The organism is Enterobacter cloacae complex sp. 277I4 (assembly GCF_050031465.1).
Lineage (GTDB): Bacteria > Pseudomonadota > Gammaproteobacteria > Enterobacterales > Enterobacteriaceae > Enterobacter > Enterobacter cloacae.
Genome location: NZ_JBLGWC010000001.1, coordinates 1,150,322 through 1,260,322, shown reverse-complemented (window position 1 = coordinate 1,260,322; position 110,001 = coordinate 1,150,322). Strand labels below are relative to the sequence as shown.

The window sequence follows — 110,001 nt, the reverse complement described above, 5'->3', positions numbered from 1 at the left end:
CATGCCTGGTATCGTGTCCGGGGCGAAGCGAATTCCGTAGCTGGTAAGGCTGTAAAGGCGCTGGCCGTATTTTCCTTCGCAGCTGATCAGCCCATCGGCCAACAGCGTGCTAATCGTCCCGGATATCTTTTTGGTGTCCATGCCGATAAGCTCGGCCAGCTTGACGCTGTTCAGGCCTGGGTTATTGCGCAGGGCGGCCAGCACCTGCTCACGGATTGTTATGGTCATTGCCTACCCTCCGGATCCCATATTCACGAACGATTGCGAGCGAGATTACGGCTATTTCCCAACTCGATTTGTAAAGTGCTTTTCGCTTTTCATCGGTATCAACGCGCTCTATCCAGGCTGCATCGCCTTTCGAATATTCGTTGATAACGACATAGTCATCGCTGCATGCTTTCACGCTGCCCCCTTGGAACGGTAAGAATCCCAGGTGAATGACAGCGTGCACCCGCCGCCATCGCTCATGCGGTCAATAACGCGCTCACTTACGAATGCTGCCAGTTCTTCTTTGGTCTGGTTGCTGATCAGGATGGTCGGCTTCATCCGCTCATATCGGGTGTTGATGATTTCGAACATGATCAACTTCTCGGCGTCGCTTCCGAACTGCACGCCGACCTCGTCGATAATCAGCAGATCAGGTTTCGTGAAGTAACGGATCACCTCATCCTCAGTGCGGCTTGAACCTTTCGACCAGGTTGACTTGTACTCACGGGCAATTTTCAGCGCCGTGGTAAACACTGCAGAACTCTGGTGTTCTGTGATCGCATGCCGTGCGATAGCCAGTGCCAGGTGATTCTTTCCGGTACCTGGTTTGCCGCACATCACAAGACCGCCACCCTTCTGCAAACGCTCTGGCCAACGGCTTGCATATGCCTGGCACACCTTAAGTGCGCGTTTTGCGTCGTCGTTCACTGGCTCATAGTTCTGCAGCGTGCAGTTTTCGAAGCGCGCCGGGATGTTCAGTCCGTCCAGCAGGCGCTCGATGTTTCTTTTGCGGGCTGCTTCGTTGATGCTAATTCTTTCCGCCTGCAAGCGGCCTAACTCCTCTTTGAGGCATTCAGGGCAGCAGCTTGGGCGCGGGGGAATTTTCACGACAGAGTTTAAGAAATGCCTGGTCCTGCATTCAAAGGGGCCATGCGTTTCGCAGTTCTCGGTGCTGATAGTTAGCTCGATATCTTCATGCTGAACTGGCGGCTGGCTCAGCTCAGCAATGCGTTTCTCAAGTTGATTGATTTTTTCATCCAGCGTCATGATTAGTCCCTCGCCCATGCAGGAATTTCAGTCTGGCCATAGTCCTTGCCAGCGAAGTTCTCAGATACGCGTGACGGAGTACGGGAAGGCTGCTTGGCTCCCTTAGGCTCAAACAATCCCTGCCAGCCGTTCGCAATGCTCTGGTTGATGATTTCTTCAGGCTGATATCCGCTGCACTTGCAACGCTCGAGCAGGTTGATGGCCTGGGTAACCGTCTGCTGAGACTTGATCGGTTTCTTCAGGTCGCGACGATAATCGACCCATGACTTCCAGACTGAAACTGACAGCCATTCAGGAAGCTCAACGCCAGCCGGATCGAACGAAGCCGGCTTGGGGGATTTAGGGGGTTTATTAATATTGTCTTTATTGTCTTTTGTATGTTTGTCTTTTGTGTTTACCTGATTTGGGTAAGTGTCGTTACCTGATTCGGGTAAACATTTATTACCTGATTCGGGTAAATTTACCTCTTTCAGGTAAACTTTATTTTCGTTACCTGATTTGGGTAATTTCACCCATTCGCTGACCGCTTTGTTAATCCCCACAGTTCGCCCGATTTGGGTAAATACCCCACGCTTAACTAACGCACTTTTAGCCGCAGAGCATTTGTGTGGGAGGATGCCGGTCAGGGCAGATAACTGATCATTGCTTACCCAGTCCGCCTTTTTGTTGAAACCGTATGTTTTGCGCATTACTGCCATGAAGACCAGCAGCTGATGCTGAGACAATCCAGCCAGCATGACAGCCTCCAGAAGTTCATTGGCGATGCGCGTATAGCCATCATCAAGATCTGCCACGCGCGGCTCCTTAGGTGCCACGTCAGGCACAGGGAAATTGATTACTTCGGCAGTGTTTGCCATAATTGCTCCTGTGAATTGATCCAGTTAATTCCACCTGAAAGCCGTTGGTGTTACAGCACCTCGGCTTTCGCCCTTTCTGCGTTCATGCTTCAAAATCTCCCTTCACTCCATCCCGGTTAGAAATCAGGATGGCCAGCAGCAGCGACATGTTCGGTACCAGGTTCTCCCGCCACCGGCTGACTGTGGATTTGTTGATGCCAGCTACTTCGGCTATCCGGGCGGTACCCAGATCTGCGATTTGACGCTGCACCCAACTCTCAATTCGTCGTGCCTCCGCTTTGTTGCGTGTCGTTAAGGTTTCCATTTGCGATACTTCCTCTGAATTAATTGGTTATTGCCGCCGGTCAGGCGGCATGGTTCTCTGGGTGTGGAAACAGGTCGGGAAGATCAGGTCGAATTTCGTGTGCCTTAATCTCGCCACCAGTAGCGTTTACGATGGCTGTTACTTTTTCCGGAGATACGGAACCACCTTTAAGCCACTTGTGAACCGCTGGCTGGCTAACGCCGCAAATATCTGCGAGTCGCTTCTGGCTGCCAACGATTTCTAAAGCTCGTTGAATAACTTTGTTCATGGATTTTACCTATCCGATTACTGGATTAATGAAAAGATAACCCAAGTTATGGGTATTGTCCATAACCTTTGTTATTTTACTCTACATAACCTCGGTTATATATTGATAAGATGAAAACATTTGCAGAACGACTGAACGCGGCTATGTCGGCCGCTGACATATCTCAAGGACAGTTGGCTGATAAAGTCGGTATATCCCAGCCTGCAATTCAAAAGATGACGTCAGGTAAAACGAGCGGCAGCCGTAAGATGGTCGAGCTAGCTCATGCTCTGGGTGTAAGGCCGGAATGGCTTAGTTCTGGAGTGGGGGAAATGCGGATTGATGGTAATGTGCCATCGGCGGCCCAACCTGTCTCGGAAACAATTGATATCTTTCGGGTTGATGTTTTAGACCTGAAAGTAAGCGCTGGTCCGGGGTCTTTTATGATTTCTGAATTTGTTGAGGTCCTGCATGCTATTGAGTTCACAACTGAGCATGCCAGATCTCTTTTCGGGAACCGCACTCAAAATGATGTGAAGGTGATGACCGTAGACGGTGACAGCATGTGCCCAACGATTCAGTCGGGAGATCGCCTGTTCTTTGACGTTTCGGTGAGGAACTTCAAGGTTGACGGAGTATACGCATTTGTCTTCGGGCAGCACTTCCATGTCAAGCGCCTGCAGATGCAGGGCCTGCAGTTAGCCGTGCTTTCAGATAATCCGGCTTACAAAGATTGGTATGTGACAGAAGAAAATCAGGACCAGCTATACATCATGGGTAAAGCGCTTATTCACGAATCGATAGCTTACAACAAACTGTAGCAGTGGCCGGAAGAGACTTTTGGTTAGAGACGAAGCTGCGGCTGGTGTGATAGCCGTCATCATTCAATATGATTGATGAAAATCATCATAAAGTTTGTGTTCTTTTAGTCGATTTTAAGTGTATATATATCATGTGCGCGCGATATAGAGATGTTTCCTTTCAAAGTCAATTATTTCATTGCTAAATCGTGCTTATTGAGCGGAAATCGTCCAATTCGCATTGAAAAACGGTTGGAGAGATCCTATATAAGGAGTATAGTTAGTGACCCAAAACGTACTGCCAATCAATCAGCGCCTCCACGATCAGGCTGTTGATGAGTTCAATCGCCTGCATGGAACAATGATTGGCGAAATTAGCGCAATGTTGAAAACCGCTAAAGTGGCACCTCTGGTAGACCTTCGCAAGAAGGATCCAACGTTTTCAAATGTTGTCGCAGAATTGAGAATGTTCCGAGATGTGTGTTGTGCCCTTGCGCCGCACTTTCTCGTGGACAAAACTGGCGAAATCGCTGACATCGACAAGTTACTAACACTGGCTAATGACCTGGCTCAAGCCATCGACGCTGATGACCCTGACGCACTATGCGCAGCTATAGCAGCCCTTGATGTAGAGCCTTATATTTAATGAGGGGATCAAAATGACTAAAGAGTTTGACTATGCTACCGTAAGTAAGCTTTTGGCTGAAATGCGCGGATGTGTAGAGCGCGTTCAAAATCTACGCCGCGACTTTGAAGCTCGAATCAGTCATTCACAAAAAGCTGCCTGATTTTTAAATCAGATTTGTAAAGACCCGGCCACCGAGCCGGGTTTTTTATTGCCCACCCATAAAGCTATCCGCCATTCTGCCGATAACTATCCAGCCTGAAGCTGATAACAATAACTATCGCAACACTACCTGCCCGCCCGTGCGGGCTTTTTTATTGCCCTTTCCGCACTATCTCAGCTGCATCCCTGTTCACACCCTTCCCTGTCACGTTTCCTGTTTCCTTCCGGTACTGCTCCAGCTTGTCGATGATGTTTTGCTGGGTCATAGGTAAATCTGCCAGTGACAACTCCATGACCGCCCGCCCCATCGCCTGAATTTTCATGCTTATACGCTCTTCATCCAGAACCATGCACATCCCTCCTGCTGTTTTTTTAAGCATAGCACTCATGATTTACAAAAATAAATTCATTTAGTTATCATTAATTTATAACTTATGTGATTAATATTATAAATTAGGTTATTGCCATCACTCATAACTAAGGTTATCTTTAATCCATCGAAACGAAACATCGACAGCTGAGCGAAGTTAGCCAGCGGCGAAGTGGAGATTCGGTCAGTCGAACGGCGCGACAGTAAACCATGCGTCGGACCATAGGCGGGCTCAGGAAGAGCGGCAATTATGGCAAAGCGAAAAATGATTTATTCCAGTCCATTCGAAGCTGAGTGGGCTGTGCTGAATCACAGAATCTTTCACGCCCGACTGGGCATCACGTTTAAATGGCTAGCCGCTGCCACCCTTTTCGACGCGGCGCACCGTATCGGAGGAGTTATGTAACAGGTAACAGTGACGACTGAAAACCAACATTCAGCCCCGGATTATGCCGGGGCACACCGTGGAATGTTTTGGGCTGGCAGACGGTTATCAGCTAGTTGGTGAGGTAATGGCTCACCAAGGCGACGACGACCTTCCCTGCTTCATTGTTGGGAGCCAGCGCCAAAGCATTTCTCCCGCATCAGCGGGTAACGACAGAGGGTAAGGCAATGAAAACAAGTAGCGGACAAGAGATTTTAAAGGGATTCAATGTTCGTGATATCTCTGCTGATTATGACGAGCCAAGGTTTGATGTTTTGTTTGTCCACGATGATGGCAAATGCCGGTATTCAAACTATGTTTTTGGTTCTGAGCAAGAAGCCATCAGTTACGCAGAAACATGTAACGCCAGCACAGCAGACGATGAATGCTGGGACTACTACCAGCACTCTTCAACCAGCGCCGACTGGAAGCTGATTCATCACATTGAAGCTAAAGCCGCCTAACCAGCGGCTTTTTTATCGGCCATACATAGGCAGATTTTCGAGTCTGCCCATTTATGACAACCGGCGGCCATCCACCGCCCATTAGCGCAGAAGTCTTGTATTAACGTTCAGCAGCCCAGCTTACGGGCGGAGTGATTATGCAAAAATTTATCGTTATCCAGCAGCACGCATGGTCAAACGACCACGGTTACGGCATTGGTTATTCCTCAGATTTGGAAATATTTGATAAGCGGGAAGTGGCAATTTCTCACGGATTTGAAGTAGCAGGTTGTGATGATTTCAATATCGGTGTTATCGACGACGGCCGACTAGTGTCGCTCGACTGGATGGAAAAGCCAGTTGGTAACGGGAAAGGTGTTTCAGTTGAGAAACTCCAGATTATCTCTGATGCCATTGGCTTGGAGGCATCATGACAGTCACCCACAACGGCAAGCAGTATACCGCCAAAAAGCTCAACGATAACGAGTGGCAGCTGACGTCTGTAGCAAACCCGCGGGAAAAACTGGTGCTGAACCGCTGGCAGATGCATATCGCTGGCCTCCTGGAACAGGTTGAGGTGAAGGTATGATCAATCACTACGGCACCACCCCGCTCATTCGCCAGTGCGTCACGCCCGGCATGATGGCATTGCATGAAGGCCGCACCTATCGCGTCTCAGCAGTCATTCAGGAGCGCAAATGGGTGTACCTGCACACCGATGCAGAAATCATCCGCCTCAGTGACTGCGTGATTGACGTCCTTCTGGACGGTCACGGAAACCCTATCCAGCACTAACCCCCTATTCAACCGATCGTCCTGGCTCAATGCGGGCGGGATCTGCACATCCAAATTTCAGGAGTTCAGCCATGAACGCATACCTCACTTACGACCGCATCGAAGATCGGCGCTGGGTTGAGCAGCAACTCACCGACGAGAAAGAGAAGTGGATCGACGACAGAGCGAAAGAACTGATCGCCATGTTCCCGAAAGACCCACTTTCAATGCGCTCCCTCTTCCTTCCAGCGGCAGCCACCCTGGCGCTAACCGGTGATAAAGCACTTGAGCATTACAACGACTATATCACTCGCCTTTGCTACGACCGCGCAGAAGAAGAGTGGGATCGCCTTCATCCAACCTGCCCGTTTTAAGGAGTGATTATGAGCTTCGATCTGATTCAGTTCGTTAAGGAGCAGGAACCGCTATTTGTCGGCGCCCTTACCGACCAGTCTCTGACATGGGCAAAGGAATGCCAGTTCGCTATCCAGTTATTCCAGCGCAATCAAAAGTTGGCAGAAACGGCGATTGCCAACCCCACCAGCGCCCAGAACGCGATTATCAACGTTGCAGCTGTCGGCATTAGCCTGAACCCTGCAAGCAAACTGGCTTATCTGGTTCCGCGCGACGGTATGGTCTGCCTTGATATCAGCTATATGGGCCTTCTGCACATCGCCCAGTCGGCTGGCGTCATCAAGTGGGGCCAGTGCAAGCTCGTTCATGCTGGCGACGACTACGAGACGCTGGGTCTCGATAAGGCGCCAGCTCACAAATACAACCCATTTGCTACACCTGACGATCGCGGCGCCGTTATCGGTGGCTACTGCACTGTTAAAACCGCTGATGGCGACTATCTCACTGAAGAGATGAGTCTCGCTGAGATAGAAGAAATCAGGAAAGTGAGCAAAGCGGGAACATCACCAAAAGGCCCATGGGTCAACTTCTGGTCTGAGATGGCCAGGAAGACGATCGTTAAGAGAGCCTATAAATACTGGCCGCGTGCTGACCGTCTGGATAATGCCGTCGATGTGCTCAACGAGAGCGAAGGCATATACACGGAGCCAGTTATGCCCTACACCCCTGAAAGCGAAATCATCCAGTCGGAAGAAAACGCAAAACAGGAACTTATCAACACCATCCATTCACTATGTGAGGACATGAAGCAGGCGAAAAATTTGCATGCTCTCAAAACTCACTTCCAGGCAGCTTACAAAATGACGGTCGGAATGCAGCTTCAACAAGGGGTTCAGGCCGTCTATGCCAAGTGCAAAGCAAAATTCGAAGAGGTTACGCAATGACAGCTCTTTACCAGATCGCCAATGATTTCGCAAAGCTGACTGATTCAGGCATGGAGCCTGAAATGATAGCCGACACCCTTGATGGCATTGAGTGGGAGCTGGAAGCAAAGGTCGAGCAGATCCTTGCTGTCTGCAAAAACGAATCTGCTTATGCCGAGGCGCTGAAAGAAGAAAGCAAGCGTCTTGCAGAGCGCGCAAAAGCCGCAGAAAACCGTGTGTCGAGCATGAAAGATTATGTGGCCACCTCCCTCGAAACAGCAGGAAAGAAATCACTGAAGGCAGGCATTCATCAGGTAACGGTTCGCGCGCCTTCCAAGTCAGTAGAGATTACAGATGCCAGCGCACTTCCTCCTGAATTCGTCGAATACGAGACGAGCATCAAGCCAGACAAATTGGCTATCAAACACCAAATCGAAGCTGGCGTGGATGTACCTGGCGCGCAAATAAAACTCGGCAAACCTTCACTCATCATCAAGTAGGTGGAGCCATGAAACGCACACCCTTCTACCGCAGACCCGGGCGAACCGGGCAATTCTCAGGCCTCCGGGAGCGCGTTATCTGGATGATTCAGACGCGCGGCCGCCCGGTATCCGGCAGCGAAATCGCCGAGAAGTTTGGCGTAACGCTGATTGAGTTTAACCGGGTCGCCAACGGCATCACCCGCGGCTCCGGACAGATAGCTCAGATCGTTGAGTCGGAAAAATGGATCAACGATGACGGCATCTGCGACCGGACATTCGACCTGGTAACGAAACCAAAGGTCGTAACTCCGCAGGGTAAATCGCGGCTGTTCACCCGGCGCGCCATAGAGCAGTCGCAGGAAGGCAGGCGGCAGGAGTGCATTGAACGTGCAGCACGCCGTCGCCGCCTGATTGCTCAGGGCCTCTATATCGACGAAATGGAGTCCATCCTATGACTCACGCTCACGACGACATAAGGGTTGGCACACTGTGCCTTCCCTTCATTGGTAACGGCTGGCTAATGCCATGGGGTGAAGTTGTCTGTAATCCATTAAAGGCGCAGCGCCTCGCTGAGGAATATCGGGAAAGGCAGGTGGCGGCATGACAGCGAAATACTCACTTCTGTATGCCGATCCACCCTGGTCTTACGGCAACACCATCAGCAACGGCGCCGCCGCCGGCCACTACTCCACCATGAAGCTCATCGACATCAAGCGCCTGCCAGTGTGGGAACTTGCCGACGAAAACTCGGTGCTGGCGATGTGGTACACCGGCACGCATAACCAGGAGGCTATCGAACTGGCCGAGGCCTGGGGCTTCACCGTTCGCACGATGAAGGGCTTTACCTGGGTGAAGCTGAATCAGAACGCGGAACTGCGCATCAACAAGGCGCTGGCCGAGGGTGAAGTCACCGACTTTTACGACTTCCTCGATCTGCTTAACGCCGAGACGCGCATGAACGGCGGAAACCACACCCGGGCCAACACCGAAGACCTGTTGATTGCCACCCGCGGCGCCGGGCTGGAGCGAAAGCATGCCGGGATTAAGCAGGTGGTCTACAGCCCGCTCGGCGCGCACAGCGAAAAACCGTGGGAAGTTCGGCACCGGCTTGAGCTGCTTTACGGCGATGTGCCGCGCATTGAGCTGTTTAGCCGCAGCGCGGCACCGGGCTGGGATCACTGGGGAAATCAGTGCGCCACCGCCGCGGTAGAACTGCTGCCCGGCTGCGCCATCCAAGTCGTGAAAATGGAGGCCGCATGACACCAGCAAATGAAAACGCCATCCGAGCAGCCTGCCGCCGCTGCACCGAGGAAATCCAGCAGGCCATGCGCAAGAAGCCAAAGCCTAACTGGAACGAAACGGTGCCTCCCATCATCAACAAGCATCACAAGAAAATTGAAGCTCTGGGAGTTAGCCTCCTGGAGTTCGTCGTATACACAGGTCGGCTTAATCGCCGCTTCGGAGTGGAATCGTGAGTTATTCAACAGTTATAAAAGTTTGGCCTGGCGAGAAGTCTGAAGAAGATGAAGAGCTCCGCAATGGCTGGGGAAGTGGCCCTGTCATTTGGAACGACATGGCAATGAAATATCTTGGTCTACAGGCCCATCAGTACATGATGAAAATAGATAGCCTTTGGCCCTTGGCTAACCGCCTTGATATTCCATATCACCATCGCGCTGTCCTCGCTATGACATACGACCGCATGTATGTGAAGCAGGAACATTACGCGTTGGCAGCAGATTGCATCCGAAAATACCTAACTGACTTCCCGGCTGATGATAAGTATGTAAACCACTGGCCCCGCATTGCTGAAATTTTTGAAAGCTCACCTGAGTGCCCAGCTATTGGTTTATGGCTCACCTCGGTATGTGAAAACCCATTCCTTGGCGAGTGGGATGAAGACACCGAAGATTACAAACAGCCTGATTGGTCTCGTTACTGGAGCCTTTTTGATGATCTTGACGCAAGCGAAAGTGGTGCCGCATGAAGGCGCAAATCGCCAGGTCGCTATCGCGGCCTTTTTTATTGCTGGCATTCACCTTCAACCGAATTAACCGACAGTTCCGGGAGCATTGACCATGGCCGATATCATAGATACCGCAGCAGAGATTGAAGAGCTTCAGCGTAACGCTGCCCTTTCCGCTCACCGCATCGACCGCAACGCCGTATCAGCTGAGCGTTGTGAAGAATGCGAAGAACCAATTCCTGAGCCGCGGCGCGCTGCTGTTCCCGGCTGCCAGACGTGCGCGGAGTGCCAGGGTGTTATCGAGTTAAGGAATAAGCAGAGGGGGATCCAGTGAAAGAGCGCGGAATGATTTTCAACGGCGAGATGGTGCGCGCCATCCTCGACGGCCGGAAGACGCAGACGCGCAGGATCATGAAGGTGCAGCCTGTCCTCAATTGTAGTTTTTATGAGGTATACGGTGCTGGATGGGTCCGGAGCATGAAATCTGTTCCTGCAATTCCAGGACACAGCCTTGCCAGTAATTGTCCATTCGGTCTGGTTGGCGATCACATCTGGGTACGGGAAACGTGGGGCGTAGTGAGTCATGAACTGGATGAGGACGGTCGCATTCAGCCATGGAACCCTGACCGTCCTGCCACAGCCATTCACGAAATGCCGTTTGGTAATGGTTACTACTCTGGTCACGCTATTTACGCAGCAGATGGAGAGTTTACTTGGGGTGATGACGATGGATATGAAGATGGCTGTTCGTGCTGGAAGCCATCTATCCACATGCCTCGCGCAGCCTGTCGTCTCATGCTGGAGATCACCGGCGTCCGAGTGGAAAGGTTGAATAGCATTAGCCAGGAAGATGCGCAGGCGGAAGGAATGGAGATTACCGGATGGCGACCAACATACTCTGACCCGGATAGCGGCGGTGAAGTCTGGACTCCATATGACAACTTTGCTCAGCTGTGGGAATCAATCTACGGCGAGGAGAGTTGGAAGGCCAACCCATGGGTCTGGGTAATCGAATTTAAGGTGGTGCCCAATGTTCAGGATACTCCAGCCTAATACCTGGTACGCCGATCCCCACGGCGCGCCCTGCAAAATCCTCCGCGCTACCCACGAAGTCATCCACTACATCCGCAACGGTCGCACCTGCATCGCCAGCATGGGCCGATTTAACCAGGATTTCGAGCCGCTGACCAAAGCACAGGCCGAGCGGATCGCCGAAGAAATCGAAACAGCAGAACACCTGAAGAAGCTGCGCGCCCAGCGGGCGGCATAAGGAGGAATTATGCGCATTGAAGAGTTACCGAAGCTACCGAAGCTGTTCCGTGTTATCGAGGTTGATCTGGATGTGCTACGCAATGGCATTGGTTCAGGTTGGGGAGTGATTTTCGACCAGGACGCCATCGTTAAGAGAAAGGTCCGCCGAGTGAAGCATGACGGCGGCTGGAAGTGGCAACTGGTTCGGGAATGGCACGATCAGGAGTTGTGGGATTACTGCTTCGAGCAAGACAGGGAATGCTTGGAGCACCTCAACTATGACCTTGGCCTTATGCATTGACGCAACTGATAGCCAGTTATGAGCTGGCTATTGGGTGCGAAAGCACTGCCACGTCATCCCTTTTGCCCTGCCCCGCGCCGGGGTTCTTTTTGGGAGTTCACCATGCAAATAACTCTTCCGAAGTGGATTGGCTTTCTAATTATGCTGACTCTCCGCCCTGGCATTACTGCATCCTGCGCTGCATATCTGATGCTATATGCAGATGGCAGTTGGTATCACTTCCTATCTGGCGCACTGGCCTTCAAATCCTGCATCGAAACTCACGACATTTACAAAGAGGTCAGAGATGCAAGGTAATCCCGTTATCTGGCTCATAGCCTCACTTATGGCGCTGGGCGCTCTCATCTCATTTCTTCACGAACCGGAAGGTGTGCAATGGCTGCTTTTAATGTGGGCGCATTAGTCCAGAAGAGGACCGGCGGTATACATGGCGTGGTGGATAGCCAACTGGAGCCGGAAGGCGCTCATCCGAAAGCCTGGGTGCGTTGGGATGACGGGAATTATTCAGTGCATCCGGAAAAAGAATTACGCGCGGCCACGCCAGACGGCCCGCAGTTTTATAAAACGATGTCATAGGAGGGGAGATGGTTACAGCAGAGCCACTCACTGCGCAAAAGGCAGCGAAACTCCTGAAAGTCTCACCGAGAACTGTCTACCGTCTTATCGACTCGGGGCAGCTGGCCGGGAAGAAGATCGGGAACAAATACCGAACGACCGACGTCGCCTGTATTGCGTATTTACATGACCCGCGCGATCCTGTTCCTGCGAGCGCGGGTGAACATAAAGGAGAAATTTTATGTCAATCACCCTCAGAGGCGGCGTCTGGCACTGTCATTTCGTTACGCCGTCAGGGAAAAGAATTAGACGATCTCTTGGTACGGGGGACAAGAAACAAGCGCAGGAGCTGCACGACAAGCTGAAGGCTGAAGCGTGGCGGGTAGATAAAATTGGGGAGCTTCCGACGAGGACATTCGAGGAATGTTGCATCAGGTGGATCCGCGAGAAGGAGCATAAGCGGTCACTTGATGACGACAAGACCAAAATAGAATACTTCCTGCGGCATTTCTCCGGGCGGGATATTTCGACCATCACAGCCGAGCAGGTTAACGAGGCTGTTTCTAAGATGGTCAACCGTAAGCATATTCAGATCTGGGAGTCACGCAGGGACGCGGCAATCCGGCGGGGAAAGGAGCCGCCTCCGTATGTTGAGAAACCGGTAAGCCAGGCCACAAAGAGTCAGCACCTTTCTTTCATGCGATCTCTGTTCAAGGCTGCGGCTAATGACTGGGGTTGGATTAAAACGGCCCCGGTTATAAAAACCAAAAAGCCGATCAGCAAACGCATCCGCTGGCTGACCAGGGAAGAGGCAGAACGGCTTATCGCCTGCATGCCGGAGTCGATAAAGCCGGTGGTGATATTTGCGCTGGCAACCGGCCTGCGCCGCTCCAACATCATTGATCTGGAGTGGCAGCAGGTCGATATGCAGAGAAAGGTTGCATGGGTAAATCCGGAGAACGCGAAGGCGGGCAAGGCTATCGGCGTGGCTCTGAATGATACCGCATGCAGGGTGTTAAGGGATCAGATCGGGAAAAGTTCCAGGTGGGTATTCGTTCACACGAAACCATCGACGCGCCCGGATAAAACCGTCACTCCAGCGGTCCGGAAAATGCGCGTGGATGATAACAGCGCCTGGCGCATTGGCCTGGCAAAAGCGGGTATAGAGGACTTCCGTTTTCACGACCTCCGACATACCTGGGCGAGTTGGCTAATTCAGTCAGGTGTGCCGCTTTCCGTGTTGCAGGAAATGGGAGGCTGGGAGTCGATAGAAATGGTCCGTCGTTATGCTCACCTGGCACCGAACCATTTAAGCGAACACGCACGGAAAATAGATGCCATTTTTGGCAACCATGACACAAATACGACACAAGGAGAAAATCAGGCTGGTTTGAAACTGGCGTAAGTGCCTGTTTCTAAATGGCACGCCCTGTAGGATTCGAACCTACGACCTACGGCTTAGAAGGCCGTTGCTCTATCCAACTGAGCTAAGGGCGCACTGAGAAGAGTGAACTTCGCGGTGGTGAAACGCGAAGAATTATACGGTCAATGGCAGGTGAGTCAATGCCTTTTCCGTTTTCACCTCCGATTAGGGCTAGCTGATTGTAAATATGGCTGTTTTTTCAACATTCCCGGCCTTTCTTTCGTAGAATTTAGCGCTGCGAAAAGGCTTAGCTGCATTTAAGTAACGCCTGCTGTTTTCCTGAGCGTCAGCCCGTCACACTAGTGTGAGGTATCCCGGCCGCCTGGAGGCTGACAGACAACAGGACAATGGAGTGACAGCGCAAAACCTGATCGATACGTCCCCCAGCTTACAGCACCTCTCTCACGGTATCGCGGGCATCAAACTTGAGCCTATCATCGCCCTCTCCTCGCAGCGCCAGGTTGGGGTGGAAGTGCTGAGCGTTCTGTCAGCAAGAGAGCAAAGCGAAGCATTTTTCAACGATCGGTCTGCGGAGTGGTCACTTACGCTGCTTGAAGCGCAACTTGTCGCGCTAAAAAATACCCCGCACTGTCATAATCTTTACGTCAATCTGCCGATAACCGTATTAACGCAGCCGGACACCTTTCTGCGGCTTCTCCGGCTGCCTGCCGCACCGCTGAATATAGAAATTGTCGACCCGGCACGCTTTCTGGCGCTGTCTGACACAAAACGGCAGGACGTTCACCAGCGCCTGCTGCAGCTCAGAAGACAAGGCCACGGTATCTGGCTGGATGATATTGATGAAGCGATCGTCCAACCGTTTTTGTCCTGCCGGCTGCCGTTAACCGGCATAAAAATCGACAAGGAAGCATTCTGGCGTTTACGCGCCACCCCTGCGCTCGGGCAACTGGTGACACGTTGCTTTCAGCTTGCCGACAACGTGCTTATTGAAGGTATTGAGACTGAAAAGGATCATAGCCGGGCACGACAGGCAGGAGCAGGACTCGGCCAGGGGTACTACTGGCCGTCCTGGACATGGCCGGAGGAATAAAAAGCCATTTCCAGGAGGGAAGCCATGCGAATGACAGTGCGCCGTTACCGGCGGCGGCGTACAGGAAGTGATGCACTGGGATTTACGCACTCGCCTTTTGCTCCCCCCTTTTTCGACCGGCTCGAATTTTTGAGCCAGTCCATCCACCAACATCGCAAAACAGACGCGCCCTTTATTATTCTGGTTACGGAAGATCATTTCCTGCGCACCGGTTTTCTGAACGGCCAGTTTCCCCTGAGCAGCTGTAGCGACTACCCGACGCTGGACGAAGCTTTTCAGGCGCTGAATCAGTGGCCTGCAGCCCGTCTGGTGGTAGATATTGAAAGCCGTACCACGGCGCTTATGGAAAAGCTGGATCAGCTGAGAAGACACAGCCTGTATCCGCCCTTTCTCACGCCGTATCTGTTGGTCAGGGCGGATAATTACGACACCCGTCTGTTCTGTAAAGCGGCGGGGCCGTTTCATGTCCTTGAACGCCAGTCAACGGCGGCGGCACTCCAGCACAGCCTGATGGACATTAGCCCTCCACAGGGCTCCAGTAAAGAGTGGTTCTCTCGCGGCGAGTGGCCCATTTTACAGGAGCTGTCGCGGGGGAAGTCACTACGTCAGATCGCCCTGCTGCAGAATCGCCCCTACAGTCGCATTATCTATCGCCTGAGCTGCATTCTGGTGAAGCTCGGGCTTAGCCATCGCCAGGAACTGCTGCATCTTCTCAATAATCTCTCCGACTGCCCGTTTTACTCTTAACCTAACCCCTTATTTCCTAAAGATCTTTAGGAAGTTACTTACTGAAAATGTTAATTTTATGTTAACTGTTAACATAAATCTCGAAATTACAACTATTCCTAATTTCTGACTCTGAACCACGTGAAATATTAAAGAATAAGTAAAGCGCAGCACTTTCATCCATGCGTTAAGGGATTGATGGTTCCGTTAACAGGATGATAATGATGTAAAAACAAGCAATTTGGTTGTACGCCCCTGGCGCTTAAAGCGAAGGCCGCAGAAGATTTTGCTCTTCCGGCATAGTATTTTTCTGATATCGGGGAGAGGTATCGGGATGAGGATGAGACGCGCTATCTGTGCAAATTCACGCCACTTCAGCAGCAGGTGAGACGTTTTACTGCCCCGCCATTTCATTAACAACTTTGCAACATATAGTGGTATCTGTTATTTTTTGTTATTACATAAAGATGAAAAGATGCGGTAAATGGAATAACAGGACATTTCCGCTAAATTTAAAAAAATAGCCATTCAGATCCAGAAGATAATACAAATCAATAATCATGAATTAATCTGCAGGCTTTTCGGAGAAAACTTACACGGTATAATAAGACGCGTACCAATTATGAATAAGAAAAACCTTTTTGCCGCCACCAGCCAAATGAGATGACCGCGCTGAGGCAATGACATTACCACTACGTTAACAAGGATGCTTTCGCTCTTTCCAGGGAAATACCACCCTATAAGGATCTGCAAATTTATCCTTCCGGCATTTCGAGAGTTTGAACCAAACTCAGCATAACGCTTTTAACAATCTGAGGCATAAAAAATGAAACCGGCATCCGTTATCATTATGGACGAACATCCTATCGTCAGAATGTCGATAGAAGTCCTGCTACAGAAAAATAAAAATATCACAGTCAAACTGAAGTCTGGCGACAGCCATGAAGTTCTCGACTGTATCCGCAATCACGCCATCGATCTGGTGATCCTGGACATTGAACTTACGGGCACCGATGGCTTCGCTTTATTGAAAAGAATCAGAAACTTAAACAAAGACATAAAGGTCCTGTTCCTCTCTTCCAAATCGGAGTCCTTTTACGCAGGCCGTGCCATCCGCGCCGGGGCAAATGGGTTTGTCAGTAAACGAAAAGATTTAGGTGAGATCTACAACGCCGTGGAAATGATTCTGATGGGCTATTCTTTTTTCCCGTCGGAAACGTTGAACTTTATTAATCACCTGGGCTCAGGGAAAGGGATGGCATCCGATATGCCATTATCGAACCGTGAGGTCACCGTACTGCGGTATCTGGCGAATGGCTTATCGAATAAGGAAATTGCCGAACAGCTGCTATTAAGCAACAAAACCATTAGCGCGCACAAATCCAATATTTATTCCAAGCTCGGTGTGCAAAGCATTGTGGAATTAATTGATTACGCCAAGGCACACGAGCTGCTATAACCTGAATTCACTCCCTGCAGTTTATCTGAGTTGCAGGGAGTGCGGTCAGCGCTAATTATAATTAATCATAAATGTGGCATCCGCATCGGCGCGTCCGGGTCGGGGGTTATCCGCTGTGGCAATATAATTAGCATAAAATGACAACACGGCATTACCCTGCGCATCTACCGCTACCGGCTGGCTGGCCTGCTGTAACGCAAGACGTGTTTTATCCGCATCCCTGATCTCCACCGCGACGTTATTCGCCGTACTGGCGTCATTCAACGCCAGCAATCCGCTGTCACTCCCGTCAGTTTTCCCGGAAAACGTAATTGATGCCGAGCCTGGCGGACAGCCTGTCAGCTTCAGCGTGAAGGGCATGGGCTGCGTGCGGCTCCCCGTGGTGCTGAGCTGCTTCGTCGGCCAGGTGCCCAGCGTGACGGTCTTGTCGCTGTCGCTGCCCTCTGCCACGCAGGTAAAATCAACGATATTGCCGTACATCTGAATATTGATCTCGCCCAGCGCTGTGGCTGACCACGCGTTTGCCTGACACATCGTCAGGGCCAGCGCAGCGAAAGGCCATTTCCAGTTCCCCATCTCTTCCCCTTAATCGTAATCCACGCGCAGATAGCCGCGAGAGGTGAACCGGCCTTCTGCTGGCTTATTCCCCGTAATGCTCACCGGCCAGACCCGGATCCCCACCTGCGCCTGCGCGCTGTCATCCAGACGGAACGGAATTTTACTGTTCAGGTTGTTAGGCGTCAGAGGCGTACCGCTATCGTTCGCCACGACAAACCCTAAATCCGGGTTATCGGAAACCAGCGCATTGCCCGAGATTTTTTCCGCCTCGATGCGCATCGTCAGATACGCATTGGCCTCCACATTGGTGCACTTAATGGCAATGGTTTTGCTTTGTGGTGAGACGTTCTGAGGACGATTGCCGGCCCCCGCCTGGCTGAACAACGACGCGCCAATATCACCAAAATCAAACTCCACCACCTGCCCGGCGTTAATCGCACAGCTTTGTGGTACCTGAATGGTGCCGCTGTAGCTGATGGTATAGACCGGCGTATTCAGCGGATCGGATGACGTGGTGGTGACATAGACGGTGAACATGGTCTGCTGGGGGATCACCACCATGTTGATAAACCGCCGTGTGACCCGCAGACGAAAGACCAGCTTCGAATCGGTGACAGGAAACGCTTTGTTGTTCGGAACGTTAGGGTGCTGCCCCATCTGAATGTAGTCTGACGGTGGATAGAAGGTGCCCGCGTAATCATCGTGGATCTGCATTGCGCCATCAAGGTAGTCATTCAGCTTCACATACTTATAGCCATCAATCACCGTCGTTATCGGCAGGCTGGTGACATAACTACGCATCGTGGACTTTCCGGTTGTTCCTTTAGGGCAAATGGCGTTCACGCCCACCAGCCCGGATTTTTGCGCAAGGGTCACAATCTGCCCCGGTTTGTTATTGGAGCTGTTAAAGACGTTTGAAAGATCGTATGAGATATCCTTCGGCACACCCGTGGCGTTCTGGCAAACCGTCGCCCACGCGGGCATCGTGCTGCAGAGCAGCGCTAAGCTAAACACATTGCGTAAACTGCGCATCTTTGGGTTCCTGTTAACGGTCACAGCTTGCCCCCGCCATGGTAATGGCCTGGTTTTGGCTTTCAGGCGATAAACGATAGTGCGCACGACACTGGGACTGCATCCCATTGCCCCACTGAATAAGCAACTCCCCTTCCAGCGGCAGCCCGCTCAGGTAAATCTGCCCGTCATCGCCCACCATACTGGTGACCCCGCTCTGGGTTTCACGGACCACGGCACCAAACGGCACAGGCTGGTTGCCGCGGGTCACGGTCAGCAGGGCACGTACGCCGATACGGGTATCGAAGCTGGCGCGCACCAGCGCACCTTTGGTCGGTACTACGCTGCTGACGTTATTTTCGATGTCGGTGTTGTTACTCATGGAGTTGGTATCCAGCGCCACGCGGTTATAGCGGTAGACGGTGGCATACGGCATGACCGCGTAGCCTCGCCAGTCGGTTTTCACCCCGGTCTGGTTTTCCACGCTGACGCCCGAGGCTCCCGGCGCTTTGATCAGGACGTTAGTGTCGCCCAGCGGCTGGCTGAAGGTGACGCCGTCGGCATGGCCCACCACCCCACCGGAGAGCTGCCAGTTGAGATCATGCTGATCGCGCGCGTAGTTGTAGCCCACCCCCAGCGTGCCGTAGGTCGCCTGCCAGTTTGCGCTGGCGCTACCGCTTGAGCCGTTGGTGCTGGTGTGCCCCTGCGTAACGCTGTAGTTCAGGTTGCGATCTTCCAGCAGGGTGCCGCTGACCCCGGTTTGCCAGCTGGTATCACCGTCGCTGTTGCGGCTGGCTGAGGCCGTGGCGTAAGCGCGATCGATGGCGCTGTCCCGGCGATACCCCTGACGGGTAAAGAGGCTGAACGGCACCGAGACGTTAAAGGACGCGATCCGGTCCGTGCCCTCTATCCCGACGGACTTGTTCCACGACCATGACAGGGAGTAGTTGATCCCTTTTACACCTCCGGCATAGCCGAGCTGATACCAGAGGTTCGACTGGCTGGTGCCCCAGTAGGTCTGCTCGCTGCCGGAGACATAGACTGAGCCGTAATCACCCAGCGACTGAGAGATGTTGAGCTGGAAGCGCCCTTTTTTGTTCCACGTCAGGTTGTGATAGCTCTGCACGTCCGGCACGCCGTCATCATCCTTGCTGTCGGCATATTGATAGCCTTCCATCGAACGCCAGGCCACATCATCCAGGGTGTAAAACCCTTTCGTGGAGTAGCGATAGCCCAGCAGCTGGAAGTTAGTGCCGAATCCGTTGAGTGATTTTGCATACAGGAAACGCAGGGACTGGCCCTCATGGCGGCTGTCGTCCGCCAGCTGGCTGCGGGCATGGGTGATATCGACCGACACAGCCCCCCAGTCACCGAGGTTTTTCCCGGCGCCAATGGCCACCGCGGTATAGCGCGACGCCAGCTGCGTACCGCCGTAGAGCGTGTAACCATTGGCCAGACCGGTAATCAGCGTGCCCTGGGTGAAGAACGGCGTGTCCTGATCGCTGTTACCGCTGCGGTAATCCCCGGCCACGAGGTCATACTTCCAGCGACCTTCACGCTGCAACAGCGGCACGGTGGAGTACGGCACGGTATAGCGTTGCTGACTGCCGTCCTTCTCTTCTACGGTCACTTCCAGATCGCCGCTTGAAGAGGTAGGGTTCAGATCGGTAATGGCAAACGCGCCAGGCTGGACATAGCTCTGGTAGATAACATAGCCGTTCTGGCGAACAACCACTTTGGCCGGGGTACGGGCGATACCGCGCACGGTTGGCGCATAGCCCTGCAGGCTGTCCGGGTACATGCTGTCGGACGAGAAAAGCCGCCCCCCGCGGAAACCGACGCTGTCAAAGACATCATTGCCGGTATTGCTGTCGCCCAGCACCAGTTCGCTTTTGAGCGGAATGACGGTGCGCTGCGCCCAGGTGCCAATGTTCTGCCAGTTACTGTGCCGCTGGCCGTTGTTTTGCGTATAACGCCAGGCGCCGTTATTGCGTAAACGCCAGGCGCCATAGTTCAGCCCGCTCTGCAGGTTCAGATAGTAGCTGTCATCCTCGCTTCCCCGGTTGCCGGTAAAGCTGTAGTTCAACAGCGCGGCGGGGATCCCTTCATCCCACTGTTCAGGCGGGATATAGCCACGGGCGCTGTTCTGCATCGCCACCTGCGGCAGGCTGATATTCAGACGCTGCGAGGCGAAGTTAAATGCGACCAGACTGCCGGGGATCGCTGTCGCCAGCGGGACACAGGTGTCGTCCTGCTCCTTTACCAGCTCGGGAAACGCGGCGAGGTTAACGCCAAACCGTTCCAGCATTTTACGTGTGATGCACGGCGCCAGTCCGCCCGCCACCGGTGGCGTATCGTCGGCCTGCTCAAAGCGCACGTCCTGGGTCGCGATAAACTCATCGTTACGCCAGATATCCACGCGATACACGCCGGGTGCCTGCTGGTGACCTTGTTCAAAACGCGATAAATCCGCCACGCTGGCGGTATCGTCGGACAAAAAGGCCGGGTTAAAGTAGCTTTCGCTCCAGCCCGACTGCGGCCAGAGCGTTGCCATCAGCGCCAGTGCAACCGGGCAGTAACGCCATTGATGATTATTCATCGCCCTGACTCTGCTCACAGGTTGACGCTACGCGCCGGAGTAATGGCACCGTAGTCATTGACGCTCTGCCAGGAGAGCGTACCGCCCGCACCAGCCGGCAGCGCCTGCTGTGCCGAATTTTTTGGCGCAATCATGATGTTATCCAGCGTCTGTCCGCCCAGCTTCAGATTGACCAGCGTGATGTAATACGGTGAGGCGTTGCTGATCTTCAGATGCGAGCCAACGCGCTCAAAGCGCAGCTGAGAGAGCGCCTCTTCCGGCTGCATTGCCAGGTTATTCGGGCGCACAAACAGCTTGATACGCGACAGGATGGCCAGTTGCAGCACGTTGTTATTTTCGGTTTTGGCTTTGTTCACTGACGGGATCGCTTTCACGTTCATGTAAAACAGCGATTCACGATCGGCAGGCAACGCAGGCCCGGCGTAAATAATGCGCAGCGTGTTTTCGCTGTCCGGCTCGCTGACAAACAGCGGTGGCGTGACGGCAAAGGTTTTTTCTTTTTGCCCGTTTGCGTTTTCGATCCACGCGTTAATTAAATAGCGTTCTTGCTTGTTACTGTTGGTGATCGCCAGTGAAGTTTGTTTAGCATCTGCCGGATAAATAACGCGCGTGGCTCCAAGTGCAATACCGCCGGACGCATTCGCGCTTGCAGAAACCATCATTAAAATAAACGATAAAATCAGTCCTGGTTTAATTAGGGTATTCATCAAAACCGTACCTTTAATAATGTGTTCGCAGGTGTTATGGATAAATCAACGTAAACCAGACATCCGACTGAATATTGCCTGGCACAAGGTGTTCGGAAATAGCCCGATATCGGGCGCTAAAATGAAACGCAAGCTCGCGGGTATCAATGGGCAGCCAGCTGACCGCCGTGGCGTTGGGGATTATCTGACGCTGCTGTTCGTCAAAGAGAGCCAGCCCCACCCCGCTGCTGATGGGTGTTTCACCAGGGCGCGATGTTGCCAGAAAAACCTGCGGGTCTTCCGCGGGCGTGATGCCCTGGAACTGGATCCCGACGGTGCGTGAGACATCCACGCTGCAATCCAGCAGCCGCACGGTAAAAGGCACATTTACGGTGGAAAAACTGCCCACCCCGGAAAACGAGTTGGTCCGGTATTGTCCCATATCGATGCGCATATTCTGGCTGTCTGGCGCCACGGCGCAGCCACCGTTCACCAGTTCACCCCGGAGGTGTACTTTGCCGCCGTCAATCACCACCGTATGGGCGAATGCCTGGGAAGCCATCGCAAGGGTTAACAGCAGTAGTGTTCCTGTCCTTGTCATCCTTCGTTCCTGGCCTGAGCGTATGACGGGCCTCATCCCTGAGGCCAAAACATCCCTGTACGGAGGAATTATTCGTATTTCATAACGAAAGTGGCGTCAGCATTTGCCTGGCCTGGTTCAGTGGTCGCAGCAGTGGCTTTATAACGCGCGCTGAAGTTCAGGGTGTTGGTGCCCTGGATCAGGTTCTGCGCAGCAGAGAAGGTGGCACCGTCTGGCGTCAGAACGCTGGATTTGCTGTCGAGGATCTCGATACCAACACCTTTCGCGGTGTTGTCGTTGCTACCGGAAGTCACTGCCAGCAGGGTTTTGTCAGTTGCGTCGATCTGACCGGTGAACGCCACAGCAGCCGTTTTCGCCACCAGCGGATCGCAATCGTTCAGTTCGATGGTGAATGGAATGTTGGTGGTGGTATCACCCACTTTGGTGAATTTCGCGGTACGGTACTGACCGAGATTAACGGTCTGCTCGGAAGAATCGGTATTTACTGAACATGCAGCATTAACCAGTTCACCTTTAAAATGCACGGTACCGCCATTTACGGAAACTGGCGTAACCGGATCGGCAGCGTGAGCGGCACCCGCGACCAGGGCCAGTGAAGCAATAACAGTAGAAGCAATGTTGCTGAGTTTCATGTCTATTCCTTTAAAATGTAAATAACCCTTCCCGCGAATTATCGGGAATAAGAAATACGTTCAATCGAAAAATTGAAAGCTTATTTCGGAGGAGACAAAGTAGCTCAGGAAACTATTTTTAAATATGTCAAAACGCTGCCATTTTACCAGGTCACATCCTAATCCCGCCTAAGAAATTGACCATCACCCGAGAAGGGTCTTTACGTCCGCCGGAGGAAAACTCGCAAAGGGTGACTGACAGCGGCGCTCGCTTCTGACAAAATACAGGCCATCCCCCCTTTCAAACGTTACAGACGGAATCTTCTCTCTGATGGCAGCAAAGATTATTGACGGTAAAACGATTGCGCAGCAGGTGCGCTCTGAGGTCGCGGAAAAAGTGAAGGCGCGTAAAGCGGCTGGTTTTCGCGCACCAGGGCTTGCCGTTGTGCTGGTTGGTAGCAACCCGGCATCGCAGATTTATGTCGGCAGCAAACGCAAAGCGTGTGAAGAGGTGGGGTTCGTCTCCCGCTCTTACGATTTGCCAGAAACCACCACCGAAGCAGAACTGCTGGAACTTATTGACACCCTGAATGCCGATAAAGAGATCGACGGTATTCTGGTCCAGCTGCCGCTGCCGGCAGGCATCGACAACGTGAAGGTACTGGAGCGTATCGCGCCGGATAAAGATGTGGACGGTTTCCACCCGTATAACGTTGGCCGTCTGTGCCAGCGCGCGCCTCGCCTGCGTCCCTGCACCCCGCGCGGCATCGTGACGCTGCTGGAGCGTTATAACATCGACACCTACGGTCTGAACGCCGTAGTGATTGGCGCCTCTAACATCGTGGGCCGTCCGATGAGCATGGAGCTGCTGCTGGCCGGTTGCACCACCACCGTGACCCACCGCTTCACCAAAAACCTGCGTCATCACGTCGAGAATGCCGATCTGCTGATCGTCGCGGTCGGTAAGCCGGGCTTCATTCCCGGGGAATGGATTAAGGAAGGGGCGATTGTCGTGGACGTCGGGATTAACCGTCTGGAAAACGGCAAAGTGGTTGGCGACGTGGTTTATGAAGATGCCGCAGCGCGTGCCTCTTACATCACCCCGGTACCGGGCGGCGTAGGCCCGATGACCGTAGCAACCCTGATTCAGAATACCTTGCAGGCATGCGAGGAGTATCACGACGTAGAGGACGCGTAACATGGCGACATTTTCATTAGGTAAACATCCACACGTTGAGCTGTGCGATCTGCTGAAGCTGGAAGGCTGGAGCGAGAGCGGTGCGCAGGCCAAGATTGCCATTGCCGACGGGCTGGTTTTCGTCGACGGCGTGGTAGAAACGCGTAAGCGCTGCAAGATTGTTGCCGGTCAGACCGTCAGCTTTGACGGCCAGAGCGTGACCGTTACGGCCTGAGCCGTCTGATGCCCTCACCCTACCCCTCTCCCGGCCGGGAGAGGGGATAACAATCCCCGCACACCTATCACGGTTAATTATCGATCAACTTCAAATAATCACTATTTCATCTGTTGAAAAGTGAAAATTGAGTTGCGCGTTTTTCACGCTTTGCCCACGATAAGTAGAACGTTCTACTAAAACGTTCTACTTACAATAACAGCGCCAAAAAAAGCGCTTCTCGGGGGAAATCAGCATGAGTCTGATATCAGGGTTTGTTAAATCGCTGTCTAAGTTATCGATGATTGGTCGCGCCTTAATGCTGCCAATTTCACTGCTTCCCGCTGCGGGCCTGCTGCTGGCCTTTGGCGATAAGTTTCACCTGCCGCTGATGATGAACGCGGGTGGGGTTATCTTTGATAACCTGCCCATGCTGTTTGCCATTGGCTCCGCCGTGGGTCTGGCATCGGAATCCGGCATTGCCGCACTGTCTGCCGCCGTCTCGGTGTTTGTTACCAATATCACCATCAGTACCGTGCTGAGCATTACGCCGGAAATGGCCTCTCAGGGCGGCAAATACGCTATGGTGGTCGGCATCCCGACGCTGCAGATGGGCGTCTTTGGCGGGCTTATCTGCGGTATTCTGGCGGCGTGGTGCTATAACCGTTTCCACACCATGCAGCTGCCGGAGTTCCTTGGCTTCTTCTCCGGCAAACGCTTTGTGGCGATTGCCACGGCGTTTCTCTCGTTCCTGCTCGGCCTGCTGCTGCCCTACGTCTGGCAACATATTCAGGCAGGCATCGACGCGCTCTCCGTGGTGGTGAACGGCGATAATCAGGCCGCCTCAACCTTTATCTTCGGTCTGGTCGAACGCGCCCTCATCCCGCTCGGTCTGCACCATATCTGGTATCCCTCTTTCTGGTATTCATTTGGTGATTACACCACTCAGGCGGGCCAGGTAATCCACGGCGACCAGACCATCTGGTTCAAGATGCTGGAAGAAGGGGTGAAATCCTTCAGCAGCGACACCTACCAGAACGCCGGTAAGTTCATGCAGGGTGAATTCCCGCTGATGCTGTTTGCCCTGCCTGCGGCGTGTCTGGCGATGTATCATGAAGCGCATACCAAAAATAAAAAAATCGCGGCCGGTATTCTGTTCTCTGCGGCACTCACCTGCTTCCTGACGGGGATCACCGAGCCGGTGGAGTTCACGTTCATCTTCGTCGCGCCGATCCTCTACGTCTTTAACGCCATTATGGCGGGCCTGGCGTACATGACCATGTATCTGCTGCACGCCCATATCGCCAAGTCGTTCTCGGCAGGCTTTATCGATTATCTGTCGTTCGGGATCCTGCCGTCATTCAACGGCTATCAGACCAACTTCCTCAATGCCATTATCATTGGTATTCCGATGGGCCTGATTTATTACTTCACCTTCCGTTTCGTGATCCGTCGCTTTGACGTGAAAACGCCGGGCCGTACCGAAGTGACCGCCAGCGCGGATGATAAATCCGATTCTGAACTCGCCACCGAAATCATTACCCTGCTGGGCGGTGCACACAACATCGACTCCGTTGGCTCCTGTATCACCCGTCTGCGCCTGGAAGTGGCAAAAAGTGATGCGGTGGATAAAGATGGCCTGAACGGACTCGGTGCACGCGGCGTGGTCTTCGTGGGTGATAACGGAATTCAGGTGATTTTCGGTGCCAGAGCACAGTTTATCGCCCAGACCATGTCCACCATGATTGGCAAATAATAAGATGCCGGAACGACACGTCTCCTGTAGGCTGAGAGACGTGTCGTATCTGGCTGATAATCGGTAAATTTCAGGGAGCGGTTTTGAAGAAAGTCAGCATCATTGATGTCGCAAAGCACGCGGGTGTGTCGGTCTCTACCGTATCGCTGGTGCTGCGCCAGAAAGGGAAAATCTCCGAAGCAACGATCGAGAAGGTCAATGCCGCCATCACGACGCTGGGCTATGTTCATAACGTTGCCGCTGCTAACCTTCGCGCCAACACCTCCAACCTGATCGGCCTGATCCTGCGTGATTTTAGCGACAGCTTTTCCATCAAAGTCATGGCGAGTATCGTCCAGGAGCTGGAGAAGCAGGGCTATATGGTTTTTCTCGGCCAGCCGCTGAACGATCGGGAGCATTTAGAGCGCACCCTGCTCTCCTTTAAGCAACAGGGCGTGGCGGGCGTGATCTATCTCGCGTCGGATACGCGCTCCTCAACCCTGCCGGAGCAGATCCGCCAGTGCCCGCTGCCGCTGGTGGTGGTCTCGCAGTCTCTGCTGGATGAAAAATGCAACCTGGTGATGCGCGATAACCGCCAGGCGGCAAACCTGGCCGCGCGCTATCTTATCGAGCGCGGGCACCGCAACATCGCCTACATTGGCGGACGCGAAGGCTGCCTTATTCGCGAGCAGCGCCTGCTCGGATTTCGCAGCGCAATGACCCAGAACGGGCTGGTGTGGCGCGATGAAAGCTCCCCGGCCTGCAGCGATGACACGCAAGCCGCCGCAATGGCGACCCGCCAGCTGCTTGAGAAAAACAACACCATCACCGCCCTGCTCTGTCATTCACCGGATGCGATGATCGGCTGCATTAGCGGCATTCATCAGGTGGGCCGCACCGTGGGAAAAGACGTGTTTCTGACGCAGCAGGTCGCGCTGGTGGGCTTTGAAGATATGCTGCACGTCAACCTGACCTCGCCGTCGTTTACCTATGTCTCCTCCGCCAGTGACGAGACAGGCCGCCAGGCGGCGGGTCTTATCATCCGTAAGCTGAAAGAGCCAGAGTTGCAGACGCAGCGCATTACCCTCTCCGGCCAGCTTATCGCGCGGGAATCGGCGTAAAAATCGGAATTTAGCACAGGTCAGTTCCAGCGAAATCGCTGCTATATTCCCATGATTTGTCATGGAAAATTACGATGCCTACCGTTATCACTCACGCTGCTGTTCCGCTTTGCCTGGGCTTAGGCCTGGGAACCCGGGTTATTCCTCCCCGCCTGCTTTTCGCCGGTGTCGTGCTCGCGATGCTGCCCGATGCCGACGTGCTGGCGTTTAAGTTCGGCGTTGCTTACGGCAATGTTTTCGGCCATCGCGGCTTTACCCATTCACTGCTGTTTGCCTTCGTGGTGCCGATACTCTGCGTACTGGTCGGGCGACGATGGTTCAGGGCAAGTTTGACGCGCTGCTGGCTGTTTTTAACCGTGTCGCTGCTGTCGCACAGCCTGCTGGATTCCGTCACCACCGGCGGCAAGGGCGTCGGCTGGCTGTGGCCGTGGTCAGATGAACGGTTCTTTGCGCCGTGGCAGGTGATTAAGGTCGCCCCGTTTGCCCTGTCGCGTTATACCACGCCGTACGGGCATCAGGTGATTATCTCTGAACTGCTGTGGGTGTGGGTGCCGGGAGTGGTGCTGATGGGGTTGTTGTGGTGGCGACGGAGGTAAAAAAGCCGGGTGACGGCTACGCCTTACCCGGCCTACGGTCGTGCTCTTGTAGGCCCGGTAAGCGAAGCGCCACCGGGCGTTGCGGACTTACTTACGGCGCCAGGTGGTCCCCTGTGGGCCATCTTCCAGGATGATCCCCATCTCGGTCAGGCGATTGCGCGCTGCATCCGCTGCCGCCCAGTCTTTCGCCTGACGGGCTTCCAGACGCGCGTTAATCAGCGCTTCAATCTCTGCCACTTCGCCGTCATCCGCCTGCGCACCGCTCTGCAGGAAAGCATCCGGCTCCTGCTCCAGCAGGCCAAGCACGGAAGAGAGTTTACGCAGGTGAGAAGCCAGCGCATTCGCCGCCGCCATATCTTCTGACTTCAGGCGGTTGACTTCACGCGCCATATCGAACAGCACCGAGTAGGCTTCCGGGGTGTTGAAATCATCGTTCATCACCTCAACAAAGCGGGCCTCAAACGCCTCGCCGCCCGCGGCCTCCACGGACTTGTCGGTACCGCGCAACGCGGTGTACAGACGCTCCAGCGCAGAGCGTGCCTGTTTCAGATTCTCTTCACTGTAGTTCAGCTGGCTGCGGTAGTGGCCTGACATCAGGAAGTAACGTACGGTTTCCGCATCGTAATACTTCAGGACGTCACGCACGGTGAAGAAGTTGCCCAGCGATTTAGACATCTTCTCGCGGTCAACCATCACCATCCCGGAGTGCATCCAGTAGTTCACATACTCGCCGCCGTGCGCACAGGTGGACTGCGCGATTTCGTTTTCGTGGTGCGGGAACATGAGGTCTGAACCGCCGCCGTGAATGTCAAAATGTTTGCCCAGCTGTTTGCAGTTCATCGCCGAGCACTCAATGTGCCAGCCCGGACGCCCTTCTCCCCATGGAGATGGCCAGCTTGGTTCGCCCTCTTTGGACATCTTCCACAGCACGAAGTCCATTGGGTTACGCTTCACGTCAACCACGTCAACGCGGGCGCCAGCCTGCAGTTGGTCAAGATCCTGACGGGAAAGCGAGCCGTAGGTAGGATCGGTTGGCACTGAGAACATCACGTCGCCATTGTCCGCAACGTACGCGTGGCCGCGTTCAATCAGCTTTTCCGTGATCTCGATAATTTCATGAATATGGTGGGTCGCACGCGGCTCGCTGTCCGGGCGCAAAATGTTTAACGCGTCAAAATCCTTGTGCATCTCAACGATCATACGATCCACCAGCGCGACAAAGCTTTCGCCATTTTCATTAGCGCGCTTGATGATTTTGTCGTCAATATCGGTGATGTTACGCACGTACTTCAGGTTATACCCGAGGAAACGCAGGTAACGCGACACAACATCGAATGCGACAAAGGTACGGCCATGGCCGATATGACAGAGATCGTAAACCGTAATACCACACACGTACATGCCGACTTCCCCGGCATGGATAGGTTTAAATTCCTCTTTCTGGCGCGTCATTGTATTAAAGATTTTTAACATCGAAGATTCCATGTAAACACGTGTGTGGACGAAAACCGGGTATTCTACCCGTAATTCAAACCCGAAGCAGCACACAATGCAAGGTGATCGCATCCTGTGGTTATGCTATAACAGGCCCCTATATCTGACCCGAACGCGGGTCGACGTACCACAATAACGGAACAGGATGCAAAAATGGTTACTTTCCACACTAATCATGGCGATATCGTAATCAAAACCTTTGATGACAAAGCGCCTGAAACAGTTAAAAACTTCCTGGACTACTGCCGCGAAGGTTTCTACAACAACACCATTTTCCACCGTGTGATCAACGGCTTTATGATCCAGGGCGGCGGTTTTGAACCGGGTATGAAGCAGAAAGAAACAAAAGAAGCGATCAAAAACGAAGCCAATAACGGCCTGAAAAACACCCGCGGCACGCTGGCGATGGCGCGTACTCAGGCACCTCACTCTGCCACCGCGCAGTTCTTCATCAACGTGGCTGACAACGACTTCCTGAACTTCTCCGGCGAAAGCCTGCAGGGTTGGGGCTACTGCGTATTCGCAGAAGTGGTTGAAGGCATGGACGTGGTCGACAAGATCAAAGCTGTTTCCACCGGCCGCAGCGGCATGCACCAGGACGTTCCAAAAGAAGACGTTGTGATTACCAGCGTGACCGTCAGCGAGTAATTCGTGGCGACACTCTTTATTGCAGATTTGCACCTGCAAACAGAAGAACCGGCGATCACCGCCGGTTTTCTGCGTTTTTTAGCGGGTGAAGCCAGACACGCCGACGCGCTTTACATCCTTGGCGACCTGTTTGAAGCCTGGATCGGCGACGACGACCCCAACCCGCTGCACCGTGAAATGGCTGCCGCCATTCACGCGCTGGTCACCTCCGGCGTTCCCTGCTACTTCATTCACGGCAACCGCGATTTTCTGGTCGGCCCTCGCTACGCCCGCGAAAGCGGCATGACGCTGCTGCCAGAAGAACAGGTGCTTGACCTCTATGGTCGAAAAGTCCTGATCATGCACGGTGACACGCTCTGTACGGACGATACCGGCTATCAGGCGTTTCGCGCGAAGGTCCACACCCCGTGGATCCAAAAGGTGTTCCTTGCCCTGCCGCTGTTTATCCGGAACCGTATCGCCGCCAGAATGCGCGCGGGCAGTAAAGCCGCCAACAGCAGCAAGTCGATGACCATCATGGACGTCAACCCGCAGGCAGTGGTCAACATGATGGAGAAACACCACGTCCAGTGGTTGATCCACGGTCATACCCACCGTCCCGACGTGCATACGTTGGTCGCGAACGGCGAACCGGCTCACCGTGTGGTACTGGGCGCGTGGCACAGCGAAGGATCGATGGTGAAAGTCACGCCTGAAGGTGTGGAACTGATCGCTTTCCCGTTTTAATTTCTCCCGCAAAAATCATTCTATTTTTTTGAACGATATCGGCAAATTGTTTCGATTTTAATCAGCCCGTGGTCGGCCTATCATTTATCACATCAGGGCAACACGCCCTATCCCAAACAAAACACTTAAGGATTACGACCATGAAATCTATCAAAACTTTCGTTGCAGTTGCCGCTCTGTCTCTGATCTCTTTCGGTTCTTTCGCACAAAGCGTTAGCGCGACAGCCTCAACTCTGGATCGTGCAGAAGCGAAAATTGCCGCTCAGGCTGCTGAACAGGGCGCGTCTTACAAAATCACCAGCGCACAGTTCAATAACCGCGTGCACATGACTGCAGAACTGACTAAATAAGATCGCCGTTTGCCGTGCCGCCAGTAGATCCGCGACAGCGACAAGACGATGAGGAAGGAAAGAGAATGAAAAAAATCAGCATCGTAAGTGCCCTGCTGCTGGCCGCTGGACTGTCCGCTGGCGCGATAGCAGCAGAGAATGGCTTCTGTGTACCGGAAGCCGGCTCGAATATCGACACCAGCATGGTGAATCATATTGATGTCAGCCACGCATTCGACAAAGAGAACCTGACCGCAGGGGATCTTCAGTAACCTCTCAAAACAGACCGCCTGAATGCGGTCTGTTTTGTTATTCCCTGTGCACCACAACGGCTCGGTTTTTAACCGCGCAACCGTTTTCCTTGCCCGTATTACATGCTATTCTCTGTGCCCTCGAAAGCAGTGTGTTTCGCACCACAGGAGTTTTAAGACGCATGTCTTCCCGCAATAATCCGGCGCGTGTCGCCATCGTGATGGGGTCCAAAAGCGACTGGGCTACCATGCAGTTCGCCGCCGAAATCTTTGAAATCCTGAATGTTCCACACCACGTTGAAGTGGTTTCCGCACACCGCACGCCGGATAAACTGTTCAGCTTTGCCGAAAGCGCGCAAGAGAACGGTTACGAGGTGATCATTGCTGGTGCGGGTGGCGCAGCACATCTGCCGGGCATGATTGCCGCCAAAACGCTGGTGCCGGTACTGGGTGTTCCGGTGCAGAGCGCTGCACTGAGCGGTGTCGACAGCCTTTACTCCATCGTGCAGATGCCGCGTGGTATTCCTGTGGGTACGCTGGCCATCGGCAAAGCGGGCGCGGCAAACGCGGCTCTGCTGGCGGCGCAGATCCTGGCGACGCACGATAAAGCCTTACATCAGCGTCTGGCGGACTGGCGTAAAGCCCAGACCGACGAAGTGCTGGACAACCCGGACCCGCGGGGTGCGGCATGAAGCAGGTTTGCGTCCTCGGTAACGGTCAGTTAGGCCGCATGCTGCGCCAGGCCGGTGAACCACTGGGTATTGCCGTCTGGCCGGTCGGTCTGGATGCCGAACCCGAAGCCGTGCCGTTCCACCAGAGCGTCATTACCGCTGAGATTGAACGCTGGCCGGAAACCGCGCTGACCCGTGAACTGGCGCGCCATAACGCTTTTGTGAACCGCGACGTGTTCCCAATCATTGCTGACCGTCTGACGCAAAAACAGCTGTTCGACAAGCTCGGACTGGCGACCGCGCCGTGGCAGTTGCTGTCTGATAAAAGCGAGTGGAACGATGTCTTCGCTATGCTGGGCGAACTGGCGATTGTAAAGCGTCGCGTCGGCGGTTATGACGGCCGCGGACAGTGGCGTTTGCGCGCGCACGAAACCGCCGAACTGCCGGAAGAGTGCTACGGAGAGTGCATCGTTGAGCAGGGCATCAACTTCAGCGGTGAAGTGTCGCTGGTTGGCGCTCGCGGCCACGACGGGCGTACCGTATTTTATCCTCTGACCCATAACCTGCATCAGGACGGGATCTTACGCACCAGCGTCGCCTTCCCGCAGGCCAATGCTGAACAGCAGGCCCAGGCGGAAGAGATGCTCTCGGCCATTATGCATGAACTGGGTTATGTGGGCGTGATGGCTATGGAGTGTTTTGTAACGCCGTCTGGTCTGCTGATCAACGAACTGGCACCGCGCGTTCACAACAGCGGTCACTGGACGCAAAACGGCGCATCAATCAGCCAGTTTGAGCTGCACCTGCGCGCCATTACTGACCTGCCGCTGCCGCAGCCGGTGGTTAACAGCCCTTCAGTGATGATCAACCTGATCGGTACCGATCTGAACTACGACTGGCTGAAGCTGCCGCTGGTGCACCTGCACTGGTACGACAAAGAGGTTCGTCCGGGGCGTAAAGTGGGTCACCTGAACCTGAACGACAGCGACGCAGGCCGCCTGAGCGCTACCCTGGAAGCGATGATCCCTCTCCTGCCGCCGGAATACGCAAGCGGGATTGTCTGGGCGCAATCAAAGCTCAAATAAGCGATAATTGCCGGGGAGTTGATCTTCCCCTTCCCCGGCCTCTCCTCACGCGCGTAAAATCCCCCTCCATTGCTGTTTTGATTTCTGGAAAAACCATGAACGATGGAACGGATTATCGCGCGATACTCGCGTCCGATACCCCTTTGATTGACGTTCGCGCGCCGATCGAATTTGCGCAGGGTGCGATGCCTGCGGCAATCAACCTGCCTTTGATGAACGACGACGAACGCGCCGCCGTGGGGACCTGCTACAAACGCCAGGGGCCCGACGCTGCGCTGGCGCTCGGCCATAGTCTGGTGAACGGCGACACGCGGGAGGCCCGGATCAACGCCTGGCGCGAAGCCTGTCTTGCCCGACCTGAGGGCTTTATCTGCTGTGCGCGCGGCGGACAGCGCTCGCATATCACGCAGGCCTGGCTGAAAGAGGCGGGCGTGGATTACCCGCTGATCCGCGGCGGCTATAAAGCCCTGCGTCAGACGGCGATTCAGGTCACTATTGAGCAGTCACAAAAACCGATGGTGCTTATCGGCGGCTGTACCGGAAACGGTAAAACGTTGCTGGTGAAGCAGCACGCGCAGGGGATCGATCTGGAAGGGCTGGCCCACCATCGCGGCTCATCGTTTGGCCGCACGCTTACACCACAGCTTTCCCAGGCAAGCTTTGAAAATCATCTGGCCGTCGAGCTGTTGAAAAAAGATGCTACACGTTGGGTGCTGGAGGATGAGGGCAGGATGATTGGCTCTAACCATCTGCCGGAATGCCTGCGCGACCGGATGGCCGAAGCCCCTATCGTGGTGGTAGAGGATCCGTTTGACATTCGTCTTGAGCGCCTGCGCGAAGAGTATTTCGACCATATGTGGGCCGATTTTTCTGCCGCCTACGGCGAAGAGGCGGGCTGGAAGGAGTATAGCGAGTATCTGCACCACGGTCTGTTCGCCATTCGCCGCCGTCTGGGGCTGCAGCGTTATGCGGAATTCACCGCGCTGTTAGATTCCGCACTGCTGGAACAACAACGCTCTGGCAGCACTGACGCACACTTTAGCTGGCTTGCGCCGCTGCTCAGAGATTATTACGACCCGATGTACGGTTATCAGCTGGAGAAGAAGGCAGAAAAGATTGTATATCGCGGGACGTATGGCGAGGTCGCTAACTGGCTTGATCGCTGAAAGAAAGCCGGGTGGCGAGGTAAAAGCAAAACGGCAACCTGGTTGCCGTTTTTAATGTTTGTACCCTCTCCCTGTGGGAGAGGGTCAGGGTGAGGGCATCAGACCGCACCCTGTGCTTCGACATTAGAAGTCGTAACGCAGACGCACCAGGTTCATATCGCCCAGGTTGTCGGTGCTGGAGGTGAACACGTGTTCGTAATCCACACGGAAACCGTAGTCCAGCTGGAAGCTGATACCCACACCGTTGTCGATGCGCTGGTAGTTACGGCCGTTCACGTACTCGATACGGTCACCCATGAAGTATGGCTGGATGGATTTAACCGCATACTGATTGATTGGGAATTTGTACCCTGCGAAGTATTCGATACCCCATGCGTCACCGGCAAAGTAGTCGTTAACAGACACTTTTTTGGTGGTCAGGAAGTTCTGGTACCAGCCGCCGCCAGCAGAGAAGGTCCAGTTATCCGGTGTCCAGCTGAGCGCGGTACCGAGGATGTTCTGGTCATAGGTTTTGCTGTCGCCGTTGTCCGGGTTACGCATATCCGCACGGGTGTAGTTCCATGCCGCGCCCCAGGTCAGATCGGTGGTCAGGTGGTAATCGATACCCAGGGAACCGCCGCCTTTACGCTTGTAGCGCAGACCGTTGCCCGGCAGGTATTCGCTGTCTTCAAACAGGTAAGAGGCGTAGATATCAGCATCGCCAACGGTTTTCTTATATTTCAGCATATTGCGTGAACGATAAGAGCCATCGTAGTCGCCGTTGATACCGTTACCTGGTGCCTGACCGATCATGTCGTAGTCCCAGATATCGGTTTTCACGCCCACCACATCATAGTACACGCTGTTCTGTTGACCGAAGGTCAGCGTACCCCAGGTGTCGCTCTTCAGACCGGTGTAGAGCATACGGCGCGTGGTGTCGTGGGCACCCTCGGCATAGTGATGATCCCAGTTGAACTGGGCAGGGATATTCACACCCAGTTCGTAGTAGCTGATCCAGCTGATGTCGTCGAACAGATAGTAATCTGCCGCAAAACGGAAACGGGTGCCGCCGTCGAAACCGTTACGTTTGTAGCTGTTTTTACCGTCGTCGCCCGTCATGTTCTGGAACTGAGGACGAATACTGCCGCCAACGGTAAAGTTCAGACGGCTCAGCGGGTTACCCGCCTGAGGATCTTGCTTAAGAACTGTGATTTCCGCCTGAGATGCGAAGGAGGTTAATGCCACTGCTGCGCCAATAGCTGTCGCCAGCGCGGTTGTTTTTATAGTCATTATTTTTCCTTAATAGACACGCTGCTAAATATTTAGCGTGTGAATATTAACTGGAAATAATCGGACTGTGTGGGCGGGTTTTTAATGTTTTGTGCTACTAAATGAGTGGGTATTATCGATTTGTGCTGTTAACGGGCTGCGCACCAGCATTTAAACCGGCACGCAACCATCACGTCTGTGAACTAACTGACAAACTGGCGGAACAGTGCCTTGCCTTTTAACAGCCGCGTTCCAAGCCAGCCGCCGCAAAGTGAAAGCAAAAGCGCACCGCACACCGGCAGCGTCAGCCACAGGCGCCAGTCTGGCTCCCACGGGAAGTCGAAGACTTTCGACTGCAGCACTGCCAGCGCCGCCTCTGCGCCAATGGCGGCCACCAGGCCTGCCACCAGCCCCAGCAGGGCGAACTCGCTCCACAGCGTAGCTCTCAGCAGACGCTTGCCGGCTCCCAGCGTACGGTAGACCACCAACTCCTGATGACGCTGACGCATGCCAACCTGCACCTGTGCCAGCAGCAACAGCACGCCGCAAATCGTCACCAGTACCACCATCACCTCCAGCGCGCGGCTGACCTGCTCCAGCACCTGACCGACCTGTTTCAGTATCGCGCCAATATCCAGCAGGCTGACCGTCGGGAATTCCCGGTTAAGCTGCGTCAACATGCCGTTGCCGTTTTCCCAGCGGAAGCTGGTGAGCCAGCTCTGCGGCTGTCCATCCAGTGCCCCGACAGGGAAGATAAAGAAGAAGTTTGGCCGCAGGCTTTCCCAGTCCACTTTGCGCAGGCTGGTCACTCTGGCGCTGAAATCCTGCGTGTCGCCGGTAAAGGTCACGCTATCTCCCAGCTTCACATTCAGACGCTTTGCCAGCCCCTCTTCCATCGACACTTCCCCGGTCTTTGGCGGCCAGCTTCCGGCGGTGATCGGGTTGTGATCCGGGCGCTTCTCCTGCCAGGTCAGGTTAAGCTCACGGTTGAGCGACTCATCTTTATTTCCCTCCGTCGACTGACCGTTAATCTGCGTCAGGCGCGCACGCACGATAGGATAGAACGACTCGGGAATAATGTGATGCTCAGACAGGAAACCCTTCAGTGGCGTCACCTGTTCTGGAGCAATATTGATCAGAAAATAGTTCGGGCTTTCCGGCGGAAGCTGCTGTTGCCAGCGATCCAGCAGATCGCCGCGCAGCACCAGCAAAAGCGCCAGCAGCATAAACGAGAGCGAAAACGCCGAAAGCTGGCTCAGCGTTGACCACGGCTGATGCAGCAGACGGTTCACCGCCAGCCGCACGGGAAGGGAGTTAATCGTCACCCTTTTCAGAACAGTGAGCAACATCCAGCCCAGCACGCCACACAGCAGCGCCAGAACCACCGCCCCAACCAACACGGCCCACAGCAGGGTACTCCCGCCCATCAGCCAGGCAAGGAGCCCGATCACCACGGCTATCATCACCGGCAGGTAGTATTTAAGCGGCCAGACGCTGGCCACCACATCGCGGCGCAGCACGCGCAGCGGCTGGGTGGCGAGCAGGAGCCGGTACGGGCGCAATCCCACCAGCAATGAAATCACGGTCATCGCGCCAATCGCCCACAGCCACGGCCAGAGGCTTGCTGGCGGCAGCGCGGCAGGCAGTACCGGTTTCAGGAGCATCATCAGCAGCTTTTCAAACAGCAGACCTGTCGCCCCACCGGTGACGGCCGACAGCGCCAGCACCATCAGCCACTGGCCGACAATCAGCCTCCGCAATTGCGCCCTGCCCGCGCCAAGAGTTTTAAGGATCGCCACCAGATCGTAACGGCTGCGGCAGTAGTGTCCCATCGCCACGGCAACCGCCGCGACGGCCAGCAGCAGGGTTAACAGTGCCGAGAGCAGCAGGAACTGCTGAGAGCGTTCAAGAGACTTGCCGAGCGCGCCCTCATCCTGCTCAAGCCCGTACCAGCGGTGCTCCGGTTTTAACTGCGGCAGAAGCCATTTTTCATACGCCTCCAGCTGCGCAGGCGTGCCGCCAAACTTATAGCGCCAGGTGACACGGCTCCCCGGCTGGACGGCGTTGGTTTTCGCCACGTCTGCGGTGTTCATCAGCAAGCGTGGGGCGAGCTGGAACGGGTTGAAGCCGGAATCGGGTTCCTGAACCACCTCCCCGGCAATGGTCAGCGTCGCGTCCCCCACGTCGATGCTGTCACCTGTTTTCAGGTTCAGCAGCGCCATCAGTCGCGGTGCCAGCAGCACCGTACCGGGTTTCGGCTTGACGCCTGGCGGGCTGGTCTGCAGTTCACCGTACATCGGGTAGATATCATCCACGGCTTTGACGCTGGCCAGCTGCGGCGTGTCACCGGCGAAGGTCATGGTCTGGAAGCTTATCTGCTCCCCGACCTTGAGCCCCCGCTTGCGCGCTTCGTCGATCCAGCCCGGCGGGACGGCGCGCGAGCTTTGCAGCGCCCTGTCGCCCGCCATAAATTCGCGGCTTTGCTGGCTAAGCCCTTTCTCCATGCGATCGCTGACGCTGCCCAGCGCCAGCACGCAGGCCACCGCCAGGCTTAACGCCAGCCAGACGATCAGCAGCGAAGGCGAGCGCCACTCGCGCCAGAACCAGCGGGCAATCATGCTTCCTCCTGCAATTCACCGTTGACCAGCCGCAGGCGGCGATCGCAGCGGGCGGCCAACTGCGGATCGTGCGTGACCAGAATCAGCGTGGTGCCATGTTCCCGGTTGAGCGAGAACAGCAGATCGGCAATCTTATCGCCGGTTTTACGGTCCAGGTTCCCGGTGGGTTCATCGGCAAACAGCACCTCCGGGCGACCATTAAATGCGCGGGCCAGCGCCACGCGCTGCTGCTCTCCACCGGAAAGCTGCGCCGGAAGATGGTCAAGGCGTTTCCCCAGCCCCAGCTGTTCCAGCAATGCCTTCGCATGATCGCGGCTTTCACGGCTGCTTTCTCCGCGCAGCAGCGCGGGCAATTCAACATTTTCCAGCGCGTTCAGGGTGGGGATCAGCATGAAGGACTGAAACACAAAGCCGATGTGACGGGCACGTAGCGCGGCACGCGCCTCTTCATCAAGCTGATGCAGCGGCTGTCCGACCAGGTTAACCTCGCCGCTGCTGCCGTCGTCCAGTCCGGCCAGAATAGCCAGCAGCGTGGACTTACCGGAACCGGATTCGCCAATCAGCGCAATGGTTTCGGCAGGTTTGACAACGAGTTCAACTCCGGTGAGGATGGAAAGCTCGTGTTCCCCCTGACCGACGGACTTCTTAAGACGATGAACTTCAACAATGTTTTCCGCTGGCATTTGCCCTTCCTGTTTTTGATTCTGATGACTTTCCGCGCGGCGGCAGCGGACACGTTACTGGTTCTCGGCGACAGCCTCAGCGCAGGCTATCGTATGGCGGCCAGTGCGGCCTGGCCGGCTCTGCTCAACGAAAAATGGCAGAGCAAAACGTCTGTTATCAACGCCAGCATCAGCGGTGATACCTCGCAACAGGGCTTGTCGCGCCTGCCGGCTTTGCTCAAACAGCATCAACCGCGATGGGTGCTGGTGGAGCTGGGCGGTAACGACGGATTGCGTGGCTTCCAGCCTCAGCAAACAGAACAAACCCTGCGCACCATCCTGAAGGACATTAAAGCGGCGAACGCCCAGCCACTGCTGATGCAAATTCGCCTGCCCGCCAACTACGGTCGTCGGTATAATGAAGCCTTTAGCGCGATCTACCCTAAGCTTGCCAACGAGTTTGATATTCCGCTGCTGCCGTTTTTCATGGAAGAGGTCTATCTCAAACCCAACTGGATGCAGGATGACGGGATCCACCCCAATCGCGATGCACAGCCGTTTATTGCCGACTGGATGGCAACGCGGCTGGCTCCTTTAGTTAACCATGACTCCTGATTAAGCGGAGATCCTGACAGGTAAAGTTATGCAAAAATCGGTCTTAATTACAGGATGTTCCAGCGGAATTGGTCTTGAAAGCGCGCTCGAATTAAAGCGTCAGGGATTTCAGGTGCTGGCGGCCTGCCGTAAACCTGACGATGTGGAACGCCTCAACGGGATGGGGTTCACCAGTGTGTTGCTGGATCTGGACTCACCGGACAGCGTTGAACGCGCCGCAGATGAGGTGATCGCCCTTACCGGCAACCGTCTGTACGGTCTGTTCAATAATGCCGGTTACGGTCTCTATGGCCCGCTGAATACGATCTCCCGCGAACAGCTTGAACAACAGTTTTCCAGCAACTTTTTCGGTGTGCATCAGCTCACCATGCGCCTGCTTCCGGCGATGCTGCCTCACGGTGAAGGGCGTATCGTGATGACCTCCTCGGTGATGGGGCTGATTTCTACCCCCGGCCGCGGCGCGTATGCCGCCAGCAAATATGCGCTGGAAGCATGGTCGGACGCCCTGCGCATGGAGTTGCGTCATAGCGGGATTAAGGTGAGCCTGATTGAACCCGGCCCCATCCGCACCCGTTTTACGGATAACGTCAACCAGACGCAGGCGGACAAACCGGTCGAAAACCCCGGCATCGCCGCACGTTTTACCCTTGGGCCGGAAGCGGTTGTTGCGAAAGTGCGCCATGCTTTTGAGAGCGATAACCCAAAAATGCGCTATCCGGTAACGCTGGTCACCCATGCCGTAGGCTGGTTAAAACGTCTGCTGCCGGGCCGGATGATGGACAAAATTTTACACGGTTGAGTTGAAGCGACGACGCTCACCCCCATGTAAATAACAAACCGATAAAAGAGAATGCCGCATGTCCGTACAGAATATCGTCAATATTACTGAAGCAAACCTGCAACAGGTCCTCGAACAGTCGATGGTTAAACCGGTACTGTTCTACTTCTGGTCTGAACGCAGCCAACACTGTCTGCAGCTGACGCCGGTCCTCGAAAGCCTTGCCGCGCAATACAATGGCCAGTTTATTCTCGCCAAACTGGACTGTGATGCAGAACCCATGGTGGCCTCACAGTTTGGCCTGCGCGCCATCCCCACGGTCTATCTTTTCCAGAATGGACAGCCTGTTGATGGCTTCCAGGGACCGCAGCCTGAAGAGGCGATCCGCGCCCTGCTGGATAAAGTGCTGCCGCGTGAGGAGGAGCTAAAAGCGCAGGAAGCCATGGCGCTGATGCAGGAAGGTAAATACGACGAAGCCCTGCCGCTGTTGAAAGACGCCTGGCAGCTCTCTAAGCAGAACAGCCAGATTGGCCTGCTGCTGGCTGAAACGCAGATTGCCCTGCACCGCTCAGAAGATGCTGAAGCCGTGCTAAAAACGATCCCGTTGCAGGATCAGGACACCCGCTATCAGGGCCTGGTGGCGCAAATTGATCTGCTGAAACAGGCGGCGGATACCCCGGAAATCCAGCAACTCCAGCAGCAGGTTGCCGATAACCCGGCCGACGCAGCGCTGGCAAGCCAGCTGGCACTCCAGCTGCATCAGGTGGGTCGAAATGAAGAGGCCCTGGAACTGCTGTTCAGCCACCTGCAAAACGATCTGGCTGCCGCAGACGGTCAGGCGCGGAAAATGTTCCAGGAGATCCTGGCCGCGCTGGGTACCGGCGATGCGCTGGCCTCGAAGTACCGTCGTCAGCTGTACGCGCTGCTCTACTAAAAAAAATGCCCGGTGGCGCTCACGCTTACCGGGCCTACACAAACAGGCTTAATCCGCTTTTTTTAGCTGTGTGACCACCAGCTGGTGGCGCGCGTTGTAGAACTTCCTATACGTCAGATAACAGGCAATGATGGTCGACAGGCTCGCCGTGGAGAGCAGCATAAAGGTCACCATGATCTGATATTTGATCGCTTTCACCGGATCAATGCCAGCGAAGATCAGCCCTGACATCATCCCCGGCAGACTCACCAGCCCGACCGTTTTCGCCGAATCCACCGTGGGGATCAGCGACGCGCGGATACTCTCACGAATCAGCCGCGCCGACGCCACTTTTGGCGTGGCCCCCAGGCTTAACTTCTCCTGCAGCTTCTGTTGCTCACTGCTGAAGCGCTGGCCAAGGTTGTTGTAGCACAGCCCTACCGCCACCATGGCGTTCCCGGCGATCATCCCGGAGATGGGGATCACCTGCATCGGCGTAAACTCAATAGAGCCAGATAGCACCAGCACCGCCAGCGTCAGCGCGGTCCCGGTCGTAATGGCAATAAATGACGAGACAAACGCCTTATCGATATATTTGCTGCGCTTCTGCGCATTCCACGCTGCGTTGAAGCAGATAAACAGCACCATCAGCAGCGTCAGCACCGCGTGGTTGACGTTAAAGATGTACTTCAGCACATAGCCAACGATGATGAGCTGAATCACCGCGCGGCAGATGCTCCAGAGAATATCTTTCTCCAGCCCCAGCTTTTCCCGGTAGCTGACTAAAATCGCCACCAGTACCAGCACCATCGAAAACGCCAGCGATGCGTTGGTGATATTATGCTCACCCATGGTTTGCCTCCTGCCATTTTCCACCCTGCGGCTGCAGCGTGATGACATCATCCGCATGGGCAATTTCATTTGCGTCGTGCGTCACCCACAGCACGGCAATATTCTGTTCACTGGCGTAGCGATGGATGATGTCGTTCACGTTGCGCTTGTTGGCCTCATCCAGCGCGCTGGTGATCTCGTCCAGCAGCAGCACCTTCGGTAAAAACTGCAGGTTACGAATCAGCGAAACGCGCTGCTTTTCGCCCCCGGAGAGCTCATTAATGGATTTGGTCAATGTCTCCTGCGCCAGGCCAAAGCGGGCCAGGTCAGCGATAAATTTATTCGGCTCCGGCGTTTGCTGGCGAATCTGCCACGGGAAGATCAGGTTGTCATAGACCGTTTCGCCGAACAGTGAAGGGGTCTGTACACAATAAGAGACCTGCTGGCGATAGCGTTCCGGAGAGAGGGTCGCAATATCGTGGCCCTCAAACAGAACGGTTCCCTCCGTAGGACTTAGCAGTGAAGCCACAATTTTCAGCAACGTGCTTTTGCCGCAGCCTGACGGCCCGGTGATTAATTTAAACTCGCCCGGTGAAAGGCAAAATTCGACGTGCTGAAGGATCGTATTCCCCCCAACACGAAACCCGACATCCCTGAGATGTAATATGTTTTTTTGATCGTTCATTCCGCTTCCGTTAACCGCTTCTGGTAAAAATCGTCTGTAGCATAATCCTTTGTCCATTCCCAGCCTATTTTCAGAGGCGAATTTCAGCCCGATAGCCGATATACTGATGAACAATAAACATGCATTTTTACTCATCAACAGCATGCAAAACAGGAGGTTTTTATGCTTATCGTTGTTCCTGTCCTAATATTCGTTGCGCTGGTTATTGTGGGCGCCGGGGTCAAAATTGTCCCGCAGGGATATCAGTGGACCGTTGAACGCTTCGGCCGCTACACCAATACACTCCAGCCAGGTTTGAGCCTGATTGTTCCCTTCATGGACAGAATTGGTCGCAAGATCAACATGATGGAACAAGTGTTGGATATCCCCTCGCAGGAAGTTATTTCGAAGGATAACGCCAACGTCACCATCGATGCCGTCTGTTTTATTCAGGTAATTGATGCGCCCAAAGCTGCCTATGAGGTGAGCAACCTGGAGCTGGCGATTGTTAATCTGACGATGACCAACATCCGTACGGTACTCGGCTCTATGGAGCTGGACGAAATGCTCTCTCAGCGTGACAGCATCAACACCCGTCTGCTGCACATTGTTGATGAAGCGACAAACCCGTGGGGCATTAAAGTCACCCGCATTGAAATCCGGGACGTTCGCCCGCCTGCGGAGCTTATCGCTTCGATGAACGCCCAGATGAAGGCAGAACGAACCAAGCGCGCCTATATTCTGGAAGCCGAAGGGGTGCGTCAGGCGGAGATCCTGAAAGCCGAAGGGGAAAAACAGTCGCAAATTCTGAAAGCGGAAGGGGATCGCCAGTCTGCCTTCTTGCAGGCAGAGGCGCGTGAACGTTCTGCCGAAGCGGAAGCCCGCGCAACCCAGATGGTATCCGAGGCCATTGCCGCCGGTGACATCCAGGCCGTGAACTACTTTGTCGCGCAAAAATATACCGATGCGCTGAAAGAGATCGGCTCGGCAAATAACAGCAAAGTGGTGATGATGCCGCTGGATGCCAGCAGTCTGATGGGCTCCATTGCCGGGATTGCTGAACTTATCAAAGACAGCGGAAACGAGCGCAAAAAATGATCGAGCTGATCGTCGCACATCCTCATGCTTTCTGGCTAAGTCTGGGTGGCTTACTGCTGGCCGCAGAGATGCTTGGTGGCAACGGTTATCTGCTCTGGAGCGGTGTGGCCGCGGTGATTACCGGGCTGCTGGTCTGGCTGCTCCCCCTGGACTGGGCGTGGCAGGGCGCGCTGTTTGCCGTGCTGACGCTGGTGGCCGCCTGGCTGTGGTGGCGCTGGCTGAACCGTCAGGTTAACGAGCAAAAACCGCTGGATACCCATCTCAATCAGCGTGGACAGCAGATCGTCGGCCAGCGCTTTACGCTTGAGACTGCTCTGGTGAACGGCCGCGGACATATGCGCGTGGGCGATAGCTCCTGGCCGGTGGTGGCCGACGATGACCTCAGCGCCGGGACGCGGGTTGAGGTCATCGCGGTGGAAGGGATTACGCTTCGGGTGAAAGCCTGCTAAGCCTGCGCCTTACGATGACAGCAGCCGGCAAGATTATCGATAATCGGGCAGTCGGCGCTGTCATCTCCCGGACAGGATTCCGCCAGCGCCAGCAGCTGCTTGCGCATCGCTTCCAGTTCCGTAATGTGCCGTTCAATCTCCGCCACTTTTTCCAGCGTCCTTTTTTTTACATCTGCGCTGTGGCGTTTTGGATCGTTGAACAGATTCACCAGCTCACCGCACTCTTCAAGGTTAAAACCCACCTGACGCGCCTGACGCAGTAAGGTCAGCTCGTCCAGATGCAGTTGCGTGTAGCTACGGTAGCCGTTTTCGCTGCGCAGCGGCGGCGTCACCAGCCCCTTCTCTTCATAAAAGCGGATTGCTTTGCTGGTCAATCCGGTTTTTTTCGCAACATCGCTGATATTCACATTTCCCCCTTGACCTTCCCCTTGATGGAAGGTTTAACCTTCATAACAGTTAGCGAAAAGCGTTACTCCGGTCAACAACTGACCAGTTCATTATACGGGAGTTTTGTTATGTCTCACACAATTGACCTGACACTGGACGGCCTCTCCTGCGGCCACTGTGTCAAACGCGTTAAAGAAAGTCTGGAACAGCGTCCTGATGTCGAAAGCGCTGACGTCACTATCGATCACGCCGCCGTCACCGGCAGCGCCAGTGCGCAAGCGCTGATTGATACCATCAAACAGGCAGGTTATGGGGCGGAGCTGAGCCACCCAAAGGCTAAACCGCTGGCAGAGTCATCATCCCCGTCGGAAGCACTGACAGCGGCCACTCCTGAGCTTCCGGCAGCTGATGATATCGATGACAGCCAACAGCTGCTGATCAACGGCATGAGCTGCGCCAGCTGCGTCTCCCGGGTGCAAAATGCCTTGCAGGCGGTACCCGGAGTCGCGCAGGCACGGGTCAATCTTGCGGAGCGTACTGCGCTGGTCATGGGCAGTGCCTCCGCCGCAGAATTAGTGCAGGCTGTTGAAAAAGCGGGCTATGGCGCAGAGGCCATCGAAGATGATGCCAAACGCCGCGAACGCCAGCAGGAAACGGCTATCGCCACCATGAAACGCTTCCGCTGGCAGGCCATTGTTGCGCTGCTGGTCGGGATCCCGGTGATGGTGTGGGGCATGATCGGTGACAACATGATGGTCACCGACGATAACCGCACGCTGTGGCTGGTCATTGGTATTATTACGCTTGGTGTAATGGTATTTGCAGGCGGACATTTCTACTCCAGCGCCTGGAAGAGCCTGAAAAACCGCACCGCAACCATGGATACGCTGGTGGCACTCGGCACGGGTGCGGCATGGCTCTACTCCATGAGCGTGAACGTCTGGCCACAGTGGTTCCCGATGGAAGCCCGCCATCTCTATTATGAAGCGAGCGCGATGATCATCGGCCTGATTAACCTGGGCCATATGCTGGAAGCCCGTGCCCGTCAGCGCTCCTCAAAGGCGCTGGAACGGCTGCTGGATTTAACCCCCCCGACCGCCCGCGTGGTCACTGACGACGGAGAAAAAAGCGTTCCGCTGGCCGAGGTTCAGCCCGGTATGACGCTGCGTCTGACCACCGGTGACCGTGTTCCCGTGGACGGAGACATCACGCAGGGTGAAGCCTGGTTTGACGAAGCGATGCTCACCGGGGAACCCGTTCCGCAGCAGAAATCACAGGGTGATGGCGTGCATGCCGGTACGGTGGTGCAGGACGGCAGCGTGCTGTTCACCGCCAGTGCGGTGGGAAGCCACACCACGCTGTCCCGTATTATCCGCATGGTGCGCCAGGCACAGAGCAGTAAGCCTGAAATAGGTCAGCTGGCCGATAAAATCTCCGCCATTTTTGTGCCGGTAGTAGTGGGCATCGCGCTGCTGAGCGCGGCTATCTGGTATTTCTTCGGCCCGGCGCCGCAAATTGTCTATACCCTGGTGATCGCCACCACGGTACTGATTATCGCCTGTCCTTGCGCGCTCGGCCTTGCGACGCCGATGTCGATTATCTCCGGCGTGGGCCGCGCCGCCGAGTTTGGCGTGCTGGTACGTGATGCAGATGCCCTGCAACGCGCCAGCACTCTCGACACGCTGGTCTTTGATAAAACCGGTACCCTGACCGAAGGTAAACCGCAGGTTGTATCCGTGCATACCTCAGGCTTCGCGGAGGCTGACGCGCTGCGTCTTGCCGCGGCCCTGGAACAAGGCTCCAGCCACCCGCTGGCGCGAGCCATCATTGAGAAAGCCGGTGAGGCCAGCCTGCCGCAGGTGAACAACTTCCGCACCCTGCGCGGATTAGGCGTCAGCGGTGAGGCCGAAGGACACACACTGCTGCTGGGTAACCAGGCCCTGATGAATGAAAACGGCATAGCGACTTCAACGCTGGAAAGTGAACTGAATGCCCAGGCATCACAGGGCGCAACCCCTGTCCTGCTTGCGGTGGACGGTCATATTGCGGCCCTGCTGGCCGTGCGCGATCCGTTACGTCAGGACAGTGTGGATGCCTTACAACGACTGCACCGCGCGGGCTACCGCCTGGTGATGTTAACCGGGGATAACCCAACCACGGCCAACGCCATCGCCAGAGAGGCGGGGATCGATGAAGTCATTGCCGGTGTCCTGCCGGACGGCAAAGCGGACGCCATTAAAACGCTGCAACAACAGGGGCGCCAGGTCGCGATGGTTGGCGACGGTATTAACGATGCGCCGGCGCTGGCACAGGCAGAGGTGGGGATTGCCATGGGAAGCGGGAGCGACGTTGCCATTGAGACGGCAGCCATCACACTGATGCGACACAGCCTGATGGGTGTTGCCGATGCGCTGGCGATTTCGAAAGCCACGTTGCGCAACATGAAGCAGAACCTGCTGGGTGCGTTTATCTATAACTCGCTCGGTATCCCGATTGCTGCCGGCATTCTGTGGCCCCTGACCGGTACGCTGCTTAACCCGGTGGTCGCAGGTGCAGCGATGGCGCTCTCCTCCATTACCGTGGTGAGCAACACCAACCGTCTGCTGCGCTTTAAACCGAAAGCGTAATACGTTGTAGGCCGGGGAAGCGCAGCGCCACCCGGCTTTTTTGCCTGATGGCGCTGCGCTTATCAGGCCTACGAAACGTGCCGACGTTCACCTGTTGCGCCGCCCTGCCCCACGCGTTAGCATGAACCTTTCCGTTTATGGAGCGCGTATGAGTCTGTTTCGCCGTATAAAAACATCGTTTCGCGCCCTCTTCCCCCGCCGTTATACCTGGCCCGGAATGGATATTTCGCTCCCCGGCGGTCAGCATCTGCACCTGGTGGGCAGCATACATATGGGCACGCAGGATATGTCCCCGCTGCCCTCTGGTCTGTTATCCCTCCTGAAGCAGGCCGATGCGCTGGTGGTTGAGGCGGATATTTCAGGCCACGAGTCTCCCTTTGCCGGGCTGGAGAGCGATTTGACCCTGGCCGACCGTCTGGACGAGGCTCAACTCGCCGAACTGACGCGCGTGGCGGATGAAACCGGCGTTTCGCTCTCGATGCTGGACACCCTGCCGCTCTGGCAGATTGCCATGATATTACAGGCGACGCAGGCGCAGCGTCTGGGTCTGCGCGGTGATTACGGTATTGATTACCAGCTGCTGAATGCGGCCCGGGCACACCGTCTGCCGATCATTGAGCTGGAAGGTACCGATAGCCAGATTGCCCTCCTTCGCCAGCTGCCTGATGACGGTCTCATTCTTCTTGATGATACGCTGACGCACTGGCATACCAACGCCCGTCTGCTGCAAACCATGATTGGCTGGTGGCTGGATGCCCCGCCTGCTGAGGGGAAATTAACGCTGCCGTCGACGTTCAGTGAATCGCTGTATGATGTGCTGATGAACGCACGCAATGCGGCATGGCGGCAGACGCTGCATGCGTTACCTGCCGGGCATTACGTGGTTGCGGTGGGGGCATTACATTTGTACGGAGAAGGAAACTTGCCGTCGCTGCTGAAATAAAAAAATGGCCAATATTTCTATTGGCCCGTCAAAGAGGAATTTCATCGTTTTTATTATGCCGAAGGAGACCTTCGGTTGAGCCGATTGTCGCTCAAAGTGACCATCACTGCCAATACTATTGCGCAAGATGGTGCTATTTTTTAGACAAACGTCAGGCGTATGCTGTCAGCATGAATTGTCTGTCGTAAGAAGGATAGCTATGACTCCCGCCGTTAAATTACTCGAAAAAAACAAAATTTCTTTCCGGATCCACACTTACGATCACGATCCGAACGAAACCAATTTTGGTGATGAAGTGGTGCGCAAACTGGGGCTGAACGCCGACCAGGTCTATAAAACGCTGCTGGTGGCCGTGAATGGCGATATGAAGCATCTCGCCGTCGCGGTCACGCCCGTGGCTGGTCAACTGGACCTGAAGAAAGTGGCCAAAGCGCTGGGAGCGAAAAAGGTAGATATGGCAGACCCAATGGTTGCGCAACGCACCACGGGTTATCTGGTGGGCGGGATCAGCCCGCTCGGGCAGAAAAAACGCCTGCCAACGCTGATTGACGCCCCTTCTCAGGAATTTGAAACCATCTATATTTCCGGCGGCAAGCGCGGGCTGGATATCGAACTGGCCGCAGGCGATCTGGCCAAAATGCTGGATGCGAAGTTTGCGGATATTGCGCGCAGGGATTAAAAGAAAAAGCCGGGTGGCGGCTGCGAGGTAAAAGCAAAACGGTAACAGACGTTACCGTTTTTTGTGTTCGCGCCCTCTCCCGGTGGGAGAGGGTTGGGGTGAGGGCATCAGGCCGCACAACGTTACTGCCAGCTCACCTCGCCTTTCGGCTCATACGCATTCACGTCGATCGGTGAATTCTGCTCGATAAACTGCTTCAGAACCTCGGCATCAATAAAGCCGGTATTCACATAGCCCGGTTTATTATCGATGTGCGGATAACCGTCGCCGCCGGTGGCGTTAAAGCTTAAGGTTGCCAGACGGTAGGTTTTCGCGGGATCAACCGGCTCACCCTTGATTTTGAGATCGTTGAGCTTGCCGTCTTTGGCCACAAAGCTGACGTTAGCGAACTGCGGATAGGCGCCGGAGTCCGGCTTCATCTGCGCCACGGCGGTAAGGTACTCAATCACCTCTTTCCCGCTCATATCGGCATAAACCACCACGTTGCCAAACGGCTGCACCTTCAGCACATCTTTATAGGTGATATTCCCGCCTTCGATGGAATCACGGATCCCGCCGCCGCTCATCACACCAAAATCAGCGCCGGTGCGCGCGATTTGTGCCGCCAGCACCAGGTGACCCATATTGGTCTGTACGAAACGGACTTTGCTGCGGTCCCCTTCCAGACGCCCGTTCAGCGTACCGATTTTCACGTCCAGCTGCGCTTTGCCTTTATTCTGGAACGGGGTTAACAGGGAGAGCATCTGTGGGTTCTCGGGGATTTCCGGGGTGTAGAGTACGCGCTCACTTTTCCCGTCCGGGTAGGTCACTTTTTTCTTCAGGTTGACCGGGATGAGCTGATAATGCACCAGTTTCATCTCGCCGTTACGGAACTCAAAGTCGGCACGGCCAACGTATTTACCCCACTCGTGCGCCTGCACAATCCAGATCCCGTTCTGACGGTCTGGTGCACACGGCGTGCCGGGAACATAATCCACCTGCTTTTTATTCTCCGAGGCCATGCACACCGGATCTTGTGAGTGACCACCCACAATCATTGCCAGCGAGCCCGCAGGGAGGCTGCGCGCCATTTCAACGTCGCCCGGTGCGTTAGAACCATGCTCGCCGTTGTCGTAATGTCCCATATGGGTGGTGGCGATGATCACGTCCGGTTTTTCGTTTTGCTGCAACTCCTGAATCACCAGCTTCGCTTCATCTGCCGGTTTACGGAATTCGATATCGGTAAAGAACTCCGGGTTGCCAATTTTTGCCGTATCGTCCGTGGTGAGGCCAATCACCGCGATTTTCAGATCCTGACGCTTAAACAGCGCCCACGGTTTAAACAGGCGTTCACCGGTACTTTTCTGATAGATATTGGCGGAGAGGAACGGAAATTTGGACCATTTTTCCTGCTGGCGCAGCACGCTCAGCGGGTTATCAAACTCATGGTTTCCGACGGCCATTGCATCGTAACCGATTAAATTCATGCCACGAAAATCAGGCTCAGCATCCTGTAAATCGGACTCCGGCACGCCGGTATTGATATCGCCCCCCGATAACAGCAGCACGCTGCCCCCTTCGGCGGCAACCTCTTTACGAATGCCATCCACCAGCGTTTTTTGCGCGGAGAGACCATATTCGCCATACTCGCTGCGCCAGAAATGGCCGTGGTGATCGTTGGTATGCAGGATCGTAATTTTATACGTTTTGTCTTTTTCATACGCCTGTGCGGGCAGGCTTGCCAGACCCCAGGCGGCGAGCAGCGCCAACGCGACGCCATGCTTCATTAACTTCATCTTCTCTCTCCCTGACCAATAGACAAACGCAAAAATTACAGTGAGTAACAAGAATAGACAAATAAGTTTTCATAATTGCGACTTTCTTCAAATGTCGCTGGCAGGTATGTTAGTTGGATAATAATTACCCCCTGCATTTTTCATCACTAACGACGTGGTATTTATGGCAATCAGTGAATCAACCCAGCCCGTTTCGGGCGCGCCGGCGTCGCCGCCACCCTCGCGCACCTCATTTAAAGTCTTAGGCGCTATTAGCCTCTCCCATCTGCTCAACGACATGATCCAGTCGCTGATCCTGGCGATTTACCCGCTGCTGCAATCCGAGTTTTCATTAACCTTCGTGCAGATCGGGATGATCACCCTGACCTTCCAGCTGGCCTCTTCGCTACTGCAACCTATCGTCGGTTACTGGACGGATAAATATCCGATGCCGTGGTCGCTGCCGATTGGCATGTGCTTCACCCTGAGCGGGCTGGTGCTGCTGGCTATGGCGGGCAGTTTTGAAGCGGTGCTGCTTGCCGCCGCGCTGGTGGGGACCGGCTCGTCGGTCTTCCATCCGGAGTCCTCCCGCGTGGCACGTATGGCCTCCGGCGGGCGCCACGGGCTGGCGCAATCACTCTTCCAGGTGGGCGGTAATTTTGGCAGTTCCCTCGGCCCGCTGCTGGCGGCAGTGATCATCGCCCCCTACGGCAAGGGTAACGTCGCCTGGTTTGTGCTGGCCGCCCTGCTGGCGATCGTTGTGCTCGCCCAGATCAGCCGCTGGTATGCCGCACAGCACCGTGTAAACAAAGGCAAACCAAAAGTGAAGGTTATCAATCCCCTTCCACGCAATAAGGTGATCCTGGCCGTCTCCGTGCTGCTGGTGCTGATTTTCTCGAAATATTTCTATATGGCGAGCATCAGCAGCTATTACACCTTTTACCTGATGCAAAAATTCGGATTATCGGTACAAAACGCGCAGTTCCATCTGTTTGCTTTCCTGTTTGCCGTCGCAGCAGGGACGGTGATTGGCGGGCCAGTCGGGGATAAAATTGGCCGTAAATATTTTATTTGGGGCTCTATCCTTGGCGTTGCTCCCTTTACCCTTATTTTGCCTTACGCCAGCCTTGAATGGACGGGCATTTTAACGGTGATTATTGGTTTTATTCTGGCCTCGGCGTTCTCGGCTATCCTGGTGTATGCGCAGGAGTTGTTACCGGGGCGTATTGGTATGGTTTCCGGGCTCTTCTTTGGTTTCGCCTTCGGCATGGGCGGCCTTGGTGCAGCCGTGTTAGGCATGGTTGCCGACCACACCAGTATCTTCCTGGTTTATAAAATCTGCGCTTTCCTGCCACTTCTGGGGATGTTGACCATATTCCTGCCTGATAATCGTCATAAAGCGTAATTTCATGGCTGCCAAAGTGTAACTTTGGCAGCCTGATGCCCTCATGGTATAAGGCTTTCCTGTTCATCCCTTCTCTGAATTTATCAAAACCTGTCTTTTCTGAGGCATGTTGCCGTTTTATTCAAACTTCAACAATTATTCATAAACACAAGGGTAAAAATTGTCATAAACTATTACTCGGTTTTTGGTTTTCACCAAAATGGAACACCCACAACGAAAGGAGACGGAATGCACCACGCCACACCGCTTATCACCACCATTGTTGGTGGACTTGTGCTCGCTTTTATTCTCGGCATGATTGCCAATAAACTGCGTATTTCCCCTCTTGTGGGCTATCTGTTAGCCGGGGTACTGGCGGGACCGTTTACGCCTGGCTTCGTTGCGGATACCAAACTGGCACCTGAACTGGCGGAACTGGGCGTGATTCTGCTGATGTTTGGCGTGGGGCTGCATTTTTCCCTGAAGGACCTGATGGCGGTAAAGTCTATCGCCATACCGGGAGCGATCGCCCAGATAGGGGTGGCGACGCTGTTGGGCATGGCGCTTTCGGCCGTACTGGGCTGGTCGTTAATGACCGGCATCGTATTTGGGCTATGTCTCTCAACCGCCAGTACCGTGGTGCTGCTGCGCGCGCTTGAAGAGAGGCAACTGATAGACAGCCAGCGCGGACAAATCGCAATCGGCTGGCTGATTGTTGAAGATCTGGTGATGGTGCTGACGCTGGTCCTGCTGCCTGCCGTCGCCGGAATGATGGAAAAAGACACCCTCGGCTTTGCCTCGCTGGCGCTGGATATGAGCATCACCATCGGAAAAGTGGTGGCGTTTATCGCCATCATGATGCTGGTAGGCCGCCGTCTGGTGCCGTGGATCATGTCGCGCAGCGCGGCCACCGGCTCGCGTGAACTGTTCACCCTTTCCGTCCTTGCGCTGGCGCTGGGGATTGCCTTTGGTGCGGTGGAGCTCTTTGACGTCTCCTTTGCCCTTGGCGCGTTCTTCGCCGGGATGGTGCTGAATGAATCCGAACTGAGCCACCGAGCGGCGCACGACACCCTCCCCCTGCGTGATGCCTTCGCGGTGCTGTTCTTTGTCTCCGTCGGGATGCTGTTTGATCCGATGATTCTGGTTCAGCAGCCGTTGGCCGTACTGGGGACGCTGGCGATTATCATCTTTGGTAAGTCGGTCGCCGCCTTTTTCCTGGTGCGAATGTTCGGCCACTCGCCGCGTACCGCTCTTACCATCGCCGCAAGCCTGGCACAGATTGGTGAGTTCGCCTTTATTCTGGCAGGTCTGGGGATGGCGCTGAACCTGCTGCCGCAGGCCGGGCAGAACCTGGTGCTGGCGGGAGCGATCCTCTCGATTATGCTGAACCCGGTGCTGTTCGCGCTGCTGGAAAAATATCTCGATAAAACAGAAACCCTTGAAGAGCAGACGCTCGAAGAGGCCATTGAAGAAGAGAAGCAGATCCCGGTGGATATTTGCAACCACGCCCTGCTGGTCGGCTTTGGCCGCGTGGGAAGCCTGCTCGGCGAGAAGCTGATGGCGCAGGGGATCCCGCTGGTGGTGATTGAAACCTCGCGCACCCGCGTCGATGAGCTGCGCGAGCGCGGTATTCGCGCAGTGCTGGGCAATGCGGCGAACGAAGAAATTATGAACCTGGCGCATCTGGACTGCGCCCGCTGGCTGCTGCTGACCATTCCAAACGGCTACGAAGCGGGTGAGATTGTGGCCACTGCACGTGAGAAATGCCCAACGATTGAGATCATTGCCCGCGCCCATTACGACGACGAGGTGGATTACATCACCGAACGGGGTGCGAATCAGGTGGTGATGGGTGAGCGCGAAATTGCGAATACGATGCTGGCGCTGCTGGCGAAGCCGCCGGTTGAAGAAGAGGTGACGGGCTAGCTTGTGCGGCCTGGTCCCCTCACCCTAACCCTCTCCCCATAGGGGAGAGGGAACTCAAACACCCTCGCCCCTGTGGGGAGAGGGCTGGGGTGAGGGGTTTTCTTTTACCTGTCCCAGTACGCCTCTTCGAGGCTGTCTTCCCTTTCCGGCAGGCCACGCGTTAAGCGCGGGGAGTGCTGGTTCAGCACCTGATAACTGACGCGGTTCGCGTATTTACATACCTGCGCCAGCGACGAATAGGTGAGCCAGCTGAACTTATGTTTGCTGGAATTCGGCACGTTGGTTTTGTGGTAGGCATTGGCGGTGATGTCATGCAGCAGCGCCGCCAGCGCACCGTCGCCCGCACCGTTGGTGTTCATGATCTTCTCCGGGCCGCCCATGTACGGGGCGATGTGCGAGTAGATCCGCAGCGGATTAACACAGTCTTTATAACGCATGCCACGGCTGAACTCATACTGGTTGAACTCGGCGATGGCGCCAGGCAGCAGCGGATGCTGGGTTTTGCGTTTGCTCTCTTCTTCCGTGAAGCCTGCCATATACAGCCCTACCGGTCCGGCGGTGCAGAGCACCAGGTCCACCCAGTCCAGCGCTTTATCGGAGGCCAGCAGCGGATCGCTCTCGCCGGTGAGAGCCTCAGCTTCTTCTTCGTTCATCGCCAGAATCGAGACATGCTCTTTCAGGAAGGCCTGCCACCACTCCGGGTTGTCGGCAATCACAAATTTTGTTCCCAGCGTCAGGACCACCGGCACATCGTACTTTTTAGCGTACTCAATCGCCTTCATGGTGGCTTCCGGCATCGGCTCGCCCGGCTTGCAGCGCACCAGGTAGGAGGTGAGCACCAGCGCCGACGCGCCCGCAATCACCTCTTCGGGAATACTCTCGGCACGTAGCTTGTTCATGTGGCCAGGGCTGATGGCAAAGGTACGCTCGCCGGATTCACCGATCAGCGTAAAGCAGCGGCCAATGGGGCCGTCGACACCCTGCAGATAGTTAAGATCGGTACGGCTGGAGGTATTGCACAGGTAACGGTAGGCGTAGCCACCAATTTCGATGTTGCTGCACATCACGCCGAGCAGCACTGAGCGGTCGTCTGCCAGAACGGAGTAGTTGTGCATGGTATTGCCGATAGTGCCACCGGCAAACTGATGGGTGATCAGGTTGTCACGCACCAGCTCCTGATAGAGCGCCTCAGCAACGTCGTCTTCGATTACCAGCGAGTGGCCGGCGCTCAGACCGTAACGGGCGACAAACGCATCATCCACTTTCGCTTCAATGTCCACCAGCGTCTGATCGATACCGACGACCCATGCCGCGCTGGTTTCATTTTCAGGCTGGATTTGCTGCAGGAGCGGATCGCGGGCATCAACAGGGAAGTAGTGTTTGGATTTGCGTTTACCGGGAAATTTCATGGTCTGAACTGTGCATAGAATATGGGCCGGGAATGGTAGCACAAACCCGGCCCTGAGTGCGATCAGCGGCTGTTGGTCACCAGCGAGACCATCATGTCGATATGTTCCGGAGCGTCGTTAAGTGCCGGAATGTACTCGTACTTCTCACCACCAGCCTCAAGGAAAAACTCCCGGTTTTGCACCGCGATCTCCTCCAGCGTTTCCAGGCAATCGGCCGAGAAGCCCGGGGACATTACCTGAATATGCTTCACGCCTTTCTCGCCGAGCATTTTGAGGGTTTCATCCGTATACGGTGTCAACCACGGCTCGCGACCAAAGCGCGACTGGAAAGTCATCATCACCTTCTCCGGCGGCAGGCCGAGCGCGGACACCAGCTCACGCGTGGTATCGCGACAGCGCTGCGGATAATCATCCCCTTCGTTAGCGAAACGCTGCGGAATGCCGTGATAGGACAACAGCAGCAGATCCGGCTCGCCGTGTTTTTCAAACGACGCGCGGGCACTGCTGGCAAGCGCTTTGATATAGAGTTCGTTATCGGCGTAGTCGCGTATAAAGGTCACGCCCGGAATGCGGCGGCGGGTCGCCAGAATGCGGGCCAGTTCGTCCCACACCGCAGCAACCGTCGAGCAGGAGTACTGCGGGTAGAGTGCCAGCACCACAATGTGCTCAACCCCCTGCGCGAGCAGCGCGTCGACCGCACTTTCCAGAGACGGTTTGCCATAGCTCATGCCGAGCGCGACAGGCATATCCGGCAGGCGGGCAGCCAGCGCTTTCTCCTGACGACGGCTGTAGACCATCAGCGGCGAGCCCTCTTCCATCCAGACAGACTGATAGAGTTTGGCGACGCGCGGTGAACGAATGGGCAGAATCACGCCACGCAGTAATGGCCACCACAGCAGTCTTGGGGTATCCACAACGCGCGTGTCGCTTAAAAATTGTCGCAGATAGCGTTTTACCGCTTCTGGCGTAGGTGCTTCTGGGGTGCCCAGATTGGCAAGCAGGATGCCGGTTTTCGCCTGACTCATTCACGCCTCTTAACCATTTGAATGGTTGTCAATTGTAGCGGAAATGCGTTTAAACGGAACCCATTGCTGTAATAGGTAAGATGAGAAATATTCTCACCCGGGGACCCGGGTGAGAGCAGTGCGATTAGCCGAGGATTTTTTCCAGCTCTGCACGAACGTCAGCCACGGCTTTGGTGCCGTCAACTTTCGCGTATTTGGTGTTACCCGCCTGCGCTTCTTTGGTGTAGTAGCCGATCAGCGGCGCAGTCATCTGATGGTATTCCACCAGGCGCTTACGCACGGTCTCTTCCTGATCGTCTTTACGGGTGGTCAGCTCTTCGCCGGTTACGTCGTCTTTACCTTCAACCTTAGGTGGGTTGAATTTAATGTGGTAAACGCGGCCAGAAGCAGCGTGCACACGGCGACCAACGATACGATCAACGATCAGCTCGTCTGGTACGTCGAACTCCAGCACGTAGTCTACGTTGATGCCCGCTTCTTTCATGGCGTCAGCCTGAGGAATGGTGCGTGGGAAGCCGTCCAGCAGGAAACCGTTACGGCAGTCTTCCTGAGCAATGCGCTCTTTGACCAGAGCGATAACCAGCTCGTCGGTCACCAGTTTGCCAGCGTCCATGATGTCTTTCGCTTGTTTACCCAGCTCAGAGCCAGATTTAACAGCAGCGCGCAGCATATCACCGGTGGAGATTTGCGGAATACCGTATTTCTCCATGATGAACTGAGCCTGAGTTCCTTTACCCGCGCCCGGAGCGCCAAGCAGAATAATACGCATTGCGAAAATCCCCTCAAAAGTCGATTCAATTTTTCAAAAGCGCTAAACAATACCACCAGAACGGATGCGGCTCAAGGAAGGCGGGAGGGCTGAAACGGTTAATGGGGGGAGATAATTTGGGGGAGTGCGGTCTGGTGCCCTCACCCCGGCCCTCTCCCACGGGGAGAGGGAGAAGACCAGGGGAGGCGTGGTCAATTACGCCAGCAGCAGCGCATTCACACGTTTAATGAAGAGGTTAGGATCTTCCAGCGTGCCGCGCTCGGCCAGCAGAGACTGATCCAGCAGCAGTTCAACCCACTCAGCGAAGCGGGTTTCGTCCTGGGTATCCGCCGCGCGTTTCACCAGCGGGTGATCCGGGTTCAGCTCGAAGATATATTTCACTTCTGGCATCGCCTGACCTGCCGCGGCGAACAGTTTCGCCATCTGGGTACCCATTTCGTCCGCATCGGTAGTCACAATCGCCGGCGTATCGGTCAGACGGTGGGTGAAGCGCACCTCTTTCACACGATCGCCCAGCAGGGTTTTCACGCGCTCGACGAACGGCTCCAGCGCCTTCTCGGCTTCTTTCGCGCTTTCATCCACTTCATCCGCCAGCTTGTCGATGGATTCATCGGCTTTGGCAACAGACTGGAATGGCTTACCGTCGAACTCGGTCAGGTAGTTCATCATCCACTCGTCGATGCGGTCAGAAAGCAGCAGCACTTCGATACCTTTCTTACGCAGCAGCTCCAGGTGTGGGCTGCTCTTCGCCGCGGCGTAGCTGTCGGCGGTGATGTAGTAGATCTTCTCCTGCCCTTCTTTCATGCGGGAAACGTACTCTTCCAGCGACACGGTCTGCGCGGAGGAGTCAGTGTGCGTAGAGGCAAAGCGCAGCAGTTTGGCGATCGCTTCTACGTTCGCGGTGTCTTCCGCCGGGCCTTCTTTCAGCACCAGGCCAAACTGCTTCCAGAAGGTCTGGTATTTTTCCGCGTCGTCTTTCGCCAGTTTTTCCAGCATCTGCAGCGTACGTTTGGTCAGCGCGTTACGCAGGTTGCGGGTCACGGTGCTGTCCTGCAGAATTTCACGGGAGACGTTCAGCGGCAGATCGTTGGAATCTATCAGGCCACGGACAAAGCGCAGGTAATTCGGCATGAACTGCTCGGCGTCGTCCATGATGAAGACACGCTGAACGTAAAGCTTCAGACCGTGCTTGTGATCGCGGTTCCACATATCCCACGGCGCCTGCGACGGGATATACAGCAGGCTGGTGTACTCCTGCTTACCTTCCACACGGTTATGGCTCCAGGTCAGCGGATCGGTAAAGTCGTGGGCGATGTGTTTGTAGAACTCGTTGTATTCGTCGTCCTTGATTTCAGCCTTATTGCGCGTCCACAGGGCCTGCGCCTTGTTGATTTTCTCCCATGAGACCACGGTTTCACCGTCTTTCTCTTCCTGTTTTTCAATCTCAACCGGCAGGGCAATGTGGTCGGAATATTTGCTGATGATGGAGCGCACGCGCCAGTCGTTCAGGAAATCGTCTTCGCCTTCACGCAGGTGCAGGGTGATTTCGGTGCCGCGATCCGCTTTGGTGATGTCATCAACGGTGTATTCACCTTCACCTTTGGATTCCCAGAACACGCCGTTTTCCGCGCTGTCGCCCGCCGCACGTGTACGCACGGTCACTTTGTCCGCCACGATAAACGCCGAATAGAAGCCCACACCGAACTGGCCGATCAGCTGGCTGTCTTTCGCCTGGTCAGAGCCCATTGATTCCAGGAACGCTTTGGTCCCGGATTTGGCGATAGTCCCGAGGTGGTCGATCACCTCGTCACGGTTCATGCCGATGCCGTTATCGGCGATGGTCAGGGTGCGGTTCTCTTTATTGAAAGAGACGCGCACGCGCAGCTCGCCGTCGCCTTCATACAGATCCGGGTTAGACAGCGCGCGGAAACGCAGCTTGTCCGCCGCATCGGAGGCGTTGGAAATCAGCTCACGCAGGAAGATTTCTTTGTTGGAATACAGGGAATGGATCATCAGGTGCAGAAGCTGTTTTACTTCTGACTGGAAACCACGGGTTTCTTGTCCTTTCATCTAAGTCGACCTCAACAATGCCATTTAATGGGGTTGTAAAACGTTGAGGGAGAGATGGGGATAAGCAGGGAAATTTTCAAGCGGAGGCTGCGAATGCCGCCTCCGTTTGGTCAGAAAATAATCTTGTGACGTCCGGCCAGAGAGTGCGACAGCGTGGTGCCGTCAACCATCTCCAGCTCGCCGCCAACCGGCACGCCGTGAGCGATACGGCTGGCGTCAACGCCGTACTGCGCGCACAGCTCGGCGATGTAGTTGGCTGTTGCCTCCCCTTCCACCGTGGGGTTGGTGGCGAGGATCACCTCTTTGATGGTCTCGGACTCCAGACGCTGTTCAAGGCGATCAAGACCGATATCATCCGGGCCAATACCGTCCAGCGGGGAGAGATGCCCCATCAGCACGAAATAGCGGCCAGAAAACTGCCCGGTTTGTTCGATGGCATAGATGTCCGCCGGACTCTCCACCACGCAAATCTGACCGTTCTCCTGACGACGCGGATTCGAGCAAATATTACAGACGTCCTGCTCGGTAAAAGTACGGCAATCCGCACAGTGACCAATTTCTGACATGGCGCGGGTCAGAGCCTGCGCCAGGCGCATCCCGCCGCTGCGGTCGCGCTGCAATAGCGTAAACGCCATACGCTGCGCCGACTTCGGGCCTACGCCCGGCAGGCAGCGCAACGCTTCCATTAACTGCGTGAGCAGCGGACTGGTTTGCATCAGAACGGCATCTTGAAGCCCGGCGGCAGTTGCATACCGCTGGATACAGAGGCCATTTTCTCTTTCTGGGTTTCGTCGATACGGCGAGCGGCATCGTTGAACGCGGCTGCAACCAGATCTTCCAGCATCTCTTTGTCGTCTTCGAGCAGGCTTGGATCGATTTCAACGCGGCGGCAGTTATGCGCACCGTTGATGGTCACCTTGACCAGACCGGCACCGGATTCACCCGTGACTTCCAGCTGAGCGATCTCTTCCTGCATCTTCTGCATTTTTTCCTGCATCTGCTGAGCCTGCTTCATCAGGCCACCCAGACCGCCTTTTCCACCAAACATAGGCTTCTCTCTCTTTCACGTTTAACGATGACAACCGTAAGTCAGACTCACGATCAAATGGGGCGAATACTCTCTTCATCCAGATCGGCGTCGAAGAACCGGCGCAGGGTCTGGATGTTGTTATCCGCTATAATCGACTCACGCGCCTGCGCGAGTTTCTCTTCATAAATGGCCTGGCGCCACTCCAGTGGCGTTCGCACCGCCGGATTATCATCTTCAATGATAGTCAATTCAACCGGTGCACCCTGCAATGTGGCCAGCGCCTCCGCCAGTGCTTTTTGTGCGCCGGGGGAGTTCAGGTGCCGTTGACCGGGACGCAGATGCAGACGCACCTGATTACCGTCCTGCTCTTTCCAGGCATTCAGCGCGACCTGCTCGACCAGCTTAGGCAGTTGCAGTTTACTGACCTCAGCGGCCCAGGCGTCACGCGCGATAGACTCTTCCGCGAGCTTCGCGGAAAGCTCCGGTGTTTTTTCATGCTCCAGCGCTTTCTTCAGCGCTTTTGGCGTGGCGACCTCTTTCTTCACCTCTTCGACGATGGTCGTCGACTTCCAGCGGTAAGCCTCTTCTTTCACCGGGGCTTTTTGCTCGAGCGCGGACGGTGCCGGGCGCGCCTGTACGCGCTCCGTTACCGAGGCCAGTCGTTCAAGCGCGGCGTTGTTAACCGGCCGCGCTCTTCCTGGCGCTGCCGGTTCACTCTTTTTTGGTTTGGTTGCTCCCTGCGCTCGCTGCAACTGGCTGCGGGCGGCGAGCACCGAACTGGTGGCATCCGACAGCGGTACATTTTGCGGCGGCGGCGCTGCCGGCTGTGCTGGCACCTGCTGCGGCGACATCACTGCCGTTGGAGCGGTCGGGGCGAATGACTGCCGGGGCACTTCAGGCTCTGGCAGCGGCATACGCGGGTGGAACGCCAGCGCACGCAGCAGCGTCATTTCAACGCCCATTCTAGGATCCGGCGCAAACGGCAGCTCTTTACGGCCAATCAGCAAGGTCTGGTAATAAATCTGTACGTCAGCAGGCGGCACGGTTCGCGCAAGTTCACGCATCCGCTGTTCAATGGCCGCCATATCCGCCCCCATTGCTGACGGAGAGAGCTGAAGCATCGCTACACGGTGCAGCAGGCTAAGCATCTCGACCAGTAGGGCTTCCCACTCGATGCCACGGGCTGCAGCGGCATTCACCAGCGACATGACGCGCTCACCGTTCGCGGCGATCGTGGCTTCAATCAGGGACAGCGCCTGGTCGTCGTCCAGCGTGCCGAGCATGGTGCTGACCGCATCGGTAGAAAGTTTACCGTCACCGCTGGCAATGGCTTGATCCGTCAGGCTGAGCGCATCGCGCAGGCTGCCGTCCGCTGCACGGGCCAGCAGTTGCAGGGCGCGCGGCTCGTGGACAATGTTCTCTTCGTCGAGAATGTGTTCCAGCTGAGTACGGATCTGTTCAACGTCCAGCGCCTTCAGATGGAACTGCAAACAGCGCGACAGAATCGTCACCGGCAGCTTTTGCGGATCGGTGGTCGCCAGCAGGAATTTCACATGCGCAGGCGGCTCTTCCAGCGTTTTCAGCAGGGCGTTGAAGCTGTGACGTGACAGCATGTGCACTTCATCGATCAGATAGACCTTGAAGCGGCCACGCGCCGGGGCGTACTGCACGTTATCCAGCAGGTCACGGGTATCTTCAACTTTGGTGCGCGAGGCGGCGTCGATCTCGATCAGATCGACAAAGCGCCCCTGTTCGATCTCACGGCAGTTGTCACACACGCCACATGGCGTGGCGGTGATCCCGGTTTCGCAGTTCAGACCTTTTGCCAGCAAACGGGCAATAGAGGTTTTACCGACGCCGCGGGTACCGGAGAAGAGATAGGCGTGATGGATACGACCTAGCGACAAGCCGTTCGCCAGGGCCGTCAGCACATGTTCCTGACCGACAACGTCGGCAAAGGTTTGTGGTCGCCATTTACGGGCTAACACCTGATAACTCATGGGCAGGCTCTGCAACGCTGGAAGGTGAATTAATGGAGGGGAATGCTATCACAACCTCACCCATTGAGCGAGGTTGTGAGAAACGGGATTAATGACCCGGGAAAGGCACCAGGCTGTAGCTGGTAATACCCTGTTTTTCCAGGCGCTGTTCGCCGCCCAGATCGAACAGATTGATGATGAAGGCCGCATCGGTCACTTCACCACCCAGGCGACGAATCAGCTTCACGGTCGCTTCGATAGTGCCACCGGTTGCCAGCAGATCGTCCACCACCAGCACTTTGTCGCCAGGCTTAATGGCATCGACGTGGATTTCCAGCTGATCGGTGCCGTATTCCAGCTCATAGCTCTCCGCGATGGTTTCACGCGGCAGTTTGCGCGGCTTACGCACTGGCACAAAACCTACGCCCATTGCCAGCGCCACCGGTGCGCCAAACAGGAAGCCACGGGCTTCGGTACCTACTACTTTGGTGATCCCGGCGTTTTTATAACGCTCTACCAGCAGTTCAATGCTGAGCGCGTACGCTTTCGGGTCTTCCAGCAAGCTGGTGACATCACGGAAAAGAATGCCAGGTTTTGGATAGTCCTGGATGCTTTTGATGCTGTTTTTCAGATATTCAAGCTGCTGTGCAGTTGCGGTCATCGGTTTGTGCCTAAATGAAACAGTGTTACTCACAGCGCGCAAAGAGGCGGTAAAGGTAACAATTGTTTAACCTTTAACCAGGCGCGCCTGTGCTCGAAAACGGTCGAATTTACTGGCTGCGCACAATAATTGCAACAGCCATTATAAGGCTTCAGTGCTTTTGTTGCTTTTCATCAACCACGGGGATCCGCCACATGAAGATAAGCAGGCAGGTCAGGATAACCAGCAGCAGGATCCGCACCCACATCATTTTCACCAGCCATAATGAAATGGCGAAGGTGATGAGGATGACTGCAATCGCACGCGGCTTTGCGCCAGGCGGCATGGCCCGGTGTTTCTGCCAGTGGCGCAGATAGCCGCCAAACCACGAGCGATACAGCAGCCAGTGATGAAAACGCGGGGATGAGCGGGCAAAACACCAGGCTGCCAGCAGAATAAACGGCGTCGTGGGCAAAAGTGGCAAAACCACGCCCAGGGTGCCTAACACTACCGCCAGCCAGCCAATGATGATTAAAATAGTACGCTGCATAATGCGAATCGTTATCAAACTGAACGGCTACTTTACCACTGGAGCGCGCCTTGAAAATAGCCCTGCTTTTAGAGACGCTGCAAAATCAGCTCGTTGCCCTGCGCACGCAGGCGTCACCGTTGATGCAGCATGCGACGCTCAAACCGCGCTTTGACCGGCAGTTATTTCATACGCGAAGTACGCTGATGAAAGACTATCTTGATGAGGCGCAGACCAACCTCGACGAACTGCGACAGGCCGTGAATGACGGTAAACATGAGCAGGTGGCCTGGCTTGCGGAGCATCTCACCAGTCAGATCACCGCCTTGCACCGGGAGATCGCAGCCTGGCCCCTGCGTACCTGGGATAGCGCGTCTCCCGGCCTCGGTAAATGGCAGCGAAAACGGCTGGAGCACCAGGAGTTTGAACGCCGTCTGTTTGAGATGAAGCGCGAGCGGGAAGCACGTCTGAACAACAGTGAAACGCTGGAAGAGCAGCAGTTATTGATGCGCGAAATCGACGCGCTGGATGGACGTCTTGTCCGTTGCCGTCATGCGCTGGATGAGATCGAACGCGTCATTGAACGCCTGACCCGTTAAAAGGAGCCACACATGTCGCTGGAAAATGCCCCCGATGAGGTCAAACTGGCCGTCGATTTGATTATGCTGCTGGAGAATCATGAGATCCCGGCTGAGACGGTGCTGAAGGCACTGGAGATTGTGCGGCGGGATTTTGAGGGAAAGGTGAAGGCCGGTTGCCCTCACCCTAACCCTCTTCCACAGGGAGAGAGAAAATAGTTCAGGCGGGAGTCGGATCGTCACCCTTAATCTCACGCTTCACTTCCGTATGCTCGTCACCTTTCTCGTTATGCAGGTGAACCTCAAGCTGGTTGAAAGCAATATTGATATTGTTTTCACGGCACAGACGGTCGATGGAGCGGTTCAGTTCATCCACGGTGTAGCTGCGATCGCGAAGCTCACGCACGTATAAACGCAGCTCGTGATCCAGCGTGCTCGCCCCGAAGGTGGTGAAAAAGACGTCTGGCGCCGGCTCGTGCATAACCTTTGGATGCTCTTTTGCGGCCTTCAGCAATACCTCTTTCACCTTATCCAGATCCGAACCGTAGGCTACGCCGAGGCGGATCACCACACGCGTCGTCGTATCAGAGAGCGACCAGTTGATCAAACGCTCGGTCACGAACGCTTTGTTCGGGATGATCACCTCTTTGCGATCGAAGTCGGTAATAGTGGTCGCACGAATGCGGATCTTGCTGACGGTACCGGAGAAGGTCCCGATGGTCACCGTATCGCCAATTCGCACCGGACGTTCGAACAGGATGATCAGGCCGGAAACGAAGTTACCGAAAATCTCCTGCAGGCCAAAACCGAGACCCACAGAGAGCGCTGCCGCCAGCCACTGCAGTTTGTCCCAAGACACGCCCAGCGAGCCGAAGACCGTCATCGCCCCGACAATAATAATGACGTAGTTGAGGATGGTGGTAATGGCATAGGACGCCCCCTGACGCAGGTTCAGGCGCGACAGCACCAGCACCTCCAGCAGACCCGGCAGGTTTCGAATCAGCGCCCAGGCCACCATCGACGACACCACCGCAAACAGCAGGCTGCCCATGGTGACGCTTTTCATCACCGCAGCGCCTGCTTCGGTCCCGCTGTACTGCCAGAGAGTGATACTGTCGAGATAGGCAAAGACGGTAATCAAATCAGACCAGATGGCCCAGAACATCACCGCGAACAGGGCGATCATCACCAGCATGGTGATACGCAGCGTCTGCTGGTTAATCTGCTCCAGCGCGATGGTCGGCTCTTCCTGCGGCTCCGCGCCTTCGGCGCCCTCTTTCACCTGATGCTGACGACGCGCAATGGCGCGGCGATAAGCGATACGGCGAGCCGCCACGCTCAGGCCGCGCAGCACGGTCTGGTAGAGCAGGTTCCAGACAATCACCAGATAGACGGTTTCTATCCAGCGGCCGGACAGGCGCAGCGTGGTGTAGAAGTAGCCCGTCGCCGTGAGCACCATCAGCGCCAGCGGAATGATTGCCAGCACCGTGACGGTGGCGAGGCGCAGGTTGTGGGACTCTTTATCACGCCAGCTATCGCGGCACATCGGCCACATCAGGATGGCAATCAACAGCAGGTTCAGCAGAATGACCAGCTGACCCAGAACGTCATCCATCAGATGCAGCGGAGAAAGCTCGGAAACCACCGACCAGAAGTGCAGCGGCAGGAGCGCCAGGCTGATGCGGACAATCTGACGACGCCAGTGGCTGGTCAGTTGCTGTGGCATATTGAAGTGACGCACCGCCACGCCGTCTTTTTCCAGCACCTTCCAGCACAGACCAAACACCAGCCAGAACAGGGCCAGCTTTTTACTGAAAGCCCACAGCAAATCGCTGACGTTGAGCTGCATGGTGAGCAGGATCAGGCCAACAGCAAGGATGATCAGGCACACCGGCAGCGCGCGAATGAGATCGATCAGAATCGCTTTTGGCGTATGCAGCTGGCTGTCATTTCGCAGTTGCCCCACTTCTGAGGCCAGCTTCGCCTGATAGTTCTTCAGCCATCCCAGACGCCAGCGGATCACGCCCGCAATCAGCAACAGCGGTAATCCCGCCAGGAAGGCAATCATCACCGCGGGCCAGGCTTTCTCCCAGTTCCCGGTGATTTTCATGCTTTTAATCTGCGTTTTCAGCGTTTCGGGGAAGGATTTAACCCAGTCCCAGTCCATCGGTTTGTTGCTGTTAACCCAGAAAATCTGCTGGGTTAAAATCTCCTGCAGACTTTTAGAAACGCTCACCAGCTGCTGCTGGTTGATCTGCAGGTTAATCGCCATCATCAGCTGGTTACCAAGCTGTTTATTGAGCTGGTCAAGCAGCTCGCGGCGCATATCCACCACCTGCAACAGCGCGTCGTGCACTTCCGGGTTCACTTCACTGGAGTGACCCTCTTCTATTTTGGCGACAAAGGTATCGCTCTGGAAAAGGGCATCGCGCTGCTGGTTGACGTCAAACTGTTCCAGACGTAAATCCGCAATGCGGTTGGTCATGTCCTCCAGCTCGTCGGCAGAGGGCAGCGTCTGTTGTTGCTGATAAAGAATGCGTGACAGCAGAAGGCTGCCTTTCAGCACCGCAATTTGCTCTTTGATGTTACGTTCCGCCTGGAGCGCGCGGTCCAGCCAGTTTTTAACTTTAATGTTCTGTTGAACCAGCGAGTTACCGTTTTCGGTCGCCTGAATCAGGCGCTCGCTCAGCTGATGGTTCGCATCGAGCTCCTGCTTCACCAGCGGATTGGCCTGGATGCGGGCGGTTTCGTCCGGCGATACCGCCTCCTGGGCGGTTTTTTCCGTCAGCGTCAGGCGCTTGCTGTTCACCGCCTCCTGCAACAGCTGAAGCTGGTGTTCCAGACGGTTAATGTTGGCGGTCACGTAATCACGCTGTTTTTGTAGCGTGTCCTGCAGCACCGTATTCCCTTCCAGGCTTTTACGCTGCTGTTCAATTTGCGCATTCAGTAACGACTGCTGAACCAGCAGCAGCGTTTGCTGCGTCGGGCGCAGCGTGCCTTCACCCACCGTGGTACCGTTCAGGCGGTTGCGGATTTGCTGCAGCTGCTGAGACGCGGCGTACATTGCGTTTTGTACGCGCTCGGGCTGAGTCTGCAAAGAGACAAGCTGACTGTTGTAGGTGGCGAGATCCGACTGTGCGGTTTGCAGGTCGTCGAGCAGTTGCGCGACGCGCGACTCCAGCTGACGCAGCGACAGCGTTGCCAGCGTTTTGCGCGTTTCGTCGTCGTTATCTACGTCGCTCAGGGCATTTAGCGAATCCGTTGCTTTACGCATGTTTTCAGGCGCCTGCGCCACCTTCTGACGAAGCTGGGTGGTTTCCGCTTTAACGCGATCGATTTTATCCAGTGATTCCAGCGTTTCCGTCAGATCCTGCTGAACGAGTTTGTCCTGAGGCGTGAGATCTTTTTGTTTATTCAGGGCGTCGAGCTGCGACTGAACATCAGCACGTGATGGAATGTCATTGCCGTTATCGGCGCGGGCCCAGGAAAGCGGTGCCGTTGCGAAGAAAAACAGCGTCGCGAAGAGTAGTGCAAGAACAGGATGTTGCGAGCGATTGGTGTGCAGCATAGTCGTGAGTGATGTCAGAAGATGACCGAAAATAGTCCGGCGTGCAGAATATCACGCTCGCCTGAAGCAGAATAGCGCGAACGTGAGCCTCTGAGATAAATCCTGGAAATGGCTCAGGCAGTGAGCGAAGGCGCGTCGCTGCGCAGCGTCGGGCAGAGTTGTAGCATTTCCAGTAAAATCGCCACGTAGCTGCGGGCTTCCGCTTTTAAGTCAAAGGATTGCGGGGCGAAAAGCCAGTTTTCCATCAGGCCCGAAATGTAGCTGCGCATCAGAATAGCCGCCCGGCGGGTCAGGAGATTGGCCGGTAGCAGTTTAGCCTGCATGCACTGGTTCAGGTTCTGTTCAATGCGGTCATAGCTTTCCAGGCTAAGGCTGCGTTGCGCCTGCTGCACGACAGCCATCTCTCCCACAAACTCACATTTATGGAAAATAATTTCCATCATTAACCGACGGCGCTCTTCAACTACCGTCGCTTCAAGGATATATACTAATATTTCTCTTAATACTGAGAGTGGATCGTCAGGGAATTTTGCCCGATACTCACTCTCGAGATCGCTAATGCTGGACTCTGAAAGCTCCCAGATTTCACTGAACAGATCTGACTTGTCTTTAAAATGCCAGTAAATCGCTCCCCGCGTAACGCCAGCGGCCTGAGCAATCTGTGCCAGCGAGGTTGACGAAACACCTTGTTGAGAAAATAAGCGGATTGCCACATCCAGAATGTGTTGTCGGGTTTCAAGCGCTTGTTGTTTGGTTTTTCGTGCCATAAGTGGGTGAATTTACAGGCGTCAGATTTACATACATTTGTGAATGTATGTACCATAGCATGACGATAATATAAACGCAGCAATGGGTTTTTGGACTCAGGACCATTGATCAATTTGAAATCGGACACTCGAGGTTTACATATGAACAAAAACAGAGGGTTAACGCCTCTGGCGGTCGTTCTGATGCTCTCAGGCAGCTTAGCGCTTACAGGATGTGACGACAAACAGGCTCAACAAGGAGCGCAGCAGATGCCAGAAGTTGGCGTTGTGACGCTCAAATCCGAACCTCTTCAGATCACCACCGAATTGCCTGGCCGCACAAGTGCTTATCGCATTGCAGAAGTTCGTCCTCAGGTGAGCGGCATTATCCTGAAACGTAACTTTACCGAAGGCGGCGATGTGCAAGCCGGTGAGTCTCTGTATCAGATTGATCCCGCAACGTATCAGGCGTCGTATGAAAGCGCGAAAGGCGACCTGGCGAAAGCGGAAGCGGCGGCCAAAATCTCTCAGCTGACGTTGAATCGTTACAAAAAACTGCTCGGTACGCAGTACATCAGCCAACAGGACTACGACACAGCCCTGGCGGATGCACAGCAGGCTAACGCGGCCGTTGTGGCAGCAAAAGCAGCTGTCGAAACCGCGCGCATCAACCTGGCCTATACCAAAGTGACCTCCCCTATCAGCGGTCGTATTGGTAAATCCTCCGTGACGGAAGGGGCACTGGTGCAAAACGGTCAGGCCACAGCGATGGCAACCGTGCAGCAGCTTGATCCGATCTACGTTGACGTGACGCAGTCCAGCAACGATTTCCTGCGACTGAAACAAGAGCTGGCAAACGGCACCCTGAAGCAGGAGAACGGTAAAGCCAAAGTGGAGCTGGTCACTAACGACGGCATCAAATATCCACAGGCGGGTACGCTGGAATTCTCTGATGTGACGGTCGACCAGACCACCGGTTCCATCACCTTACGTGCGATCTTCCCGAACCCTGACCACACCCTGTTGCCAGGTATGTTCGTTCGCGCACGTCTGGAAGAAGGCACTAACCCAACCGCACTTCTGGTTCCACAGCAGGGTGTGACCCGTACGCCACGCGGCGATGCGAGCGCACTGGTTGTTGGCGCTGGTGACAAAGTCGAAATGCGCAATATCACTGCTACGCAGGCGATTGGCGATAAATGGCTGGTGACGGACGGTCTGAAAGATGGCGATCGCGTGATTGTTACTGGTTTGCAAAAAGTTCGTCCTGGCGCGCAGGTTAAAGCACAGGAAGTGAAGTCTGACGATAAACAACAAGCTTCGGCCGCTGGCCAGTCAGAACAAACCAAGTCTTAACTTAAACAGGAGCCGTTAAGACATGCCTAATTTCTTTATCGATCGCCCCATATTCGCTTGGGTGATCGCCATTATTATCATGCTGGCCGGGGGACTTGCGATCCTGAAGCTGCCTGTTGCGCAATATCCGACCATTGCGCCACCGGCGGTGACGATCTCCGCAACCTACCCGGGGGCGGATGCGAAAACGGTGCAGGATACCGTTACGCAGGTTATCGAACAGAACATGAACGGTATCGATAACCTGATGTACATGTCCTCAAACAGTGACTCCACCGGTACGGTTCAGATCACCCTGACCTTCGAGTCTGGTACTGATGCTGACATCGCGCAGGTTCAGGTACAGAACAAACTGCAGCTGGCGATGCCGCTGCTGCCGCAGGAAGTACAACAGCAGGGTGTGAGCGTCGAGAAATCGTCCAGTAGCTTCCTGATGGTTGTTGGCGTTATCAACACCAACGGCACCATGACGCAGGAGGATATTTCCGACTACGTGGGCGCCAACATGAAGGACGCCATCAGCCGTACTTCAGGTGTGGGTGACGTTCAGCTGTTTGGCTCCCAGTACGCGATGCGTATCTGGATGGACCCGAACAAACTGAACAACTTCCAGCTGACGCCGGTTGACGTCATCAACGCCATTAAAGCACAGAACGCCCAGGTTGCAGCCGGTCAGTTAGGCGGTACGCCGCCGGTGAAAGGCCAGCAGCTTAACGCGTCCATCATCGCGCAAACCCGTCTGACCTCCGCCGATGAATTCAGCAAAATTCTGCTGAAAGTGAATCAGGACGGTTCGCAGGTTCGCCTGCGTGACGTGGCAAAAGTGGAGCTGGGTGGCGAAAACTACGACATCATTGCGAAGTTTAACGGCAAACCAGCTTCTGGTCTGGGTATCAAACTGGCGACCGGTGCTAACGCCCTGGACACCGCAACGGCTATCCGTGCAGAACTGAAGAAGATGGAACCGTTCTTCCCGTCAGGTCTGAAGATCGTTTATCCGTATGACACCACGCCGTTCGTTAAAATTTCGATTCACGAAGTGGTTAAAACCCTGGTAGAAGCGATCATCCTGGTCTTCCTGGTGATGTATCTGTTCCTGCAGAACTTCCGCGCGACGCTGATTCCAACCATCGCCGTACCGGTCGTCTTGCTCGGAACCTTCGCCATACTGGCAATATTTGGCTACTCGATAAACACCCTGACGATGTTCGGGATGGTGCTCGCCATCGGCTTGCTGGTGGATGACGCCATCGTGGTGGTAGAAAACGTCGAGCGCGTCATGGCGGAAGAAGGTCTGCCGCCGAAGGAAGCAACCCGTAAATCCATGGGCCAGATCCAGGGCGCGCTGGTCGGTATCGCGATGGTGCTGTCCGCCGTATTTATTCCGATGGCCTTCTTCGGGGGCTCTACCGGTGCGATTTACCGTCAGTTCTCCATCACCATCGTTTCTGCGATGGCGCTGTCGGTGCTGGTGGCGTTGATCCTGACGCCTGCGCTGTGTGCAACCATGCTGAAACCGATTCAGAAAGGCGGTCACGGCGAGCACAAAGGGTTCTTCGGCTGGTTTAACCGCATGTTTGATAAGAGCACGCACCACTATACCGACAGCGTGGGGAACATTCTGCGCAGCACCGGTCGTTATCTGCTGCTCTATATCATCATCGTGGTGGGCATGGCCTATCTGTTCGTTCGTCTGCCAAGCTCGTTCCTGCCAGATGAAGACCAGGGCGTATTCCTGACGATGGCGCAGCTTCCGGCGGGTGCATCGCAAGAACGTACCCAGAAAGTGCTGGATGAAGTGACGGATTACTACCTCACCAAAGAAAAAGCGAACGTTGAATCCGTGTTTGCGGTTAACGGCTTTGGCTTTGCGGGTCGTGGCCAGAACACCGGTATCGCCTTCGTTTCACTGAAAGACTGGTCTGAACGTCCGGGCGAAGAGAACAAGGTTGAGGCGATCACCGGCCGTGCAATGGGCACCTTCTCGCAGATTAAAGATGCGATGGTCTTCGCCTTTAACCTGCCAGCGATCGTTGAACTGGGTACGGCGACCGGTTTCGACTTCCAGCTGATTGACCAGGGCGGTCTGGGCCACGAGAAACTGACTCAGGCGCGTAACCAGCTGTTTGGCGAAGTGGCTAAACACCCTGATCTGCTGGTCGGCGTGCGTCCTAACGGCCTGGAAGATACGCCGCAGTACAAGATCGACATCGACCAGGAGAAAGCGCAGGCGCTGGGTGTATCCATCAGCGACATCAATACCACACTGGGCGCAGCCTGGGGCGGTAGCTACGTTAACGACTTCATCGACCGCGGTCGTGTGAAGAAAGTGTACGTGATGTCTGAAGCGCAATACCGTATGTTGCCGAACGATATCAACAACTGGTACGTTCGCGGCAGCGATGGCCAGATGGTGCCGTTCTCAGCCTTCTCGACGTCGCGCTGGGAATACGGTTCACCGCGTCTGGAACGTTATAACGGGCTGCCATCTATGGAAATTCTGGGTCAGGCCGCGCCGGGTCGAAGCACTGGTGAAGCCATGAACCTGATGGAAGAGTTGGCCAGCAAGCTGCCTGCGGGTATTGGCTATGACTGGACCGGTATGTCCTATCAGGAACGTCTGTCCGGTAACCAGGCCCCTGCCCTGTACGCCATTTCACTGATTGTGGTGTTCCTGTGTCTGGCGGCACTGTATGAGAGCTGGTCAATTCCGTTCTCCGTTATGCTGGTGGTGCCATTGGGGGTTATCGGTGCGCTGCTGGCTGCAACGTTCCGTGGGCTGACCAACGACGTGTACTTCCAGGTAGGCCTGCTGACAACCATTGGCTTGTCGGCGAAGAACGCGATACTTATCGTCGAATTCGCCAAAGATCTGATGGAGAAAGAAGGTAAAGGCCTGATCGAAGCCACGCTTGAAGCTGTTCGTATGCGTCTGCGTCCTATTCTGATGACCTCACTGGCATTTATCCTCGGGGTACTGCCGCTGGTTATCAGTTCTGGTGCGGGTTCCGGCGCACAGAACGCGGTAGGTACCGGGGTAATGGGCGGTATGATCACCGCGACCGTACTGGCTATCTTCTTCGTACCGGTGTTCTTCGTGGTGGTTCGCCGCCGCTTCAGCCGGAAGAATGAAGATATTGAACACAGTCATTCGGTAGAACCTCACTGATACCGGTTTCACATGATAAAAAGGCCGCATTAGCGGCCTTTTTCATTTCTGAAAAAAATCATAAAATACGCTTATTGTCGTTTTATTTATTTTATGCCATGTTTAAAAGGCATATCATAATTAGCAGAAAACTTAATGGGCGAACTCAGGATTGTTTTAATTCCATTTCGCCGCTTAACTTATTAGGAATATTCCTAATAACAAGTCCATACAAAGAAAATTCTGAATCCGGACTTTTTCCGCGTGTTTACGCTAAATCAATGAAACGTAAGGAAGCGAAAAAAAACCAGCGTTAATTTGGATAAAAGTGTTCATCTTAGGATGTACTATTGCGTAAACGCTCGCAGACTCTGATTTTAATTGTAATTTTTCGTAATAGCGCGGTGAAATCCTGATCAGAGTGGCTTATAGTTAGAGTGAACAGGAGCACAGCACCCGTAGAGCTAAGTAGGTTGTATCCATCCCGACAATGATGTTCGGTGAGTAAGAAATCACTCAGAAGGGGATGCGCTATGGACGAGTACTCGCCAAAAAGGCATGATATCGCGCAGTTGAAATTTCTCTGCGAATCCTTGTACCATGACTGCCTTGCCAATCTTGATGAAAGTAATCATGGCTGGGTGAACGATCCAACATCGGCCATCAATTTGCAATTGAATGAGTTGATAGAGCATATCGCGACCTTCGCACTTAATTATAAAATTAAGTACAATGAAGATAATAAACTGATTGAGCAAATTGACGAATACCTGGATGACACCTTTATGTTGTTCAGCAGCTACGGCATTAACGCGCAGGATTTGCAGAAATGGCGTAAATCTGGAAACCGGCTATTCCGCTGTTTCGTCAACGTGAGCAGAGCTAACCCGGTTAGCCTTTCCTGTTAAAATTATTACAATGACTAAGGTGAATTTATGTCTGATAAACCACTCACAAAAACCGATTATTTGATGCGCTTACGACGTTGTCAGTCAATTGACACACTCGAACGCGTGATTGAAAAAAATAAATACGAGCTTTCTGATAATGAACTGACCGTATTTTATTCAGCCGCTGACCATCGTCTTGCCGAGCTGACCATGAATAAACTGTATGACAAAATCCCGCCTTCCGTGTGGAAATTTGTCCGTTAGTTGTTGCAGTGTGTCTGTAGAGGTTCTACGCCACTCTCTTAGTTGTTTATACCTTTCGAATTACGATCCCGGTGTTAAAGCCAGGTCTCCGTGTAAAACGTGATCATTAGCAACAATGTTGTGACTTTAGTCACACGCGCTTTTCGGGAACGTTCCCTTCCTGGCTTATCCCGATTACCCTGCGGTAATCGAACCCAGAGAGGCATCCTATGAGCGTAGAAAAACAGAAAATGATTGCGGGTGAACATTACCGTCCTGGTGATGAAACATTACGGGCCGACCGACTGCGCGCCCGCCATCTGGTTCACCGCTATAACCACTCCGCCCCCGATGAGAAAACAGAACGCCAGAAGATTCTGGCGGAACTGCTGGGGCAAAGTGAAGGGGCTTATATTGAGCCAGCTTTCCGTTGTGACTATGGCTATAACATTTTCCTGGGCAAAGAATTTTACGCTAACTTCGACTGCGTGATGCTCGATGTCTGCCCTATTCATATTGGTGATAACTGTATGCTCGCGCCAGGCGTGCATATTTATACGGCCACCCACCCGCTGGATGCCGAAGAACGCAACAGCGGAGTGGAATACGGTAAACCCGTGCGCATTGGCAATAATGTCTGGATCGGCGGACGGGCAGTGATTAACCCGGGCGTCACGGTGGGGGATAATGTGGTGATCGCCTCCGGCGCTGTGGTGACAAAAGATGTCCCGGCCAATGCCGTCGTCGGGGGTAATCCGGCGAAAATTATCAAAATGCTGTGAAGGTGTGGGGAGTCAACTGTTATGGTCTTTCAGCACATAACTGTTACTTTTTTCAGTCAAATGGCTCCCCTAAAATAGGCAGATCCCCTGTATTCAACAATCATGAAGGCAAAAAATGACCGAAATACAGCGCCTGCTTACCGCCACCATCGACGATCTCAACATCCGCGAAAAGCGCGATAATCGCCCGCGCTTTAGCATTAGCTTTATTCGCAAACATCCAGGCCTGTTTGTCGCAATGTATGCCGCCTGGCTGGCAACGCTGATTGTCATGCTGAAATCCGAAACGCTGGTGGACTCCGTCTGGCTGCTTGTGGTGCTGTTTGTGGTATTTAACGCGTTTTTCTTTTTTGATGTGCATCCGCGCTATCGTTATGAAGATATCGACGTGCTCGATTTCCGGGTCTGCTATAACGGCGAGTGGTACAACACCCGTTTTGTCCCGCCGGAACTGATCGACAGCATTCTGCACTCCCCTGCGGTAGAAACCGAACAAAAAGAGAAACTGCAAAAAATGGTCTCAACCAAAGGCCAGCTCTCTTTCTATGATGTCTTTACCCTTTCCCGCCCTGCTGTTGCGTGATGAGTATCTGTATGCGTCGGATAGCCGACGCATACAGTGAAGCGGATGTGTTCCCGTAGCCTAATACCAGACCGCTCTGCCCCTGTTTTGTATCAAGGTAATACCCGCTCAATGCCGCTGGAGCCAGCTGATACGTCCTGGCCTGTTCCACCAGTTGCCTGTCGTCGATTCCGTCAATCGCCACCGTCAGATGCATGCCCCCTTCCCCCGCCAGAATCCGGTGTGGTACATGAAGCTCCGCATTCAGAGCCTCACGCAGCTGCCGGTAGCGTTTACGATAGAGACGACGCATGGCTGCCAAATGGCGGGCATAGTGACCCTCTTCAATGAACAGCGCCAGGGTACGCTGCTCGGCGCGATGCCCGCCGCGCAATAACGAACCGATGGCCGGGCGTGCCGCTTTCGCCAGCGCCGGGGGGAAAACCATAAACCCCATTCTGAGCGACGGGAATAACGTTTTGCTGAATGTTCCCAGATAAACAACGGGCGCATGGTTAATCATTCCCAGCATCGCCGGTACCGGCTCACCGCTATAACGAAACTCACTGTCGTAATCATCCTCGATAATCCAGGCGTTATGTTGTCGCGCCACATCCAGTAACGCCAGACGCCGCCGCGCGCTGAGGACACTTCCGTAGGGAAACTGATGTGAAGGTGAAGTAAAAATAAGCGAAGGGGACGGCGCCTCTGTTCCTTCCCAGCACATGCCCTCTCCATCAACCGGTATTCCCGTTATGGCTAAACCCGCTTTCACAAAGGCGCTTTTTGCGCCGGCATAGCCGGGATCTTCCACCCAGGCAACATCGCCCGGCTCACTCAATAGCAGGGTGCAGAGGTTCACACCTTCCAGTGCGCCTTCGGTGATCACAATCTGGCTGGCGTCGCAGTCAATCCCGCGGGAAAGCGCAAGGTGGCGGGCAATGGCCGCCCGCAAAGCAGGTTCCCCGGCGGGATCGCCGTAGCCCAACAGGGCACTTCCCTCCTCCCGCAACACGCGATCGTACAGGCGCCGCCAGAGCGGCAAGGGAAAATAGTTGATGGCCGGTGTCCCCGGCGTAAAGGCCAGAACCGGCGTGCTACGCGGTACAGGGGCAGGCAGTGCGCTAACCCGCCCGGCAAGCGCAACCGCAGGTGCCGGTAAATCCTGCGCGAGCTGACGGGCCGCCAGCGGTGCCACCCGCGTTCCCTGGCGGCTACGCAACAGATACCCTTCGAGGGTGAGCTGTTCCAGTGCCCCATTAACGGTGTTTCGGGAAAGGGAGAGATGCCCGGCCAGCGTTCTGGAACCAGACAGGCGACTACCGGACTGTAACCTGCCGGACAATATGTACTCCCGCAATGAAAGATAAAGCGTGCGCTGCAGCGTCTCTTGTCCGCGGTTTTTCAGCGCCGTATTCAGCAAGGTATACAGTTCATCGCCTGGAATATTCATCGCCCCTCCTCGTGGTACCACCAAAACATAGCCTGTTGGTACTTTTTAAGGAACCACTACTTCACTAGTCTGGAACTCTTTACAACGTCACGGAGATGAAGATGAATACTTTCAATCAGTTTGGGCAGCCGGTGGGCGAACCGCTAATCGACTGGCAGCCCCGTCAGCACCCTTCCCGGGTGGTCCTTCAGGGCCGCTACTGCTGGCTTGAGCCGCTGCAGGTGGAGCATGCCGGTGCGCTGTTTGCCGCTTATTCGCTCGCCGGGGATACCCGAAGCTGGACATGGCTTCTGCGTGAACCCGATGCCACGGCAGGAGAATTTGCCGCATGGGTGGCAAGCGTGAGTGAATTATCAGACCCGATACACTTTACCGTCTTCGATAATCAGACCCGCTCCCCGGTGGGAACCCTGGCCTTGATGCGTATCGACCCCAAAAATGGCGTTGTGGAGGTGGGACACGTTCATTTCTCCCCGCTGTTGAGCCGCACGCCAATGTCTACCGAAGCGCAGTTTCTGCTGATGCAATACGTGTTCGATACTCTGGGCTACCGGCGTTATGAGTGGAAGTGCAACAGCCTGAACGAGCCTTCCCGCAAGGCTGCGCTGCGTCTGGGCTTTTTGTTTGAGGGGCGTTTTCGCCAGGCGCTGGTCACCAAAGGCCATAACCGGGATACGGACTGGTTTTCGATTATCGACAAAGAGTGGCCAGCGCTGGCGAGCGCCTTTGAAAGCTGGCTTGCCACCGACAATTTTACTGCCGATGGCAAACAGAAAAGATCCCTGGAAAGCTGGCGTGAAACGGGCGTCTAGCGTCTTTTTTTACGTCCCTGCACCGCTTTAAAGCGCGGGTTTGATTTGCAAATCACATACAGGCGTCCCTTACGTTTGACTATCTGGCAATCCGGGTGACGCTGTTTCGCACTCCGCAACGAGTTAAGTACTTGCATGATCACCCCCGCTTCGCATTAAGAAAGCCGCCAAAACGTTTACGGAAGCGCGCCGCGCTGCCATCCGTCGAGAAGGTTTTCTGTTTGCCGGTATAAAACGGATGCGATTTTGAAGAGACCTCGATGGTGATGTAAGGATAGGTTTCACCGTCGAGTTCAATTTCGCGGTCAGTCTTGATGGTTGAACCAACTTTAAAGTATTCATTGGCGCTGGTGTCGTGAAACACCACGGTGCGATAGGCTGGATGGATATTGGGTTTCATCGTGAATCACTCATGTTTTGTTATAACATAACAAAATAATATCCAGGCTCTGCGGTAAAAACAACCCCCGAGAGTGCATCACATTTCCGACGATATTTTTTGATTTCGCTGCTGCGGAACGAAAACCATGACGCTCACGTGCTATAACTATATCATTTCGCGGTAAAAACTTTCTCCTCTGGCAAGCGTCTCAGTGCCCTGGAGTGGGCATATGAGGAAGGACACGGCAGCATGAAAACCCGACATCTGGTCAGCCTGGTGACTGGCATACTGATCTTTTCTGTGCTGATACCGATTTGCCTCAGTATCTGGCTGGCGCATCGCCAGGCGGAAGAAAAATTTGTCGATGCGCTGGACAGCTATGCCTCACGCGTGCTGTTGCGTACGGACAGGGTTGTTGGGCAGGCCAAGGAAGCACTCACGCAGCTGCAGACCTTTAAAGGCCCTCCGTGTAGCCATTTGCATTTACGGGAAATGCGCCGGATCGCCTTCTCGTGGCTCTATGTTCAGGAAGTGATCTACACCGATAACCTTAAACCACTGTGCTCGTCGCTGGAACAGGTCAGCAAAGCGACCGCGTTCCCGCCGCCCATGCGCATTACGGAAGATGGCTATAGCGCGTGGCTTACGAGGCCAAATGAACTCGGTTTCAACCGCAACATGGCCGTGCTGGGGCAAGGACATTATCTGGTACTGGTCGATCCCGCCTCGCTGGTGGATGTGATCCCCTTCGCCGATATTTCTATCGATGCCGCCCTGGTAGCGAACGCAACGCATCTCGTGTTCTCCAGCAGCAGCAAACTGGATCCGCACATCCGCGACATGATTAAAGATCAGGAGATGGTCAGTGTTGAGTACAACGGTGCAATGTACGTCATGAAGCCCGTACCGGAGCTGGGAATAAACGTTGTTGCATGGGCTGCGCTGAAACCGCTGGCGGAAACCTGGCACCGGCAACTCCTTTTCTGGCTGCCGTTTGGCATGCTGATAAGCCTGCTTGCCGCCCTGTTTGTTCTGCGGATATTGCGTCGCATCCAGTCGCCGCGTAACCGCCTGCTTGATGCCATCAATAACCGTGAATTCGAGGTTTACTACCAGCCTATTGTGGCGCTCTGTAGCGGGAAAATAGTGGGCGCAGAGGCGCTAACGCGCTGGCCTCAGCCTGACGGGAGTAGCCTGTCGCCTGACAGTTTCGTCCCGCTGGCGGAACAAACGGGACTTATCTCGCGCCTCACGCATCTGGTGATCGAAAAAGTGTTCGAGGATATGGGCAACTGGCTGCATCTCCATGCCGATCAGCATATCTCCGTCAACCTCGCGCCTGCAGATTTAACCTCCGGCAAGCTGCCGCCGCTCCTGAGCCAGCTACTCAATAAATGGCAAGTCCGCCCGGAACAGATAGCGCTTGAATTAACCGAACGCGGCTTTGCCGATCCCAAAATCAGCGCACCGGCCATCGCCGCTTTTCGCCGTTCGGGCCACGCCATTTACATCGATGATTTTGGCACGGGATATTCCAGCCTGAGCTATCTGCAGGATCTGGACGTCGACACGCTGAAAATTGATAAGTCGTTCGTGGATGCGCTGGAGTACAAAAACGTAACGCCACACATTATAGAAATGGCGAAATCACTGAAGCTGGCGATGGTTGCTGAGGGCGTGGAAACCGCAGGGCAGCTCGCCTGGCTGCACCGTCACGGCGTGCAATACGGGCAAGGCTGGTACTACAGTAAGGCGCTGCCAAAAGCGGAATTTATGGCATGGGCAGAAAATAACCTTAACGCCCCTTCTACTTCAGATAAGATTTGATCACCTGTAAAACCACGCCAAGATCGGCCTCACGCTGATCTTCCTCAGGCTCTTTGACGACGTGATCGGTTAAATGGCCTTCGATCACCTGCAGCATCATGCCATTCACCGCACCGCGGATCGCGGCCAGCTGCTGTAATACCTCAGCACACTCATGCTCGTCGTTACTGAGCATTTTTTCCAGCGCGGTGCTCTGCCCCTGAATTTTCTTAAGGCGAGTCAATAACATCTTCTTGTGACGAACCGTATGTGACATCTCTGCATCCTTCTTCTTCTGGCGGGTAAAGCATAACACGCCCTACTCCCCCTGAGTATTTTTCTACTGGGGGGTAGTATTGAACTACTGGGGGGGAGTACTATCTGCGCACCTTTTCCAGTGCGGATTTTGTAATGAACGATTTTGCTTCTCTTCTGCAACAGGGCAACGCATGGCTATTCATTCCCAGCGCGATCCTGCTCGGTGCCCTGCATGGTCTTGAGCCGGGCCACTCTAAAACAATGATGGCGGCCTTTATTGTGGCGATCCGCGGCACGCTGAAACAGGCGGTATTATTGGGGCTGGCGGCTACGCTTTCCCATACCGCGGTGGTCTGGATCATTGCCATGGCGGGATTATGGTTTGGTCGCGGCTGGGATGCGCAAACCTCTGAACCCTGGTTCCAGCTTATCTCTGGGGTATTGATCGTTTTGATCGCGCTGTGGATGGCGTGGCGTACCTGGAAGGAGAATCAGCCGCACGATCATCATCACCACCATGACCATGACCATGACCATGACCATGACCATGACCATGACCATGACCATGACCATGACCATGACCATGACCATGACCATGACCATGACCATGACCATGACCACCATCATGATCATCACCACCATGAACATCAACTGGTTGCAGAGGAGTGGCAAGACGCCCACCAGCGCGCCCATGCGCAGGATATCAATCGTCGTTTTAACGGACAAAACGTCACCACCGGGCAAATTGCGATGTTTGGGCTGACCGGCGGGTTGATCCCCTGCCCGGCGTCAATCACCGTCCTGCTGATCTGCCTGCAGCTCAAGCACTTTGCCCTGGGCGCCACGCTGGTATTTAGCTTCAGTATTGGTCTGGCGTTAACGCTGGTGGCATCGGGTGCGATTGCCGCATTAAGCCTTAAACATGCCACAAAACGCTGGCCGGGGTTCAGCGAGTTTTCACGCAAAGCACCGTGGTTCTCTGCGGCACTGATTATCCTGGTGGGGGGTTACATGATCCTGCACGGGTTAGGCGGTATCCTGGCCTGAACCAGGCGGCCAACGCGTGGCCGCCACCTAAGGTCAGTTGAGGTTCTGACGCCAGCTAAAGCGATAGCGAAGCTGACGATTTTGCAGGATGAATTCCGGCGAGACGCTGGGGCTCCAGGAGTCATCTCCACCCACGCCCATATGGAACGCATCAAGATTGAGCCAATACCCCGGCTCGTCACGCAGCAGATGGTGATGGGTTGTCTCACGCAGCTGTTGCTGGCTGTAGCGGCTCACAGAGAAATGGAACTGCCCGTTCAACTGATGCGTCCCCAGCACCAGTTCACGGGTATCGCACCGCAAGCCGTTTTCCGTCGGGAAGATGTACGGCGTATGCATTGCCTGCAGCGGCAACGTCCAGCGCCCCTGCTGTGCTGCCAGCTTTCTGTCCGGGTAGTTTTCATGCGGCCCCAGCCCCAGCCAGTGAACGACTTCCGGCGGCCGGGCAAGATGCATGCTCAGGCCAATACGCGCAGGCTCCGGAATATCAGACGCAACCTCTACCTCAACCTCACCGTGCAGCACTCCCTGATCGTCCACTCGCCAGACTTTACGGCTCAGGAACAGCGCTTTGCCGAGATGTTCCCAGGCATGCAGCGTCGTGACTACCGCCTCGCGGGCATGCTGCTCTCCTTCACAACGCAGCAACCGCGGGGTGATGTCGTACATCCCCGCCGCCTTCCAGCGCTCCACCCATGCATTTGGATCGATACGCGTGGCCTCGCTGACCCCGATATCATTGTCCAGCGGCGCGCGGGTAAAGTTATCCGTCAGCGGCGAGAGCAGCGTTTCAACGCCATTGTTCAGCCACTGCGTCAGGTGTCCTGAGGTACGGTCAACTATCCATCGCTGCTGCTGGTGCGTCAGGGTCAGCATCTCATCGGTTTGCGTCAGTACCGGCGGCACACCCACCGGTGCGGGCGGGGCGATAAACAACGGTGCCGGGAGTGGCCATTGATCCCACGCGCAGCGATGGTTTTCCGGTGACCACGGCGTTGCCTTCAGCTGGTACACCTCGACATTCAGCCAGACCTCGCCCGGCTCTGCCGTCAGCGCGGGCAGCGAGATATCCAGACGCTGAGTCTCCTGAGGCGCGATGGAGAGCGTAACCTCCCCCTTAGCCAGCACCGTTCCGTCACGGATCACCGACCATCTGAGCAGCTCGTTATCCGTATGACGGAACAGGTAATCGCTTTGCACGTCCACCACCAGCGGAGAAGTGCTTACTCGCGTAAAGGTGAAGAACTGCTGCGCGCGCTGAGCCTCATACAGTGCCGGGTGCGGCGTGCGATCGGGGAACACCAGCCCGTTAAGGCAGAACTGTCGATCATTGGGTGTATCACCAAAATCGCCGCCGTAGGCCCAGAACGGGGTGCCATTTTCATCTTTCTTCGTCAGCGCCTGGTCGACCCAGTCCCAGACAAATCCTCCCTGCAGACGTGGATGGCTACGAAACGCCTGCCAGTATCTGGCGAAGCCGCCAAAGCTGTTGCCCATTGCGTGGGCGTATTCGCAGAGGATCAGCGGTCGGGTTTCATCCGGCAACCCGATCCATTTTTTAATGGACCATTTCGGCACCGCCGGGAACGGCTGATCCTGATCAACACGGGCATACATCGGACAAATGATATCGGTCGCCGCCGTGTTCGCCCCACCGCCTTCATATTGAACCGGGCGCGTCGGATCGGCGGTTTTTAGCCAGCGATACAGCGCGTCGTGATTTGCACCGTGGCCAGACTCATTGCCCAGCGACCAGATGATAATGGACGGATGATTACGATCGCGTTGCACCATGCGGGTCACGCGCTCGCTCATGGCGGGCAGCCAGCGGGGATCGTCAGCGAGACGGCTCATCGGCACCATGCCGTGGGTTTCGATATTGGCCTCGTCAACCACATACAGGCCATAGCGATCGCAAAGCCGGTACCACAGAGGATGGTTTGGGTAGTGCGAGCAGCGCACGGCGTTGAAGTTGTGCTGCTTCATGATTTCGATATCGCGACGCATCGTCGCTTCGTCCATCACCTGGCCGTTTTCCGGGTGATGTTCATGCCGGTTGACCCCGCGGATCAGCAGTGGCTTGCCGTTGAGCTTCAGCAGGCCATTGCTGACTTCAACGCGGCGGAAACCCACATCACAGGCTTCAATCTCCAGCACCTCACCCTGCGGGTCCAGCAGCGCGATCGTCAGCCGATAAAGCGCTGGGGTCTCAGCACTCCATAAGGCGGGTGACGCAACCGGGATCGCCACCGTCAACCGCTCGGCCCAGTTGCCGCGTTCATCCACAATGGCCGAGCCTGGCTGCCGGGTGGCGCTGGCACAGCGTTCACCGTTGCGCCAGAGCGTTATTGCCACCTCGCACTCCGTAAAGTGAGCGCCCGCCAGGGCGACATCCACCTTCAGCACGGCGCGATCCAGCTCCGCATTGAGGTCGGTGACCACCTGATAATCCGCGATGTACGTCTCCGGCTTATGCAGCAGCGACACATCGCGGAAAATCCCGCTCATGCGCCACATGTCCTGATCTTCCAGATAGCTTCCGTCGCACCAGCGCAAAACCATCACGGCCAGGCGGTTCTGGCCAGCACGCAATACGCCCGAGAGATCGAATTCGGCCGGCAGACGGCTGTCCTGGGAATACCCCACCCACTGACCGTTGCACCAGAGATGAAATGCCGAGTTCACGCCATCAAAGATAATGCGGGTTTGCCCGCCCTCGAGCCACGCGTCCTCCACTTCAAATGTGAGCGAGTAACAACCGACCGGATTCTCTGTCGGAACAAAGGGCGGATTGACGGGAATGGGATAGGTGACGTTGGTGTAAACAGGTGTATCAAACCCCTGCATCTGCCAGTTTGACGGCACCGGCATCGCAACGGCATCCGGGCAATCTTCGCCTGTCCATGCCTGCGGAACCTGCTCAGGTGCAGAAAAGAAGCTAAATCGCCACTCCCCATTCAGGGAACGTCGGCTGATGGATGCCCCGTCCTCTCTGGCGGCGTGTTCATTACGCCAGCTATGAAATGGCGCATGCGCCGCCAGCCGGTTCCACTGGGTGACGCCGGGATTTTCCCAGTCCCGACGGGCCAGAAGTGCGCTGAGAGTCAGCGAGACAGTATTGGACATGTTTTCCTCTTTGCGAAGCGCTCACAATTTTACTCAACATGCCCTGGCAAACTGCCGCGGTAAAGCGTGGGATCGCCGTGTAGCGAGTCAGATCACAAAAGTGTTACTGGCGAGCAAGTTGCTCTGCCAGCAGGGCCAGGCTTCTCAGCTGCTGCGCAAGATCCTCACGATCGGCCTGCTGCGGGGTGCGACGGGCACTGGATTGTCGGCTAATCAACGTGACGGGCAACTGAACCTGCCAGCAGGCTTCATGGCGGGCGGGAGCCAGCAGCCACTCCACACTTTGTTCACCTGCCTCGCGAAATGCCTGACGGATGGTGGTAAGCGGAGGTGAAAACCAGGCGCTGTCGGCGGTATCGTCAAACCCCACTATCGATATCTGGCCCGGGATCGTCACCCCTTTTTCCGCGCAGGCCCGCATCACCCCCAGCGCCATTTGATCGTTAGCCACCAGAATGGCATCCGGTAACGTTGCAGCAGACAACAGCGCATGCCCCTTCTCATAACCGCAGGCTGCGCTCCAGTCGCCGTAGGCCACCGCCGCCGCCTCAAGGCCGGCTTCCTCCAGCGCGGCTTTCCATGCCGCCAGACGGGCACGAGCGGAAACAGAGCTTTCCGGCCCGCTCAGCAATGCAATACGCTGATGCCCGAGCGACAGCAAAAGTTCAACGCCCAGACGAGCGCCCTGTTCCGCATTAAAAACCAGACTGTTGACCGCTGCCGACGGAGAGACATCCAGAAACAGCACCGGCACGGGCGACGCCAGTGCCTTGAGTTGTTCGGCATGGGGATCGTCAAGCGGCACGTTCACCAGCAGGGCTTCCACGCGCTGCGCCAGCAGCTCCTGAAGCGCGGCCTGGCACTGTTGCGGATGTTCCACCATTGAGATCAGTACGCTCGCCCCCTTTTCTACCGCCCGGGATTTGACCGCAGAGACAATTTGCGAAGGCGCGTGCAGCGCCAGATCGGTAGTGATCAGTCCCAGCGTACGGGTGCGCTTGCCCGCCAGCTGCTGCGCGCCACGGTTAGGAACATAGTGCAGCTCCGCCATGGCCTGCTGCACCTTTTCCCGTGTCCGGGCAGAAACATGCTCCGCGTCGTTAATCACACGGGAAACGGTTTGATAAGACACCCCCGCAAGGAGGGCAACATCATAGAGGGTAATGGCTTTCATGCGTTCCGGCTTGGTGTTAACAGAGCCGTCTATTGTGGCACAGCGCGGCCATTAATACCTGTGAGCGCTTCGCAAAATTAAACAACCCGCTCTGGCTGAGGAACGTTATCCGTACGCGGCTTCTGACGGAACCACGGCAAACAGAGCTGGATAAGCGGGCCGATGGTCAGGGCATACAGTACCGTCCCGACGCCAAACGTTCCGCCAAGGACGCAGCCAATCAGCAGAACACTCACTTCAATTGAGGTCCGAACGCTGCGGATTGACCACCCCAGCCGGGCGTGAATGCCGGTCATCAGTCCATCGCGTGGGCCCGCCCCGAACCCGGCACCGATATACATACCGGTTGCTATTGCGTTCAGCACAATGCCCCCAACCAGCAGAGCAATCCGAATGGGGAGAAGATCCAGCTCGGGGATAAGGGCCATCGAGGCATCCGCCGCCAGGCCAATACAGACAACGTTACTGAGCGTTCCCAGCCCAGGCATCTGACGCAGCGGGATCCACAGCAGCAGCACCGCGGCACCGGTCAAAATAATCACCGTACCGATGGTCATCCCCAGCTGTAATCCCACCCCAAGGTGAAACACATCCCACGGGTCAACCCCCAGATCCGAACGAATAAACATCGCGGTTGAAAGCCCGTACAGGCCTAAACCAACGTACAGTTGCAGCAGACGACGTACCATTTTAGCTTCTCCAGTGAACCAGGCTTTCATCTTGTTCGAAAATGGCACTATGATTAATGTCCAGTTTTCAAATAGTGGACTGCATATGTCATCACGCCGTTTCGGAAGTCAGTCGCTGGTTCGCCTTTTGGGCCACTGGCAACAAACCCCGTCCCGAACCCCACTCTGGCGACAGCTGGCCGACGCGTTGCGCCTGCTGATCCTCGACGGCAGGCTGGCGTTGAGCACGCGCCTGCCCGGTGAACGTGAACTGGCCACGGCGTTAGATGTAAGCCGGACGACCATCAGCAGCGCGCTGGCCCATCTGCGAGAAGAAGGGTATCTGGAGAGCCGCCACGGCAGCGGTTCACGCGTGATCCTGCCCGATACCCGTGCCGTACCGACGCTTTCAGCGGCAAGCGCAGCGCTGGATCTCTCCACTGCCGCCCTGAATGCCGGGCCAGAGATCCACCAGGCTTACACCTGGGCGCTCACCGCGATCACCCAGCATCTTACGCTGACCGGTTACGATCAGCTCGGCCTGGCGGCTCTGCGCGACGCCATTGCCGCTCGCTATACCGCACGCGGGCTGCCGACCCGCGCAGACGAAGTGATGGTGGTCAATGGTGCCGTCAGCGGTTTTGCGCTGGTACTGCGGATGATGGCCGGCCCGGGCGATCGCGTCGTGGTCGATCATCCCACCTATCCGCTGGCGATTGCAGCCATCCAGGGGGCATCGTGTCGGCCGGTGGGCGTGTCGCTGCCGGAAAGCGGCTGGGATACGGATGGCTTTGCCGCCACGCTGGCGCAGACAGCACCGCGCCTGGCGTACCTGATGCCGGATTTTCACAATCCAACAGGGCGATGCATGGATATCGCCACCCGTCAGGAAATAACCGACATTGCCGCTCGCACCCGTACCACGCTGGTGGTCGATGAAACGATGGTCGATCTCTGGTTTGAAGCACCGCCCCCGCCGCCGCTGGCGTCGTTTAATTCGCAGGCTACGGTGATCACCCTGGGTTCGGCGGGAAAAAGTTTCTGGGGTGGGCTGCGCCTCGGCTGGATCCGCGCCTCGTCACGCACCATTGCCACACTTGCCCAGACGCGGGATACGCTGGATTTAGGCTCGCCGCTGCTGGAACAGCTGGCCACGCTGTGGCTTATCAACAATAGCGAGACATTTCTGCCTGCGCGCCGGAAAATACTGAAGGAGCGACGCGACCGCTGCGGTGAACTGCTGCGCGAACATTTTCCCCAGTGGCGGTTTCAGGAGGCGGAAGGCGGGCTATCCTACTGGATCGAGTTACCGGGCATGCTGGCGACACAGCTCGCCGCACGTGCAGAAATGCTGGGGATTAATCTGGGAACCGGCACACGCTTTGGTTTATCGGGTGCGTTTGACCGCTACTTACGCGTGCCCTTCTCGCTCGAGTCGGCAGAGCTTGAGCAGGCGTTGCTACGAATCAAACCGGTTTGGCTCGCATTAAATAAAACCGCGCCGTCGGTAAAACGCAGTCTTGTTTAATATAAAAGTTTGAAGTGGATCATAAAATAAAAACTGCTGACTGTCATACGGCAGTCAGCAGTTTTCACCAGTCAGGAATCAGTGCTGAGGAGGAATAGGAAAACCCTTCAGTGAAATAACAAAACTTTCACCGTCTTTCTTTATTTTTGCGCCGGTATCACACCAGTCAGACGCAATACGAAAGAACTCATCACTTCCTACATTCCAGCCAAGACGGACATGCTTCACGTAGCCTGAACGCAACAGATCGCAGGCTTCTTTGTAGTCACTGGCGGTCGATAGTTGTTGTTTCATTTTCTCTTCTTCAGAAGTTTACGTAGGGCTTTGATTTCTTTAGGAGTAAAAGGCGTTACACTCTCTTCTTCCGTATGCTGATTATCAATATCCTCTTCCGATACTCCCACCTCGTCTGCGGCTTCAAATGCCAGCAGCAGCAACTTCTCTGTGGTCACGCTTAAGTTCTCGTTATTCACTTCCGCATAGTGGCGAAGTCTTTCTTTTAGCGCTTCGTCAATCTTAACGTTTAATACCGCAGTAGCCATGATTGTCACTTCCCTTCGGAATAAGTGCTTTATTTAATACACGATGTTAACAATGTAATCCAGATATATATTTTTAACTTATGACAGAAAAAAGACGCCCAGAAATAAAATGACAGTCTATTATTACAGGTTTATGACAGTAATATTTCAGCGCGATGAAATATATATTACACCACGAATTAAACCCTGTTAATTCTGTGGAATAGCCATGCCGGAAGGAAGTAAAAAACGGGGAGATGTTGCCAGAAGCACAAATGGGTGGGGGCCCTGCCAGCTACATCCCGGCACACACGTCGTCTGCCCTGGCTGCTTCCTTCCGGACCTGACCTGGTGAACAGAGTAGCGTTGCGGGAGAACCAACAGAGCCCCCATTGTGAGCGTTGTTACCCAACGCGCTGGCGCATTATCCCTGTGCTAACGGTCAATTGCAAGCTGCCAGCAACCGGATGGTGGTTTCTTGCGCAAACAGGCACAGCAATCGGCGCAATCTTCGTTTAACATGGCACTTCACTCATCCCCACAGGTGTACTGATGGACGAACACGACTCCTTTCCACAGCGAGTGTGGCAAATTGTGGCCTCCATTCCGGAGGGCTACGTGACAACCTATGGTGACGTCGCACGTCTTGCTGGCTCCCCCCGCGCGGCGCGTCAGGTGGGTGGCGTGCTAAAACGGCTTCCTGAAGGCAGTACATTGCCCTGGCATCGGGTTGTGAATCGTCATGGTGCCATCTCGCTCACCGGGCCGGATTTGCAGCGCCAGAGGCAGGCATTACTTTCAGAAGGGATACAGGTGTCCGGGTCAGGGCAGATTGATTTGCAGAAGTATCGCTGGGTGTATTGACCCCCTCCCCCGAAGGAGAGGGGAACACATTACAGCTGAGTCGGTGGGGTAGGTACAGACGGTTGGTTCGTCTGTGGTGCAATCGGCACTTCGGTTTGCTGCACCGGCACCAGGTTCAGGTCGATTTTAGTCCCACCGTTGTTAATGGCTTCCTGAACCGTATCGGTAATAAACACCAGCTTACCGTTGATGGTTACCGCAGCGCTCAGAAGGATACGGGCGTTCGGCTGTACGTCTGCCGGGTTATACGGCAGCACGAAGCTAAACGGTGCCTGCTTACCTTCGGTACGTACAGCACGCTGGGCCACTACTTTCGACGGCGCGTCGGCCAGAGAAGCATCAGACAGCGTGACCGTTAATACCGCATCCGGTGGTAAAGCGACTCGCTGTTTGATCCAGATAGTACCGGAAACATTAGGTTGCTGAATGGATTGCTGTGAGAGTGTATTAATCCCATTTGGATCTGCTGCTGGCACCGGCACCTGGGCGCTCTTACCTGCACAGGCGGACAACGCCACCGCAATAGCTACACCACTTAGCATGGGCACGAGTTTCATTGAAGTCTCCTTATCATCAATGCACCAGCGGGATCGATCCCATCCGATGTCGTTTCAAACACATATCGTATTCAAGTGTGGCACAGATCACTGATTAATGCCTAAATTCTCCCTGATATTCAGATAATTCTACCCGTCGGACCACTTTCATTTCTGCGTTATACTCTGCCTATCTTTCGCCACGGCGTTTATTGAGGACAACTATGAGTCAGGCACTGAGCAATCTGCTGACATTACTGAATCTGGAAAAAATTGAGGAAGGACTCTTTCGCGGACAGAGCGAAGATTTGGGCTTGCGTCAGGTCTTTGGCGGGCAGGTCGTCGGACAGGCACTGTACGCTGCCAAGGAGACCGTCCCGGCAGACCGTCTGGTGCACTCCTTTCACAGCTATTTTCTGCGTCCTGGCGATAGCGCAAAACCCATTGTGTACGATGTGGAAGTGCTGCGTGACGGCAACAGCTTTAGCGCGCGCCGCGTGGCGGCCATTCAGAATGGCAAGCCCATCTTTTACATGACCGCCTCTTTCCAGGCACCGGAACCGGGTTATGAGCACCAGAAAACGATGCCAGCGGCACCGTCGCCGGACGATCTCAAATCGGAGACCGATATCGCCCGCGCGCTGGCCCACTTGCTGCCACCGCAGGTCAAAGAGAAGTTCCTTTGTGATAAACCTCTGGAGATCCGCCCGGTCGAATTCCATAACCCGATGAAGGGCCATACGGCCGAGCCGAAACGCCAGGTCTGGATCCGCGCCAACGGCACCGTACCAGAGGATTTCCGCGTGCATCAGTATCTGCTGGGCTATGCGTCAGATTTTAACTTCCTGCCGGTTGCACTGCAGCCGCACGGCGTGGGGTTCCTTGAAAAAGGGATGCAGGTTGCGACGATCGATCACTCGATGTGGTTCCATCGTCCATTTAACATGAATGACTGGCTACTCTACAGCGTGGAAAGCACCTCGGCGTCCAGCGCTCGCGGGTTTGTACGTGGAGAGTTTTATACGCAGGACGGCGTGCTGGTCGCCTCGACGGTGCAGGAAGGGGTGATGCGTAATCGCGGGTGATGTTGCCCTCACCCTGGCCCTCTCCCACAGGGAGAGGGAATAAACACTAAAAACGGCAATCGGAGATTGCCGTTTTGCTGTTTATTATGCGTTATACGCATTCTCGCCGTGGCTGTTGACGTCGAGACCTTCGCGTTCCTGCTCTTCCGGTACGCGCAGACCCACTGTCATGTCCGCCAGTTTGTAGCCAATGAAGGCCACCACAGCAGACCACACAACGGTAATGGCGATACTTTCCAACTGCACCAGCACCTGGTGAACCATGTCAACGCCCTCAGCGTAACCCACTCCGCCCAGCGATTTCGCGGCGAAGATACCAGTCATGATACAACCGACGATACCGCACACGCCGTGCACGCCAAAGACATCGCAAGGGTCATCCACGCGCAGAAGACGTTTCAGCGCCGTCACACCCCACAGACCCGCCAGACCTGACACCAGGCCGACAAGCAGCGCACCACCGACACCGACGTAACCACATGCTGGGGTGATCCCCACCAGACCGGCAATGGCACCCGAGCACGCGCCCAGCAGAGAAGGTTTACCGCGAACCGCCCACTCACCAAACACCCATGAGAGGATTGCACCCGCCGTGGCCACCACGGTATTCACGAAGGCCAGCGCAGCGATTTCGTTAGCAGCGCTCGCAGAGCCAGCGTTGAAGCCGAACCAGCCAAAATAGAGGATTGCTGTACCGGTAAAGACCATCGGCAGGTTGTGTGGTTTGAACGCTTCTTTGCCAAAGCCCACGCGTTTGCCAATCAGGTATGCCCCCACCAGACCCGCCACCGCAGCGTTGATGTGAACAACGGTACCGCCTGCGAAATCCAGCGCGCCGTGCGACGCCAGCAGACCGCCACCCCAGACCATGTGTGCAATCGGCACATAGGAAAGCGTCAGCCACACCACCACAAAGATCAGAACGGCAGAGAAGCGAATACGCTCAGCCAGCGCACCCACAATCAGCCCCACGGTGATACAGGCGAACGATCCCTGGAACGCAACGTGGATGTACTGATAGAAACTGCCCATCACCGCGGTCAGTTCAATATTTTTCAACATGGCCCAGTTGAAGTTGCCGAAGAAAGCGTTGCCTTCACCGAAGGCCAGAGAGTAGCCGTAGACCACCCACAGCACGCAAACCAGCGCGAACGTCACGGCAACCTGCGTCAGCATGGAGAGAACGTTTTTGCCACGGATCAGGCCGCCGTAAAACAGCGCGATGCCCGGAATAGACATGAACAGCACCAGCGCGGTGCTGATCATCATAAAGGCGTTATCGGCTTTGTCTGCCACCGCAGGAGCAGCCATTGCCAGGCCCGGCAGCAGTGCCAGCGAACCCAGACCCGTTTTGATTGTTGCTATCTTCATTTTCTCGATCCCTATCACTGTGTGCCAGGAGTTACTTACAGTGCCGCTTCGTCAGATTCGCCGGTACGGATGCGAATGACGCGCTGCAGTTCGGCAACGAAAATTTTGCCGTCGCCAATTTTGCCGGTATAGGCCGCTTTGCTGATCACATCGATGACTTCATCAAGCTGGTCATCAGCAATCGCGACATCAATTTTTACTTTTGGCAGGAAGTTAACGCTGTATTCCGCCCCGCGATAAAGCTCGGCATGACCCTTCTGACGACCGAAGCCTTTCACTTCGGTGACAGTCAGTCCCTGAATACCCATTGAAGACAACGCTTCACGCACGTCTTCGAGTTTGAATGGTTTGATTACCACCGTAACCAGCTTCATAGATCCCCTCCAGTCAGAATTCGGTAATGGCCGCAGCTAACACGCAGGAGACATTGCAAGGGGTGTGCCAGAAATGAAAACGGAAGGGAAAAGCGGCGCAATGCGCGTTAAAAGACCATTCATGGTCAACAGGTGAAAAAAAACGCACCATGGCAGTGCATGGCGCGTTTCGGTTTTGCACCAACAGCGGTGACTGTTAGCACGTTGCCTGTTTTTGGTGCATCAGGCGCTAAGCGACTCTTCCTCCCGGACGCTGGCCGCCAGCTCTTCACCCGCCAGTTGCAGTTGATACATCTGCCAGTAGCGGCCTTTCGCCTCCAGGAGCGCCCGGTGCGTACCGCGTTCAACGGCCTGTCCGCGATGCAGCACCAGAATGGTATCTGCGTCGACAATCGTTGAAAGACGGTGCGCGATAACCACCAGCGTCGTGTGGTCGCGCACGGCGGCCAGTGCCTGCTGGATAGCCTGTTCAGTACCGGAGTCGATGCTGGCCGTCGCTTCATCCAGAATCAGCACCTGTGGCGTTTCAATCAGCACACGCGCCAGCGCCAGAAGCTGTTTTTGCCCGACAGAAAGATTATTACCCTGCTCACCCAGCCGGGTGTTGATTCCGTCGCTGAATCCGCGTGCCAGCTCTGCGAGCTGCACTTTTTCCAGCACGGCCCAGACCTGCTCCTCGGTATAATCACGCCCCAGGGTCACGTTGGCGTAAAAGGTATCGGCCAGCACGACCGGGTCTTGCTGCACCATTGCCACGCCTTTACGCAATACGCTGTGGCTGAGCGACGCCAGCGGACGTCCATCCAGACGAATTTCGCCTTTCGTTAACGGGTAGTAGCCCATCAACAGGCTTGCAAGCGTACTCTTGCCGCTGCCGGTATGCCCCACCAGCGCCACAAAGCCGCGCGACGGCACATCAAGATTGATGTCCTGCAACACCAGCCTGTCTTCACGGTAGGCAAACGAGACATGGTCAAACGTAATCGCCCCGCTTTGCAGCGGTGCTGTATCCTCACCATAGGTCTGACGCGGTCTGTCCATCAGTTCAAAGACGCGCTCGCCGGCAACCACCGCCTGCTGCAACATGGATTGTTGGGTTGTGAGTTCAATCAGCGGCTCGTTCAGGCGTCCCAGATAGCTGATAAAAGCATACAGAACCCCCACTTCAATCGTTCCGCCCGGACTCAGGCCAAAGAGCATCAGCAGGCCGCAAAGCACCAGTGCCGAGAAGAGGCTCAGCAGCGGACGCAGCAGGAAACCATCAAGGCGCAGCGTCTGCATACGCGCCATATAGTGCGAACGGCTGGCTTCGCCCATGCGCTCGCCAAAGCGAGCCTGCTGGCGGAACTGCTGGATGACGCTCATGCCGTTGATCACTTCGTTGAAGCCATCGTTAATATCGGCCAGGTAGGTCCGCACCCGACGTACAATAGGCGTGCTGTAGCGCTGATAGATCACCATCACAATCAGCACCGCCGGGAAAATCGCGATCGCCACCAGCGCCATGCGCCAGTCAAGGCTGAACATCGCCACCAGCATGGCGCCAATCAACGCGGCACTGCGCAGCACGGTCGCCACAACCGTCACGTACAGATCGCGAATCACCTCGGTATCGTTGGTCACCCGCGAAATCACCTGCCCGACCGGCTGGATATCAAACTCGCTCAGCGGCTGGCGCAGCGCAGCATCCATAACGTCGGTACGCAGCTTCTGAACCACGCCCACCGCCGCCCGGTTAAAGAGTAGCGACTGCGCATAGTGCAGGCCAGCCGCTGCCAGCTGTAGCCCCACATAGGCCACGCCTAACCCCGCCACCAGCCCCAGCGGCAAATAGCTTTTCGCAACCATATTGTCGATGAAATAACTGATGAGCAGCGGACCGCTCACTTCTGCAATCGCCGCAATCCACAGCAGCACGACGGCAAGAGCAAGGGGTTTTCGCCATGGCGAACCGTAGGCCAGCAGGCGTTTTAGCGTCGGCCACTGCGTTTTTGATTTACGCATTAGCGTCCTCCTCTTCCTGTTCCGGGGCATCGTCGAGTGCCGCTTCAAGCTGCTGATAGCGATACATATCGCGATACCAGCCCGGTTGTTCCGCAAGCTGGTCATGCTGCCCGCGCTGGGCAATGTGCCCGTGCTGCAACACCAGAATTTCACTGGCTTCCGTCAGCGCTGACAAACGGTGGGCACTGATGATCACCGTCCGTCCGTCGCTCCACTGGCGAAGGTTATGCAGGATCTGGTGCTCGGTTCGACCATCCACAGCAGAAAGCGCATCATCCAGGATCAGGATTTCAGCATTGAGCAGCAGCGCACGGGCAATGGAAATTCGCTGTTTTTGCCCACCAGAGAGCATAACGCCACGTTCACCCACCTCCGTTTCATACCCCTGCGGCAGACGCAAAATATCGTCATGTACGCTGGCTAAGCGCGCCACATGCTCAATCTCTTCCTGCGTGGCCGACGGACAGCCAAGGGCTATGTTGTTCGCCACAGTGTCAGAAAAGAGAAACGGCGTCTGGCTGACCACGGCCAGTCGGCGACGCCAGTCGTCAAGTTGCAGTGTCGTGAGAGGAAGATTGTGGAAACGAATGTCCCCCTGCGTGACATCAAAGTGACGCTGGAGCAGCGAAAGAACGGTACTTTTACCGGATCCCGTCGGGCCACAGATCCCGAGCATTTGCCCCGGTTGCAGCGTAAAGCTGACGTTTTCCAGCACCGGATGTTCCGTCTGCGGATAAACAAACGTACGGATGTCGACGTTCATCACTCCACGCCCTTCCGGTACCGGTTCGGTACCGTCGTTGACCACTGGCGCTTCAGACAACATGGCGCGAATGCGGCTATAGGCGGCACTGCCGCGCTCCACGATATTAAACATCCAGGCCAGCGCCAGCATCGGCCAAATCATCAGCCCCAGGTACATGGCAAAACTGGTTAACTGCCCCAGGGTCAAGGTGCCCTGCACCACCATCCAGCTCCCGCCACCGACGGCCAACAGGTTAGCCATGCCAATGGCGATATAGATGGTCGGATCAAAGCGCGCATCAATACGCGCAACGCGCATGTTTTTTGCGCCGGTGTCTGCGGCATCGGCCGCAAACAGGGCAGATTGCCGATCCTCCAGACCAAAGGCTTTGATCATGCGGATGCTGGTCATACTCTCCTGCGTGCGATCGTTTAGTGACGAAAACGCCGCCTGCGCCAGCTTGAAACGCTCGTGCAGTTGTTCGCCATAACGGTTGATCGCCAGCGCCATCAGCGGCATCGGCAGCAATGCCAGCAGGGTAAGTTGCCAGCTGATCTGAGTGGACATCACAATCAGAACCGCGCAGCCCATCACCAGCGAATCCACCAGCGTTAACACCCCTTCCCCGGCGGCGAACACCACGCGATCGACGTCGTTGGTGGCGCGGGCGATGAGATCCCCGGTGCGATGGCGCAGGTAAAACTCGGGGTGCTGGCGGCTCAGCTGGCGGTAAAAATCCTCGCGCAGCTCAACGGCAAGCTGATAGGACGCGCCAAACAGCAGCACGCGCCAGACGTAACGCAGCAAATAGACGATGACGGCCGTCAGCACCAGCGTGCCAACCCACATCAACACCCGTGCGGTGGTGTAATGCTGTTCCGTAACGCCATCCACGACGTAGCCCACCACCTTCGGCGGGATCAGCTGCAAAATGGCAATGATGATAAGCAGGAGAACTGCGCCGAGGTAGCGCTGCCACTCCCGACGAAAGTACCAGCTTAGTTGGGCAAATAATCGCACGCGGTTTGTTCCTGAAGGTATTTTATGGAGTTATTCAATGGGTAACGCTGTGGTGTATTTAATCTGTTCCATGGCGAAGCTGGAGGTGACGTCCGACAAGCCCGGTACGCTATTCACCAGCCGCTTGTAGAAATCATCATAGCGCTTCATGTCTGCCACCTGGACACGCATCAGATAATCGTACTCCCCGGCCATACGCCAGAAGCCGAGAACCTCCGGCATGTCAGAGACCTGGTTTACGAAGCGACAATACCATTCGCTGCTGTGATGCTGCGTTTTTATCAGGACAAAGGCCGTCAGGCCCAGCCCCAGTTTTTCGGGATCTAATAACGCGACACGCCCCAGCAGAATGCCGTCATCTTCCAGCTTCTTGAGGCGCTTCCAGCACGGTGTGGTGGTCAGATTAACGGCATCTGCCAGCGCCTGCAAAGAGAGGGTGCAGTCACTTTGCAGCAATGAAAGCAGCTTGCGGTCAATTTTATCTAGCATACCCACCTCACAGAGAAAATTTTTCTCCCTTCATTCTATTTTAAAGGCCAGATAGCAACAATTTTTTCTGTGCTTTTCGCTATGCTGGGCACAAAATGACAAACGGATAATTACGATGAATAGCAACTGGGTTAAACATGCCATCAGCGAAATCAATGCCGACTACCAGCGCTCGGCCGACACCCATTTAATCCGCCTCGCCCTGCCGGGGTTTGCGGGGATTCAGCTGTATCTGAAAGATGAAAGTACCCATCCTACGGGCAGCCTGAAGCATCGTCTGGCGCGTTCGCTGTTCCTGTATGGCTTGTGTAACGGCTGGATTAAAGAAGGCACGACAATTATTGAATCGTCATCCGGTTCAACCGCCGTCTCCGAAGCCTATTTCGCCCGTTTACTGGGCCTGCCGTTTATCGCTGTCATGCCCTCCTGCACCGCGAAACGCAAAATCGAACAGATCGAATTTTATGGCGGACGCTGCCACTTTGTAGAAAGCGCCTGCGAAATTTACGCCGCCTCGGAAATGCTGGCCCGTGAGCTGAACGGCCACTATATGGACCAGTTCACCTTCGCCGAGCGTGCAACCGACTGGCGTGGCAATAACAATATTGCGGACAGTATTTTCCGCCAGATGACTCATGAGCCTCATCCGGTTCCGTCATATATCGTCATGAGCGCCGGTACGGGCGGAACCTCGGCCACCATTGGCCGCTATATCCGCTGTCAGGGCTACGATACGCAACTGATGGTGGTGGATCCGCAAAACTCGGTCTTCCTCGACTACTGGCAAAGCCACAATGCCGACCTGCGCAGTCTGGTGGGCAGTAAAATTGAAGGGATTGGCCGCCCGCGCGTTGAGCCGTCGTTCATTCCTGATGTGGTGGATGAAATGCTCCGCGTACCGGATGCCGCCAGCGTCGCGACGGCGCACTGGCTGGAGACGCAGCTGGGCCGCAAGGTGGGTGCCTCTACCGGTACCAATATGTGGGGTGCGCTGCAGCTGGCAGCACGCATGCGTGAAGAGGGCCGCACGGGCTCTATCGTCACGCTGCTGTGCGACAGCGGGGAGCGCTACCTGGAAACCTATTACAACGCGGAGTGGGTGCAGGCAAACATCGGCGATATTGCGCCGTGGAAAGCGCAAATTGCACAGCTGGTGAAATAAAAAAAAGCCAGACCGAAGTCTGGCTTGCTGGAAGGGTCTCACTATTCGGGGGAATATGGGAGGGTGTTGTTGTCCAGCCAATGTGTTAAAAAATGGGACACCGCTTCATTACGGCAGTGTCCGATAACCGGCAGATGAGGAAGCGCAGAGATCAGCTGCGGCATAGCATTCCCCATAATCAAACCGCGCCCGACGCTGCCCAGCATCTCGCGGTCGTTCATGGCGTCACCAAACGCCATACACTCCTGCAGCGTCAAGCCCAGGTGGTTGCTCAGGACCGCCAGGGCAGAACCTTTGTTACACCCCACCGGCAACACTTCCAGACAATCCACCGCCGAAAAGGTCAGATGGGCCCGGTCGCCTAACGCCTCATTCAACTGAATACGTAAGCGGCAGAGATCGTCGTGATCGCCACAAAAGCAGATCTTGGTCACCGCGTGGGCAGGGATGCGGCGCAGATCCATTAGCTGATAGCGAAAACTGCTGTAGACATGCGCATGGAGGAGCTGAGGGATTTCATGCCCGGTAAACCAGCCGTTATCGTTAAAGACATGAACGCTGGCCTGGGTATCCCAGGTACTGTGCAGCACGATATCCGCCACTTCCGGGTTGAGATCCTGACGGTGCAGCACCTCCCCTTCGACCGAATGAATTCGTGTTCCGTTGCCGGTAATCAGAAATGCATCCAGGGAAAATGCGCCCAGCAGATGGCGCATCTCCAGCACATGACGGCCAGTGGCAAACGTCAGGGTTACATTACGCTCACGCAGGCGCTTAAGGGTGTTCAGGGTTTTCTCCCCTAAACGGTGATCCGGCATTAACAACGTGCCGTCCATATCAAATGCAGCGAGCCGAGCCATCATAACTCCCGAAATGTGATGCGATTAACTTGTGCATCAGTATTGCGTGAGATATACGGAAGTAATAGTGAATAGATGAGAATTATTGTTCCGGGTTTATTATGCGCCAGCTCAACCGCCTCAAACAGTATCAGCGCCTGTGGCAGCCTTCCGAAGGGGCACCGCAGCAGGTCACCATTGCGGAGCTCGCCAGCCGCTGTTTTTGCAGCGAGCGGCATGTTCGCACCCTGCTGCGTCAGGCACAGGAGGCTGGCTGGCTGAACTGGCATGCACAGTCTGGTCGCGGCAAGCGCGGTGAGCTCAGGTTTTATGTCAGCCCGGAATCACTGCGCAATACGATGATGGAAGAAGCGCTGAAGCATGGGCAGCAACATAACGCCCTGGAGCTGGCCCAGCTTGCGCCGGAAGAGTTGCGGGAGTTGCTGCATCCCTTTTTGGGCGGACAGTGGCAAAACGATACGCCGACGCTGCGCATTCCCTATTACCGCTCACTGGATGCGCTGCTGCCTGGCTTTTTACCCGGCCGGGCGGAACAGCACCTGGCAGGCCAGGTTTTCTCCGGGCTGACGCGCTTTAACGGCAACAGCAGCGAACCGACGGGCGATCTTGCCCATCACTGGGAAGTCACGGATGGCGGCCTGCGCTGGCATTTTTATATCCGCTCGACCCTGCACTGGCATAATGGCGACAAAATCGAGACAGCGCAGTTACAGCGGAGCCTGAAGGCCCTGCTTATGCTGCCAGCCCTGCGCAAACTGTTTCAGAGCGTATTAGATATCGAGGTCACTCACCCGCAGTGCCTGACGTTTACCCTGCATCAACCGGACTACTGGTTGCCCCATCGTCTGGCGACCTACTGTAGCCGTCTGGCCCACCCTGACCAGCCCATGACGGGCAGCGGCCCTTTCAGGCTGAGTGTGTTTGATTCCGAGCTGGTGCGTCTGGAAAGCCACGAGCAGTACCATCTTAGCCACCCGCTGATCAAGGCGATTGAATACTGGATCACGCCGACGCTATTTGATTACGGGCTGGGGACCAGCTGTCGTCATCCGGTGCAGATTGCCATTGGCGAGCCTGAGGAACTGGAGAGCCTGCGGCTGGTAAGTAACAGCACCAGCCTGGGCTTCTGTTATCTCACCCTGAAACAGAGCGACCGGATGAGTGAACTGCAGGCACGACGGCTAATCAATATCATCCATCTCTCAACGCTGCTGCATACGCTCCCGCTGAACGAAGGGTTGATTACCCCAACAGAAGAGCTGCTTCCAGGCCTGCCTATTCCCCGGTGGCCGGATTTAACGCACGTTCCTTTACCGGCAGCGTTAACCCTCGTTTACCATTTGCCCGTTGAGTTACACACCATGGCAAACCAGCTAAAACAGTATCTTGCGCAGCAGGACTGCGAACTGACCGTTATCTTTCACGATGCGAAGACGTGGGACGGGTGTCCGCAGCTAGCCGATGCGGACATGATGATGGGGGACAGGCTGATTGGCGAAGCGCCGGAGTACACGCTTGAACAGTGGCTTCGGTGCGATACCCTCTGGCCGCATCTGCTAAGCGCGCCGCAAGTTGCGCATCTGCAGGCCACGCTGGATGCCGTTCAGACTCAGGCCGATGAGCAGGCAAGATACGCTGGCCTGAGAGCCATCTTTACCCGGCTGATGGATAATGCGGTGCTGACGCCGCTGTTTAACTACCAGTATCAAATTAGCGCGCCACCGGGAGTAAACGGAATACGACTGAATACCCGTGGCTGGTTTGATTTCACTGAAGCCTGGCTTCCAGCCCCCCGGTCGTGAAGAAGCTGGTCGTCGCCGAAGTCAGACGGTAACATAATGTTTTTACCGTAACTGTCGAGATGATTTATGAAACGTGCCGTCGTCGTGTTCAGCGGAGGACAAGATTCCACTACCTGCCTGGTTCAGGCGCTTCACCAGTACGATGAAGTGCATTGTGTCACTTTCGATTATGGCCAGCGCCATCGCGCTGAAATCGACGTTGCCCGCGAACTGGCGCTGAAACTGGGCGCACGCGCGCATAAGGTGCTGGACGTCACGCTGTTAAACGAACTGGCCGTCAGCAGCCTCACTCGCGACAGTATTCCTGTTCCTGATTACACACCTGACGCCAGCGGTATTCCCAATACCTTTGTGCCGGGCCGTAATATTCTTTTTCTGACCCTGACGGCCATCTACGCCTACCAGGTGCAAGCCGAAGCGGTGATCACCGGCGTTTGCGAAACCGACTTCTCCGGTTACCCAGACTGCCGCGACGAGTTTGTGAAAGCGCTCAATCACGCAGTAAATCTGGGGATGGCCAAGGAGACGCGCTTTGAAACGCCGCTAATGTGGCTTGATAAAGCGGAAACCTGGGCACTGGCGGACTACTGGGGCAAGTTGGATCTGGTTCGCAGCGAAACCCTGACCTGCTACAACGGCATCAAGGGCGACGGATGCGGCCAGTGCGCCGCCTGTAACCTGCGTGCCAATGGCTTGAATCACTACCTAGCAGATAAAGCCGGTGTGATGGCCGCGATGCAGAAAAAAACCGGGCTGAAATAAACTTACTTCACTGTGCTATCGCACTGATAAAGTCGACAGCACAGGCATTCAGATAAATGCTCCCTACACGATCATCAGCTCCAGCTTTTCCCGCAGTTCCCCTTCCAGCGGCAGTGCTTTCTGCGTTTTCAGATCGATACAAACGAAGGTGATCAGCGCATCGGCTACCACCTGCCCTTCCGGATCCAGCGTCACGACCTGGCTGAGCACGCCGCTCTTCCCGTTTAGCTGTTGCACCTGGCTGGTCACTGTAAGCACATCCCCCAGTACGGCCGGGCGACGGTAGTTGATATTGATGTTGACGACCACGAACGCGATGTTGTGCGCGGTCAGCCATTGAAAGCTTTCGCTGTTTTCCAGCCCGTCCCAGCGCGCCTCTTCCAGAAATTCGAGATAGCGGGCATTATTCACGTGCTGGTAAACATCAAGATGAAAACCGCGTACTTTGATTTTTGTCTGCATAGCGCAATAGCCTTTACTGTTGTTATAGGATAAGAGGTCAAGACTGGTATGACCTCTTTATCCTGGCAAACTTTTGCTGCTGTGCAAGTAAAACTGAGATTACAACGTCAGGTGTGAGAGGTTGCGCTCAACCAGTGAACTGCCCATCCCCGGAACCTGCCTGAGGTCGTCAACCGTTTTAAACGGGCCGTACTCTTCACGGTAGCTGACGATAGCCTGCGCTTTTTTGAGCCCTACGCCGTTCATCACGCGGGCGAGATCTTCAGCCGAGGCCGTATTGATGCTGACGCGTGTACCGTCATCCTCTGTACTTTTTCCAGGTTCGGCGGCTTTGGTTTGAGCAGATGCCTGTGTAGCGGGGTCAGTTTTACTCTGTACAGACTGCGTTTTGGCTGCGGGGGACGCCGCCAGTGCGCTTGCGCTCATTCCGGTAGTGGCAATAGCCAGTGTGATTAGCAGTGCTTTGATTCCACATTTCATGCTGTTATCTCCTTGTTTGTTGACAGCCATGTCACCATAGCCGTCAGCCAAAGGAGGCTCAAACATGCGTTTGCAGAAATGGAAAAGGCCGCGAAAGCGGCCTTCAGGGTTTGCAGAGCGTTACGAAAATCTGCGAGCAGATACGTAATTATTGCTGCTGAGTGATGGCATCGCCCAGCTTGATTTTGGCTTCTTTACGCAGGTTGCTCATCATCGCTTCGAAAGCAATCTGGGCATTGTTCTGAGTGATACCCTGAACCATTGCTTTCTTTTGCGCTTCTGGCATGGTGCCGGCTTTCACTTCATCCAGCGCCAGCAGAACAACGTTCCCCTGCATGTCGGTTGTTGTCCCGAAGCTCGGTTTGTCTTTCGCTGGCAGGCTCAGACCAAACACAGCCTGGCTGATTGGGTCCTGACCGGTACGGCTCAGCGTTTTCGCGTCACCGAAGCTCAGACCCGCCGCTTTCAGGGCGTCATCTTTACCGGCTTTCAGGTCAGCCAGGATCTTCTCAGCATCCAGTTTTGCCTGCTGTTCCGCTTTGCTATGTTTAACCTGCGCCACAACCTGATCTTTCACTTCCGCCAGCGGTTTTACCGCTTCAGGCTTGTGCTCGCTCACGCGCAGAACAAACGCACGGTCACCGTCAACGGTAATGATATCGGAGTTGCTGCCCGGCGTACCGTTCTCGCCCACCAGACCACCGTTGAAGATGGCATCCGAAACCGGTTTGAAGTTCAGCTCTTCCGGCAGGTTGTCACGGCCAAACCAGCCGGTCTCAACCGCTTTCACGCCAGCAGCCTGCTCTGCACCAGCCAGAGATTCGTTGTCGTTGCTCGCCGCATCGCTCACTTTCTGCTGCAGGGCATAGTACGCATCAAGCGCTTTTTCCTGCTTCACTTTGGCGGCGATATCATCACGCACCTCAGCCAGAGGTTTGGTTTTAGCGGCTTCGATATCATCCAGACGCGCAACCAGGAAGCCAACGGACGATTTAATCACACCCGACAGCTGGCCCTTGTCTTTCAGACCGGCATTTTTCAGCTCATCCGGCGTAGTCGCCGCTTCCAGCCAGCCCATATCGCCGCCATTTTTGGCAGAGATGATGTCGGTGGATTTTGCTTTCGCGACGGTGGCGAAATCTGCGCCTTTGTTCAGCTCATCCAGCACCGCTTTGGCATCGGCTTCGGTTTTGGTCTGAATCACGCTGTAGCGGTTACGCTGCGGCTGAGTGAACTGATCCTGATGCTGATCGTAGTAAGACTGGATTTCTGCATCAGTCGCAGTTTCCTGCAACGCAGCAGCATCCAGCTTGATATAGCTCACGCGGAACTGCTCAGGTGCAACAAAGCTATTTTTATTCTGCTCGTACCAGGCGTTAACCTCTGCGTCGCTCACCTGCTGCTTAGCCGCGAGCGCATTCACATCAATGGTCGCCTGACGCACAACACGCTGCTGTGCCACCAGGGCTGCCAGTTCGTCAGTTTCACCTTTGAGCATGAAATCAGTACCAACCACCGCATTGATAAGCTGTTGCGTCGTCAGCTGGTTACGCAGCGCCTGCGCGTATTGATCGGCCGTCATGCCCATCTGATTCACAATGCTGTTATAGCGAGCATTGTCGAACTTGCCGTTAGACTGGAAAGCCTGAGTCGAGAAGATGGCTTTTTTAACCTGCTCGTCGCTGATACCCAGACCCAGTTTTTTGGCATATTGATCGAGGAGCGCTTCGTCAATCAGGCGGTTCAGCGTCTGCTGGCGCAGGGTTTTCATGTATCCTTCGTTCGCAGCCAGCTCAGAGAATTGGTCGCCCAGCTGTTGCTGCATACGGTTACGTTCACCGGCAAACGCGTTCTCGAACTGACCGCGGCTGATTTCCTGGCCGTTCACTTTTGCGGCATAATTTGCGCCACCGCCGATAAGGTAACTGCTCACGCCGGTCAATATGAACGACACGATAATGATACCGAAAATAATCTTGAGCACGAGACTGTTAGCAGCCGTGCGTAAGCTGTCCATCATGGTGTAACAACACTCCGCTGTAGGTGACTGGTTACCCGACGCTAACGGAAAATCCTGACCGTCGCGCGTAAAGGCGTATTGTGACAAGAAAACGGGGCGATTGTCAGCCCACAACTCGCATAAACTCGCACAAATCAGGTCTGGACAAATAAAAAAGGCACATCAAATGATGCGCCCTTGTACTTTTCGGCTTCCCTGAAACGGGAAAGCAATCAGTTTACTGCGTCTTTCAGCGCTTTACCTGCACGGAAACCCGGCACTTTAGCGGCAGCAATGGTGATCTCTTTACCGGTCTGAGGGTTGCGGCCAGTACGGGCAGCACGCTCTTTAACAGCAAAAGTACCGAAGCCTACCAGTGCAACGTCGTCCCCAGCCTGCAGAGATTCAGTAACAGAAGCAATTAATGCATCTAACGCACGTCCAGCTGCAGCTTTAGAAATATCAGCACCAGCAGCAATTTTGTCAATCAGTTGAGATTTATTCACTGTTCTCTTCCTCTCTTTATAATTTATATCGCGCCTGAATCCTTCACAACGCGACCGCGCAGCAGTTATATCAGGCCTGCCATGACCTTACAACACCCGTTGTTGATGGCTGACCTAATCAGCAATCTAAATTAGCTATACAAAAAAAGGCTGGCAAGTGCGAAATGACTTACCAGCCTTGTTTTTATTGACGCTCTTTGCGCGAGGTCACTATTTTGCAGTCACAACCTGCATTCCGGAGGGTTCATTCTGCAATGCGAGAGTAAGAACCTCCTCAATTCGCTTAACAGGATGGATCTGCAGATCGGCAATCACGTTGTCAGGAATCTCTTCCAGATCGCGTTTATTTTCGTAAGGAATCAATACGGTTTTGATCCCACCACGATGTGCCGCCAGCAGTTTTTCTTTTAACCCACCAATTGGCAGAACCTGACCACGCAGGGTAATTTCACCGGTCATTGCGACATCAGCGCGCACCGGGTTACCTGTGAGACAGGAGACCAGCGCGGTACACATCGCGATACCGGCGCTTGGGCCATCTTTCGGCGTTGCCCCTTCCGGGACGTGAACGTGAATGTCGCGTTTTTCGTAGAAATCCGGGTTGATCCCCAGTTTCTCCGCACGTGCGCGAACCACGGTCAAGGCCGCCTGGATGGACTCCTGCATGACTTCACCCAAAGAACCGGTGTAGGTCAGCTTACCTTTACCTGGCACACAGGCGGTTTCGATGGTCAGCAGATCGCCGCCCACTTCCGTCCATGCCAGACCGGTGACCTGACCCACGCGGTTTTCGTTGTCCGCACGACCATAGTCGAAACGCTGAACGCCCAGATAGGCATGCAGATTGTCGCCGTTAATGGTGATGTGCTTCAGGCTCTTATCCAGCAGCAGCTGTTTCACCGCTTTACGGCACAGTTTCGAGATTTCACGCTCAAGGCTACGCACGCCCGCTTCGCGAGTGTAGTAGCGAATGATGCCGATAATCGCGCTGTCCTCGACGGTCAGTTCGTTGGCTTTCAATGCGTTACGCTCAATCTGTTTCGGCAGCAGATGCTGCTTCGCAATATTCAGCTTCTCGTCTTCGGTATAACCAGACAGACGGATCACTTCCATCCGATCCAGCAGCGGAGCCGGAATGTTCATGGAGTTGGAGGTCGCCACGAACATCACATCGCTCAGATCGTAGTCCACTTCCAGGTAGTGATCGCTGAACGCCACGTTCTGTTCTGGATCAAGTACTTCCAGCAGAGCCGAGGCCGGATCGCCACGCATATCCGACGACATTTTGTCGATCTCATCGAGCAGGAACAGCGGGTTTTTAACCCCAACTTTCGCCATCTTCTGGATCAATTTACCCGGCATAGAACCGATGTAGGTACGACGGTGACCGCGGATTTCCGCTTCGTCGCGTACGCCACCCAGCGCCATACGGATATATTTACGTCCGGTCGCTTTCGCAATGGACTGGCCCAGAGAGGTTTTACCTACCCCTGGCGGTCCAACCAGACAGAGGATTGGGCCTTTCAGTTTGTTTACACGGCTTTGTACCGCGAGGTACTCAAGGATGCGGTCTTTAACACGCTCCAGGCCGTAGTGGTCGGTATCCAGGATCTCCTGCGCCTGACGCAGGTCTTTTTTGACCTTGCTGCGGGCATTCCACGGCACCTGAACCATCCACTCGATGTAGCCACGCACCACCGTCGCTTCAGCCGACATCGGAGACATCATTTTCAGCTTCTGCAGTTCAGCTTCCGCTTTCTCTTTGGCCTCTTTCGGCATTTTTGCCGCGTCGATCTTACGCTTCAGCGCTTCGTTTTCGTCCGGCGCGTCGTCCATCTCGCCGAGTTCTTTCTGAATGGCTTTCATTTGCTCATTCAGATAGTACTCACGCTGCGATTTTTCCATCTGCTTTTTCACGCGGTTGCGAATACGCTTCTCAACCTGCAGCAGATCGATTTCAGACTCCATCATCGCCATCAGATATTCCAGACGTTCGTTAACGTCGGACATCTCCAGCACGGACTGTTTGTCCGCCAGCTTCAGCGGCATATGCGCTGCGATGGTGTCCGCCAGACGTGCGGGATCGTCGATGCTGTTCAGCGACGTCAGCACTTCTGGTGGGATTTTCTTGTTCAGCTTGATATAGCCTTCAAACTGGCTAATCGCGGTGCGCACCAGCACTTCCTGCTCGCGCTCATCAAGCTGAGGCGAATCAAGGTACTCTGCCTTGGCAGAGAAATGTTCGCCATTGTCAGACAGGGTGGTAATACGCGCACGCTGCAGGCCTTCTACCAGCACCTTAACGGTGCCGTCAGGCAGCTTCAGCATCTGCAAAATAGAGGCCACGGTCCCGACGGTGAAAAGATCGTTTACACCCGGCTCATCCGTCGAAGCTTCCTTCTGCGCAACCAACATGATTTTTTTATCATGATCCATGGCGGCTTCGAGGCAACGGATAGATTTTTCCCGCCCTACAAATAAGGGTATGACCATGTGCGGATAAACCACCACATCGCGCAACGGCAATACGGGGATTTCAATGCGTTCAGAACGCTCAGGATTCATAGAGCTCTCTCTTAGTTTAGTGTCCGCCAGGTAAACTGGTCATGTAACTGTGCTTCACACAACCATTAACATGTAATCCAGTATATGGGGATGTTTCCCACACATTCAACGCCATGAATACGGAAAAAGTAAAGGGGAGATAAAATCCCCCCTTTTTGATTAACTGCTTGTATGATTTGGTGAATTATTCGCCAGATGCCTGCTGCGCTTCCGGTTTCCCGTAAATCAGCAGCGGCTTGCTTTGACCACCGATAACGGACTCGTCGATAACCACTTTTTCGACATCTTCCATGGAAGGCAGGTCGTACATGGTATCAAGCAGCGCCGCTTCAACGATGGAACGCAGACCACGGGCACCGGTTTTACGGATCATCGCTTTCTTCGCAATCGCATCCAGCGCTTCATCACGGAATTCCAGCTCAACGCCTTCCAGGTTAAACAGCGCCTGATACTGCTTGGTCAGCGCGTTTTTCGGCTCTTTCAGGATCTGGATCAGCGCTTCTTCACTCAGTTCATTCAGCGTGGCCACAACCGGCAGACGCCCAATGAATTCTGGGATCAGACCAAACTTGATCAGATCTTCTGGTTCAACCTGAGACAGCAGTTCGCCTTCGTTCGCTTTCTCGGATTTGGCTTTCACCGTTGCGCCAAAACCAATGCCGGAACCGGTTTCAACACGGTGGGAGATAACTTTATCCAGACCGGCGAAAGCACCGCCACAGATGAACAGGATCTTGGAGGTATCAACCTGCAGGAACTCCTGCTGCGGATGTTTACGGCCACCCTGCGGGGGCACTGCGGCAACGGTCCCTTCGATCAGCTTCAGCAATGCCTGCTGTACACCTTCCCCTGATACGTCACGGGTGATAGACGGGTTGTCTGATTTACGGGAGATCTTGTCGATCTCATCGATATAGACGATCCCGCGCTGGGCTTTCTGTACGTCGTAATCGCACTTCTGCAGCAATTTCTGGATGATGTTTTCCACATCTTCACCCACGTAACCGGCTTCGGTCAGGGTGGTGGCATCCGCCATGGTGAACGGCACATCCAGCAGGCGCGCGAGCGTTTCAGCCAGCAGCGTTTTACCGGAACCGGTTGGGCCGATCAGCAGAATGTTACTTTTACCCAGCTCTACGCCATTGCTGGTATCACCGTTACGCAGGCGTTTGTAGTGGTTATATACCGCTACCGCCAGCACTTTCTTAGCCTGCTCCTGACCGATGACATAGTCATCAAGATGATGACGAATTTCATGCGGTGTCGGCAGCGCGCTACGCTCGCGGTGAGGCGCTACTTCTTTAATCTCTTCGCGAATGATGTCATTACATAAATCAACACATTCGTCGCAGATATACACGGACGGCCCGGCAATCAGTTTACGCACTTCATGCTGGCTTTTGCCGCAAAAAGAGCAGTACAGCAGTTTGCCCGAACCATCTTTGCGTTTATCTGTCATGAGTCCAAACCTCTTTTTAAGTTCTTTGTGCCGCACATGACGACGCAAATGCCATTTTCAGACGCAAGCTGCTCTCAAGCAGAGTGCCGCTTTACCTTAGTATAGCGGCACACTCGCGTCGCGGGCATCAATTACGATGGGTCAAAATGGAGTCGACTAAGCCGTACTCAACTGCCTCTGAAGCAGAGAGGAAGCGATCGCGCTCGGTATCGCGCTCGATCTGCTCAAGAGATTGACCCGTATGCTGCGCCATAAGTTCATTCATGCGCGCTTTTACTTTTAGAATTTCGCGGGCGTGGATTTCGATATCCGTCGCCTGCCCCTGGTAACCACCCAGCGGCTGGTGAATCATCACGCGGGAATTCGGCAGGCAGAAACGTTTGCCTTTTGCCCCTGCGGTTAACAGGAAGGCACCCATAGATGCTGCCTGACCCATACAGATAGTGCTCACATCAGGCTTGATGAATTGCATGGTGTCATAAATGGACATACCTGCCGTAATCACGCCGCCTGGGGAGTTAATGTACAGGTAAATGTCTTTTTCCGGGTTTTCCGCTTCCAGAAACAGCATCTGCGCCACGATCAGGTTCGCCATGTGGTCTTCCACCTGGCCGGTCAGAAAGATAACGCGTTCCTTGAGCAGACGGGAATAGATATCAAAAGAACGCTCACCACGTGAGGTCTGTTCAATAACCATTGGCACCAGAGCCATATGGGGTGCAAAGTTATCTCGTTCGCCACTGTATGACATTTCCGTCTCCTGGATCAAAATTGAAAACACCTGCTGTACTGATTGTAACCTTACGGACGGATTATCAGCCAGTCTCATTCATCTGATTACACACTTATGGGGTTTACATTGCCCTATTTCAAGCATAACAACCTTTTGTTGTTACGCTAACACCGAAAGGGCGTTTTAGCACCCTTCCTGGACTATTGGTGCGATAAAAAAAACCCGTTGCCGGAAGGCAACGGGTTTTTGTTCAAACTTTAAACCTTCGGGGCGAAATTACGCCTGCTGGTTCATCAGTTCGTTGAAAGAGGTCGCTTTTTCGGTCACTTTCGCTTTCGCCAGTACCGCTTCAACAGCCTGCTCTTCCAGGGCAACATTACGCATGTTGTCCATCAGCTCTTTGTTCTTACCGTAGAACTCGATAACTTCTGATGGATCTTCGTATGCAGAAGCCATCTCTTCGATCAGGCCTTTCACACGCTCTTCGTCAGCTTTCAGCTCGTGAGTACGAATCACTTCGCCCAGCAGCAGACCAACAACAACGCGGCGTTTTGCCTGCTCTTCGAACAGCTCGCGTGGCAGTTCCATCGCTTGCTGCTGGTTGCCACCGAAACGCTGTGCAGCCTGACGACGCAGTACGTCGATTTCGCTGTCGATCAGCGCAGCTGGAACGTCGATTTCGTTCGCCTTCACCAGACCTTCGATAGCCTGAGATTTCACACGGTTACGCACAGCACCGTTCAGCTCGCGTTCCATGTTTTTACGTACTTCAGTACGCAGACCAGCAACAGAACCATCTTCCACGCCGAAACGCTTGATGAATTCTTCAGTCAGTTCTGGCAGTTCGCGCTCTTCCACTTTCTTCAGGTTGATGACGAACTTCGCTGCTTTACCTTTCAGGTTTTCAGCGTGGTACTCTTCAGGGAAGGTCACGTCGATGGTGAACTCTTCGCCCGCTTTGTGGCCTTTGATACCGTCTTCGAAGCCCGGGATCATACGACCCTGACCCATTGCCAGT

119 protein-coding genes, 1 tRNA gene, 1 other RNA gene and 1 other annotated feature (2 of these 122 only partly in view) are annotated in these 110,001 nt (G+C 55.0%); of the genes, 64 read left to right on the top strand and 57 right to left on the bottom strand.

What is annotated here, in order from left to right:
- From ACQG19_RS05975 to ACQG19_RS05955, 5 genes are all read right to left on the bottom strand, one after another.
- Positions 1 to 228, bottom strand: partial view of a winged helix-turn-helix transcriptional regulator gene (locus tag ACQG19_RS05975; protein ID WP_426725838.1) — the 5' portion only. 114 nt of this gene lie to the left of the window's left edge; 228 of the gene's 342 nt are visible here — the first part of the coding sequence; the start codon lies at positions 226 to 228; its stop codon lies off the left edge, out of view.
- A 171-nt stretch (positions 229 to 399) separates the two neighbouring features.
- Positions 400 to 1,272 carry an ATP-binding protein gene (locus ACQG19_RS05970; protein WP_139963545.1) on the bottom strand — a complete coding sequence of 291 codons (873 nt, stop codon included), beginning with the start codon at positions 1,270 to 1,272 and terminating at the stop codon, positions 400 to 402.
- Positions 1,257 to 2,111 carry a replication protein gene (locus tag ACQG19_RS05965; RefSeq protein ID WP_426725837.1) on the bottom strand — a complete coding sequence of 285 codons (855 nt, stop codon included), beginning with the start codon at positions 2,109 to 2,111 and terminating at the stop codon, positions 1,257 to 1,259. The genes ACQG19_RS05970 and ACQG19_RS05965 overlap by 16 nt, the downstream gene beginning before the upstream one ends.
- Before the next feature lie 82 nt (positions 2,112 to 2,193).
- On the bottom strand, positions 2,194 to 2,415 hold the full coding sequence (locus ACQG19_RS05960) for a CII family transcriptional regulator (RefSeq protein WP_000449472.1): 222 nt from the start codon (positions 2,413 to 2,415) through the stop codon (positions 2,194 to 2,196).
- Positions 2,416 to 2,455: 40 nt separating this feature from the next.
- Complete coding sequence (locus ACQG19_RS05955) at positions 2,456 to 2,683, bottom strand: transcriptional regulator (protein WP_426725836.1); 228 nt, start codon at positions 2,681 to 2,683, stop codon at positions 2,456 to 2,458.
- Positions 2,684 to 2,793: 110 nt separating this feature from the next.
- On the opposite strand from ACQG19_RS05955, the gene ACQG19_RS05950 reads away from it, so the two are divergent.
- From ACQG19_RS05950 to ACQG19_RS05940, 3 genes are all read left to right on the top strand, one after another.
- Positions 2,794 to 3,483 carry an XRE family transcriptional regulator gene (locus ACQG19_RS05950; RefSeq protein WP_426725835.1) on the top strand — a complete coding sequence of 230 codons (690 nt, stop codon included), beginning with the start codon at positions 2,794 to 2,796 and terminating at the stop codon, positions 3,481 to 3,483.
- A 262-nt stretch (positions 3,484 to 3,745) separates the two neighbouring features.
- Positions 3,746 to 4,108 carry a hypothetical protein gene (locus ACQG19_RS05945; protein WP_023294194.1) on the top strand — a complete coding sequence of 121 codons (363 nt, stop codon included), beginning with the start codon at positions 3,746 to 3,748 and terminating at the stop codon, positions 4,106 to 4,108.
- A 13-nt stretch (positions 4,109 to 4,121) separates the two neighbouring features.
- Positions 4,122 to 4,250 (top strand): hypothetical protein, encoded by a 129-nt coding sequence (locus ACQG19_RS05940; RefSeq protein ID WP_255309986.1) that lies wholly within the window; start codon positions 4,122 to 4,124, stop codon positions 4,248 to 4,250.
- A 151-nt stretch (positions 4,251 to 4,401) separates the two neighbouring features.
- Here the strand turns inward: ACQG19_RS05940 and ACQG19_RS05935 are convergent, their stop codons facing one another.
- Positions 4,402 to 4,599: a hypothetical protein gene (locus ACQG19_RS05935; RefSeq protein ID WP_032619408.1), complete on the bottom strand. Its 198-nt coding sequence runs from the start codon at positions 4,597 to 4,599 to the stop codon at positions 4,402 to 4,404.
- Positions 4,600 to 5,231: 632 nt separating this feature from the next.
- On the opposite strand from ACQG19_RS05935, the gene ACQG19_RS05930 reads away from it, so the two are divergent.
- The 19 genes from ACQG19_RS05930 (at position 5,232) to ACQG19_RS05840 (ending at position 13,497) form a co-directional block, all read left to right on the top strand.
- Positions 5,232 to 5,507, top strand: a complete 276-nt coding sequence (locus ACQG19_RS05930; RefSeq protein ID WP_155027295.1) for a hypothetical protein — start codon at positions 5,232 to 5,234, stop codon at positions 5,505 to 5,507.
- Positions 5,508 to 5,644: 137 nt separating this feature from the next.
- Complete coding sequence (locus tag ACQG19_RS05925) at positions 5,645 to 5,920, top strand: antitoxin (protein WP_201745548.1); 276 nt, start codon at positions 5,645 to 5,647, stop codon at positions 5,918 to 5,920.
- Positions 5,917 to 6,075 (top strand): hypothetical protein, encoded by a 159-nt coding sequence (locus ACQG19_RS05920; protein WP_426725834.1) that lies wholly within the window; start codon positions 5,917 to 5,919, stop codon positions 6,073 to 6,075. Before ACQG19_RS05925 ends, ACQG19_RS05920 begins: the two co-directional genes overlap by 4 nt.
- Positions 6,072 to 6,281: a cell division protein FtsZ gene (locus ACQG19_RS05915; RefSeq protein ID WP_000607101.1), complete on the top strand. Its 210-nt coding sequence runs from the start codon at positions 6,072 to 6,074 to the stop codon at positions 6,279 to 6,281. Before ACQG19_RS05920 ends, ACQG19_RS05915 begins: the two co-directional genes overlap by 4 nt.
- A gap of 71 nt (positions 6,282 to 6,352) precedes the next feature.
- Positions 6,353 to 6,634, top strand: a complete 282-nt coding sequence (gene gamL / locus ACQG19_RS05910; protein ID WP_182930923.1) for a host nuclease inhibitor GamL — start codon at positions 6,353 to 6,355, stop codon at positions 6,632 to 6,634.
- A gap of 9 nt (positions 6,635 to 6,643) precedes the next feature.
- Complete coding sequence (locus ACQG19_RS05905; RefSeq protein ID WP_426725833.1) at positions 6,644 to 7,558, top strand: recombinase RecT; 915 nt, start codon at positions 6,644 to 6,646, stop codon at positions 7,556 to 7,558.
- Positions 7,555 to 8,037 carry a siphovirus Gp157 family protein gene (locus ACQG19_RS05900; RefSeq protein ID WP_032105028.1) on the top strand — a complete coding sequence of 161 codons (483 nt, stop codon included), beginning with the start codon at positions 7,555 to 7,557 and terminating at the stop codon, positions 8,035 to 8,037. The genes ACQG19_RS05905 and ACQG19_RS05900 overlap by 4 nt, the downstream gene beginning before the upstream one ends.
- An 8-nt stretch (positions 8,038 to 8,045) precedes the next feature.
- Positions 8,046 to 8,474, top strand: coding sequence for a regulator (locus tag ACQG19_RS05895; protein ID WP_426725832.1), 429 nt, complete (start codon positions 8,046 to 8,048; stop codon positions 8,472 to 8,474).
- The gene (locus ACQG19_RS05890; protein WP_126508927.1) at positions 8,471 to 8,623 is read left to right on the top strand and encodes a DUF1317 family protein; all 153 of its coding nucleotides are present in this window, start codon (positions 8,471 to 8,473) and stop codon (positions 8,621 to 8,623) included. Before ACQG19_RS05895 ends, ACQG19_RS05890 begins: the two co-directional genes overlap by 4 nt.
- On the top strand, positions 8,620 to 9,279 hold the full coding sequence (locus ACQG19_RS05885; protein ID WP_058648105.1) for an MT-A70 family methyltransferase: 660 nt from the start codon (positions 8,620 to 8,622) through the stop codon (positions 9,277 to 9,279). Before ACQG19_RS05890 ends, ACQG19_RS05885 begins: the two co-directional genes overlap by 4 nt.
- Complete coding sequence (locus ACQG19_RS05880) at positions 9,276 to 9,494, top strand: hypothetical protein (RefSeq protein ID WP_032621601.1); 219 nt, start codon at positions 9,276 to 9,278, stop codon at positions 9,492 to 9,494. Before ACQG19_RS05885 ends, ACQG19_RS05880 begins: the two co-directional genes overlap by 4 nt.
- Positions 9,491 to 10,006 (top strand): hypothetical protein, encoded by a 516-nt coding sequence (locus tag ACQG19_RS05875; RefSeq protein ID WP_213808213.1) that lies wholly within the window; start codon positions 9,491 to 9,493, stop codon positions 10,004 to 10,006. Before ACQG19_RS05880 ends, ACQG19_RS05875 begins: the two co-directional genes overlap by 4 nt.
- Positions 10,007 to 10,097: 91 nt before the next feature.
- Positions 10,098 to 10,319, top strand: coding sequence for a TraR/DksA C4-type zinc finger protein (locus ACQG19_RS05870; RefSeq protein WP_426725831.1), 222 nt, complete (start codon positions 10,098 to 10,100; stop codon positions 10,317 to 10,319).
- Positions 10,316 to 11,038 carry a hypothetical protein gene (locus ACQG19_RS05865; RefSeq protein ID WP_426725830.1) on the top strand — a complete coding sequence of 241 codons (723 nt, stop codon included), beginning with the start codon at positions 10,316 to 10,318 and terminating at the stop codon, positions 11,036 to 11,038. Before ACQG19_RS05870 ends, ACQG19_RS05865 begins: the two co-directional genes overlap by 4 nt.
- Positions 11,016 to 11,255: a DUF4222 domain-containing protein gene (locus ACQG19_RS05860; RefSeq protein WP_426725829.1), complete on the top strand. Its 240-nt coding sequence runs from the start codon at positions 11,016 to 11,018 to the stop codon at positions 11,253 to 11,255. Before ACQG19_RS05865 ends, ACQG19_RS05860 begins: the two co-directional genes overlap by 23 nt.
- Before the next feature lie 9 nt (positions 11,256 to 11,264).
- On the top strand, positions 11,265 to 11,537 hold the full coding sequence (locus ACQG19_RS05855) for a hypothetical protein (RefSeq protein ID WP_058687934.1): 273 nt from the start codon (positions 11,265 to 11,267) through the stop codon (positions 11,535 to 11,537).
- Positions 11,538 to 11,912: 375 nt separating this feature from the next.
- Positions 11,913 to 12,113 (top strand): hypothetical protein, encoded by a 201-nt coding sequence (locus ACQG19_RS05850; RefSeq protein WP_032647492.1) that lies wholly within the window; start codon positions 11,913 to 11,915, stop codon positions 12,111 to 12,113.
- 8 nt (positions 12,114 to 12,121) lie between these two features.
- A complete protein-coding gene (locus ACQG19_RS05845; protein WP_072050907.1) occupies positions 12,122 to 12,457 on the top strand; it encodes a helix-turn-helix domain-containing protein in 336 nt (111 codons plus the stop codon).
- Complete coding sequence (locus tag ACQG19_RS05840) at positions 12,340 to 13,497, top strand: tyrosine-type recombinase/integrase (RefSeq protein WP_223862054.1); 1,158 nt, start codon at positions 12,340 to 12,342, stop codon at positions 13,495 to 13,497. Before ACQG19_RS05845 ends, ACQG19_RS05840 begins: the two co-directional genes overlap by 118 nt.
- Before the next feature lie 15 nt (positions 13,498 to 13,512).
- Here the strand turns inward: ACQG19_RS05840 and ACQG19_RS05835 are convergent.
- Positions 13,513 to 13,589 (bottom strand) — tRNA-Arg (locus ACQG19_RS05835).
- Between the two features lie 278 nt (positions 13,590 to 13,867).
- Here ACQG19_RS05835 and ACQG19_RS05830 point away from each other — a divergent pair.
- The 3 genes from ACQG19_RS05830 (at position 13,868) to fimZ (ending at position 16,751) form a co-directional block, all read left to right on the top strand.
- A complete protein-coding gene (locus ACQG19_RS05830) occupies positions 13,868 to 14,566 on the top strand; it encodes an EAL domain-containing protein (protein WP_246931612.1) in 699 nt (232 codons plus the stop codon).
- Positions 14,567 to 14,590: 24 nt separating this feature from the next.
- Positions 14,591 to 15,313: a helix-turn-helix transcriptional regulator gene (locus tag ACQG19_RS05825; RefSeq protein WP_023622262.1), complete on the top strand. Its 723-nt coding sequence runs from the start codon at positions 14,591 to 14,593 to the stop codon at positions 15,311 to 15,313.
- A gap of 805 nt (positions 15,314 to 16,118) precedes the next feature.
- Complete coding sequence (gene fimZ, locus ACQG19_RS05820; protein WP_013095936.1) at positions 16,119 to 16,751, top strand: fimbria biosynthesis transcriptional regulator FimZ; 633 nt, start codon at positions 16,119 to 16,121, stop codon at positions 16,749 to 16,751.
- A 51-nt stretch (positions 16,752 to 16,802) separates the two neighbouring features.
- Here the strand turns inward: fimZ and sfmF are convergent, their stop codons facing one another.
- The 6 genes from sfmF to fimA form a co-directional block, all read right to left on the bottom strand.
- Entirely contained in the window at positions 16,803 to 17,327 is a 525-nt protein-coding gene (gene sfmF / locus ACQG19_RS05815) for a fimbria assembly protein (protein WP_013095935.1), read from the bottom strand.
- A gap of 9 nt (positions 17,328 to 17,336) precedes the next feature.
- Positions 17,337 to 18,341: a type 1 fimbria D-mannose specific adhesin FimH gene (fimH, locus tag ACQG19_RS05810; protein ID WP_020685033.1), complete on the bottom strand. Its 1,005-nt coding sequence runs from the start codon at positions 18,339 to 18,341 to the stop codon at positions 17,337 to 17,339.
- Positions 18,342 to 18,354: 13 nt separating this feature from the next.
- Positions 18,355 to 20,919 carry a fimbrial biogenesis usher protein gene (locus tag ACQG19_RS05805; protein WP_246931613.1) on the bottom strand — a complete coding sequence of 855 codons (2,565 nt, stop codon included), beginning with the start codon at positions 20,917 to 20,919 and terminating at the stop codon, positions 18,355 to 18,357.
- Positions 20,920 to 20,933: 14 nt separating this feature from the next.
- The gene (gene fimC / locus ACQG19_RS05800; protein ID WP_013095932.1) at positions 20,934 to 21,626 is read right to left on the bottom strand and encodes a type 1 fimbria chaperone FimC; all 693 of its coding nucleotides are present in this window, start codon (positions 21,624 to 21,626) and stop codon (positions 20,934 to 20,936) included.
- Positions 21,627 to 21,660: 34 nt separating this feature from the next.
- The gene (gene fimI / locus ACQG19_RS05795; protein ID WP_013095931.1) at positions 21,661 to 22,206 is read right to left on the bottom strand and encodes a type 1 fimbrial protein subunit FimI; all 546 of its coding nucleotides are present in this window, start codon (positions 22,204 to 22,206) and stop codon (positions 21,661 to 21,663) included.
- 68 nt (positions 22,207 to 22,274) lie between these two features.
- Positions 22,275 to 22,838: a type 1 fimbrial major subunit FimA gene (gene fimA, locus ACQG19_RS05790; RefSeq protein WP_013095930.1), complete on the bottom strand. Its 564-nt coding sequence runs from the start codon at positions 22,836 to 22,838 to the stop codon at positions 22,275 to 22,277.
- Between the two features lie 310 nt (positions 22,839 to 23,148).
- Between fimA and folD the strand changes: the two genes are divergently transcribed.
- The 5 genes from folD (at position 23,149) to ACQG19_RS05765 (ending at position 27,660) form a co-directional block, all read left to right on the top strand.
- Positions 23,149 to 24,015, top strand: a complete 867-nt coding sequence (gene folD / locus ACQG19_RS05785; protein WP_013095929.1) for a bifunctional methylenetetrahydrofolate dehydrogenase/methenyltetrahydrofolate cyclohydrolase FolD — start codon at positions 23,149 to 23,151, stop codon at positions 24,013 to 24,015.
- Position 24,016: 1 nt separating this feature from the next.
- On the top strand, positions 24,017 to 24,229 hold the full coding sequence (gene ybcJ, locus ACQG19_RS05780; protein ID WP_023621558.1) for a ribosome-associated protein YbcJ: 213 nt from the start codon (positions 24,017 to 24,019) through the stop codon (positions 24,227 to 24,229).
- A 235-nt stretch (positions 24,230 to 24,464) separates the two neighbouring features.
- Positions 24,465 to 25,964, top strand: coding sequence for a PTS transporter subunit EIIC (locus ACQG19_RS05775; RefSeq protein WP_014830936.1), 1,500 nt, complete (start codon positions 24,465 to 24,467; stop codon positions 25,962 to 25,964).
- Between the two features lie 83 nt (positions 25,965 to 26,047).
- Positions 26,048 to 27,064 (top strand): Mal regulon transcriptional regulator MalI, encoded by a 1,017-nt coding sequence (gene malI / locus ACQG19_RS05770; protein ID WP_020685029.1) that lies wholly within the window; start codon positions 26,048 to 26,050, stop codon positions 27,062 to 27,064.
- 74 nt (positions 27,065 to 27,138) lie between these two features.
- Positions 27,139 to 27,660 carry a metal-dependent hydrolase gene (locus ACQG19_RS05765; RefSeq protein WP_155022261.1) on the top strand — a complete coding sequence of 174 codons (522 nt, stop codon included), beginning with the start codon at positions 27,139 to 27,141 and terminating at the stop codon, positions 27,658 to 27,660.
- Positions 27,661 to 27,747: 87 nt separating this feature from the next.
- On the opposite strand, the gene cysS is transcribed toward ACQG19_RS05765, so the two are convergent.
- Positions 27,748 to 29,133 (bottom strand): cysteine--tRNA ligase, encoded by a 1,386-nt coding sequence (gene cysS, locus ACQG19_RS05760; RefSeq protein WP_020685027.1) that lies wholly within the window; start codon positions 29,131 to 29,133, stop codon positions 27,748 to 27,750.
- Between the two features lie 174 nt (positions 29,134 to 29,307).
- Between cysS and ppiB the strand changes: the two genes are divergently transcribed.
- The 7 genes from ppiB to mnmH all read left to right on the top strand — a co-directional run bounded on the left by ppiB (position 29,308) and on the right by mnmH (position 34,030).
- Positions 29,308 to 29,802, top strand: coding sequence for a peptidylprolyl isomerase B (gene ppiB / locus ACQG19_RS05755; protein WP_020685026.1), 495 nt, complete (start codon positions 29,308 to 29,310; stop codon positions 29,800 to 29,802).
- A 3-nt stretch (positions 29,803 to 29,805) separates the two neighbouring features.
- Entirely contained in the window at positions 29,806 to 30,528 is a 723-nt protein-coding gene (gene lpxH, locus ACQG19_RS05750) for a UDP-2,3-diacylglucosamine diphosphatase (protein WP_023620084.1), read from the top strand.
- 140 nt (positions 30,529 to 30,668) lie between these two features.
- Positions 30,669 to 30,878 (top strand): YdgH/BhsA/McbA-like domain containing protein, encoded by a 210-nt coding sequence (locus tag ACQG19_RS05745; protein WP_013095921.1) that lies wholly within the window; start codon positions 30,669 to 30,671, stop codon positions 30,876 to 30,878.
- Between the two features lie 65 nt (positions 30,879 to 30,943).
- Positions 30,944 to 31,129, top strand: coding sequence for a hypothetical protein (locus tag ACQG19_RS05740; RefSeq protein ID WP_020685024.1), 186 nt, complete (start codon positions 30,944 to 30,946; stop codon positions 31,127 to 31,129).
- A gap of 161 nt (positions 31,130 to 31,290) precedes the next feature.
- The gene (purE, locus tag ACQG19_RS05735; RefSeq protein WP_013095919.1) at positions 31,291 to 31,800 is read left to right on the top strand and encodes a 5-(carboxyamino)imidazole ribonucleotide mutase; all 510 of its coding nucleotides are present in this window, start codon (positions 31,291 to 31,293) and stop codon (positions 31,798 to 31,800) included.
- A complete protein-coding gene (purK, locus tag ACQG19_RS05730; protein ID WP_013095918.1) occupies positions 31,797 to 32,864 on the top strand; it encodes a 5-(carboxyamino)imidazole ribonucleotide synthase in 1,068 nt (355 codons plus the stop codon). The genes purE and purK overlap by 4 nt, the downstream gene beginning before the upstream one ends.
- Positions 32,865 to 32,959: 95 nt before the next feature.
- Positions 32,960 to 34,030, top strand: coding sequence for a tRNA 2-selenouridine(34) synthase MnmH (gene mnmH / locus ACQG19_RS05725; protein ID WP_246931615.1), 1,071 nt, complete (start codon positions 32,960 to 32,962; stop codon positions 34,028 to 34,030).
- A gap of 123 nt (positions 34,031 to 34,153) precedes the next feature.
- On the opposite strand, the gene ACQG19_RS05720 is transcribed toward mnmH, so the two are convergent.
- The 3 genes from ACQG19_RS05720 to ybbA all read right to left on the bottom strand — a co-directional run bounded on the left by ACQG19_RS05720 (position 34,154) and on the right by ybbA (position 38,579).
- Positions 34,154 to 35,299, bottom strand: a complete 1,146-nt coding sequence (locus ACQG19_RS05720; protein ID WP_013095916.1) for a porin — start codon at positions 35,297 to 35,299, stop codon at positions 34,154 to 34,156.
- Positions 35,300 to 35,481: 182 nt separating this feature from the next.
- A complete protein-coding gene (gene ybbP / locus ACQG19_RS05715; protein ID WP_100168789.1) occupies positions 35,482 to 37,896 on the bottom strand; it encodes a putative ABC transporter permease subunit YbbP in 2,415 nt (804 codons plus the stop codon).
- Positions 37,893 to 38,579: a putative ABC transporter ATP-binding protein YbbA gene (ybbA, locus tag ACQG19_RS05710; RefSeq protein WP_013095914.1), complete on the bottom strand. Its 687-nt coding sequence runs from the start codon at positions 38,577 to 38,579 to the stop codon at positions 37,893 to 37,895. The genes ybbP and ybbA overlap by 4 nt, the downstream gene beginning before the upstream one ends.
- Here ybbA and tesA point away from each other — a divergent pair.
- From tesA to ACQG19_RS05695, 3 genes are read left to right on the top strand one after another with little or no spacing between them, the layout of a single operon-like run.
- Complete coding sequence (gene tesA / locus ACQG19_RS05705) at positions 38,550 to 39,173, top strand: multifunctional acyl-CoA thioesterase I/protease I/lysophospholipase L1 (protein WP_013095913.1); 624 nt, start codon at positions 38,550 to 38,552, stop codon at positions 39,171 to 39,173. The genes ybbA and tesA overlap by 30 nt on opposite strands.
- A 28-nt stretch (positions 39,174 to 39,201) precedes the next feature.
- Positions 39,202 to 39,972: an SDR family oxidoreductase gene (locus ACQG19_RS05700; RefSeq protein ID WP_062856591.1), complete on the top strand. Its 771-nt coding sequence runs from the start codon at positions 39,202 to 39,204 to the stop codon at positions 39,970 to 39,972.
- 58 nt (positions 39,973 to 40,030) lie between these two features.
- The gene (locus tag ACQG19_RS05695; protein ID WP_013095911.1) at positions 40,031 to 40,885 is read left to right on the top strand and encodes a co-chaperone YbbN; all 855 of its coding nucleotides are present in this window, start codon (positions 40,031 to 40,033) and stop codon (positions 40,883 to 40,885) included.
- Positions 40,886 to 40,933: 48 nt separating this feature from the next.
- Here the strand turns inward: ACQG19_RS05695 and fetB are convergent, their stop codons facing one another.
- Positions 40,934 to 41,716 carry an iron efflux ABC transporter permease subunit FetB gene (gene fetB / locus ACQG19_RS05690; protein WP_020685020.1) on the bottom strand — a complete coding sequence of 261 codons (783 nt, stop codon included), beginning with the start codon at positions 41,714 to 41,716 and terminating at the stop codon, positions 40,934 to 40,936.
- Complete coding sequence (gene fetA, locus ACQG19_RS05685) at positions 41,709 to 42,380, bottom strand: iron efflux ABC transporter ATP-binding subunit FetA (RefSeq protein WP_013095909.1); 672 nt, start codon at positions 42,378 to 42,380, stop codon at positions 41,709 to 41,711. The genes fetB and fetA overlap by 8 nt, the downstream gene beginning before the upstream one ends.
- A 162-nt stretch (positions 42,381 to 42,542) precedes the next feature.
- On the opposite strand from fetA, the gene ACQG19_RS05680 reads away from it, so the two are divergent.
- Together ACQG19_RS05680 and ACQG19_RS05675 are read left to right on the top strand one after the other, a co-directional pair.
- Positions 42,543 to 43,457 carry an SPFH domain-containing protein gene (locus ACQG19_RS05680; RefSeq protein WP_008499312.1) on the top strand — a complete coding sequence of 305 codons (915 nt, stop codon included), beginning with the start codon at positions 42,543 to 42,545 and terminating at the stop codon, positions 43,455 to 43,457.
- Entirely contained in the window at positions 43,454 to 43,906 is a 453-nt protein-coding gene (locus ACQG19_RS05675; RefSeq protein ID WP_020685017.1) for an NfeD family protein, read from the top strand. Before ACQG19_RS05680 ends, ACQG19_RS05675 begins: the two co-directional genes overlap by 4 nt.
- Here the strand turns inward: ACQG19_RS05675 and cueR are convergent.
- A complete protein-coding gene (cueR, locus tag ACQG19_RS05670; protein WP_013095907.1) occupies positions 43,903 to 44,313 on the bottom strand; it encodes a Cu(I)-responsive transcriptional regulator in 411 nt (136 codons plus the stop codon). The two genes, ACQG19_RS05675 and cueR, sit on opposite strands and share 4 nt — an antisense overlap.
- A 108-nt stretch (positions 44,314 to 44,421) precedes the next feature.
- On the opposite strand from cueR, the gene copA reads away from it, so the two are divergent.
- The 3 genes from copA (at position 44,422) to ybaK (ending at position 48,542) form a co-directional block, all read left to right on the top strand.
- Positions 44,422 to 46,920, top strand: a complete 2,499-nt coding sequence (copA, locus tag ACQG19_RS05665) for a copper-exporting P-type ATPase CopA (RefSeq protein WP_426725828.1) — start codon at positions 44,422 to 44,424, stop codon at positions 46,918 to 46,920.
- 148 nt (positions 46,921 to 47,068) lie between these two features.
- Entirely contained in the window at positions 47,069 to 47,863 is a 795-nt protein-coding gene (locus ACQG19_RS05660) for a TraB/GumN family protein (protein WP_149896823.1), read from the top strand.
- Positions 47,864 to 48,062: 199 nt separating this feature from the next.
- Positions 48,063 to 48,542, top strand: coding sequence for a Cys-tRNA(Pro)/Cys-tRNA(Cys) deacylase YbaK (gene ybaK, locus ACQG19_RS05655; protein WP_010428207.1), 480 nt, complete (start codon positions 48,063 to 48,065; stop codon positions 48,540 to 48,542).
- Positions 48,543 to 48,664: 122 nt separating this feature from the next.
- Here the strand turns inward: ybaK and ushA are convergent, their stop codons facing one another.
- On the bottom strand, positions 48,665 to 50,317 hold the full coding sequence (gene ushA / locus ACQG19_RS05650) for a bifunctional UDP-sugar hydrolase/5'-nucleotidase UshA (RefSeq protein ID WP_013095904.1): 1,653 nt from the start codon (positions 50,315 to 50,317) through the stop codon (positions 48,665 to 48,667).
- Between the two features lie 163 nt (positions 50,318 to 50,480).
- On the opposite strand from ushA, the gene ACQG19_RS05645 reads away from it, so the two are divergent.
- Together ACQG19_RS05645 and ybaL are read left to right on the top strand one after the other, a co-directional pair.
- Positions 50,481 to 51,701 carry an MFS transporter gene (locus ACQG19_RS05645; protein WP_246931616.1) on the top strand — a complete coding sequence of 407 codons (1,221 nt, stop codon included), beginning with the start codon at positions 50,481 to 50,483 and terminating at the stop codon, positions 51,699 to 51,701.
- Between the two features lie 228 nt (positions 51,702 to 51,929).
- A complete protein-coding gene (gene ybaL / locus ACQG19_RS05640) occupies positions 51,930 to 53,606 on the top strand; it encodes a YbaL family putative K(+) efflux transporter (protein WP_040021505.1) in 1,677 nt (558 codons plus the stop codon).
- A 104-nt stretch (positions 53,607 to 53,710) separates the two neighbouring features.
- Here the strand turns inward: ybaL and ACQG19_RS05635 are convergent, their stop codons facing one another.
- From ACQG19_RS05635 to ACQG19_RS05595, 9 genes are all read right to left on the bottom strand, one after another.
- A complete protein-coding gene (locus ACQG19_RS05635) occupies positions 53,711 to 55,015 on the bottom strand; it encodes an inosine/guanosine kinase (RefSeq protein ID WP_020685011.1) in 1,305 nt (434 codons plus the stop codon).
- A gap of 62 nt (positions 55,016 to 55,077) precedes the next feature.
- On the bottom strand, positions 55,078 to 56,040 hold the full coding sequence (hemH, locus tag ACQG19_RS05630) for a ferrochelatase (RefSeq protein ID WP_013095900.1): 963 nt from the start codon (positions 56,038 to 56,040) through the stop codon (positions 55,078 to 55,080).
- A 124-nt stretch (positions 56,041 to 56,164) separates the two neighbouring features.
- On the bottom strand, positions 56,165 to 56,809 hold the full coding sequence (gene adk, locus ACQG19_RS05625; protein WP_006809841.1) for an adenylate kinase: 645 nt from the start codon (positions 56,807 to 56,809) through the stop codon (positions 56,165 to 56,167).
- 195 nt (positions 56,810 to 57,004) lie between these two features.
- Positions 57,005 to 58,879, bottom strand: a complete 1,875-nt coding sequence (gene htpG / locus ACQG19_RS05620; RefSeq protein ID WP_023620089.1) for a molecular chaperone HtpG — start codon at positions 58,877 to 58,879, stop codon at positions 57,005 to 57,007.
- 110 nt (positions 58,880 to 58,989) lie between these two features.
- Positions 58,990 to 59,595 (bottom strand): recombination mediator RecR, encoded by a 606-nt coding sequence (gene recR, locus ACQG19_RS05615; RefSeq protein ID WP_013095898.1) that lies wholly within the window; start codon positions 59,593 to 59,595, stop codon positions 58,990 to 58,992.
- Positions 59,595 to 59,927, bottom strand: coding sequence for a YbaB/EbfC family nucleoid-associated protein (locus tag ACQG19_RS05610; protein WP_003858972.1), 333 nt, complete (start codon positions 59,925 to 59,927; stop codon positions 59,595 to 59,597). Before ACQG19_RS05610 ends, recR begins: the two co-directional genes overlap by 1 nt.
- Positions 59,928 to 59,980: 53 nt before the next feature.
- On the bottom strand, positions 59,981 to 61,909 hold the full coding sequence (gene dnaX / locus ACQG19_RS05605) for a DNA polymerase III subunit gamma/tau (RefSeq protein ID WP_222169024.1): 1,929 nt from the start codon (positions 61,907 to 61,909) through the stop codon (positions 59,981 to 59,983).
- Positions 60,587 to 60,651 (bottom strand) — a sequence feature (DnaX frameshifting element). It overlaps the preceding gene by 65 nt.
- Positions 61,910 to 61,997: 88 nt before the next feature.
- Positions 61,998 to 62,549 carry an adenine phosphoribosyltransferase gene (apt, locus tag ACQG19_RS05600; protein WP_000127359.1) on the bottom strand — a complete coding sequence of 184 codons (552 nt, stop codon included), beginning with the start codon at positions 62,547 to 62,549 and terminating at the stop codon, positions 61,998 to 62,000.
- A gap of 151 nt (positions 62,550 to 62,700) precedes the next feature.
- Positions 62,701 to 63,078, bottom strand: a complete 378-nt coding sequence (locus ACQG19_RS05595) for a DUF454 family protein (RefSeq protein ID WP_013095896.1) — start codon at positions 63,076 to 63,078, stop codon at positions 62,701 to 62,703.
- 50 nt (positions 63,079 to 63,128) lie between these two features.
- Here ACQG19_RS05595 and priC point away from each other — a divergent pair, with 50 nt between their 5' ends.
- Entirely contained in the window at positions 63,129 to 63,656 is a 528-nt protein-coding gene (gene priC, locus ACQG19_RS05590; RefSeq protein ID WP_058651636.1) for a primosomal replication protein N'', read from the top strand.
- A 12-nt stretch (positions 63,657 to 63,668) separates the two neighbouring features.
- Positions 63,669 to 63,854, top strand: coding sequence for a pleiotropic regulatory protein RsmS (gene rsmS / locus ACQG19_RS05585; protein WP_222169023.1), 186 nt, complete (start codon positions 63,669 to 63,671; stop codon positions 63,852 to 63,854).
- A gap of 1 nt (position 63,855) precedes the next feature.
- Here rsmS and mscK read toward each other — a convergent pair whose 3' ends face one another.
- Together mscK and acrR are read right to left on the bottom strand one after the other, a co-directional pair.
- A complete protein-coding gene (mscK, locus tag ACQG19_RS05580) occupies positions 63,856 to 67,203 on the bottom strand; it encodes a mechanosensitive channel MscK (protein WP_426725827.1) in 3,348 nt (1,115 codons plus the stop codon).
- A gap of 113 nt (positions 67,204 to 67,316) precedes the next feature.
- On the bottom strand, positions 67,317 to 67,970 hold the full coding sequence (gene acrR / locus ACQG19_RS05575; RefSeq protein ID WP_013095892.1) for a multidrug efflux transporter transcriptional repressor AcrR: 654 nt from the start codon (positions 67,968 to 67,970) through the stop codon (positions 67,317 to 67,319).
- Between the two features lie 141 nt (positions 67,971 to 68,111).
- On the opposite strand from acrR, the gene acrA reads away from it, so the two are divergent.
- The 6 genes from acrA to ACQG19_RS05545 all read left to right on the top strand — a co-directional run bounded on the left by acrA (position 68,112) and on the right by ACQG19_RS05545 (position 74,951).
- Positions 68,112 to 69,305: a multidrug efflux RND transporter periplasmic adaptor subunit AcrA gene (gene acrA / locus ACQG19_RS05570; RefSeq protein WP_023620093.1), complete on the top strand. Its 1,194-nt coding sequence runs from the start codon at positions 68,112 to 68,114 to the stop codon at positions 69,303 to 69,305.
- Positions 69,306 to 69,327: 22 nt separating this feature from the next.
- Positions 69,328 to 72,474, top strand: coding sequence for a multidrug efflux RND transporter permease subunit AcrB (gene acrB, locus ACQG19_RS05565; RefSeq protein ID WP_013095890.1), 3,147 nt, complete (start codon positions 69,328 to 69,330; stop codon positions 72,472 to 72,474).
- 512 nt (positions 72,475 to 72,986) lie between these two features.
- Positions 72,987 to 73,361 carry an Hha toxicity modulator TomB gene (gene tomB / locus ACQG19_RS05560; RefSeq protein WP_008499288.1) on the top strand — a complete coding sequence of 125 codons (375 nt, stop codon included), beginning with the start codon at positions 72,987 to 72,989 and terminating at the stop codon, positions 73,359 to 73,361.
- Between the two features lie 27 nt (positions 73,362 to 73,388).
- Complete coding sequence (locus tag ACQG19_RS05555) at positions 73,389 to 73,607, top strand: HHA domain-containing protein (RefSeq protein ID WP_013095889.1); 219 nt, start codon at positions 73,389 to 73,391, stop codon at positions 73,605 to 73,607.
- 209 nt (positions 73,608 to 73,816) lie between these two features.
- Entirely contained in the window at positions 73,817 to 74,368 is a 552-nt protein-coding gene (gene maa, locus ACQG19_RS05550) for a maltose O-acetyltransferase (RefSeq protein ID WP_013095888.1), read from the top strand.
- A gap of 115 nt (positions 74,369 to 74,483) precedes the next feature.
- The gene (locus ACQG19_RS05545) at positions 74,484 to 74,951 is read left to right on the top strand and encodes a YlaC family protein (RefSeq protein WP_013095887.1); all 468 of its coding nucleotides are present in this window, start codon (positions 74,484 to 74,486) and stop codon (positions 74,949 to 74,951) included.
- Here the strand turns inward: ACQG19_RS05545 and ACQG19_RS05540 are convergent.
- Positions 74,923 to 76,383 carry a PLP-dependent aminotransferase family protein gene (locus tag ACQG19_RS05540; RefSeq protein ID WP_246931617.1) on the bottom strand — a complete coding sequence of 487 codons (1,461 nt, stop codon included), beginning with the start codon at positions 76,381 to 76,383 and terminating at the stop codon, positions 74,923 to 74,925. The two genes, ACQG19_RS05545 and ACQG19_RS05540, sit on opposite strands and share 29 nt — an antisense overlap.
- A 101-nt stretch (positions 76,384 to 76,484) precedes the next feature.
- Between ACQG19_RS05540 and ACQG19_RS05535 the strand changes: the two genes are divergently transcribed.
- Entirely contained in the window at positions 76,485 to 77,195 is a 711-nt protein-coding gene (locus ACQG19_RS05535) for a GNAT family N-acetyltransferase (protein ID WP_045292921.1), read from the top strand.
- Here ACQG19_RS05535 and ykgO read toward each other — a convergent pair.
- Positions 77,192 to 77,332: a type B 50S ribosomal protein L36 gene (gene ykgO, locus ACQG19_RS05530; protein WP_003859006.1), complete on the bottom strand. Its 141-nt coding sequence runs from the start codon at positions 77,330 to 77,332 to the stop codon at positions 77,192 to 77,194. The genes ACQG19_RS05535 and ykgO overlap by 4 nt on opposite strands.
- A gap of 2 nt (positions 77,333 to 77,334) precedes the next feature.
- Positions 77,335 to 77,595 carry a type B 50S ribosomal protein L31 gene (locus ACQG19_RS05525; protein ID WP_006176933.1) on the bottom strand — a complete coding sequence of 87 codons (261 nt, stop codon included), beginning with the start codon at positions 77,593 to 77,595 and terminating at the stop codon, positions 77,335 to 77,337.
- A gap of 231 nt (positions 77,596 to 77,826) precedes the next feature.
- On the opposite strand from ACQG19_RS05525, the gene ACQG19_RS05520 reads away from it, so the two are divergent.
- Complete coding sequence (locus ACQG19_RS05520; protein ID WP_023620097.1) at positions 77,827 to 79,404, top strand: EAL domain-containing protein; 1,578 nt, start codon at positions 77,827 to 77,829, stop codon at positions 79,402 to 79,404.
- Here ACQG19_RS05520 and ACQG19_RS05515 read toward each other — a convergent pair.
- Positions 79,385 to 79,660: a metal/formaldehyde-sensitive transcriptional repressor gene (locus ACQG19_RS05515; protein ID WP_014830896.1), complete on the bottom strand. Its 276-nt coding sequence runs from the start codon at positions 79,658 to 79,660 to the stop codon at positions 79,385 to 79,387. The two genes, ACQG19_RS05520 and ACQG19_RS05515, sit on opposite strands and share 20 nt — an antisense overlap.
- A 134-nt stretch (positions 79,661 to 79,794) precedes the next feature.
- On the opposite strand from ACQG19_RS05515, the gene ACQG19_RS05510 reads away from it, so the two are divergent.
- Positions 79,795 to 80,688 carry a nickel/cobalt efflux protein RcnA gene (locus tag ACQG19_RS05510; protein ID WP_246931619.1) on the top strand — a complete coding sequence of 298 codons (894 nt, stop codon included), beginning with the start codon at positions 79,795 to 79,797 and terminating at the stop codon, positions 80,686 to 80,688.
- Between the two features lie 33 nt (positions 80,689 to 80,721).
- Here ACQG19_RS05510 and ACQG19_RS05505 read toward each other — a convergent pair whose 3' ends face one another.
- The 3 genes from ACQG19_RS05505 to ACQG19_RS05495 all read right to left on the bottom strand — a co-directional run bounded on the left by ACQG19_RS05505 (position 80,722) and on the right by ACQG19_RS05495 (position 85,677).
- Positions 80,722 to 83,814, bottom strand: a complete 3,093-nt coding sequence (locus tag ACQG19_RS05505) for a beta-galactosidase (protein ID WP_246931621.1) — start codon at positions 83,812 to 83,814, stop codon at positions 80,722 to 80,724.
- Between the two features lie 103 nt (positions 83,815 to 83,917).
- Positions 83,918 to 84,988 carry a LacI family DNA-binding transcriptional regulator gene (locus ACQG19_RS05500; RefSeq protein ID WP_222169020.1) on the bottom strand — a complete coding sequence of 357 codons (1,071 nt, stop codon included), beginning with the start codon at positions 84,986 to 84,988 and terminating at the stop codon, positions 83,918 to 83,920.
- 77 nt (positions 84,989 to 85,065) lie between these two features.
- Positions 85,066 to 85,677: a YczE/YyaS/YitT family protein gene (locus ACQG19_RS05495; RefSeq protein WP_013095879.1), complete on the bottom strand. Its 612-nt coding sequence runs from the start codon at positions 85,675 to 85,677 to the stop codon at positions 85,066 to 85,068.
- An 85-nt stretch (positions 85,678 to 85,762) separates the two neighbouring features.
- On the opposite strand from ACQG19_RS05495, the gene ACQG19_RS05490 reads away from it, so the two are divergent.
- Complete coding sequence (locus ACQG19_RS05490) at positions 85,763 to 87,184, top strand: PLP-dependent aminotransferase family protein (RefSeq protein WP_058684050.1); 1,422 nt, start codon at positions 85,763 to 85,765, stop codon at positions 87,182 to 87,184.
- Between the two features lie 78 nt (positions 87,185 to 87,262).
- Here the strand turns inward: ACQG19_RS05490 and ACQG19_RS05485 are convergent, their stop codons facing one another.
- The 3 genes from ACQG19_RS05485 to ffs all read right to left on the bottom strand — a co-directional run bounded on the left by ACQG19_RS05485 (position 87,263) and on the right by ffs (position 88,088).
- Positions 87,263 to 87,478, bottom strand: coding sequence for a hypothetical protein (locus ACQG19_RS05485; protein ID WP_013095877.1), 216 nt, complete (start codon positions 87,476 to 87,478; stop codon positions 87,263 to 87,265).
- Entirely contained in the window at positions 87,475 to 87,726 is a 252-nt protein-coding gene (locus ACQG19_RS05480; protein ID WP_020686138.1) for a hypothetical protein, read from the bottom strand. Before ACQG19_RS05480 ends, ACQG19_RS05485 begins: the two co-directional genes overlap by 4 nt.
- Positions 87,727 to 87,991: 265 nt before the next feature.
- Positions 87,992 to 88,088, bottom strand: an RNA gene (ffs, locus tag ACQG19_RS05475) — signal recognition particle sRNA small type.
- A 169-nt stretch (positions 88,089 to 88,257) separates the two neighbouring features.
- Here ffs and ACQG19_RS05470 point away from each other — a divergent pair.
- The gene (locus ACQG19_RS05470) at positions 88,258 to 88,569 is read left to right on the top strand and encodes an MGMT family protein (protein WP_023620099.1); all 312 of its coding nucleotides are present in this window, start codon (positions 88,258 to 88,260) and stop codon (positions 88,567 to 88,569) included.
- A 29-nt stretch (positions 88,570 to 88,598) separates the two neighbouring features.
- Here the strand turns inward: ACQG19_RS05470 and ACQG19_RS05465 are convergent, their stop codons facing one another.
- Positions 88,599 to 89,126 (bottom strand): YbaY family lipoprotein, encoded by a 528-nt coding sequence (locus tag ACQG19_RS05465; RefSeq protein WP_013095874.1) that lies wholly within the window; start codon positions 89,124 to 89,126, stop codon positions 88,599 to 88,601.
- 203 nt (positions 89,127 to 89,329) lie between these two features.
- On the opposite strand from ACQG19_RS05465, the gene tesB reads away from it, so the two are divergent.
- On the top strand, positions 89,330 to 90,190 hold the full coding sequence (tesB, locus tag ACQG19_RS05460; protein ID WP_040021540.1) for an acyl-CoA thioesterase II: 861 nt from the start codon (positions 89,330 to 89,332) through the stop codon (positions 90,188 to 90,190).
- Positions 90,191 to 90,274: 84 nt separating this feature from the next.
- Here the strand turns inward: tesB and amtB are convergent, their stop codons facing one another.
- The 5 genes from amtB to ACQG19_RS05435 form a co-directional block, all read right to left on the bottom strand.
- The gene (amtB, locus tag ACQG19_RS05455; protein ID WP_013095872.1) at positions 90,275 to 91,561 is read right to left on the bottom strand and encodes an ammonium transporter AmtB; all 1,287 of its coding nucleotides are present in this window, start codon (positions 91,559 to 91,561) and stop codon (positions 90,275 to 90,277) included.
- A 35-nt stretch (positions 91,562 to 91,596) separates the two neighbouring features.
- Positions 91,597 to 91,935 (bottom strand): P-II family nitrogen regulator, encoded by a 339-nt coding sequence (gene glnK / locus ACQG19_RS05450; protein ID WP_008503304.1) that lies wholly within the window; start codon positions 91,933 to 91,935, stop codon positions 91,597 to 91,599.
- A gap of 222 nt (positions 91,936 to 92,157) precedes the next feature.
- The gene (locus tag ACQG19_RS05445; protein ID WP_013095870.1) at positions 92,158 to 93,939 is read right to left on the bottom strand and encodes a SmdB family multidrug efflux ABC transporter permease/ATP-binding protein; all 1,782 of its coding nucleotides are present in this window, start codon (positions 93,937 to 93,939) and stop codon (positions 92,158 to 92,160) included.
- Positions 93,932 to 95,704, bottom strand: a complete 1,773-nt coding sequence (locus ACQG19_RS05440; protein WP_023621395.1) for a SmdA family multidrug ABC transporter permease/ATP-binding protein — start codon at positions 95,702 to 95,704, stop codon at positions 93,932 to 93,934. Before ACQG19_RS05440 ends, ACQG19_RS05445 begins: the two co-directional genes overlap by 8 nt.
- 30 nt (positions 95,705 to 95,734) lie before the next feature.
- The gene (locus tag ACQG19_RS05435) at positions 95,735 to 96,193 is read right to left on the bottom strand and encodes an Lrp/AsnC family transcriptional regulator (protein ID WP_020686133.1); all 459 of its coding nucleotides are present in this window, start codon (positions 96,191 to 96,193) and stop codon (positions 95,735 to 95,737) included.
- 115 nt (positions 96,194 to 96,308) lie between these two features.
- Here ACQG19_RS05435 and ACQG19_RS05430 point away from each other — a divergent pair, with 115 nt between their 5' ends.
- Entirely contained in the window at positions 96,309 to 97,355 is a 1,047-nt protein-coding gene (locus ACQG19_RS05430) for a PLP-dependent cysteine synthase family protein (RefSeq protein ID WP_040021541.1), read from the top strand.
- Positions 97,356 to 97,396: 41 nt separating this feature from the next.
- Here the strand turns inward: ACQG19_RS05430 and cof are convergent, their stop codons facing one another.
- Positions 97,397 to 98,215, bottom strand: coding sequence for an HMP-PP phosphatase (cof, locus tag ACQG19_RS05425; protein ID WP_246931630.1), 819 nt, complete (start codon positions 98,213 to 98,215; stop codon positions 97,397 to 97,399).
- 101 nt (positions 98,216 to 98,316) lie between these two features.
- Between cof and ACQG19_RS05420 the strand changes: the two genes are divergently transcribed.
- On the top strand, positions 98,317 to 100,017 hold the full coding sequence (locus tag ACQG19_RS05420; RefSeq protein ID WP_246931623.1) for an SgrR family transcriptional regulator: 1,701 nt from the start codon (positions 98,317 to 98,319) through the stop codon (positions 100,015 to 100,017).
- 66 nt (positions 100,018 to 100,083) lie between these two features.
- Positions 100,084 to 100,779, top strand: a complete 696-nt coding sequence (gene queC, locus ACQG19_RS05415; RefSeq protein ID WP_023621392.1) for a 7-cyano-7-deazaguanine synthase QueC — start codon at positions 100,084 to 100,086, stop codon at positions 100,777 to 100,779.
- 63 nt (positions 100,780 to 100,842) lie between these two features.
- Here the strand turns inward: queC and ACQG19_RS05410 are convergent, their stop codons facing one another.
- The 8 genes from ACQG19_RS05410 to tig form a co-directional block, all read right to left on the bottom strand.
- Entirely contained in the window at positions 100,843 to 101,241 is a 399-nt protein-coding gene (locus tag ACQG19_RS05410; RefSeq protein ID WP_014830880.1) for a YbgC/FadM family acyl-CoA thioesterase, read from the bottom strand.
- Between the two features lie 99 nt (positions 101,242 to 101,340).
- Positions 101,341 to 101,721, bottom strand: a complete 381-nt coding sequence (locus tag ACQG19_RS05405) for a helix-hairpin-helix domain-containing protein (protein WP_222169017.1) — start codon at positions 101,719 to 101,721, stop codon at positions 101,341 to 101,343.
- 148 nt (positions 101,722 to 101,869) lie between these two features.
- Entirely contained in the window at positions 101,870 to 103,741 is a 1,872-nt protein-coding gene (gene ppiD / locus ACQG19_RS05400; protein WP_048970479.1) for a peptidylprolyl isomerase, read from the bottom strand.
- Positions 103,742 to 103,953: 212 nt separating this feature from the next.
- Positions 103,954 to 104,226 (bottom strand): nucleoid-associated protein HU-beta, encoded by a 273-nt coding sequence (gene hupB / locus ACQG19_RS05395; RefSeq protein WP_002444653.1) that lies wholly within the window; start codon positions 104,224 to 104,226, stop codon positions 103,954 to 103,956.
- 210 nt (positions 104,227 to 104,436) lie between these two features.
- Positions 104,437 to 106,791, bottom strand: a complete 2,355-nt coding sequence (gene lon / locus ACQG19_RS05390) for an endopeptidase La (RefSeq protein ID WP_013095859.1) — start codon at positions 106,789 to 106,791, stop codon at positions 104,437 to 104,439.
- A 184-nt stretch (positions 106,792 to 106,975) separates the two neighbouring features.
- The gene (clpX, locus tag ACQG19_RS05385; protein ID WP_013095858.1) at positions 106,976 to 108,250 is read right to left on the bottom strand and encodes an ATP-dependent protease ATP-binding subunit ClpX; all 1,275 of its coding nucleotides are present in this window, start codon (positions 108,248 to 108,250) and stop codon (positions 106,976 to 106,978) included.
- Positions 108,251 to 108,377: 127 nt separating this feature from the next.
- Positions 108,378 to 109,001, bottom strand: coding sequence for an ATP-dependent Clp endopeptidase proteolytic subunit ClpP (clpP, locus tag ACQG19_RS05380; protein ID WP_013095857.1), 624 nt, complete (start codon positions 108,999 to 109,001; stop codon positions 108,378 to 108,380).
- 258 nt (positions 109,002 to 109,259) lie between these two features.
- On the bottom strand, positions 109,260 to 110,001 hold the 3' portion of the coding sequence (gene tig / locus ACQG19_RS05375; protein WP_013095856.1) for a trigger factor. The gene runs 557 nt beyond the window's last position; 742 of the gene's 1,299 nt are visible here — the last part of the coding sequence; the start codon falls outside the window, past its right edge; it ends in the stop codon at positions 109,260 to 109,262.

What these genes read in the sequence shown, in the direction of transcription:
- ACQG19_RS05970 (WP_139963545.1), bottom strand. Translation starts at nt 1,272, where the DNA reads ATGGGCGAGGGACTAATCATGACGCTGGATGAAAAAATCAATCAACTT.
- ACQG19_RS05965 (WP_426725837.1), bottom strand. Translation starts at nt 2,111, where the DNA reads ATGGCAAACACTGCCGAAGTAATCAATTTCCCTGTGCCTGACGTGGCA.
- ACQG19_RS05960 (WP_000449472.1), bottom strand. Translation starts at nt 2,415, where the DNA reads ATGGAAACCTTAACGACACGCAACAAAGCGGAGGCACGACGAATTGAG.
- ACQG19_RS05955 (WP_426725836.1), bottom strand. Translation starts at nt 2,683, where the DNA reads ATGAACAAAGTTATTCAACGAGCTTTAGAAATCGTTGGCAGCCAGAAG.
- ACQG19_RS05950 (WP_426725835.1), top strand. Translation starts at nt 2,794, where the DNA reads ATGAAAACATTTGCAGAACGACTGAACGCGGCTATGTCGGCCGCTGAC.
- ACQG19_RS05940 (WP_255309986.1), top strand. Translation starts at nt 4,122, where the DNA reads ATGACTAAAGAGTTTGACTATGCTACCGTAAGTAAGCTTTTGGCTGAA.
- ACQG19_RS05935 (WP_032619408.1), bottom strand. Translation starts at nt 4,599, where the DNA reads ATGGTTCTGGATGAAGAGCGTATAAGCATGAAAATTCAGGCGATGGGG.
- ACQG19_RS05930 (WP_155027295.1), top strand. Translation starts at nt 5,232, where the DNA reads ATGAAAACAAGTAGCGGACAAGAGATTTTAAAGGGATTCAATGTTCGT.
- ACQG19_RS05925 (WP_201745548.1), top strand. Translation starts at nt 5,645, where the DNA reads ATGCAAAAATTTATCGTTATCCAGCAGCACGCATGGTCAAACGACCAC.
- ACQG19_RS05920 (WP_426725834.1), top strand. Translation starts at nt 5,917, where the DNA reads ATGACAGTCACCCACAACGGCAAGCAGTATACCGCCAAAAAGCTCAAC.
- ACQG19_RS05915 (WP_000607101.1), top strand. Translation starts at nt 6,072, where the DNA reads ATGATCAATCACTACGGCACCACCCCGCTCATTCGCCAGTGCGTCACG.
- gamL (WP_182930923.1), top strand. Translation starts at nt 6,353, where the DNA reads ATGAACGCATACCTCACTTACGACCGCATCGAAGATCGGCGCTGGGTT.
- ACQG19_RS05905 (WP_426725833.1), top strand. Translation starts at nt 6,644, where the DNA reads ATGAGCTTCGATCTGATTCAGTTCGTTAAGGAGCAGGAACCGCTATTT.
- ACQG19_RS05900 (WP_032105028.1), top strand. Translation starts at nt 7,555, where the DNA reads ATGACAGCTCTTTACCAGATCGCCAATGATTTCGCAAAGCTGACTGAT.
- ACQG19_RS05895 (WP_426725832.1), top strand. Translation starts at nt 8,046, where the DNA reads ATGAAACGCACACCCTTCTACCGCAGACCCGGGCGAACCGGGCAATTC.
- ACQG19_RS05890 (WP_126508927.1), top strand. Translation starts at nt 8,471, where the DNA reads ATGACTCACGCTCACGACGACATAAGGGTTGGCACACTGTGCCTTCCC.
- ACQG19_RS05885 (WP_058648105.1), top strand. Translation starts at nt 8,620, where the DNA reads ATGACAGCGAAATACTCACTTCTGTATGCCGATCCACCCTGGTCTTAC.
- ACQG19_RS05880 (WP_032621601.1), top strand. Translation starts at nt 9,276, where the DNA reads ATGACACCAGCAAATGAAAACGCCATCCGAGCAGCCTGCCGCCGCTGC.
- ACQG19_RS05870 (WP_426725831.1), top strand. Translation starts at nt 10,098, where the DNA reads ATGGCCGATATCATAGATACCGCAGCAGAGATTGAAGAGCTTCAGCGT.
- ACQG19_RS05860 (WP_426725829.1), top strand. Translation starts at nt 11,016, where the DNA reads ATGTTCAGGATACTCCAGCCTAATACCTGGTACGCCGATCCCCACGGC.
- ACQG19_RS05855 (WP_058687934.1), top strand. Translation starts at nt 11,265, where the DNA reads ATGCGCATTGAAGAGTTACCGAAGCTACCGAAGCTGTTCCGTGTTATC.
- ACQG19_RS05850 (WP_032647492.1), top strand. Translation starts at nt 11,913, where the DNA reads ATGGCTGCTTTTAATGTGGGCGCATTAGTCCAGAAGAGGACCGGCGGT.
- ACQG19_RS05845 (WP_072050907.1), top strand. Translation starts at nt 12,122, where the DNA reads ATGGTTACAGCAGAGCCACTCACTGCGCAAAAGGCAGCGAAACTCCTG.
- ACQG19_RS05825 (WP_023622262.1), top strand. Translation starts at nt 14,591, where the DNA reads ATGCGAATGACAGTGCGCCGTTACCGGCGGCGGCGTACAGGAAGTGAT.
- fimZ (WP_013095936.1), top strand. Translation starts at nt 16,119, where the DNA reads ATGAAACCGGCATCCGTTATCATTATGGACGAACATCCTATCGTCAGA.
- sfmF (WP_013095935.1), bottom strand. Translation starts at nt 17,327, where the DNA reads ATGGGGAACTGGAAATGGCCTTTCGCTGCGCTGGCCCTGACGATGTGT.
- fimH (WP_020685033.1), bottom strand. Translation starts at nt 18,341, where the DNA reads ATGCGCAGTTTACGCAATGTGTTTAGCTTAGCGCTGCTCTGCAGCACG.
- ACQG19_RS05805 (WP_246931613.1), bottom strand. Translation starts at nt 20,919, where the DNA reads ATGAATAATCATCAATGGCGTTACTGCCCGGTTGCACTGGCGCTGATG.
- fimC (WP_013095932.1), bottom strand. Translation starts at nt 21,626, where the DNA reads ATGAATACCCTAATTAAACCAGGACTGATTTTATCGTTTATTTTAATG.
- fimI (WP_013095931.1), bottom strand. Translation starts at nt 22,206, where the DNA reads ATGACAAGGACAGGAACACTACTGCTGTTAACCCTTGCGATGGCTTCC.
- fimA (WP_013095930.1), bottom strand. Translation starts at nt 22,838, where the DNA reads ATGAAACTCAGCAACATTGCTTCTACTGTTATTGCTTCACTGGCCCTG.
- folD (WP_013095929.1), top strand. Translation starts at nt 23,149, where the DNA reads ATGGCAGCAAAGATTATTGACGGTAAAACGATTGCGCAGCAGGTGCGC.
- ybcJ (WP_023621558.1), top strand. Translation starts at nt 24,017, where the DNA reads ATGGCGACATTTTCATTAGGTAAACATCCACACGTTGAGCTGTGCGAT.
- ACQG19_RS05775 (WP_014830936.1), top strand. Translation starts at nt 24,465, where the DNA reads ATGAGTCTGATATCAGGGTTTGTTAAATCGCTGTCTAAGTTATCGATG.
- ACQG19_RS05765 (WP_155022261.1), top strand. Translation starts at nt 27,139, where the DNA reads ATGCCTACCGTTATCACTCACGCTGCTGTTCCGCTTTGCCTGGGCTTA.
- cysS (WP_020685027.1), bottom strand. Translation starts at nt 29,133, where the DNA reads ATGTTAAAAATCTTTAATACAATGACGCGCCAGAAAGAGGAATTTAAA.
- ppiB (WP_020685026.1), top strand. Translation starts at nt 29,308, where the DNA reads ATGGTTACTTTCCACACTAATCATGGCGATATCGTAATCAAAACCTTT.
- ACQG19_RS05745 (WP_013095921.1), top strand. Translation starts at nt 30,669, where the DNA reads ATGAAATCTATCAAAACTTTCGTTGCAGTTGCCGCTCTGTCTCTGATC.
- ACQG19_RS05740 (WP_020685024.1), top strand. Translation starts at nt 30,944, where the DNA reads ATGAAAAAAATCAGCATCGTAAGTGCCCTGCTGCTGGCCGCTGGACTG.
- purE (WP_013095919.1), top strand. Translation starts at nt 31,291, where the DNA reads ATGTCTTCCCGCAATAATCCGGCGCGTGTCGCCATCGTGATGGGGTCC.
- purK (WP_013095918.1), top strand. Translation starts at nt 31,797, where the DNA reads ATGAAGCAGGTTTGCGTCCTCGGTAACGGTCAGTTAGGCCGCATGCTG.
- mnmH (WP_246931615.1), top strand. Translation starts at nt 32,960, where the DNA reads ATGAACGATGGAACGGATTATCGCGCGATACTCGCGTCCGATACCCCT.
- ACQG19_RS05720 (WP_013095916.1), bottom strand. Translation starts at nt 35,299, where the DNA reads ATGACTATAAAAACAACCGCGCTGGCGACAGCTATTGGCGCAGCAGTG.
- ybbP (WP_100168789.1), bottom strand. Translation starts at nt 37,896, where the DNA reads ATGATTGCCCGCTGGTTCTGGCGCGAGTGGCGCTCGCCTTCGCTGCTG.
- tesA (WP_013095913.1), top strand. Translation starts at nt 38,550, where the DNA reads ATGAACTTCAACAATGTTTTCCGCTGGCATTTGCCCTTCCTGTTTTTG.
- ybbA (WP_013095914.1), bottom strand. Translation starts at nt 38,579, where the DNA reads ATGCCAGCGGAAAACATTGTTGAAGTTCATCGTCTTAAGAAGTCCGTC.
- ACQG19_RS05700 (WP_062856591.1), top strand. Translation starts at nt 39,202, where the DNA reads ATGCAAAAATCGGTCTTAATTACAGGATGTTCCAGCGGAATTGGTCTT.
- ACQG19_RS05695 (WP_013095911.1), top strand. Translation starts at nt 40,031, where the DNA reads ATGTCCGTACAGAATATCGTCAATATTACTGAAGCAAACCTGCAACAG.
- fetB (WP_020685020.1), bottom strand. Translation starts at nt 41,716, where the DNA reads ATGGGTGAGCATAATATCACCAACGCATCGCTGGCGTTTTCGATGGTG.
- fetA (WP_013095909.1), bottom strand. Translation starts at nt 42,380, where the DNA reads ATGAACGATCAAAAAAACATATTACATCTCAGGGATGTCGGGTTTCGT.
- ACQG19_RS05680 (WP_008499312.1), top strand. Translation starts at nt 42,543, where the DNA reads ATGCTTATCGTTGTTCCTGTCCTAATATTCGTTGCGCTGGTTATTGTG.
- ACQG19_RS05675 (WP_020685017.1), top strand. Translation starts at nt 43,454, where the DNA reads ATGATCGAGCTGATCGTCGCACATCCTCATGCTTTCTGGCTAAGTCTG.
- copA (WP_426725828.1), top strand. Translation starts at nt 44,422, where the DNA reads ATGTCTCACACAATTGACCTGACACTGGACGGCCTCTCCTGCGGCCAC.
- ACQG19_RS05660 (WP_149896823.1), top strand. Translation starts at nt 47,069, where the DNA reads ATGAGTCTGTTTCGCCGTATAAAAACATCGTTTCGCGCCCTCTTCCCC.
- ybaK (WP_010428207.1), top strand. Translation starts at nt 48,063, where the DNA reads ATGACTCCCGCCGTTAAATTACTCGAAAAAAACAAAATTTCTTTCCGG.
- ushA (WP_013095904.1), bottom strand. Translation starts at nt 50,317, where the DNA reads ATGAAGTTAATGAAGCATGGCGTCGCGTTGGCGCTGCTCGCCGCCTGG.
- ACQG19_RS05645 (WP_246931616.1), top strand. Translation starts at nt 50,481, where the DNA reads ATGGCAATCAGTGAATCAACCCAGCCCGTTTCGGGCGCGCCGGCGTCG.
- ybaL (WP_040021505.1), top strand. Translation starts at nt 51,930, where the DNA reads ATGCACCACGCCACACCGCTTATCACCACCATTGTTGGTGGACTTGTG.
- ACQG19_RS05635 (WP_020685011.1), bottom strand. Translation starts at nt 55,015, where the DNA reads ATGAAATTTCCCGGTAAACGCAAATCCAAACACTACTTCCCTGTTGAT.
- hemH (WP_013095900.1), bottom strand. Translation starts at nt 56,040, where the DNA reads ATGAGTCAGGCGAAAACCGGCATCCTGCTTGCCAATCTGGGCACCCCA.
- adk (WP_006809841.1), bottom strand. Translation starts at nt 56,809, where the DNA reads ATGCGTATTATTCTGCTTGGCGCTCCGGGCGCGGGTAAAGGAACTCAG.
- htpG (WP_023620089.1), bottom strand. Translation starts at nt 58,879, where the DNA reads ATGAAAGGACAAGAAACCCGTGGTTTCCAGTCAGAAGTAAAACAGCTT.
- recR (WP_013095898.1), bottom strand. Translation starts at nt 59,595, where the DNA reads ATGCAAACCAGTCCGCTGCTCACGCAGTTAATGGAAGCGTTGCGCTGC.
- ACQG19_RS05610 (WP_003858972.1), bottom strand. Translation starts at nt 59,927, where the DNA reads ATGTTTGGTGGAAAAGGCGGTCTGGGTGGCCTGATGAAGCAGGCTCAG.
- dnaX (WP_222169024.1), bottom strand. Translation starts at nt 61,909, where the DNA reads ATGAGTTATCAGGTGTTAGCCCGTAAATGGCGACCACAAACCTTTGCC.
- apt (WP_000127359.1), bottom strand. Translation starts at nt 62,549, where the DNA reads ATGACCGCAACTGCACAGCAGCTTGAATATCTGAAAAACAGCATCAAA.
- ACQG19_RS05595 (WP_013095896.1), bottom strand. Translation starts at nt 63,078, where the DNA reads ATGCAGCGTACTATTTTAATCATCATTGGCTGGCTGGCGGTAGTGTTA.
- rsmS (WP_222169023.1), top strand. Translation starts at nt 63,669, where the DNA reads ATGTCGCTGGAAAATGCCCCCGATGAGGTCAAACTGGCCGTCGATTTG.
- mscK (WP_426725827.1), bottom strand. Translation starts at nt 67,203, where the DNA reads ATGCTGCACACCAATCGCTCGCAACATCCTGTTCTTGCACTACTCTTC.
- acrR (WP_013095892.1), bottom strand. Translation starts at nt 67,970, where the DNA reads ATGGCACGAAAAACCAAACAACAAGCGCTTGAAACCCGACAACACATT.
- acrA (WP_023620093.1), top strand. Translation starts at nt 68,112, where the DNA reads ATGAACAAAAACAGAGGGTTAACGCCTCTGGCGGTCGTTCTGATGCTC.
- acrB (WP_013095890.1), top strand. Translation starts at nt 69,328, where the DNA reads ATGCCTAATTTCTTTATCGATCGCCCCATATTCGCTTGGGTGATCGCC.
- tomB (WP_008499288.1), top strand. Translation starts at nt 72,987, where the DNA reads ATGGACGAGTACTCGCCAAAAAGGCATGATATCGCGCAGTTGAAATTT.
- ACQG19_RS05555 (WP_013095889.1), top strand. Translation starts at nt 73,389, where the DNA reads ATGTCTGATAAACCACTCACAAAAACCGATTATTTGATGCGCTTACGA.
- maa (WP_013095888.1), top strand. Translation starts at nt 73,817, where the DNA reads ATGAGCGTAGAAAAACAGAAAATGATTGCGGGTGAACATTACCGTCCT.
- ACQG19_RS05545 (WP_013095887.1), top strand. Translation starts at nt 74,484, where the DNA reads ATGACCGAAATACAGCGCCTGCTTACCGCCACCATCGACGATCTCAAC.
- ACQG19_RS05540 (WP_246931617.1), bottom strand. Translation starts at nt 76,383, where the DNA reads ATGAATATTCCAGGCGATGAACTGTATACCTTGCTGAATACGGCGCTG.
- ACQG19_RS05535 (WP_045292921.1), top strand. Translation starts at nt 76,485, where the DNA reads ATGAATACTTTCAATCAGTTTGGGCAGCCGGTGGGCGAACCGCTAATC.
- ykgO (WP_003859006.1), bottom strand. Translation starts at nt 77,332, where the DNA reads ATGCAAGTACTTAACTCGTTGCGGAGTGCGAAACAGCGTCACCCGGAT.
- ACQG19_RS05525 (WP_006176933.1), bottom strand. Translation starts at nt 77,595, where the DNA reads ATGAAACCCAATATCCATCCAGCCTATCGCACCGTGGTGTTTCACGAC.
- ACQG19_RS05520 (WP_023620097.1), top strand. Translation starts at nt 77,827, where the DNA reads ATGAAAACCCGACATCTGGTCAGCCTGGTGACTGGCATACTGATCTTT.
- ACQG19_RS05515 (WP_014830896.1), bottom strand. Translation starts at nt 79,660, where the DNA reads ATGTCACATACGGTTCGTCACAAGAAGATGTTATTGACTCGCCTTAAG.
- ACQG19_RS05510 (WP_246931619.1), top strand. Translation starts at nt 79,795, where the DNA reads ATGAACGATTTTGCTTCTCTTCTGCAACAGGGCAACGCATGGCTATTC.
- ACQG19_RS05505 (WP_246931621.1), bottom strand. Translation starts at nt 83,814, where the DNA reads ATGTCCAATACTGTCTCGCTGACTCTCAGCGCACTTCTGGCCCGTCGG.
- ACQG19_RS05500 (WP_222169020.1), bottom strand. Translation starts at nt 84,988, where the DNA reads ATGAAAGCCATTACCCTCTATGATGTTGCCCTCCTTGCGGGGGTGTCT.
- ACQG19_RS05495 (WP_013095879.1), bottom strand. Translation starts at nt 85,677, where the DNA reads ATGGTACGTCGTCTGCTGCAACTGTACGTTGGTTTAGGCCTGTACGGG.
- ACQG19_RS05490 (WP_058684050.1), top strand. Translation starts at nt 85,763, where the DNA reads ATGTCATCACGCCGTTTCGGAAGTCAGTCGCTGGTTCGCCTTTTGGGC.
- ACQG19_RS05485 (WP_013095877.1), bottom strand. Translation starts at nt 87,478, where the DNA reads ATGAAACAACAACTATCGACCGCCAGTGACTACAAAGAAGCCTGCGAT.
- ACQG19_RS05480 (WP_020686138.1), bottom strand. Translation starts at nt 87,726, where the DNA reads ATGGCTACTGCGGTATTAAACGTTAAGATTGACGAAGCGCTAAAAGAA.
- ACQG19_RS05470 (WP_023620099.1), top strand. Translation starts at nt 88,258, where the DNA reads ATGGACGAACACGACTCCTTTCCACAGCGAGTGTGGCAAATTGTGGCC.
- ACQG19_RS05465 (WP_013095874.1), bottom strand. Translation starts at nt 89,126, where the DNA reads ATGAAACTCGTGCCCATGCTAAGTGGTGTAGCTATTGCGGTGGCGTTG.
- tesB (WP_040021540.1), top strand. Translation starts at nt 89,330, where the DNA reads ATGAGTCAGGCACTGAGCAATCTGCTGACATTACTGAATCTGGAAAAA.
- amtB (WP_013095872.1), bottom strand. Translation starts at nt 91,561, where the DNA reads ATGAAGATAGCAACAATCAAAACGGGTCTGGGTTCGCTGGCACTGCTG.
- glnK (WP_008503304.1), bottom strand. Translation starts at nt 91,935, where the DNA reads ATGAAGCTGGTTACGGTGGTAATCAAACCATTCAAACTCGAAGACGTG.
- ACQG19_RS05445 (WP_013095870.1), bottom strand. Translation starts at nt 93,939, where the DNA reads ATGCGTAAATCAAAAACGCAGTGGCCGACGCTAAAACGCCTGCTGGCC.
- ACQG19_RS05435 (WP_020686133.1), bottom strand. Translation starts at nt 96,193, where the DNA reads ATGCTAGATAAAATTGACCGCAAGCTGCTTTCATTGCTGCAAAGTGAC.
- ACQG19_RS05430 (WP_040021541.1), top strand. Translation starts at nt 96,309, where the DNA reads ATGAATAGCAACTGGGTTAAACATGCCATCAGCGAAATCAATGCCGAC.
- cof (WP_246931630.1), bottom strand. Translation starts at nt 98,215, where the DNA reads ATGGCTCGGCTCGCTGCATTTGATATGGACGGCACGTTGTTAATGCCG.
- ACQG19_RS05420 (WP_246931623.1), top strand. Translation starts at nt 98,317, where the DNA reads ATGCGCCAGCTCAACCGCCTCAAACAGTATCAGCGCCTGTGGCAGCCT.
- queC (WP_023621392.1), top strand. Translation starts at nt 100,084, where the DNA reads ATGAAACGTGCCGTCGTCGTGTTCAGCGGAGGACAAGATTCCACTACC.
- ACQG19_RS05410 (WP_014830880.1), bottom strand. Translation starts at nt 101,241, where the DNA reads ATGCAGACAAAAATCAAAGTACGCGGTTTTCATCTTGATGTTTACCAG.
- ACQG19_RS05405 (WP_222169017.1), bottom strand. Translation starts at nt 101,721, where the DNA reads ATGAAATGTGGAATCAAAGCACTGCTAATCACACTGGCTATTGCCACT.
- ppiD (WP_048970479.1), bottom strand. Translation starts at nt 103,741, where the DNA reads ATGATGGACAGCTTACGCACGGCTGCTAACAGTCTCGTGCTCAAGATT.
- lon (WP_013095859.1), bottom strand. Translation starts at nt 106,791, where the DNA reads ATGAATCCTGAGCGTTCTGAACGCATTGAAATCCCCGTATTGCCGTTG.
- clpX (WP_013095858.1), bottom strand. Translation starts at nt 108,250, where the DNA reads ATGACAGATAAACGCAAAGATGGTTCGGGCAAACTGCTGTACTGCTCT.
- clpP (WP_013095857.1), bottom strand. Translation starts at nt 109,001, where the DNA reads ATGTCATACAGTGGCGAACGAGATAACTTTGCACCCCATATGGCTCTG.